Source organism: Rhodococcus aerolatus (genome assembly GCF_054783215.1).
The window spans coordinates 1-113527 of sequence record NZ_BAAGQZ010000029.1 but is presented as its reverse complement, the minus strand read 5'-3'; the positions used below and the strand labels follow the sequence as shown (position 1 = coordinate 113527).

Below are 113527 nucleotides of genomic sequence, written 5' to 3'. Positions count from 1 at the left end.
GGGTGGCCGAGCTCGACGAGTCCGAGCGGGCGGCCGACACCTCCTCGCTGCGGGTCGTGGCCGCCTCCGGCTCCCCCATCCGGCCCGCGCTGGTCGAGCGCATCCTCGACAGCTGGGGCCCCGTGCTCTACAACCTCTACGGCTCGACCGAGGTCAGCTGGGTGTCCATCGCCACCCCCGAGGAGATCCGCGAGCACCCGACCACGGCCGGTCGACCGCCGATGGGCACCGACCTCGCGATCCTCGACGACGACGGCAACCCGACGCCCGACGGCGAGGTCGGCCGCGTGTTCGTCGGCAACGGGATGCTCTTCGAGGGCTACACCCGCGAGGGCGAGGACAAGGAGGTCGTCGACGGGATGATGAGCACCGGCGACCTGGGCAAGATCGACCACGGCGGGCTGCTGTTCCTGTCCGGCCGCAGCGACGACATGATCGTCTCCGGCGGGGAGAACGTGTACCCGAACGAGGTCGAGGACCTGCTCAGCGGCCTCGACGGGGTCCGGGAGGCGGCCGTGGTCGGGGTGGACGACGAGGACTGGGGCACCCGGCTGGCCGCCTACGTGGTGCGCACCGACGACACCGCGGGCCAGGACCTCGACGCCGAGGCGATCAAGAGCCACGTCAAGTCCGAGCTGGCGAAGTTCTCCGTCCCCCGCGACGTGCACTTCCTGCCCGAGCTGCCCCGCAACGCCACCGGCAAGGTCGTGCCCCGCCAGCTGGCCGACGCGGCGGAGGAGGCCGGGGAGGACGACGTCGCCCCGCCCACCGACGCCGACCCGGACGAGGAGTCCGGCAGCGACACCGGCAGCGACGAGACCGCCGACGCCTCGAGCCGCAGCGGGTCCTGACCGTGCCCACCGGCAGCGCCCGAGCGCCCTTCCCCCCGCGCGGCGCACCTGCGAGGCTGGGCGCCCAGCCCGCCCACCCCGCACGCCGCCCCGCACCCGTCCCACCCCACACCCCCGGAGGTCGACGATGACCGTCTACGTCGTGACGGGGGGCACCGGCTTCCTGGGCCGCTACGTGCTCCCGCTGCTGCTCGAGCGCGACGACTGCGAGGCCGTGCACGTGCTGGTCCGCGAGTCCTCGGTGGGCCGGCTGGAGGAGATGTCGGCCCGCTGGCCCGGGCACGCCAAGCTGCACCCGCTCGTCGGCGACCTCACCGAGCCCGGCCTCGGGCTGGGCCGGCGCGGGCCGCGCTCGGCCGACCACCTGCTCCACCTCGGCGCGGTCTACGACATGACCGCCCCCGAGGCCAAGAGCCGCGCCGCGAACGTCGAGGGCACGCGCGCGGTGATCGAGCTCGCGGAGCGCCTCGGCGCCCGGCTGCACCACGTCTCCTCGGTGGCCGTTGCCGGCGACCACCGCGGCACGTTCCGGGAGCAGGACTTCGACCTCGGCCAGCCGCTGCCCTCGCCCTACCACCAGACCAAGTTCGAGGCCGAGAAGCTGGTCCGCGACACCTGCACCACGCCGTGGCGCGTGTACCGCCCCGCGATCGTCGTGGGGCACTCCCGGACCGGGCAGATGGACAAGATCGACGGGCCCTACTACTTCTTCAGCGCGCTCAAGCGGCTCGCGGCGCTGCCCGCGCAGCTGCCGGTGGCGGTGCCCGACCTGGGCGACACCAACATCGTCCCCGTCGACTACGTCGCCGCGGCCATCGACCACCTCATGCACCGGGAGGAGGGCGACGGCGAGGCCTTCCACCTGGTCGAGCGCCGGCCCCAGCCGCTGGCCGACGTCTACGGCGCGCTCGCCGAGGCCGCGGGCGCACCCTGGGCCGCCGCATCGCTGCCCAAGCAGGTGCTCACCCCGCTGGCGCTGCTGCGCCGCCTGCCGGGGGCCGACGTCGCGCTGAACCTGGTCCTCGGCCAGCTCGGCATCCCCCCCGAGGTCATCGACCACACCACCTTCACCGCGGAGTTCGCCAGCCGCCGGACGCGGGAGGCGCTGCGCGGCACCGGGATCACCCCGCCCCCGTTCCGCACCTACGCCAACGCGCTGTGGCGGTACTGGGCCAACAACCTCGACCCCGACCGCGCCCGGTACGACGACCCGGCGGGCCCGCTGGTGGGCCGCGTCGTCGTCATCACCGGCGCCTCCTCGGGCATCGGCAAGGCGCTGGCCCTGCAGCTCGCCCGCGAGGGCGCCGTCTCGCTGCTGCTGGCCCGCCGGGAGGACGAGCTCAACGAGGTCGTCGAGGAGGTCCGCGACGCCGGTGGGCGCTCCTACGGCTACCCGTGCGACATCACCGACCAGGAGTCGGTCTCCGCCGTGGTCAAGACGATCATCGAGGAGCACGACCACGTCGACGTGCTCGTCAACAACGCCGGCCGGTCGATCCGCCGCTCGATCACCCTGTCCACCGACCGGTTCCACGACTTCGAGCGGACCATGGCGGTGAACTACTTCGGCGCCGTGCGGCTCGTCCTCGAGCTGCTGCCGCACATGGAGGCGCGCCGGTTCGGCCACGTCGTCAACGTCAGCTCCATCGGCGTGCAGACCCACCCGCCGCGGTTCTCCGCCTACGTGGCCAGCAAGGCCGCGCTCGACGCGTTCTCCGACGTGGTCGCCAGCGAGACCTGGCACGACGGCATCACCTTCACCTCGGTGCGCATGCCCCTGGTGCGCACCCCGATGATCGCGCCGACCTCGCTCTACGACCGTTTCCCCGCCCACACCCCGGACGAGGCCGCGGCGATGCTGGTGCGGGCGATCAAGGACCGGCCCAAGCGCATCAACACCCCGGTGGGCACCCTGGGCGAGCTGACCGGGGTGTTCACCCCCAAGCTCAAGGACGCCCTGCTCCACCAGGCCTACCGGGTCTTCCCCGACTCGGCCTCCGCCAAGGGCGAGAAGAAGGCCCTCCCCGCCGCGGAGGAGCAGAAGCCGGGCGCCGAGGTGGCCACCCGGTCCTCGACCGCCCCGCCGGGCGTCGGCGCCGCCGGGGTGGCGGGCAAGCAGGCGAGCCGGGCGGCGTTCGCCCTGGTGCGGCTCATGCCCGGCATCCACTGGTGAGCCGCTGAGCCCGGACCCCGGGCCCGGCACCGGCACCGGCACCCAGGTGCTCGTCGACGCCGACAACCTCGACGTGGCGCGGCTGCGCCTCGTCGCCGCCGCCCTGCGCGCGGCGCCCCCGGGGGTCCGCGTCGTGGTGGGCGGCCGTCCCGCGCGGCTCGCCGCCCTCGCCTGGCCCCCGACGGCCCGGCAGCTCGCGGCCACCGGGTGGCAGCGGGCGGACCTGGCGCTCGCCGAGGCCTACGAGCCGGACCGGGCCCCGCTCGTGCTGGTCAGCGGGGACGGCGACTTCGTCCACCTCGCCGCCCGCCACGCCGGGCCCGTCCTGGTGGTCGCTGCCCGTCCCTCCCGCTCCGCGGCCCACCGCGAGGGCACCGTCCACACCGACCCCGCCACGGAGGGGACGGCGGCGCTGGTGCGCTGGCTGCGCGGTGACCTGGGGTGATGGCCCCGGGACCCGGCCAGCGGACGACGACCCCGGGCAGCCCGTCCGGGACGTCCGTACCGTCGGGGGGGTGAGAGGACTGCGCCGCTGGGCGCTGGTGGCGGTGGCCACCGCAGCCCTCGTCGGGGTACCCACCGTCGTGCTGCACCAGCCGGCGGCCGACGACCCCGTGCCCGCCACGGAGCTGCTGGCCCGGGTCACCGGCTCCACCGACGTCGGCTGGTCGGGGTACGCGGAGTCGGTGGGGACGCTGGCGCTGCCCGAGACCGACCGGCTCAGCCAGCTCGCCGACCTGCTGGGCAGCCGCACCCGGGTCCGCGCCTGGTACCTCTCCCCCACCGCCTACCGCGTCGACACCCAGCTCGTCGCCGGCGAGGACGACCTCATCGTGGACGCGGCCGGCTCGTGGCGGTGGAGCTACGAGCAGAACCTCGCCACCCGCACCGCCACCGGGGGCGCCCGGCTGCCGGAGGCCGTCGACCTGACCCCGCCGGAGCTCGGCCGCCGGCTGCTCAGCGAGGCCGACCCGACCGCGGTCAGCCGGCTGCCCCCGCGCACCGTCGCCGGCGTCGACGCCCCCGGGCTGCGGGTGGTGCCGTCGGACCCGCGCAGCACCGTCAGCGCCGTCGACGTGTGGGCCGACCCCACCACCGGGGTGCCGCTGGCCGTGCAGGTGCTCGGGGTGGGCAGCGACCGGCCCGTGGTCGACACCGCGTTCCTCGACGTGGACCTGACCCCGCCGGCCCCCGAGCGCGTCGAGTTCACCCCGCCCCCGAACGCGCGGGTGGAGCTGCAGAACTCGGACGCGCTGGACCAGCTGGCCGCGCAGGTCGGGGGGCGCGGGGCACCGGACACCCTCGTCGGCCTGCCCGTGCGCCGCGACGTCCTCGACGCCACCAGCGTCGGGGTCTACGGCCGCGGCGTGACGGCCGTGGTCGCACTGCCGCTGCCCCGCTCGGCGTTCGGCGCGCTGCGCACCCAGCTGATCGGCGCCCCCGGCGCGGAGACCAGCGGGGAGAGCGTGGCGGTCTCCGTCGGGCCGTTCGGCATCGTGCTCGTCTCCCCCGCCGACCGCAGGCCCGCCTACCTCGTCACCGGCACCCTGACCCTGGACACCCTGCGCCAGGCCGGCGCCGACCTGAGCGCGAGGCGCACGTGAGCGAGGACCGGACGAGCGTGCTCGTCACCCGGGGGCTGACCAAGCGGTACGGCCGGGTCACGGCGGTCTCCGGGGTCGACCTCGACGTCCGCCGCGGGGACGTCTTCGGCTTCCTGGGCGCCAACGGCTCCGGCAAGACGACGACGGTGCGGATGCTGCTGGGCCTCGTGCTGGCCACGTCGGGCTCCATCGAGCTGCTCGGCGAGCCGATGCCGAAGCGGCGGCGCAGCGTGCTGCCGCGGGTGGGGGCGCTCATCGAGGGCCCCGCCCACCAGGACCGGCTCTCGGGCCGGGCGAACCTGCTGGCGCTGGACGCCGCGGGGCCCGGCAGCGGGCGCGGCCGCCGGGCGCGGGTCGACACCGTGCTCGAGCAGGTGGGCCTCGGCGAGGTGGGCCGGCGCCCGGTGGGCAAGTACTCCCTCGGCATGCGCCAGCGGCTCGGCCTGGCCGGCGCCCTGCTGCGCGCCCCGGACCTGCTCGTGCTCGACGAGCCCACCAACGGCCTGGACCCCCAGGGCATCCGGGAGATCCGCGACCTGCTGCTCGAGCTCAACGCAGCGGGGACGACCATCTTCCTCTCGAGCCACCTGCTGGCCGAGGTGGAGCAGCTGTGCACCCGGGTGGCGGTGCTCGACGGAGGGCGGCTCGTGCTGCAGGACGACCTGGAGGCGCTGCGGCGCCCCACCGGACGGGTGCTCGTCGACACCCCGGACCCGGCGCGGGCGGTGGCCGAGCTCGCCGGGTGGGACGGCGTCGACGTCGCCGACCGGGAGGGCTCGCGGCTCGTCGTCACCGGCCGGGCCCCCTCCGAGGTGGCGTCGCGGCTCGTGGGCCGCGGGGTGCGGCTGTCCGGGCTGGCCGAGGAGCGCCGCTCCCTGGAGGAGACGGTGCTGGCCGCGACCGTGCGGGGCAGCGGCGACCGCGCCCGGCCCGTGGGGCGGGGGGCCCGGTGATCCGCACCGAGCTGGCCTCGATGCTGCGGCGGCCGCGTACCTGGCTGATCATCCTGCTGCTCGACGCGCTGCCCACCCTGGTGGCGGTGCTGCTGTCGGTCACGAAGATCGCGCCGCGACCGGGCACCGGGCCCGCGTTCCTCTCCGCGGTGCTCTCCAGCGGGCAGCTGTTCCCGCTGGCGGCGCTGGCCATCGTGCTGCCGCTGTTCCTGCCCATCGCGGTGGCCGTCATGGCCGGGGACGCGGTGGCCGGGGAGGCGCAGCAGGGCACCCTGCGCTACCTGCTCACCCGCCCGGTGGGCCGCACCCGCTTCCTCGTGGCCAAGCTCGTCAGCGTCGTGGTGTTCGTGCTGCTCGCCGTGGTCATCGTCGCGGCGACCGGCTACGTCACCGGGGTGACGCTGCTCGGCGACAACCCCGTGGCCGGGGTCTCGGGGGTCTCGGGCACTCCGCTGACCCAGCAGGAGGTGGTCTACCGGACGCTGCTGGCCATCGGCTACGTGACCATGTGCATGCTCGGGGTGGCGGCCGCGGCGCTGTTCTTCTCCACGTTCACCGACTCCCCGCTGGCCGCGTCGCTGGGGGCCATCGCGTTCCTCATCGCGTCGTCGTCGCTGCTGACCCTGGACGCCGCGCAGGCGCTGCAGCCCTACCTGCCGACGCGGTACTGGCTGGCGTTCGTGGACCTGTTCCGCCAGCCGATCCCCAGCCACGACCTCGTCCGCGGCGTCGGGCTGCAGCTGGCCTACGTCGGGGTGCTGCTCGCGGGCGCGTGGGCCAACTTCTCCACCAAGGACATCACCAGCTAGTCGCCCGCCCACGCGCGCGCCACACTGCGGGCAGTGTGCGGGGGAACCGCCGGGCTCCGGCCACACTGCGGGCAGTGTGCGGGGGACGGACGGGTCAGCCGGCGGTGAGCGTGGCGCAGTCGGCCGGGGTGAACCCGGTGACGTCGGCCGTGCCCAGCTCGCGGCTGACGATCGCGCCGACGAGCGGGTCGCTGGGCAGCCCCGAGTGGTCCACCCGCGAGCTCGCGCACACGTCCTGCAGCGGCTGGTTCACCGCCCCGTCGAGCCGTGCCGAGTCGGGCGGGGTCACCACCTGGTCCACGGTCGTCCACACCGACACGTACTCCGGGCTACCCGGGGTCTCGTCGTCGGCGTTGAGCCGGGTGAGGACGTCGCTGCCCGGGGCCAGCTGCTGGCACGCCTGCCCGCAGATCGACAGGCCCAGCGCCACCCCCAGGCCCGCGATCTGGGTGCCGTGGTGCGGCGAGCCGAGGGTGACCACGCGCCGGGTCACCGCGTCACCGCCCTGCTCGCCCAGCCAGATGCGGGCCACCACCCCGCCCGCGGAGTAGCCGACGAGGTCGACCGACCCCGCCCCGGTGCGCGCCAGCGTGGCCGCGACGACCTCACCGAGGGTGCGGGCCTGGGCCACGAGGTCGCCTGTGCCGCCGTCGGGCAGGTCGACCACGGTGGCGTCCCGGCCCTGGGCGCGGAGCCGCTCGGCGAGCACGGTCAACGACTGGGTGGACCCGCCGTAGCCGGGCACGAGCACCACGGGCCCGGGCCGGTCCGCGGCCACCGCCGGGGTGGCGCCGCTGCCGGAGCCGCGGACGACGACGACCCCCACCGCGACGGCCACGACGAGCACCACCCCGCCCAGCAGCAGGAGCAGGCGGCGGCGGGCCGGGGCGAGGTGGGACAGCACGCCCCCATCGTCCCCGGCGGGGACGGTCGGCGCAGCGACGCAGGTCAGGCGGCCGCAGGGTCCCTCGGTCGAGCCCCCGGCGCAGCCCTCACCGCCGCCGGCGGGTCCCGAACGCCCCGCGGGCGATCTCGCGGCCCGCGGCCGACGCGGCCGAGCGCAGGAAGCTCTTCACCGCCGGGTTGCCCAGCACCCCGGCGAAGAAGCTCTCCCGCTCCGGCTCGGGCGGCGGCGGGGGCAGCTGCTCGGCGGGCGCGCCGTAGGGCTCGGCCGGGCCGGGTGGGGGTGCCTGCTCCGGTGGCGGGGCCAGCCGGGCGGCGAGCTGCTCGTAGGCCGACTCCCGGTCCACGGTGGTGCCGTACTTCCCGGCGAGCTCGCTGCCCGCGGCGGCGGCCCGGATCGCGTCGGGTCCGATCGAGGCCATGAGCGAGCGCGGCGCCCGCAGCCGGGTCCACGCGACGGGGGTCGGGGCACCCCGCTCGGAGAGCACGGTGACCACGGCCTCGCCGGTGCCGAGCGTGGTCAGCGCCTCCTCGAGGTCGTAGTGGGCGGTGCGCGGGTAGGTCCGCACGGTGCGGACCAGCGCCTTCTGGTCGTCCGGGGTGAACGCCCGCAGCGCGTGCTGGATGCGCGCCCCGAGCTGGGAGAGCACCGCGTCGGGCACGTCGGTGGGCTGCTGGGTGCAGAAGAACACCGAGACGCCCTTGGACCGGATCAGCTTGACGGTCTGCTCGACCTGGGCGAGGAACGCCTTGGAGGCGTCGGTGAACAGCAGGTGCGCCTCGTCGAGCACGAACACCAGCTTCGGGGCGGGCAGGTCGCCGGCCTCGGGCAGGTCCTCGAACAGGGTGGCCAGCAGCCACATGAGGAACGTGGAGAACAGCACGGGTCGCGCGGCGTCGGAGCCCAGCTCGAGCAGGCTGACCACCCCGCGGCCGTCGACGGTCCGCATCAGGTCGGCCGGGTCGACCTCCGGCTCGCCGAAGAAGGTGTCCCCGCCCTCGGCCTCGAGGGTCACCAGCGCCCGGAGGATGACCCCGGTGGTCGCCTTGGACACCCCGCCGATGCCCTCGAGCTCGGCCTTCCCCTCGTCGGAGGTCAGGTGGGTGATGACGGCGCGCAGGTCCTTGAGGTCGAGCAGCGGCAGCCCGCGGGTGTCGGCCCAGTGGAAGATCAGCCCCAGGGTGGACTCCTGCGTGGGGTTCAGCGCCAGCACCTTGCTCATCAGCACCGGGCCGAAGCTGCTGATCGTGGCCCGCACGGGCACGCCGAGGCCCTCGGTGCCCAGGGAGAGGAACTGGGTGGGGCACGCCGTCGGCGCCCAGTCGTCCCCGGTGTCCGTGGCCCGGGTGGTGACCCGGTCGGAGGTCTCGCCCGCGGCGCTCAGCCCGGACAGGTCGCCCTTGACGTCGGCGAGCAGCACGGGCACCCCGGCGGCGCTGAGCTGCTCGGCCATGAGCTGCAGCGTCTTCGTCTTGCCCGTGCCGGTGGCCCCGGCGACGAGGCCGTGGCGGTTCAGGGTGGCCAGCGGGATGCGCACCCGGGCGTCGGGGTGGGCGGCACCCCCGGTGACGACGCTGCCGAGCTCGAGCGCGGCGCCCTCGGAGGTGTAGCCGGCGGCGATCTCGGTGGCGGCAGCGGCGGGGTCGGTGTCGGGCACGGTCGCAGGACCTCCGGGACGGGGGGCGGGGCTCGTGGAGGGTAGCCCGGGCCGTGCCTGGCTAGGGTGGCTGACGTGCAGGACAAACTGGTGTGGATCGACTGCGAGATGACCGGGCTCGAGCTGGCCTCGGACAAGCTCATCGAGATCGCCGCCCTCGTGACCGACAGCGACCTCAACGTCCTCGGCGAGGGCGTCGACATCGTCATCCACGCCGACGACGAGGCGCTGGCGAACATGCCCGAGGTGGTCACCCGGATGCACGCGAGCTCGGGGCTCACCGAGGAGGTGCGGGCCTCCGCCGTGTCCCTGGCCGACGCCGAGGCGCAGGTGCTGGCCTACGTCCGCGAGCACGTCCCGGACCGGCACGGCGCCCCGCTGTGCGGCAACTCGATCGGCACCGACCGCGGCTTCCTCGCCCGGGACATGCCGACCCTGGACGACCACCTGCACTACCGGATGGTCGACGTCAGCTCGATCAAGGAGCTGTGCCGGCGCTGGTACCCGCGCATCTACTTCAACCAGCCCGAGAAGGGCCTGGCCCACCGCGCGCTCGCCGACATCCGCGAGTCGATCCGTGAGCTGGCGTACTACCGGCGGACCGCGTTCGTCGCCCAGCCCGGCCCGGCGACCGACGAGGTCACCGCCGTCGCCCAGGAGCTCATGGCCGGCTCCTGACCCGGCCCGCGGGGTGCGGCGCGAGCACCCCGTCCCACCCGGTAGTCTCTGCGACGGCCCGGACGCAGGTCGACCGGGCCGTGGTGGGTGTAGCTCAGGTGGTAGAGCACTGGGTTGTGATCCCAGGTGTCGCGGGTTCAAGTCCCGTCACTCACCCCACGCACGACGAAGGCCCCGCTCCGGTCCGGAGCGGGGCCTTCGTCGTGCGTCGGGGCTAGCGGTTGCCCTGCACCCACTGCGACCACGGGATGTTCCAGTCCCCCAGGCCGTCGTCGCCCGGCAGCGTGTCCCCCGACGTGCCGTTGACGGTGACGATGTCGCCCTTCTTGGTGTTCTCGTAGAACCACACCGCGTTGGCGGGCGAGACGTTGAGGCAGCCGTGGCTGACGTTGCGCACCCCCTGGTCGGAGATCGACCACGGCGCGGAGTGGACGAAGATCCCGCTGTAGCTCATCCGCGTCGCGTACTGCACGTGCGTGCGGTACCCGTCGGCGGAGTCCACGGCCAGGCCGAAGGTCGAGGAGTCCATGACGATGTCGGTGTAGCGCTCGGCGACGATGTAGACGCCGTTGTTGGTGACCTTGCCCGGCACCTCCTCGCCCATCGAGATCGGCATCGTCTTCTCGACGACGCCGCCGCGGGAGATCGTCAGGGTCTTCGTGTCGTTGTCGGCCACCGCGGTCACCGCGTCACCGATGGTGAAGCTGGCGCTCTGGTCGGCCTGGCCGTACGTGCCACCGCCGAGGTCCTGGCCGTAGACCTTCGCCGCCACGGAGACGGTGGTGCCCGGCGCCCAGTAGGTCTCCGGGCGCCAGCGCACCTCGGTGTCGTTCAGCCAGTAGAACGCGCCCGCGACGGGCGGCGTGGTGGTGACGGTGATGGCCTTCTCCGCGGCCGCCTTGTCGGCGATCGACTCGTCGAACTTGACCGCGACGGTCTGCCCGATGCCGACCGTCTCACCGTTGTTCGGGTTCAGGTAGGGCATCGTCAGGAGCTTGGGCGACAGCGTCGTGAAGCGGCTGGTGCGCGTGGTCGGGGTGCCGGTGGGGCTCGTGGCCGCGGCCGTCACCGTGTACGTGGTGCCGTAGCCCAGCGGCTCCGAGGCCGTCCAGGTGGACCCGTCGGGCGCGCTCGTCCCCGCCACGGTCGTGCCGTCGGCCCGGGCCAGCGTCACCGCCCCGAGCGAGCCGCCGGCCGCCGTGACGGTCAGCGGCGCGACGGGCGAGACACCCGTGGCCCCGTCGGCCGCCGACACCGTCAGCGTCGGCGCGACCGGGGCCGGGGTGGTCGTCGTCGGCGCCGCGGCACCGGCGTCCGCCACCGGGGACGACCCCGCCTGGACGCCCGCGGGGGTGCCGATCGTGCAGCCCGTCGTCACGGCGCCCAGCGCGACGACGACGGCCCCCACCGCCCGCACCCGCCACGACCCGCGGCGTCCTGCTCCACCCACCCGCATGCGACACACCTGTTCCCGCTCGACCCAGGCCCCCCGAGGCCCCGTGCGGGACATCATGCCTTACCACGACCGTGATCAGGCCGGGTCACTGGATGTCGGGGGTGTCCGGCTGGATCGATCATGGTCCTGCGCCCGCCGGGGCCCCGGGGTCGATTTCTCCGGGCCCGGACCCGGCTGCTAGCCTTCTGCCGCACCGCTCGCCGGTGCCACGCGCCATTAGCTCAATTGGCAGAGCAGCTGACTCTTAATCAGCGGGTTCGGGGTTCAAGTCCCTGATGGCGCACCCACCCCCTCGGCCCCGTAGGGTCGGACCCGTCGAGGGTCCCCCGCACGCCGGCTGCCACGCCGGCCTCGCCCCCGGTGCTCGGAGACCGGCCGTCCACGGCCCGGACAGGCGTCCCATGACGACCACCACCGCACCAGCCACCCCCAGCTCGGCCCCGGACCCCGGCCGCCCCAGCAGCACCGACCGGCGCGCGCCCGAGCTGGGCCGCGCCGACCCGTCGGGCGGCTACCGCGACGGCACCTGGTCGCCGCGCACCCGCGACCTGGCCGCCGAGGTCGCCGCCCTGGTGACCGAGGTCGAGCGCGGCGGCCCCCGGGTCGACCGGGTGACCCACCACCTCGGGGACTGGGAGCCCGGCGCGGCCGGACGGGTCACCGTGGGCGACCACGTGGTCCACCTCGACGGCTACCGCACCCAGCCCAGCGGCACCGTCACGCTCGTCGGGGTCACCGGCTGGCCTCGGACCTGCCTGGCGGTGGTCCGACCGGGCCCGGACCCGGCGGCGGCACCGCGCCCGGGGACGGTGCCGGCGTGAGCGGGGACGTGCCGGGCGAGGCCTGCGCCGCCTGCCGGCACCCGCTGGCCGAGCACGACGACCTCGGCCGGCGCTTCTGCGCGGCGACCGAGGCCGGTGCGCTGCCCCGCGCCTGCATCTGCCGGACCTGACCGGCCCGACCGCGGTCGCGGGGCGTCCCGCCCACGGGGCACGCTGGCGGGATGCCTGACCCCATCACGCTGCACATCGGCCACGACGAGCTCGTCATCCGCAAGCGCTACGAGACGCTCAGCATCGTCAACGACATCCTCGTCGCGGTCTGGTTCATCGTCGGCAGCATCCTGTTCTTCTCCGAGTCGACGACGACGCTCGGCACGTGGTTGTTCCTCGTCGGCAGCATCGAGCTGCTGGTCCGTCCGCTGATCCGGCTGGCCCGCAACATCCACGTGGGTCGCACCGGCTCCGGCGGCCCCTCGACCACGCAGGACTACTGAGCCGCCCGCACCCGGTCAGTCCCCGGGCACCGCGACGGCGCGGGTCATCCCGGTGAGCACGTCGCGGTGGCGCACCCAGCCCACCAGGCGGTGCTCCGCGTCGACCACGGCCACCGCGTCGACCCCGTCCTCGAGGTGGTCGATGGCCTCGCCGAGCGGCGCCTCGGGCCCGACCGGGTCCGGCCCCGCGGTCAGCGTGCGCACCGGCACCGCCTCCCCCGCCCCCAGCGCGTCGAGCACGGCCCGGGCGCTGAGCACGCCGTGGAAGCGGCCGTCGGCGTCGACCACGGGCAGGTCGTGCTCCCCCTCGGCCAGCAGGGTGGCCGCGGCCGTGACGTCCGCGTCGGCGTCGACGCCCTCGGGGGGTGCCACCATGACCGAGCCGACGGCCGAGCGCCGCAGCGCGGCGTGGGGCGTCTCGTCGATGTCGATGCCGCGGCGCAGCAGCTTGCGGGTGTAGATCGTGTCGTGGGAGACCAGGGCGCTGACCCCCGCGGCCAGGACGATGGCCATCATCAGCGGCAGGATGATCGTGTACTCCCCGGTCAGCTCGAAGAGGATGACCACGGCCGTGATCGGGGCCCGCGCCGACCCGGCGAACACCGCCCCCATGCCGACCACCGCGTAGGCCCCCACCGAGCCGCCCGTGCCGGGCAGCAGCGCGTGCACCCCGTCGCCGAAGGCGGCGCCCAGCATCGCCCCGATGAACAGGCTGGGCGCGAACACCCCGCCCGAGCCGCCGATGCCGATGGTCAGGCTGCACGCGACGACCTTGCCGACGAGCAGGGCGACGAGGAACGCGACGGAGTAGCCGCCCGCCACGGCCGTGCCCAGCACCGGGTAGCCGACGCCGTACATCTCCGGCAGCACCAGCAGCACCACGCCCAGCAGCAGGCCCCCCGCGGCGGGGCGTGCCCACTCCGGACCGCGCCACGCCCAGTCGCAGGCGTCCTCGACCGCGTAGAGCACCCGGGAGAACACCACCCCGCCGAGGCCGGCGACCACCCCGAGCAGGGCGAACAACGGGTACTGCACCAGGTGGTCGACGGCGAACGAGGGGAGCGCCAGGAAGGGGTCGTTGCCCAGCACGGTGCGGCCGATGACGCTGGCGGTCACCGAGGAGAGCACGACGAGGCCGAAGGACTCGGCCGTCCACCGGCGCAGGATCAGCTCCATCGCGAAGAACACCCCGGCCAGCGGGGCGTTGAAGGTGGCCGCGATGCCGCCCGCGGCACCGCAGGCCACGAGCAGGGTGACGCGGCGCTCGTCCAGGCCGACCCGCTGGCCCAGCGTCGAGCCGAGCGCGGAGCCGATCTGGACGATGGGCCCCTCGCGCCCGACGGAGCCGCCGCCACCGATGGTCAGCGCGGAGGCCAGCGCCTTGACCACCGCGACCTGCGGGCGGATGCGACCGCCGTTGCGGGCGACGGCCAGCATCACCTCGGGCACGCCGTGCCCGCGGGCCTCCCGGGCGAAGCGGTACACCAGCGGGCCGTAGAGGATCCCGGCCACCACCGGGGTGAGCAGGACGAAGAAGGGGCCTAGCCACGACAGGTGCGGGTTGGCCACCCGGCCCTGCCCCGCGTAGTCGGTGAACCCCGTGAACACCACCGTGAGGCCCTCGATGAGGTAGCGGAACACCACCGCCCCGAGCCCGGCGCCGATCCCGACGAGCAGGGACAGCGTCACCGCGCCGGTGCGGCCGGACCACCCCGGGGCGCGGTCGAGCACCCGCGCCCCCAGGGAGGGGCGGGCGAGGGGCTGGGATGGGCTCGTCACCGTTCGACAGTGCAACACTTGCACTGTCGAACGCAACGGGGGCACGGTGGGGGCGTGACCGATCCCGCACCCCCCGGTGCTGCCGCCGCCGACCCCGTCGACGCCGTGCTGTCCGCGTCGCGCGCCCTGGTCGCCGTGTCGGCGCGCTCGGTGGCCGCCGCGCCCGACGTGACGCTGCCGCAGTTCCGGATGCTCGTGGTGCTCGAGGCGGGGCCGTCGAACCTCGGGGGGCTGGCGGCCGCGCTGGACGTGGCCGCCTCGACCGCCGTGCGCATGGTCGACCGGCTCGTCGCCGCCGGGCTCGTGGAGCGCGGCGTGGTGCCGACCAACCGGCGCGAGTCCCGCGTGGCGCTCACCGCGGCCGGGCGGCGCACGGTCAGCACGGTCACGGCCCGGCGCCGCCGCGACCTCGCCGCCGTGCTCGGCCGCATCCCGCACCGCCAGCAGACCGAGCTGGCCGCGGCGATGACGTCGTTCGCCGCAGCGGCCGAGAGCCTGTGGCCGGGCATCACCCCGCCGGCCCCCTGAGCCGGGTGCTCAGCTGCCGCAGGGGGTCTCGGTGACCTGCGGGGCCGCCGCCGGGTCCAGGGCCACCAGCTCGCGCAGCGCGGCGCCGAGCCGGTCGACGTCCGCGCTGGAGCTGCCCACCCCGAGGCTCACCCGCACCGCACCCCCGGGCACCCCGAGCCGGGCCAGCAGCGGGTGGGCGCAGAAGCGTCCGTCGCGCACCCCGATGCCGTGCTCGTCGGCGAGGTACGCGGCCACGGCGGCCGGCCGCCACCCGGGGACGGTGAAGGCGACGACCCCGACGACGTCGGCCGGGTCGGCCCAGATCCGCAGCGGGGCCAGGCCGGCCGACGCCAGCTCGTCGAGGACGTGGGCGTGCAGCACGCGCTCGTGCTCGTGCCACGCGGCCTCGTCCCAGGCGGTCAGCTCGCGGCACGCGGCGGCGAGCGCGAGCACCCCGAGCAGGTTGGGCGTGCCGCCCTCGTGCCGGGCCGGGGCGGGCGCCCAGGTGGTGCCGGTGGTGGTGACCTCGGCGACGGCGCCACCCCCGGCCAGGTGCGGCGGGGCGGCGTCGAGCCAGTCCCGGCGCCCGACGAGCACGCCGGCCCCGAACGGTGCGTAGAGCTTGTGCCCGGAGAACGCGAGGTAGTCCAGGCCCAGGGCGGTGAGGTCGATACGGCGGTGCGGCACCAGCTGGGCCCCGTCGACGGCGATGCGCGCGCCGTGGCGGTGGGCCAGCGCGGCGAGCTCGGCCAGCGGCAGCACCTCGCCGGTGACGTTGGAGGCCCCGGTGACGGTGAGCAGCGCGACGGGCTCGCGGCGCAGCGCGGCCTCGACCGCGGCCAGCGTCCCGGCCACGGTCCGGGCCACCGGGACCAGCGTGTCGCCGGACTCCTGCCAGGGCAGGAAGTTCGCGTGGTGCTCCACGTCGAGGTAGACCACCCGCCCGGGCACGGCGGTGGCGAGGAGGTTCAGCGCGTCGGTGGTGTTGCGGGTGAACACGACCACGTCGCGCTCCCCCGCGCCGACGGCCGCGGCCACGTCCCGGCGGGCCTGCTCGTGGGCCCGGGTGCACACCTGGGAGAGGTGCCCCGCCCCGCGGTGGACGCTGGCGTACTGCGGCAGGAACCTGGTGACCTCGTCGGCCACGGCGGCCAGGGCCGGGGTGCTGGCGGCGTTGTCGAGGTTGACGTACGGACGATCGCCGCGACGGGTGGGGGTCGGCAGGCCGGCGCCGACGAGCGCGGCGAACGGGGCCACGGCCGGGCCGGTCGTCGGGTGCGGCCGGGCGGGGGCGAGGCTGGTGGTCACGGCAGGGCTCCTCGGGTCCGGGAGCCCACGGGCGAGCTCCGCGCTTGCCCGCCCCGGGCGGGGCGGGCCGTGTCATCACCCGGGGCACCCCGTCGCGGAGGAGGGTTGCCGGCCAGCGAGCCGGGGCTTCGCGCTGGCACTCGTGACGGCCAGGAAGGTAGCGAGCCCCGGGCCGGGCCCGCAACCCCCCGGCGCGGCGCGCCCCGACCTACAGCGCGGCGCCGGCCCGCACGGCCACGTAGCCGGCGACGACGACGAGCAGGGCGACGAACCCGCGGGTGAGCACCCGGGCGGGCACGTGCTGGGCCACCCGGCCGCCGACCAGCGACGTGAGCACGGCGGCCACCGTGAACGGGACCACCACGTGCCACGGCACGTCGAGGTGGCCCCACCGGGCGAGCAGGCCCGCGGCGCTGTTCAGCGCGATGACCACCAGCGAGGTCGCCGCGGCCACCGGCAGGGGCAGCCCCAGGGCGAGCACGAGGGCGGGCACGATGACGAAACCGCCACCGACGCCGAAGAACCCGGTCAGCAGCCCCACCCCCAGCGCCGCCCCGACCACGACCACCCGTCGGCGCACGGCCGAGCGGATGGTGGTCCGCTCCAGCGTCGTCACCCCACCGGCGTCGGCACGGGCGGCCGGTACCGCCGCGGCCCGGTGCTCCCGGTGCAGCAGTCCCCCGGCGGCCACCAGCATCAGCGCCGCGAACCCGAGCAGCAGCACCTCGGGGGCGACGTGGCGGCCGGCGACGGTGCCCAGCAGCGCGGCGACCGAGCCGAGCAGGCCGAAGGTCAGCCCCGGGCCCCAGCGGACCCGCCCGCACCGGTGGTGCTCGGCCGCCGCGACGACGGACGAGACGCCGACGATGACGAGCGAGGCGGTGGTGGCCGTCGTGGTGCCCTGGCCCAGCCCGTAGACCAGGACCGGCACGGTGAGGATCGACCCGCCGCCGCCCAGCGCGCCGAGCAGCAGGCCGATCACCGCGCCGGCGGCCAGGGCGACCGCGACCACCACGGCTCAGACCACCGTGCCCGGCTGACCGCGGCCGTCGCGGACCTCGAGACCCGCTGCGGCCCAGGCCGTCATGCCGCCGGTGAGGTTGTGCGCCTCGATCCCGCGCTCGGCCAGCGCCTCGACGGCCCGGGCGGAGCGGGCGCCGCTGCGGCACACCGCGACCACGGGGGTGCCGGCGGGCAGGTCGACCGCGGCCAGGGTGCCCAGCGGCACGTGGACCGCCTGCGGGGCGTGGCCCGCCTCCCACTCGCTGTCCTCGCGGACGTCGACGAGCAGGTGGCTGCCGTCCGCGGTGAGCTCGGCGGCACGGGCCGGCGTGAGCTCGCTCGGCTGGTTCTCGGACATCCTGTCTCCCTCCGGTTCTCCGCTGCCGGTCAGGCCGTGGCGTGGACGTCGGTGGTGACCTCGAGCCCGGCGTCGGCGGCGGCGTCGAAGTCGGCGTCGACGTGGACGACGTCGCGGCCGGCGCGGTCGAGCACGCTGGCGGCGACGGCCGCGCGGTAGCCCGAGCCGCAGTGCACCCAGACCTGCCCGGCGGGGACCTCGTCGAGCCGGTCGAGCAGGGTGTGCAGCGGGACGTTGACCGCGTCGACGAGGTGCCCGCCGGCGAACTCGTCGGTGCGGCGGACGTCGAGCAGCGGGCCGGGGTGCTCGGCCGCCACCTCGGCCCAGCCGACCCGGCGGTACGAGCGCACCTCGTGGTCGGCGAGCGCGGTCGCGGGGTCGCCGAGCACCGCGTCCGGGTGGTCCCAGCCGATGCGGGCGAGCTCGCGCACCGCGGTCTCGACGTCGCCCTCCTCGCCCAGCAGCGTCAGCGGCTCGCCCCAGGGCAGGGTCCACCCCAGGTAGGTCAGGAAGCTCGCGCCCGGCTCGAACGAGAGGGTCCCGGCGAGGTGGCCGTCGGCGAACGCCCGCCGGGTGCGCAGGTCGACCACCCAGCCGCCGTCGGCGAGCCGGCGGCGCAGCTCGTCGGCCCCGAGCGGGGCGGGCACGGCCAGGTCCGGGGCGCTCGGACCGTGGGCGTTGGCCGGGCCCATGTGCGCGTAGTAGGTCGGGTACGCCGCGAGCCCGGCGACGAGCTCGGTGACGAACCGGTCCTCGTCCTGCGTCGTCAACGCGTGGTTGCTGCGGCGCTGCTCCCCCACCGTCGAGCTGTCGGCGCCGGTGGCCGGGCCCGAGGAGCAGAAGGACCCGAAGCCGTGCGTCGGGTAGAGCGCGGCCTCGTCGGCCGCGGCGGCGGCCAGCGCCCGCACCGAGTGGAACTGGTCGTGGGTGAGCCCGTCGGTGTCGTCGGGCGAGACGAGGTCGGTGCGGCCCACGGAGCCGAACAGCAGGCTGCCGCCGGAGAACACGGCCTGCTCGCCGTCGTGGCTGACCACGTAGGACAGGTGGGTGTGGGTGTGGCCCGGGGTCGCCACCACCCGGACGGTCAGCCCGCCGAGGGTGAGCTCGTCGCCGTCGGAGACCGCGCGGCGGTCGAAGTCGACCGGGTCGGCGGCGTTGACGAGGTAGTCCACCCCGAGCGACCGGGCCAGGTGGTGCCCCCCGGTGACGTAGTCGTTGTGCAGGTGGGTCTCGGCGACGGCGACGACCCGCACCCCGAGCCGCGCGGCGGCGTCGGTGACCCGGTCGGTGTCGCGCTGGGGGTCGACGACCAGCGCCACCGCGCCGTCGTGCACCAGGTAGGTGCGGTCCCCCAGGGACGGGGTCTCGAGCGTCTCGACGTGCACGGCACTCTCCTCACGCGGTGATTAGTACGTACATTCGGACCGTACGTCACTGCGCGCCGCAGCACCAGGGCCGTCGGGGCCCCGGTGCTCCCGCCGTGGCGCCTAGTGCGCCATCCAGCCGCCGTCGAGGGTGTAGCTGGACCCGTTCGCCATGCCGCCGTGCGGCCCGGCCAGGTAGGCGACGAGCTCGCCGACCTCGGCCGGGGTGACCATCCGCTTGACCGCGGTCTCAGCGAGGAACACCTTGTCGAGCACCTCGTCCTCGGTGATGCCGCGGGTGCGGGCCTGGTCGGCGACCTGCCCGGCGACCAGCGCCGTCTGCACGTAGCCGGGGTTGACGCAGACGCTCGTCACGCCGCGGCCGCCGCCCTCGAGCGCGAGGGTCTTGCTCAGCCCCTCGAGGCCGTGCTTGGCCGCGACGTAGGCCGACTTGTTCGGCGAGGCGACCAGGCCGTGCACCGAGCTGACGTTGACCACGCGGCCGAAGCCCTGGGCGTACATGTGCGGCAGCGCCGCCCGCACCAGCAGGAACGGGACCTCGAGCATCAGCGTGAGGATGCGGTGGAAGGTCTCGGGCGGGAACTCCTCGATCGGCGAGACGTGCTGGATGCCGGCGTTGTTGACCAGCACGTCGCACTCCAGGCTCAGCCCCGCCAGCGCGGCGGTGTCGAGCAGGTCCACCACCCAGGGCGTGCCGCCGACCTCGCCCGCGACGCGCTCGGCGGCGTCGCCGTCCCGGTCGGCCACGGTCACCCGCGCCCCGCCGGCGGCCAGGGCGCGGGCCACGGCCTCACCGATGCCCGCCCCCGCCCCGGTGACGAGGGCGGTGCGGCCCTGGAACGGCGGGGTGGCGGGTGCGGTCATGGTGGGCTCCAGAGCAGAGGGGTCGCGGGCGGGGACGACGGGCTACTCGACGTGGTGGGTGTCCCAGATGCCCTCGAGGTCGGCCTCGGCCACCGGCGACCAGCCGTCCACCCGGGACACCGCGACCGAGAGCACCGCGAGCGTGGTGCCGGCGGTGCGGGCGTTGGCCAGGTGCACGGTGTCGAGCTCGGCCGGCTCGGCGTCGACGAGCGCGAGGTCCTGCTCGTCGGCCAGGGACTCGAAGCGCTCGGCCCCGGACTCCCCGCCGGACTGGTGGCGCGCGGCGAGCCGGGCGGCGGTGGTGGGGTGCACGGCGACCCCGGTCACCAGGGCGCCGCCGACGAGCAGGCTCACCGGTGCGCCCAGCGACGGCGAGGCGGTGCGCTCGAGCAGCCACTCCCGCAGCGCGCGCTGGTGCACCCCGGCGTCGCGGGCGGCGGTCTGGTCGGCCGGGTGGTCCGCCGCGGCGGCCTCGGCGGCGTCGGGGGGCAGGGTCAGTCCGGTGTCGTCGCTCACACCCGGGATCATGCCGGGTCGGGGAGCGCGTGGGGTGGTGGACGCGCCCTCACGCGACGACGGCCGGACCCCGTGCGGGGCCCGGCCGTCGTCGGGGTCGGCGGTGCGGCTCAGCTGCGCACGGCGCGCACCACGAGGACGAGGACGAGAACCCCGGCCCCGGCGAGCGCGGCGCGCACGGCGGGCTCGTCGAGCTTGGCGCGCAGCCCGGTCTTGGCGTCCTCCACCAGCCGCTTGGGGTTGGCGCGGACGGAGAGCTCGTCGAGCGTGCTGGCCAGCTGGTCTCGGGCGCGCTCGATGTCGCGCTCGATGCTGTCGGTGTCCCGGGCCACTGGGCCTCCTTCGGTGCGCGGACGTCGCGCTCACCGTAGAGCAGAGCGGGCCCGGGCCGTGCGCCGGAGCGCTAGCGTGGCCGCGTGAGCACCGCAGCACGCCTGTCGCCCGGCGACCGGGCCCCCGACTTCACCCTCCCCGACGCCGACGGCACAGAGGTCTCGCTGGCCGACTACCGCGGCCGCCGCGTCGTCGTCTACTTCTACCCGGCGGCCGGGACGCCCGGGTGCACCAAGCAGGCGTGCGACTTCACCGAGTCGCTGGGCGACCTGGACGGCGCCGGCCTGGACGTCGTCGGGATCTCCCCCGACCCGCCCGCGACGCTGCGGACGTTCCGCGACGCCGAGGGGCTGGGGTTCCCGCTGCTCTCCGACGCCGATCGCAGCGTGATGACGGCGTGGGGGGCGTTCGGGGAGAAGACGATGTACGGCAAGGTCGTCACCGGGGTCATCCGCTCCACCTTCGTCGTCGAGGCGGACGGGACCATCGGGGTGGCGCAGTACAACGTCCGCGCCACCGGCCACGTGGCCAAGCTGCGCCGTGACCTCGGGGTCTGACCGGTCCGGTCACTCGGGACGCGGTGCCGCCGCGTCCGCCCCGACGGCCCGCTGGATGCTGGCCAGCTGCGCACGCACCGCCGCCAGCTCGCTCGCCAGCTCCCCCACCCGGTCCTGCTGCTCGCGGTCCTGGGTGCTGCGGCCCTGCGCCACGAACCACGCGGCGACGCTGGCGCTGACGATGCCGACCATGGAGATGCCCACCAGCATCAGCGCGGCGGCGACCACCCGGCCCAGCCCGGTCACCGGGTAGAGGTCGCCGTAACCGACGGTGGTGACCGTGGTGATGCCCCACCACAGCGCGTCACCGATCGAGGTGATGCTCGCGTCGGGCGCCCCCCGCTCCGCGTCGAGCATGGCCAGCGCGGCCACGGCGACGAGCAGCACCGCGCCCACCACGATCGCCTGCCCGGAGGCCAGCAGCCCCAGCCGGCGGGTGAAGATCGTCTGGCTTACCGCGAACACGCGCAGCACCCGCAGCGGGCGGAACACGGGCAGCGCGACGGCCAGCACGTCGACCGGGTGGCTGAGCAGGAACTGCACCGGGCTCTCGGCCAGCCGCAGCCGCCAGCCCAGGTCGAGCGCGAAGGCGATCCACACCGCCAGGTCGGCCCAGTCGCACACGGTGCGCAGCCAGCCGTCGACCGCCGGGTCGAGGATCGGGACGGCGTAGGAGGCGAGGAAGACCAGGGCCAGGCCGGTCATCGGCCCCGCGGTGCGGCGCTCGTAGCGCTCGAGTCGGCTCACGGGGCACCACCCTGGCAGACCGTCCGGCGCCGGGGGCCCGGCCGTGCGCGAGGCGGGACTCGAACCCGCACGCCCTCTCGGGCACCAGGACCTAAACCTGGCGCGGCTGCCGGTTACGCCACTCGCGCGCGGCCCCTGCCGGGGCCGCTGCGAGCATAGGTCGTCCCCGCCCGCCGTCCGGTGGCCCGGCCCGCCCGCGCGGGTACCGTCGCGGGCGTGTCCACCCCGTCCGCGCACCGCCGGCCCGCGGTCGTCGCGCTGGTCGTGCTGGCCGCGGCGGCGTGCCTGGCGCTGGGCTGGTGGCAGTGGACGCGCTACGAGTCGGGCTCGGGCTCCTTCCAGAACCTGGGCTACGCGCTGCAGTGGCCGCTGTTCGCCGCGTTCGTGGTCTACGCCTACCGCCGCGTGGTGCGGCTCGAGGCCGGCGAGCCCGAGGACGCCGACGCGGCCACGGACGAGCAGGGTCGCGTCGGCCGCCCCGCCCAGCGCACCCCCGTGGTCACCGAGATCTCCGCCGCGGCGCTGCCCACCCGCGCCGCCCGCCCGGCCCGTGACGACGGGGCGGCCGACGACCCCGGCACCGACGACGACCCGGTGCTCGCCGAGTACAACGCCTACCTCGCCCAGCTCGACCGTGACACCCGGAGGACCACCCCGTGACCGAGCAGACCGGCACCGCGACCCCGGCCGGGGCGCTGCCCCCGAAGATCTCCGGGGCCCTGCTGCGCTACCGCGTGCTCGCCTACGTCACCGGGATCTGGCTGCTGCTGCTCACCGCGGTGGTGGTGGCCAAGTACGGCTTCGGCGCCTCGCCCCCGGGCTTCGTCGCCGTGGTCCACGGCTGGGTCTACGCGGTGTACCTGGTGCTGACCCTGGACCTGGCCGTGAAGGCCCGGTGGCGGCCGCTGCCCGCCGTCGGCGTGCTCGTGGCGGGGACGGTCCCGTTCCTGTCCTTCGTGGTCGAGCGGGCCGTCACCGCCAAGGTGCGCCGCGGCGAGCGGCTCTAGCCCGTCCCGTCGGCCAGCGCCCGCAGCGCGGGCACCAGCTGGGCCAGTGCCCGGCCGCGGTGCGAGGCGGCGTCCTTCTCCGCCGGGCTCAGCTCGGCCGCGGTGCGCGAGGACCCGTGCGGGGCGAAGACCGGGTCGTAGCCGAAGCCGCCGGAGCCCCGCGGCGCGGTGAGCACCGCGCCCGGCCACTCGCCGCGCACCACCGTCTCCCCCGCGGGGGACACCAGCGCGCACGCGGAGACGAAGGCCGCGCCGCGGCGCGCGGCGGGCACGTCGGCGAGCTGGGCGAGCAGCAGCGCGGTGTTGGCGGCGTCGTCGCCGTGGCGGCCCGACCACCGGGCCGAGAGCACGCCCGGCATGCCGCGCAGCGCGTCGACCTCCAGCCCGGAGTCGTCCGCAACGCAGGCCAGCCCGGTCGCCGCGGCACCGTCGCGCGCCTTGGCCAGGGCGTTCTCCTCGAAGCTGGCCCCGGTCTCGGGGGCCTCGGGGTAGGGCGGGACCTCGTCGAGGCCGACGACGTCGACGCCCGCCACGCCCGCCTCGGTGACGATGCGGCGCAGCTCGGCCAGCTTGCCGGCGTTGCGGCTGGCCAGGAGCACCCTCACGCCGCGCTCAGCCCTTCTTCTTGCCCTTGGCGGGCGGCTCGGGCAGCACGCCGGGGTAGGGCTCGGCCAGCACGCGGGCCTGCTCGGCGGCCAGCTGGGCGCAGCCCGCGGTGGCCAGGTCGAGCATCTTGTCCAGGGTGGAGCGGGCGAAGGTGGCGCCCTCCCCGGTGCCCTGCACCTCGACCAGGGTGCCGGCGTCGGTGGCGACCACGTTCATGTCGACCTCGGCGCGGGAGTCCTCCTCGTAGGGCAGGTCGAGGCGCACCCGGCCGTCGACCACGCCCACGCTGACCGCGCTGACGGCGCAGGACAGCGGCTGCGGGTCCTCCAGCGCACCCTTGGCCCGCAGCCAGGTGATGGCGTCGGCCAGGGCGACGTAGGCCCCGGTGATGGCCGCGGTGCGGGTGCCGCCGTCGGCCTGCAGCACGTCGCAGTCCAGCGCGATGGTGTTCTCCCCGATGGCGCCGAGGTCGATGCAGGCCCGCAGCGCGCGCCCCACCAGCCGGGAGATCTCCTGGGTGCGCCCGCCGACCTTGCCCTTGACCGACTCGCGGTCGTTGCGGGTGTGGGTGGCCGCGGGCAGCATCGCGTACTCCGCGGTGACCCAGCCCAGCCCGGAGCCCTTGCGCCAGCGGGGCACGCCCTCGGTGACGCTGGCGGTGCACAGCACCCGGGTGGAGCCGAACTCGACGAGCACGGAGCCCGCCGGGTGGTCGGTGTAGCCGCGGGTCAGCCGGACGGCCCGCATCTCGTCGTCTGCTCTGCCGTCGGCGCGTCGGGACACGCGGCGAGCCTATCGGCCGCGGGTGGGCGCGCTCCCACCCCGGGCGCCGACCCGGTCCCGGCCCCGGTACAGCGCCAGGTGCGCCGCGGCGGCCGCGTCCCAGGTGTACCCCAGCGCCAGGTCGCGGCCGCGGCCCGGTGCGACGCTGGGCGCGGCGAGGGCCGCGGCGAGGGCGGGGACGTCGGCGGCGCGGTCGACGGTGTCGCCGAGCACCTCGCGCAGCACCGGCAGGTCCCGGCACACCACCGGCACCCCCGCGGCCAGGGCCTCCAGCGCGGCCAGTCCGAAGCCCTCCTGCACCGAGGGGAAGGCGAACACCCGCGCCGCGGCCACCAGCGACGGCAGCGCCGCGTGGTCGACGGGGCCCAGCAGCACCAGGTCGACCCCCAGCTCGGCGGCGCGGGCCAGCACGGCGTCGCGGTAGCCGCGGTGGTCGAACACCGTCGACCCGCCGGCCACGACGAGGCGCCGCCCGCCGGGCACCCGGGCCACGGCCTCGACGAGGTCGGCGGTGCCCTTGCGCGGCTCGATGCCACCCACGGCCAGCACGTAGTCCCCCAGCTCGCCGCGCCACCGGTCCCGGGCGGCCGCGGCGGCGGGCTCGTCGGCGGCCGCGGCGACGAAGCGGGCGGCGTCGACCCCGTTGGGGATGACGGTGGCCGTGATGCCCCACCCGGCGTGCAGCTCGGCGGCCACGGCGGCGGAGACGCAGACGTGCCCGGCGGGCTCGACGACGGCGCGCTCGTGGCAGCGGGCCAGCACGGGGGTGGTGAACCGGTCGAGGTGGTGGACGGTGCGCAGCACGTCGTCGTGGCTGCGCGCGGCGGCGGTGAAGCTCAGGCAGTCCTGGGCGTGGACCACCGCGTACCGCTCGGTGCGGGCGGCGAAGGCGGCACCGAGGGCGTCGATGGACCGGACGATGCGGTCGGCGAAGTCCTCGCCGTCGCGGTCCGGCACGCCCACGACGCGCAGGGTGACGCGGGGGTCGACGGGGCGGAAGAAGCCCGCGTCGCCGTCGCGGCCGATGCTCCACACGGTGACGTCCTCGCCGCGGGCGGCCAGGGCCTCGGCCAGGGCGAGGGTGTGCACCACCCCGCCGCGGGGCCGGGTCGAGTACGTCAGCAGCGCGACCGGGCCCGCGAGCGCGGCCACGTCAGGCCGCGCCGAGCCCGGTGACGCCCCCGGGCACGGCCACCGTCGTCGCCCCGTCGGGCCACCGCAGGGCCACCCCGGCGCCGGCGACGAGCCGGCCGCACTCGGCGGTCACGGCCGGGCCGGCGGGCAGGCCCGGCGCCCCGGGGGTCTCGGTGGTGAGCATGCCGAAACCGGGGAAGCACGTCAGCCAGTCCCCGACCCCGGCGCCCGCGGGACGGGGCACGGCGACGACGTCGAGCACCGCCCCGCACCCCGAGGCCTCGGCCAGCATGCCCAGGGTGCCCACCACCCCGGCCATCGAGACGTCCTTGGCCGCGTGGGGCCGGGCCAGGCCGACCCCGGCGTGCATCGCGCGCAGCTCGGCGCCCGAGCGGTGGCTCGAGGAGTCCCACTGCCGCCCCGTCGCCCCCGCTCGCCAGCCGCCGCCGAGGTCGGCGGTGAGGCGCACCGCGTCGCCCACCCGTCCGCCACCCGCGGGCACCGGGTGCGGCGTCCGGCCGAGCGCGGTGACGCTGAGCGCGGCGGGCACCCCGAGCTGGGTGTGCCCGCCGAGCAGCGGCACCCCCCAGGCCTCGCAGCCGCGGCGCAGGCCGGCGACCACGCGGCTGACGAAGGAGGCGTCGCGCCCGGCGACGGCGTCGAGCAGGCCGACCGGGGCGGCGCCCATCGCGGCGAGGTCGTTGAGGTTCACCAGCACCCCGCACCACCCCGCCCACTCCGGGTCGCGCTCGACCATCGAGGGGACGATGGCGTCGTTCGCGGCCACGAGGTCGCTGCCCGGCACCGGGGCGGCGTCGTCACCCACGAAGCCGGGGCCCCCGAGAGCCGCACCACCGGAACCTCCCGCACCGGCGAGCAGCGCCGCCAGCGGGGCCTTGGTCGCGGCGACGAGGGCGGCGACCCGGCCGACGGGCCAGCGCATCCGCACGTGCGGGTGGCCGTGGACCACGCCGGCGCCCACCGCGTCCCAGCCCAGCCGGGTGAACAGCCGGGCGTTGGCGGGCTGCACGTCGGCCTCGAAGCGCAGCGCGCCGTGGGCCTCGGCGCGGGCGCAGGCGGCCCGGACCAGGGCGGGGCCCACCAGCCCGCCGCGGCGGGCGTCGCGCCGGACCACGAGCCGGTCGCCGTGCCACCACCCCAGGTCGGGGCCCGGGCCGGCCGGGTGCAGCCGCACCCCGCCGACCACCTCGCCGCGGGCGTCGCGCGCCACGAGGACGACGGTGCGGGGGTCGCGGTCGAACTCGTCGGTGTCGTCGCGGTCGAAGATCCCCTGCTCGTCGACGAACACCGCCCGGCGCAGCGCGGCGTGGGCGGCGAGGTCGGCCCCGTCGCGCGCCTCGCGGAGGACGGGGCCGGACCCGGACCGCCCCCGCCGCTCCCCGAGCAGCGCGGTCACCTCGACGGGCGGGTCCGGGTCGACCAGTGGGCGCCCCGACAGCATGGGTCCGATCCTTCGCCCGGTGCGTGTCGGTCGCGTTGCCCGGTGGTCACACCCGGATGACCGGCGGGCGGGGCCTAGCTGCCGTCGAGGGCCTTGGTGATGCCCTCCACGGTCTCGTCGCCGAGCTTCTCGAAGGTGTGGCCCATGAACGGGTCGGCCACCTTGGCGACGCCGTGGAACTCGATGTGCGAGGAGTAGGTGATCTGCGAGCCCTCGCCGTCGGGCTCGACGGTGATGTCGTCGTTCGAGGTGGCGGTCTTGTTCTTGCCCACCAGCAGGACGCGGCGGTCCGTCCACTCCTGCAGCTCGTAGGTCAGCTCGGTCTCCTTGCCCAGCACCTTGGACACGTTGTGCCAGGTCGAGCCGACCCGCACGGGCCCCTCGCCCTCGGGGGTGCAGGAGACGGTGCCCGGGTCCCACTCCTCGGCGTGGGCGAAGTCGGCCAGGTAGGCCAGGACCTCCTCGGGCGGGCGGCGGACGGAGAACGTGCGCTGCACGTCGACCACGGGGTACCTCCTGGAGCTGGGGAACACGGTCGCCCCAGGGGAGCACGCGACGCCGCGTCGTGCAGGCTCGAGCGCCGCGGACGCCCGGGTCGGTTAGGCGCGGACGCCGCCGGGCACCCCGGGCAGCGCCCCGCCCGCCACGCCGCCCCCGGTCTCGGCGGGGGTCACCTCGATCTGCTCGCGCGCCCCGACCGCCCGCACGGGACCGTCGAACTCGGCGCGCGCCTCGGCCAGCACGGCCTCCCGGCTCGTCCACGGCGGCACGTGGGTGATGAGCAGCTCGCCCACCTCGGCACGCTGCGCCAGCCGGCCGACCTCGGTGCCCGACATGTGCACGCCGACGGGCCGGTCGTCGGCGTGGGTCCAGGACGCCTCGGCCAGCAGCACCGACGCGCCGCGCGCCAGCTCGACCACGTCGTCGCGCAGCGCGGTGTCCCCGGTGTAGACCAGCGTCGTGCCGGCGCCGTCGGTGATGCGCAGCCCGTAGGCCTCGCACGGGTGCCACACCCGCTGCGAGCGCACGGTCAGCTCGCCCAGCCGGATCACGCCGCCGTCCACCCAGTGGTGGACCTCGACGGCGTCGGAGATGTCGTCGACCTCGCCCGGGACCTCCGACGACGCGGCGCCGAGCCGCAGCGCCGAGCCGGACGGGCCGTGCAGCCGCAGCGTCGAGGTGCACGGCACCGGGTGGTAGCGCAGCCACACCAGCAGCCCGGCGACGTCGAGGCAGTGGTCGGCGTGCAGGTGGCTGAGCAGCACCACGGCCTGCGCGGGGTCGACGTAGCGCTGCAGCTGCCCCAGGGTGCCCCCGCCCATGTCCAGCACGACCGGCGGCGCACCGGCCGCCTGCAGCAGGTAGCCCGAGGCCGGCGAGTCCGGGCCGGACACGCTTCCCGAGCACCCGAGGATCGTGAGCAGCATGGGCTCATGCTGCCACGCCTGCGCGGGGGTGTGCCGTGCGCCACGGCCCCCACCAGCGGGACGTGCAGCCGGTGACCAAGGGGTGACCCGACGTGGTCAGCCGCGGGCCGGGGCGGGTGCGCCGACGAGCTCGGGGCCCAGGAAGCGACGGCCGAGCCGCGCGAAGCTCTCGGGGTCGCCGGTGGCCTCGAAGGTGCGCACCGCCGGGTCGCCGCCGTGCTCGCGCAGCAGGTCCGCCCGGGTCAGGACCTTGACCACGTCCTTGGCCGTCTCCTCCGCGCTGGACACCAGCGTCACCGGGTCGCCCATGGTCAGCTGCAGCACGCCGGAGAGCAGCGGGTAGTGGGTGCAGCCGAGGACGAGGGTGTCGACGTCCGCGCGCTGCAGCGGCTCCAGGTAGGCCTGGGCGAGGCCGAGCACCTGGCGGCCGGTGGTGATCCCGCGCTCGACGAAGTCGACGAAGCGGGGGCAGGCGACGGTGGTCAGCTCGACGTCGCGGGCCGCGGCGAAGGCGTCGTCGTAGGCGCGGCTGCGGACGGTGCCCGCAGTGCCGATCACCCCGATGCGCCCGGAGCGGGTGGTGGCCACGGCGCGGCGGACGGCGGGCAGCACGACCTCGACGACCGGGACGGGGTAGCGCTCCCGGGCATCCCGCAGGCACGCGGCCGAGGCGGTGTTGCAGGCGATGACGAGGGCCTTGACGCCGCGCTCGACGAGGTCGTCGGCGACGGCCAGGGCGTGGCGGCGGACCTCGGCGAGCGGCAGCGGGCCGTAGGGGCCGTTCGCGGTGTCGCCGGTGTAGAGGATGTGCTCGTCGGGCAGCTGGTCGATGATCGCCCGCGCGACGGTGAGCCCGCCGACCCCGGAGTCGAACACCCCGACCGGGGCGTCGCGGTTCACGCCCGGTACGTGGGGACGCCCGAGCGGCGCCGGTCACCGCGGCGGGACAGCCACACGGCCGCGAGCAGGCCGCCGACCGCGCCGAACAGGTGGCCCTGCCAGGAGATGCCCGGCGCCCCGGGCAGCACCCCCCACAGCACGCTGCCGTAGACGAGCAGCAGCACCACGCCGAGGACCACCTGGCCGGGGCTGCGGTTGAGCACGCCGCGGACCAGCAGGTAGGTCAGCCAGCCGAAGACCAGCACCGAGGCCCCGAGGTGGAGGGTCCCGGAGGGCGCGACCAGCCAGGTGCCCAGCCCGCCGACGACCCAGGTGCTGGCCGTGACGAGGAAGAACCGGGCGATGCCGGTGAGCAGCACGAGGAAGCCGAGCACGAGCAGCGGGACCGTGTTGCCCGCGAGGTGCCCGAAGCCCGCGTGCAGCAGCGGCGCGAAGACGACGCCCCACAGCCCGTCGACGGAGCGCGGCTCCACCCCGGCGCCGTCGAGGCGGCCGCCGAGCACGGCGTCGACGACCTCCAGCAGCCACAGCACGGCCACGAAGGCGCCGATGACGATCGCGGCGCGCAGCCACACCGCCCTCGCGCCGGTGGGGACCCGGGGCCCGTGCTGGGTGCTGGTCATGTCCCCGATCCTACCGGCGCAGGCCCCGGGGGCCGGTGCGTCGTCGGGCTCAGGCGCCGCCGCGCAGGCCGTCGCGGACCACCGGCCACCACGGGCTCGACCGGCTCCGCGGCGGCTCCCCGGACTGCGGCCCCGGCGGCCCCAGCCACCCGGCGAACCAGCCGTCCACCACGGCCGCCTGCTGCTCCAGGCCGAGCTGCTCCCACGGGCGCACCTGCGGCCCGTAGGCGTAGGGGTCACCGCCGCCGAGCTGCTCGCGCGCGCCCCGCCACAGGTACGCCACCGCCCCACGGCGCTCGAGCTGCCAGGCGTGCACCAGCGCGTGGACCAGCAGCTGCCCCGGCGCCCGCACCCCGGTCGGCCCCGACCCGAACCCGGTGTACCCGGTGGGGTCGTGGACCCCGCGGCCCAGCGCGAGGACCGCGCCCACCCCCGGCAGCGGCACGGTGAACGCCCGGCCCCCGAGCCCGACGGCACCGCTGAGCCGCGCCCGGTCGAGGTCCACCGTCCCGGCCAGCACCGTCTCCGCCAGCTCCCGCTCGGCCGCCCGCAGCCGCCGCACCGCTCAGCCCCGGGCGGCGGCCAGGGACGGCACCATGTCGCGCCAGGCGGGCACCCCCGCCGTGGTCGTCGCGGCCAGCACCGCGGCCCCGATCGCCCGGGCCACGCACGCGGCACCCGCCTCGGCCACCGCGTCGAGCACCGCGACCGGCACCCCCGCGCCGTCCCCGGTGGCCAGCGCGAACAGGGTGTCCCCGTCGAGCATCGAGTGGGCGGGCCGGACCGCCCGGGCCAGGCCGTCGTGCCCGGTGACGGCGAGGCGGCGGCACTGCGGCTTCGACAGCGCGGCGTCGGTGGCGACGACGCCGATGGTGGTGTTCAGCGCGACCGACGGGTGGGCCAGGGCGGCGAGCGCGGCGAGCTCGGCGTCGGTGGCCCGGGCGTCGCGGTCCTCGTGCTCCCAGGGCAGGCCGGTGCGAGGGTCGACCACGGCGCCGGTGGGGTTGGCCACGACGAGCGCGGCCACGGTGCGCCCCGCCGCGGGCCCGTCGTCGAGCACGGTGCTGGCCGTGCCCACCCCGCCCTTGAGCACCCCTGCCCGCGCCCCGGTGCCGGCGCCGACGCAGCCCTGCGCGACGGGGCCGGTACCCGCGGCGTCGCAGGCGGCCCGGCCGAAGGACGCGTCGGGCCGGTGCGCCCAGTCCCCCACGCCGACGTCGAACACCACCGCACCCGGGACGATGGGCACGACCTGGCCGGGCTGCAGGCCCACCTGCAGGCCGTGGCCGCGCTCGTCGAGCCACCCGACCACCCCGTCCGCCGCGGCCAGGCCGAACGCGCTGCCGCCGGTGAGGACGACGGCGTGCACCTGCGTCACGAGGTGGCTGGGGTCGAGCAGGTCGGTCTCCCGGGTGCCGGGGCCCCCGCCGCGCACGTCGACCCCCGCCGTGGCGCCGCCGGGGCAGAGCACCACCGTGGTGCCGGTCGCCCAGCCGGGCTCGAGGCGCTGGTGGTGGCCGACGGCCAGGCCGGGCACGTCGGTGAGCGCGTCGTGGCGGCCGGCCGGGCTCACGGCAGCAGGGCCTGCACCAGCGAGTCCTGCACCCAGGTCAGCCACTGGTACACCCCGAGGTGCCCGGCGCGGGGGTCGTCCTCGGGCAGCTCGTCGGGGGTGTCGGCGTCGATGTCGAGGACCACCCCGAGGGAGAGCCGGACGTCGTTGATGGCCGCGAGCCAGGCGTCGGCCTCCTCGGGGCTCAGCGAGACCTTGCCGCCCTCGGGCGGGCAGGTGGCGAGCACGACGGCCGCCACCTCGCGCTTGGCGTCGATGAGCTCGGGCTCGTGCAGGCTGCGCAGCGCGGCGGCGGAGTCCGCGCCGGCCCCGTCGACCTCGTCCGGGCCCAGCTCGTCGAGCCGGTGGAAGTCGGGCAGCAGCCGGGCCAGCGTCGCGTCCTCGGGCGGCACGGAGCTGCCGGTGCGCAGGCCCGTCATCGCGGCGAGCTCGTCGGTCGGCGCGTCCGCGGCCCGCTCGGCCAGCATCTCGTCGATCGAGCCGACCATGCCGCGCAGCACCGCGGCCTCGGCCTGGTCCAGGGAGCTGCGCAGCCGGGGTCCCGAGAGGGAGGGACGTCGGGACCAGCGCTGCACCGGGCCCAGCCTACGAGTCGCGCTGCAGGGTGGCCCACAGCCCGGCCTCGTGCAGCCGGCGCACGTCGTTCTCCATCGCGTCCCGGGTGCCCGAGGACACGGTGGCCCGGCCCTCCTGGTGCACCTGCATCATCAGCTCGGTCGCCTTGGGCTTGGAGTAGCCGAACAGCTTCTGGAACACGTAGGTCACGTAGTGCATGAGGTTGACCGGGTCGTCCCACACCACCGTCACCCACGGCCGGTCGGTGGCCGCGACCTCCTCGGTGGTCTGCTCGACCTGCTCGACCTCGAGCGGCGCTGACATGGCCCCGAGGGTATCGACACCCCGGCCGCCACCGGAACCGCTCGCCGGCCGTCGGTGCGCTCGTAGAGTCTGGCCCCGTGTCCCCCGACAGCCGCCCGCCCGGTGCCCGCCCCAGCTCGGCGCTGCTGACCGACCGCTACGAGCTGACCATGGTCTCCGCGGCGCTGGCCGACGGCACGGCCGCGCGCAGCTGCGGCTTCGAGGTGTTCGCGCGCTCGCTGCCCCACGGCCGCCGCTTCGGGGTGGTGGCGGGGACCGGCCGGCTGCTCGAGCTGCTGGCCGACTTCCGGGTCGACGAGGCGACGCTGGACGCGCTCGGGCCCGTGGTCGACGCGACGACGCTGCGGTGGCTGCGCGACTACCGCTTCACCGGTGACGTCGACGGTTACGCCGAGGGCGAGCTCTACTTCCCCGGCTCCCCGGTGCTGCGGGTGACGGGCAGCTTCGCCGACGCGGTGGTGCTGGAGACGCTCGTGCTCTCGGTGCTCAACCACGACAGCGCCGTCGCCTCGGCCGCGGCCCGGATGGTGTGGGCCGCGGCGGGCCGGCCGCTGATCGAGATGGGCTCGCGGCGCACCCACGAGGAGGCGGCCGTGGCCAGCGCCCGCGCCTGCTGGCTGGCCGGCTTCGACGCCACGTCCAACCTCGCCGCCGGCGCGCGGCACGGCGTGCCCACCGCCGGCACGAGCGCCCACGCGTTCACCCTGCTGCACACCACGGGCGACGGGCCCGACGAGGCCGCCGCGTTCCGCGCCCAGGTCGACGCGCTGGGGGTGGGCACCACGCTGCTGGTGGACACCTACGACATCACCCGCGGCATCGAGACCGCCGTGGCCGTGGCGGGCCCCGGGCTGGGCGCGGTGCGGATCGACTCCGGTGACCTCGGGGTGCACGCCCGCGCGGCCCGCGCCCAGCTCGACGCCCTCGGCGCCACGGGGACCCGGGTCGTGGTCTCCGGCGACCTCGACGAGCACGCCATCGCCGCGCTGCGCGCCGACCCGGTGGACAGCTACGGCGTGGGCACCTCCGTCGTGACCGGGTCCGGCGCCCCCACCGCGGGCATGGTCTACAAGCTCGTCGAGGTCGACGGGATCCCGGTGGCCAAGCGCAGCAGCCACAAGGAGACCCGGGGCGGGGTCAAGGCCGCCCTGCGCGCGGCCCGGCCCACGGGAACCGTCGTGGAGGAGCTCGTCCACCCCGCCGGGGAGGCCCCCACGGCCCGGTCCGGGGACCGCGTGCTGACCCGTCCGCTGGTGCGCGGCGGCGAGCCGGTGGCCGACCTGCCCGACCTGGCCGCGGGCCGCGAGCTCGTCGCCGCCGGGCTGCGCAGCCTGCCGTGGGAGGGCGTGGCCCTCTCCCAGGGCGAGCCCGCCGTCCCCACCCGGTACCTCGCGCCCGGGCAGGCCCGCTGATGGCGGCCAGCACCACCGACCTGCTCGCGACCGCGGTCACCGCGCTGGGCGGGTCCGAGCGCACCGGCCAGGTGGCGATGGCCTCCGCGGTCGACCACAGCATCGACACCGGGGAGCACCTGGCCGTGCAGGCGGGCACCGGGACCGGCAAGTCGCTGGCCTACCTGGTGCCGGCCGTGCGCCACGCGGTGCAGACCGGGGGCACGGTCGTGGTCTCCACGGCCACGATCGCGCTGCAGCGCCAGCTCGTCGAGCGCGACCTGCCGCGGCTGGCCGACGCGCTGGCCGGCTCGCTGTCCCGGCGCCCGGAGTTCGCGATCCTCAAGGGCCGGCGCAACTACCTGTGCCTGCACCGGGTGGCCTCGGGCGCCCCCGAGGAGCCCGAGGACCAGCAGCTGTTCGACCCGTTCGCCGTCTCGCGGCTCGGCCGGGAGGTGCAGCGGCTCACCGAGTGGGCGGAGAAGACGACCACCGGCGACCGGGACGACCTCAACCCCGGGGTGAGCGACCAGGCCTGGCGGCAGGTCAGCGTGAGCGCCCGGGAGTGCCTGGGCGCCGCGCGCTGCCCCGTCGGCGACGAGTGCTTCGCCGAGCTGGCCAAGGCCAGGGCGGGCGGGGCGGACGTCGTCGTCACCAACCACGCCCTGCTGGCCATCGACGCGGTCGGTGACGCCGCGGTGCTGCCCGAGCACGACCTGGTCGTCGTCGACGAGGCCCACGAGCTGGTCGACCGGGTGACCGCCGTGGCCACCGCCGAGCTGTACTCCGGGGCCGTCACCGCCGCCGCGCACCGGGCCGCGAAGCTCGCCGACGAGCGCGAGGTCGACCGGCTGGAGGCGGCGGGCGAGGACCTGGCCATGCTGCTGGCCGCGATGCCGCCCGGGCAGTGGACGTCGGTGCCCGACGGCGCCGGGCCGTGCCTGGCCGCGGTGCGCGACGCCGCGTGGGCCGTGCGCAGCGGGATCGGGCCGATGCCGCCGGGGGCCGCTGCGAACGACCCGCAGGCCGCGGCCGCCCGCACCGCCGCCCTGGCCCTGGTCGAGGAGGTCCACGACACGGCGGTGCGGGTGCTCACCGGCTTCGACGAGCCCGACCCGGCCAAGCGGCGCGACGTGGTCTGGCTGGCGCAGGACGAGCGGCGCGGCGCCCTGCTCAAGGTGGCGCCGCTGGCCGTCGGGGGCCTGCTGCGCACCAAGCTGTTCGACGAGACCACGGTGGTGCTCACCTCGGCCACGCTCGCCCTGGGCGGGTCCTTCGACGCCCTGGCCGTGCAGTGGGGCCTGCCCGCGCAGTCGTCGTCCCGGGCGGAGACGGCCGTGGCGACCGGGAAGGAGCCACCGTCGGACACCGGGACGGCCCGGTGGACGTCGCTGGACGTGGGCTCCCCGTTCGACCACCCGCGCGCCGGGATCCTCTACGTGGCGAAGCACCTGCCACCCCCGGGCCGCGACGGGGCGGGCGAGGAGCAGCTCACGGAGATCGCCGAGCTGGTCCGCGCCGCGGGCGGCCGCACGCTGGGGCTGTTCTCCTCGATGCGCGGGGCCAAGGCGGCCGCGGCGGCGATGCGGGAGCGCCTGGACACCCCGGTGCTGTGCCAGGGCGACGACGCGACCGGTCTGCTGGTGGAGAAGTTCGGCCGCGACCACGCCACCTCGTTGTTCGGCACGCTGTCGCTGTGGCAGGGCGTCGACGTGCCCGGCCCGTCGCTGACGCTCGTGCTCGTCGACCGCATCCCGTTCCCCCGGCCCGACGACCCGCTGCTGGTGGCCCGGCAGCGCGCGGTGGAGTCCCGCGGCGGCAACGGCTTCCTCGGTGTGGCCGCCACCCACGCCGCGCTGCTGCTCGCCCAAGGGGTGGGCCGGCTGCTGCGCAGCGTCGACGACCGCGGCGTGGTGGCGGTGCTCGACCCGCGCCTGGCCACGGCGCGCTACGGCGGGTTCCTGCGGGCCTCGCTGCCGCCGTTCTGGGAGACCACCGACCCGGCCGTGGTGCGCGCCGCGCTCACCCGGCTGGCCGCCGCCGACTCGTGAGCGGGCCGGCCACGGTGGGCTCCCCGGTGCTGCTGGCCGAGGCGTCGCGCTGGTCGCCGGCGGCCGCCCGCCCGGTGACCTGGATGTTCCTGGCCATGCTGGTGACGTTCCTGCTCACCCGGCTGGTGACGCGCCGCATCCGGGCGGCGGGCGCCGGCGGGGCGCTGCGCGACCTGTCCCTGGGCGGGGTCCACCTGCACCACCAGGTGTTCGGCGTGCTCATCATGGTCGGCACGGGCCTCGCCCTGATCGAGGGCGAGCTCACCGGCACCGCGCTGCGGCTGGCCGCGGCCGGCTTCGGGGTGGGGGTCTCGCTGACCCTCGACGAGTTCGCGCTGCTGTTCTACCTCGACGACGTCTACTGGACCGCGGAGGGCCGCGCCTCGGTCGACGCGATGTTCTGCGTGCTGGTCCTGACGGGGATGCTCGTCGCCGGCTTCACCTTCGGGGTGCACGCGGACAACCCCCGGCTGCAGCTGCTGACCCTGGGCTACCACGGGGTGGGGCTCGTCGCGGGCCTGGTGTGCGCGCTGCGCGGCAAGCTCGTCACCGCCGTGGTGGGCACGCTGCTGCCCCCCGTCGCCCTCGTCGGGGCCGTGCGGCTGGCCAAGCCCCGCTCGTGGTGGGCGCGGCGGTGGTACCCGCCGGCCCGGGTGGAGCGGGCCCGGCGCCGCTTCGGCCCGGCCTACGACGCGCGCTGGAACCGGGTGCGCGACCTCGTCGCGGGCTCCCCCACCCACCCGTCGTCCTGACCGGCTCCCGGTCCCGTCAGGGCCAGGTGGCGACCACGGTCGTCGAGCCCGCAGGCACCTCGGTGTAGCCGGCGTCGCGCACCGCCACCGCCCGGCCGGCCGCCGCGTCGGCCACCAGCCCGCGCCAGTGCGCCCCGCCCGCGTCGCGGACCGCGCACGGCAGGCCCGCGTCGTGCCAGGCCGCCAGCCGGTCCGGGTCGGTGCGGGCGAGCGCGGCGCCGAGCAGCATGCTCGCGTGCCCCACCTGGGCGGCCAGCTTGCCCACGGTCATCTCCAGCCCGGCGTCGCACCACAGCACGGGGTGCCCCGTCGCGGGGGGTCCGGGCTCGTCGTCGGGCAGCTCGGTGCCGCTGATCTGCAGCCGCCGCACCCGCGGGTCGAGCGCGCCGACCGGACCGGGCACGAGCGCCCGGGCCTGCGCGCCGCCGACGTCCACGGTCACCCCGGCCAGCTCCTCGGCCGCCCGCCAGTGCGCGCCGCGGGCCCGCCGGGTCACCTTGCGGATGCGCGTCGACGTCCACGCCAGCACGGGCTCGTGCCACTCCCCCTCGGGGGCGCAGCGGTCGTCCAGGCACAGCGCCAGCGCCGCGGCCGCCGCTGCGGCGAGCAGGGCCGAGCGGGCCGGCGGCTCGGCGCGCTCCACCCGCAGCACCACGGGCATGGCCAGGACCTGGGCCGGGTCGGGCGGGTCGGGGGTGCCGCGCCCCCGCGGGTCGAGCAGCGGGGCCAGCGTCGTGGTGTCCATCAGCCGGTCACGGGATGGGGACGCGGCGGACGATGCCGTCGGCGGCGTCCGCGGTCTCGACCTCGGCCCGGGTGAAGCCGAGGACGAACAGGACCGCGTCGAGGTAGGGGTGGTTCAGGGCGGTGTCGGCCACCTCGCGCAGCGCGGGCTTGGCGTTGAACGCGATGCCGAGCCCGGCCGCGGCCAGCATGTCGATGTCGTTGGCGCCGTCGCCCACGGCCACGGTCTGCTCGATCGGCACGCCCACCGACGCGGCGAACCGTCGCAGCAGGGTCGCCTTGGCGGCCCGGTCGACCACCTCGCCCACGACCCGGCCGGTGAGCCGGCCGTCGACGACCTCGAGGGTGTTGGCCGCGGCGAAGTCGAGCTCGAGCTCGGCGGCCAGCGGCGCGATGACCTGGGTGAACCCGCCGGAGACCACGCCGCAGCGGTAGCCCAGCCGGCGCAGCGTGCGGATCGTCGTCCGCGCCCCCGGGGTCAGCTCGAGGGACCGTGCGACCTCGGCGAGCACGCTCTCCGGCAGCCCGGCCAGGGCGGCCACGCGGCGGTGCAGGGACTCGGCGAAGTCCAGCTCGCCCCGCATGGCCGCCTCGGTCACGGCCGCCACCTCGGCCTCGCGGCCCGCGCGGGCGGCGAGCATCTCGATGACCTCGCCCTGCACCAGGGTCGAGTCGACGTCGAACACCACGAGCCGCTTGGCCCGCCGCGCCAGGCCGCCGCGCTCGACGGCCACGTCGACCCCCTCGGCGGCGGCGACCTCGGCCAGCGCGGACCGCAGCGCCGCGTCCGCCTGCGCCCCGTCGACCGGGGTGGAGACCTGCAGCTCCAGGCCCGTGACCGGGTAGTCCGCCACGCCCCGGATCGCGTCGATGTTCACCCCGGACCCGGCGAGGACCGCGGCGACGGCGCGGAAGGCGTGCGCGGTGACCGGCCGGCCCAGCACCACGACGACGTGCGTGGAGGCCACCCGCACCGAGGAGCCGGCGCCGAGCTCCACGGCCACGGACACCCCCGCCCGGGCCATGGCCGCCTCGACCCCGTCCCGCAGGGCGTCGCGGTCCCCGGGGCAGTCGACGAGGACGCCCAGGGTGAGGCGGTCGTGGATGACCACCTGCTCCACGTCGAGCACGTCGACCTCGTGCTCGGTCAGCACCCCGAACAGCGCCGAGGTGACGCCCGGCCGGTCCGGTCCGGTGACGGTGACGAGTACCGGACGCGGCGCGTGGTGGGGCTCACCGGCGGGGTCGCTCACGGGCGTGGTCCTCCTCTGCCCGGCTGCGGGCGGCTGGCACGACCGTGCCCCGACCACCGGGGGTGGTCGGGGCACGGTGCGGGGTGCGGTGCTACTTCGACTTCGCGTCGGAGCCGTTCGTCTCGTCGGGCTCGATGACGTTGGAGATCTTCTCCGAGGGTGCCGCCCCCCCCTCGTGACCACGACCGCCGATGTGCGCTTCGAGCCGCACCCGCTCGGTCATGTGCGGGTAGTGCAGCTCGAACGCCGGGCGCTCGGAGCGGATCCGGGGCAGCTCGGTGAAGTTGTGCCGCGGCGGCGGGCAGGACGTGGCCCACTCCAGGGAGTTGCCGTAGCCCCACGGGTCGTCGACCGTGACGACCTCGCCGTAGCGGTAGCTCTTGAACACGTTCCAGATGAACGGCAGCGTCGAGGCGCCGAGGATGAACGCGCCGATCGTGGAGATCGTGTTCAGCGTGGTGAACCCGTCCGAGGGCAGGTAGTCGGCGTAGCGCCGCGGCATGCCCTCGTTGCCCAGCCAGTGCTGCACCAGGAACGTGGTGTGGAAGCCGACGAACGTGGCCCAGAAGTGGAACTTGCCCAGGCGCTCGTCGAGCATCCGGCCCGTCATCTTGGGGAACCAGAAGTAGATGCCGGCGTAGGTGGCGAACACGATCGTGCCGAACAGCACGTAGTGGAAGTGGGCCACCACGAAGTAGGTGTCGGACACGTGGAAGTCGATGGGCGGGCTGGCCAGCAGCACGCCGGACAGGCCACCGAAGAGGAACGTGACCAGGAAGCCGACGGAGAACAGCATGGGCGACTCGAAGGTGAGCTGGCCCTTCCACATGGTGCCGATCCAGTTGAAGAACTTCACCCCGGTGGGGACCGCGATGAGGAACGTCATGAAGGAGAAGAACGGCAGCAGCACCGCGCCGGTGGCGTACATGTGGTGCGCCCACACCGCGATCGACAGGGCGGCGATGGACAGCGTGGCGTAGATGAGGCCCTTGTAGCCGAACAGCGGCTTGCGGCTGAACACCGGGAAGATCTCCGAGACGATGCCGAAGAACGGCAGCGCGACGATGTAGACCTCGGGGTGGCCGAAGAACCAGAACAGGTGCTGCCACAGGATGACGCCGCCGTTGGCGGGGTCGAAGACGTGGGCGCCGAGGTGGCGGTCGGCGGCGAGGCCGAAGAGCGCGGCGGTGAGGATCGGGAACGCCAGCAGGATGAGCACGCTGGTGACCAGGATGTTCCAGGTGAAGATCGGCATCCGGAACATCGTCATGCCGGGGGCGCGCAGGCAGACCACGGTGGTGATCATGTTGACCGCACCGAGGATGGTGCCCAGCCCGGAGACGGCCAGGCCCATGATCCACAGGTCGGCGCCGGCGCCCGGGGAGTGCAGCGCGTCCGACAGCGGGGTGTAGGCGAACCAGCCGAAGTCCGCGGCGCCGCCGGGGGTGATGAAGCCGGAGATGACGATGAGCCCGCCGAACAGGTACAGCCAGTACGAGAAGGCGTTGAGCCGCGGGAACGCGACGTCGGGGGCACCGATCTGCAGCGGCAGGATGTAGTTGGCGAAGCCGAAGACGATCGGCGTCGCGTACAGCAGCAGCATGATCGTGCCGTGCATCGTGAACAGCTGGTTGTACTGCTCGTTCGAGAGGAACTGCAGGCCCGGCCGGGCCAGCTCGGCGCGCATGAGCAGCGCCATGAGGCCACCGGCCAGGAAGAACGCGAACGAGGTGACCAGGTAGAGCAGACCGATCGTCTTGGGGTCGGTCGTGTGGATCATCTTCCGGACGAAGGACCCACGGACCTCCTCCCGGGCGGGGTACGGCCGGGTGGCAACCGGCTGTGGCGCTAGGGCCGTCAAAGCTCCTCCTGACTGCGCGGGATCCCCTGCGGGAACCCGGACCAGCACGTCCACGACCGAGGTCGTCGCGGATGATGGTAGCGCTCGGCGGCCCGGCCCGCCCCGCCACCCGGGGCCGCCCGGCGGTGGCGTCGCGCACCCCCGCCGGGGCCCCCGCCGCGACCTCCGGCGGGCGCCCCCGGGAGGGGCCGGACGCGCACGGACGAGGGCCCCGCACGGTGATCCGTGCGGGGCCCTCGTCGACGTCCGGGGTGGAGCTGAGGGGACTCGAACCCCTGACCCCCACACTGCCAGTGTGGTGCGCTACCAGCTGCGCCACAGCCCCGTGACTGCGGAAGGGAAGTTACACCATCGCGCGGGGGTCCCCGGACCACCCCCGCCGGGCCGGGAGCCGGTGGGCTCAGCCCAGGTTCGCGATCCAGCTCGAGTCGTTGAGGTTGACCTGCTGGCCGTCCGCGATGACCGTCGGCGTCCCGATGCTCTCGGTGCCGAGCTGGGTGGCCAGCTGCTGCTCCCCCGCGACGGCCGCCGCCGCGGCCACGTCGACCTGGGCGCCGTCGGCGACGCACTGCACCGCCGGCTCCGCCGCACCCGCGGCGCGGGCCAGCTCGGCCAGCCGGTCGTTGCCCAGGTCGCTGCTCGCGCCCTCGGCGGGCTGGTTGGCGAACAGCGACGCGTGGTAGGCGGGGTACGCCGAGCCGGTCCCGGTGGGGCCCCCGCCCTGCGCGGCGCAGAGCAGCGCGCCGGCCGCGCGGTCGGAGTACGTGCCGCTGGCCGACTTCGGGTTGAGGAAGTGCAGCATGTGGTAGCGGACGGCGACCTTGCCCTGGTCGACCGCCTGGGCCAGCTCCTGGCCGTACACCCGCTCGAGCTGGGCGCACACCGGGCACTGCATGTCCTCCCACACGTCGATCGTGGTGGCCGCGTCGGGCTGGCCGACGCGCACGACGGCGTCGGCCACCGTGACCGGGGCGGTGGCGGTGCCGTAGCCCTCGTTGCGCGTGGTCGTGCGCTGGCTGTTCCAGAACACCAGCCCGACGACGACCACCACGACGACGGCGACGACACCGATCACCAGGCCCTGTCGGCTCTGGACCGGGCGGGGGGCGGGCTGCCTGGCGCTCACGTCGTTCGGCTCCTCGGGTCGGGCGTCGGGGGTCGGGCAGGGGCGCCCACCACCAGGGTGCCAGGCGCGGGCACTAGAACTGCTCGCGCTGCTTCTCCTGCTCGAGCAGCGGCTCCAGGTCCTTGAGGCGGTTCATCGTCGCCACCGACCGGGCGGTGCGGTTGTTGGCCTTCATCCGCTCCTCGTGGCGGTGCACGAACGCCCAGTACCCGGCGGTGAACGGGCACGCCTTCTCCCCCACCCGCACCTTGGGGTCGAAGGCGCACCCGGAGCAGTGGTCGGTCATCTTGTTCAGGTAGGCCCCGCCGGAGGCGTAGGGCTTGGTCGCGATGAGGCCGCCGTCGGCGTGCTGGCTCATGCCGACGACGTTGACCGGCATCACCCAGTCGTAGCCGTCGACGAAGGCGGTGGCGAACCAGTCGGTCAGGGCGCGCGGGTCGTAGCCGCGCTGCAGGGCGTGGTTGCCCAGCACCATCAGCCGCGGGATGTGGTGCACCCAGCCCCGGTCGCGGACCCCGGCCAGGGCGTCGGACAGGCACTTCGCGGTGACCGCGTCGGCGTCCAGCGAGGTCCACCAGTCCGGCAGCGGGGCGTGCGCGTCGAGGGCGTTGCGGTCGAGGTACTCCTCGCCCAGGTGCCAGTAGAGGTGCCAGACGTACTCCCGCCACCCCAGCACCTGCCGGACGAAGCCCTCCACGCTGGCCAGCGGGGCGTCGCCGTCGCGGTGGGCCTGCTCGGCGGCGTGCACGGCCTCCAGCGGGTGCAGCACACCCATGTTGAACGGCACCGAGAGCAGCGAGTGGCTCATGGTCCAGTCCCCGCCCATCACGGCGTCCTCGTAGGGGCCGAAGTCGGCGAGCCGGTCGCGGACGAACGCCGCGAGCGCCGCCCGTGCCTCGCCCGTGGTCACCGCGAACTTCCGCGGGCCGTCCTCGCCGACGGTGTCGAGGTCCATCGCGTCGAGGTCGGCGCGGACCTGCTCGTCGATGTCGTCCTCGGTCGGCCACCACGGCTCGGGCACGCCGAGGGTGGTCTGCTTCTTCGGCGGCTGCTCCCGGTTGTCCTCGTCGAGGTTCCACCGCCCGCTGACGGGCCGGTCGCCGTCCATGAGCACCTCGAAGCGGCGGCGCTGGTCGCGGTAGAAGGTCTCCATCCGGAACTGCTCGCGGCCGTCGGCCCAGGTGGCGAAGTCCTCGCGGGACAGCGCGAACATCGGGTTGGGCAGCACCTCGGCGACGAGGCCCTCCTCGGCCAGGCGGTGCACGAAGGCCTCCGCCGCCCGCGAGGTCGGCTCGTGGACCACCACGGGCTCGCCGACCTGCGCGAGGGCCTCGCGGTAGGTGCGGGTGCGCAGCAGCGTCGCGCGGTCGCCGAGCCCGTCCGCGGCGTGGCGCAGCCCGGAGAGCACGAGGTGCAGCTTCTGGCGGTGCGAGGGCCGGCGCCGCAGCGAGGTCTCGGCCTCGACCAGGACCACCCGGCGGTGGGCGTGCTCGGGTCCGGAGTGCACGTGCTCGCCGAGCTGGTCGGCGAACAGCCACAGCGGGGCGTCGTCAGCGGGGTCGCTCATGGTGGGAGATGGTCGCAGCGGGCGGGCGCCCGCGCCGGGTGACCACGGCCACGCAGGGCAGCCTCACCACGGGTTGGGCAGCCTCACCTTCGTCCACAGTGGAGACCGGACGCAGGTAGCGTGTCCCCTCGTGACGAGCACGGACCCCACCCGCCAGGCCGACCTCGACCCGGCGGCGCCGCAGACCCCCGACCCGACCGGTGCCGACGAGGTCGGCCACAGCCACGCCGACGTCTCCGGCGGATGGCTGCGCGCCGCCGTCTTCGGGGCCATGGACGGCCTGGTCACCAACGTCTCCCTGGTCGCGGGCATCGGGGCCGCCGGGGCCGCGCCGCGCACGATCGTGCTCACCGGCGTGGCGGGCCTGGTCTCCGGCGCGTTCTCCATGGCGCTGGGCGAGTACGCCTCCGTGCGCACCCAGAACGAGCAGGTGGACGCGGAGGCGATCAAGGAGCGCCGCGAGCTGGCCACCAACCCGGTCGCCGAGGAGGCCGAGCTCGCCGAGATGTTCGGCGCCATGGGCCTGAGCGAGGCGACCGCGACGACCGCGGCCCGCGAGGTGCACGCCGACCCGGAGAAGGCCGTCAAGCTGCACCTCACCCAGGAGCTCGGCGTCGACCCCGACGAGCAGCCCTCCCCCTACGTGGCGGCCGGCTCGTCGTTCGTCATGTTCGCCCTCGGCGCCATCATCCCGATCGTCCCCTACCTGCTCGGCTTCGCCTCGCTGCTGGCCGGCCTGCTCTGCGGCGCCGTGGGGCTGCTGCTCGCCGGCGCCGTGGCCGCCACGTTCACCTCCGCCCCGCGGTGGAAGGGTGCGCTGCGCCAGCTGCTGTTCGGGGTGATCGCCGCGGGTGCGACCTACCTGGTGGGCATGGCGATCGGCGTGTCCCCGGCGGGCTGACCGGCCGTGGTCAGTCGGCGGTGCTGACGCGGGCCGGCAGCGTCTCGGGCACCCGCGACCACAGCAGCACCGGGGCGAGCACCAGCACCCCGGTGAGCGCGAACGCCACCTCGAACGAGAGGTGCTGGGCGACGAAGCCGGCGATGAGCGGGCCCAGGATGCCGCCGAGGTCCTGCGACATCTGGAACCCCGCCAGGGCCGGGCCACCGCGGCGCTCGTTGCCGATGACGTCGGCCACGGTGGCCTGCTGGGGCGCGTTGAGCAGCCCCTCCCCCACCCCGGAGAGCAGGCACAGCAGCAGGAACACCCAGATCGCGCCGGACAGGCCCAGCACCAGGGTCGAGCCGCCGAGCACGAGCAGCCCGGCGATGACGAGCGGGCGGCGGCCGCGGGTGTCGGACAGCCGTCCCGACGCCGCCATGAAGGCGACGTTGCCGACGGCGAACACGGCCAGCGCCCAGCCGCCGACGCTCGACGACGCCCCCAGCACCGTCGTCGCGAACAGCGGGACCAGCGCCACCCGCACGCCGTAGACCGCCCAGCCGTTGGCGAACGACGAGGTCAGCGCGACCCGGAACGCGGGGTGGGCGGCGGCCTCGCGGAACGACAGCTGGGGGCGGACGTCGTCGGTCACGCGCGCGGCCAGCGCGGAGCCGCGCAGCCGCGTCCACACCACCGCCGCCGCGACGAGCAGCGCGCCCGCGTAGAGGAAGAACGGCACCCGCAGGCCGAACCCGACCAGCAGGGCGCCCAGCACGGGGCCGAGGATGCTGCCGAGCAGGAAGCTCGACGCGTACATCCCCGTCACCCGGCCGCGGATGCCGGGCGGGGCGATCCGCACCAGCAGCGCCACCGCGGAGACGGTGAACATCGTCGAGCCGACGCCTCCGAGGCCGCGGAACACCAGCAGCTGCCAGTAGCTCTGCGCGAACCCCGTCGCCCCGGTGGACGCGGCGACGATGAGCAGGCCCGCGAGGTAGACGGGCTGCTCGCCGAGGCGCTGCACCAGCCGGCCCGCCCCGGGGGCGAACAGCAGCCGCATGAGGGCGAACGCGCTGATGACGGCGGACGCCGCGGTGACCCCGACGTCGAAGCTCGCGGCGAAGTTGGGCAGGGCGGGGGCGACGAGGCCGAAGCCGAGCGCGATGACGAAGGCGGCGGAGATCAGCACCCAGATCTCGGCCGGCATGGGCACCTCGGTTCCAGGGCCGCGGCCCCGACCGCCCAGCCGTCCCCCGGACCACCGGCCCAGCACGTCGGTCACGCGCGCCCCCTCCTGCTCGTCCCTGCAGCCAGCGCCGCACCGGCCCGGGGTATTCCGGGACGCGCCCGACGGGACGTGCCCGGCGCCCCTACCACCGCGCGGTGACGTCGCGGAGCTCGGCCAGGACGTCCTCGACGACGTCGACCAGCGGCCGGGCGTCCGCCGCGGCGAGCCACCGCGCGAAGGCGACGCGGAAGACGGTGCCCGCCGTCTCGGCGGCCAGCACGGCCGCCGCGGCGTCGACCCCCCGGGCCGTCATCGCCGCCGCGAGCTGCTCGACGAGCCCGGCCAGCTTGTGCTGCTCCCGCTCGGCGAGCGGCGGGTTCGCGTCGAGCAGCGCCTGCCGGGCCAGGGACCGGTCGCGGCCGCCCGGGGGGAAGAACGCCGCGCCGCCGCGGACCGCGGCCGCGGCCACCGCCATGGGCGACGCACCGGCGGGCGCCCCCCGGACCGCGTCGAGGAAGGCCTCGACGAACCGCTCCTGGCCGTGGAAGACCACCTCGCGCTTGTCGGCGAAGTGCCGGTAGAAGGTCCGCTCGGTCAGCCCGGCCGCAGCCGCGATGTCGCCGGCGGTGACGTCGTCCCAACGGCGTCGCTCGAGCAGCTCCAGCGCGGCGCGCTGCAACCGCTCCCGGGTCCCCGCCTGCCACCTGCCCACCGCACCACCCTAGTGATGACAGCGACTGACATCACGGTCTAGGCTGATGTCAGTGACTGACATCGAGCCGGTCACCCCTCACCGACGGGAGATCCCCATGCACGTCTTCGTCACCGGCGCCTCCGGCTGGATCGGCACCGCCACCGTCGCCGACCTGCTCGACGCGGGCCACACCGTCACCGGGCTGGTGCGCTCGGACGCCTCGGCGCGGGCCCTGGCCGAGCGGGGCGCCACGCCGCTGCGCGGCGACCTCGACGACCTCGGGTCGCTGCGCGCCGGCGCGGAGCGCGCCGACGGCGTGGTGCACCTGGCCAACAAGCACGACTGGGGCGACCGGGTGGCCACCGACGCCGCCGAGCGCGCCGCCGTCCAGACCCTCGGTGAGACCCTCGCGGGCACGGGCAGGCCGTTCGTCGTCGCCTCGGGCCTGGCGATGCTGGCGCAGGGGCGCGCGGCGGTCGAGTCGGACCCGTCGCCGATGCACGGCCCGGAGTCGCCTCGCGGCGGGTCCGAGAACCTCGCGCTGGAGTATGTCGACTCGGGTGTGCGCACCGTCGTCGCCCGGTTCGCGCCGACCGTGCACGGCCACCGGGACCACGGGTTCGTCGCCGTCCTGGCCGACACCGCCCGGCGCACCGGGGTCGCCGCCTACGTCGACGACGGCACCGCCGCGTGGGCCGCGGTGGCGCGCACGGACGCGGCCCGCTGCGTGCGGCTCGGCCTCGAGTCGGCCCCCGCCGGCAGCGTCCTGCACGTGGTCGCCGAGGAGGGGGTCCCGACGGCGGAGATCGCCGCCGCGCTCGGCCGGGTGACCGGTGCCGAGGTGCGGTCCGTGCCGCGGGAGCGGGCGGCGGAGCAGCTCGGGTTCCTGGGCGGCTTCTTCGGGATGGACATGCGGGCCTCGTCCGGCGCGACGCGGGACCTGCTGGGCTGGGAGCCCGTCGGCCCCGGGCTGCTCGAGGACATCGACGCCGGCGCCTACTCCGCGACCGGGTAGGCGCTACTCCTCGCCGAACCCCGCTTCCTCGTCGACGCGACGGGCGTAGGTGGTGACCGGGTAGGCGGTGGTGAAGTCGCACGCCTCCGCCAGGTGCTCCTCCGCGGCGGCCTCGGTGACCTGGGCCGCCAGCAGCGTCGCCCCGGCCGCGAGCAGACGCCCGCCGAGCGCGTCGACCAGCGCGGTCCCGATGCCGCGGCGCTGCCGGGCCGCGCGGACGACGACGTGCTCGAGCAGGCCCACGGCGCCGCCGCCGTGACCGACCGCGACCCCGGCGAGCCGATCGAGGTCGCCGTCGTCGACGAGGAGGACGTGGCTGCGGGGGTCGTCGAGCCGGTGGCCGAGCAGGCGCACCAGCGAGGGCAGCCCGTCCTCGGGCAGGTCCACCGCGTCAGCGAGCAGCTCGGCCACCCCGGGCAGGTCGGCGTCGCGGGCCTCGCGCACGGGCAGCGCCGGCTCCTCGGGGGCGCTGAGCCGGACGACCACGAGGCTCTCCGCCACGGCGAACCAGCCGGCGTCGTCGGCCAGTCCCTGGATCTCGGGCACGGTGGTCGGTGAGGCGTGGACCAGGGCCTCGCTGCGGCCCGCGTCGGCGAAGGTGGTCTCCAGCGCGAGCAGGGTGCGGCCCACCGCGGCGGAGGTGGCGTCGAGGCCGACGGCGAAGCTGCCGGTGGGCAACGGGCTCGACGGGTTGAGCACGACCCGGGCGCAGCCCACCCGGGTGACCCGGCCGTAGCGCACCGCGCCGGCCGCGAGCTGGGCGTCCTCCACCTGCTCGGCCAGCGCCCGCGCGGCCTGCGGGGACAGCACGGTGGGGTCGTCGGGGTCGACGAGCGGGTCGCTCACGGGGTGGTCCGCGGGTCGCTCACGGGGTGGTCCGCGGGTCGCTCACGGGGTGGTCCGCGGGTCGCTCACGAGGCGCCCAGCACCCCGTCGACCAGCTGCTGCGCCTCGGCCTGCACGTCGGCCAGGTGGCCCGCGCCGGAGAAGCTCTCGGCGTAGATCTTGTAGACGTCCTCGGTGCCCGAGGGCCGCGCGGCGAACCAGGCGTTCTCGGTGACCACCTTGAGCCCGCCCAGGGCCGCGCCGTTGCCCGGGGCCTCGGTGAGGACCGCGGTGATGCGCTCGCCCGCCAGGGTGTCGGCGCTGACCTGGTCGGCGGACAGCTGCGCCAGCGTCGCCTTCTGCTCCCGGCTGGCGGGGGCGTCGGTGCGCGCGTAGGCGGGGTTGCCGTGCCGGCCGGTCAGCTCGGCGTAGCGCTGCGACGGGGTCTTCCCCGTCGTCGCGGTGATCTCCGAGGCGAGCAGGTCGAGCAGCAGGCCGTCCTTGTCCGTCGTCCACACCGAGCCGTCGCGGCGCAGGAACGACGCCCCGGCGCTCTCCTCGCCGCCGAAGCCGACGGAGCCGTCGAGCAGGCCGGGCACGAACCACTTGAACCCGACGGGCACCTCGACGAGCTCGCGGCCCAGGTCGGCCACCACCCGGTCGATCATCGAGCTGCTGACCAGGGTCTTGCCCACCGCGGTGCCCGCGGGCCAGCCGTCGCGGTGGGAGAACAGGTAGTCGATGGCCACCGCGAGGTAGTGGTTGGGGTTCATCAGGCCGTGGTCGGGGGTGACGATGCCGTGGCGGTCGGCGTCGGCGTCGTTGCCGGTGGCCAGGTCGTAGGAGCTCCGCGCGCCGATCAGCGAGGCCATGGCGTTGGGCGAGGAGCAGTCCATCCGGATCTTGCCGTCGGTGTCGAGGGTCATGAAGCGCCACGTCGCGTCGACCAGCGGGTTGACCACGGTGAGGTCGAGGCCGTGGCGCTCGGCGATCTCGCCCCAGTAGTGCACGCTCGCCCCGCCGAGGGGGTCGGCGCCGATGCGCAGCCCCGATCTGGCGACCACCTCGAGGTCGACGACGCTGGGCAGGTCGTCGACGTAGGTGCCGAGGAAGTCGTAGCCCTGCGCCTGGGCCCGCGCCCGGGCGAAGGGCACCCGGGCGACGCCGTCGAGCCCGGCGCGCAGCAGGGCGTTGGCCCGGTCCGCGATCCACCCGGTGGCGTCGGAGCCGGCCGGCCCGCCGTTCGGCGGGTTGTACTTGAACCCGCCGTCGCGGGGCGGGTTGTGCGACGGGGTGACGACGATGCCGTCGGCCCGCGGGCCGTCCCCGCGGTTGTGCCGCAGGATCGCGTGGCTCACCGCGGGGGTGGGGGTGAACGCGTCGCGGTCGTCGACGAGCACGGTGACGTCGTTGGCCGCGAGGACCTCGAGCGCGGTCACCCAGGCGGGCTCGGACAGGGCGTGGGTGTCGCGGCCGACGAACAGCGGCCCGGTGGTGCCCTGCTGGGCCCGGTACTCGCAGATCGCCTGGGTCGTGGCCGCGATGTGGGCGTCGTTGAACGCGGCGTCGAGGCTGGAGCCGCGGTGCCCGGAGGTGCCGAACACCACCTGCTGCGCGGGGTCCTCGGGGTCCGGGGTGAGCGTGTAGTAGGCCGTCACCAGGTGGGCGAGGTCGACGAGGTCCTCCGGCCGCGCGACCTGGCCGGCCCGCTCGTGCGCCATGTGCTGCTCCCTCTGCTCGCGGTGGTGGTGCGGGGCCCCATCCTGCCCCGTGCGTGATTCCTGCAGCCACGAGGCGAGGTTGCGTTCACAGCCGGGCCGCAGCCGCCTCGCAGCGACCGCCCGGCAGCCGCCCGCACGCTGGCGTCCGACCCCGAGCCGGAGGACCCACCGTGAGCCTGCTGACCGCCCCCCGCGCCGCCCACCGGCGCGACCCCGATCCCGCCCCGCCCGGCACCATCCCGGCCGCCGGAGAGCCGCGTCCGCGGCGCGGCCGACCCCGTTGGGAGTGGGCCGCGCTCGCGGTGCTGCTCGCCGGCACCGGCGCGCTGTACCTCACCGACCTCGCCGCGAGCGGGTTCGCCAACACCTTCTACGCCGCCGCGGTGCAGGCGGGCACGCAGAGCTGGAAGGCCTGGTTCTTCGGCTCGCTCGACTCGGCGTCGTTCATCACCGTGGACAAGCCGCCCGCGTCGTTGTGGGTGATGGGCCTGAGCGCCCGGATCTTCGGCTTCTCCAGCTGGTCGCTGCTGGTCCCCCAGGCGCTGATGGGCGTGGCGTCGGTCGGCCTCCTGCACGCCGCGGTCCGCCGCACCTCGGGCCCCGCCGCCGGGCTGCTCGCCGGGGCGGTCCTGGCGCTGACCCCGGCGGCGGCGCTGATGTTCCGCTTCGACAACCCCGACGCCCTGCTGGTGCTGCTCATGACCGCGGCCGGGTACGCCGTGGTCCGGGCGCTGCCGCGGGCGAGCGGACGCTGGCTCGCCCTGGCCGGGGTCCTGCTCGGCCTCGCGTTCCTGACCAAGATGCTGCAGGGCCTGCTCGTGCTGCCCGCGTTCGGCCTGACCTACCTCGTCGCGGCCCCCACCTCGCTGCGCCGCCGCCTCGGCCACCTGCTGGGTACGGCTGCGGCCCTGGTGGTCTCGGCCGGCTGGTGGGTGCTCACCGTGCAGCTGTGGCCCGCGGACGCGCGGCCCTACATCGGCGGCTCGACGGACAACACCGTCATGGACCTGGTGCTGGGCTACAACGGCCTGGCCCGGATCCTCGGGGGCGCCGGCAACGGGGGCGGTGGTGGCGGCTCGACCGCCGCGGCCGGGTCGTCGTTCGGTGGCGCGACCGGGCTGGACCGGTTGTTCGGCTCCGAGATGGGCATCGAGATCTCGTGGCTGCTGCCCGCCGCCCTGCTCGCGCTGGTGCTGGGCCTGGTGGTCCGCGGCCGTGCGCCCCGCACCGACCCGGCGCGTGCCGGGCTGCTGCTCTGGGGCGGCTGGCTGCTGGTGACCGGCCTGGTCTTCAGCTACATGTCCGGCACGGTGCACCCGTACTACACGGTGGCGCTGGCCCCGGCGATCGGCGGTGTCCTCGGCGTCGGCGGCGCCGCGCTGTGGGCCCGGCGTGACCGCGTGGCCTCCCGCACAGGCCTGGCCGCCCTGGTCCTGGCCGCGGGCGGGTGGAGCGTCGTCCTGCTGGCGCGCGACGCCTCGTGGCACCCGGAGCTGCGCTGGGTGGTCCTCGTCGGGTCGGTCCTGGGTGCGGTCGGCCTCGTCGCCGGCTCGCTCGCCGGACTGCGACGGCTGACGGTCGCGGCCCTGCTGGTCGGGGTGCTGTCCGGCCTGGCGGGCACCGCGGCCTACGCGGTCGCCACCGCCGCGACCCCGCACGGCGGCTCCATCCCCACCGCGGGGCCGACGGGAGCAGTGGCCGACACGGGTGGCGCGGGCGGCGGGGCGCCCACCGGCGGCGGCGGGACGGCCCCGGGCGGCGGGACGGCCCCGTCCGGGACGGCCCCGTCCGGCGCCGGCGGAAGCGGGACACAGGGTGCACCACCCTCGGGTGGCACCGCACCCACCGGGGCGGGCGCCGGCGGGTCCGGCAACGGCGCCGGCGGGTCCGGCAACGGCTCCGGCGGGTCCGGCAACGGCTCCGGCGGGCAGACCGCCGACACCGAGCTCGCCTCGCTGCTGTCCTCGACGACCACCACCTGGTCCGCGGCCACCGACGGCTCGCAGTCGGCGGCCACGATGGAGCTGGCCAGCGGCACCGCGGTGATCGCCATCGGCGGCTGGAGCTCCGACCCCACCCCGACCCTGGCGCAGTTCCAGGCCCTGGTCGCCGCCCACCAGGTCACCTACTACGTGGCCGGCGGCGGTGCCGGGGGCGGGGGCGGTGGCAGCACCGCGTCGGAGATCAGCCAGTGGGTGAGCTCCACCTTCACCGCCACCACCGTCGGGTCGAGCACCGTCTACGACCTCAGCGGCGCGACCGGGTAGCCGCCCGCCGAGCGCCGGTGTGTCGCGCGGGTCCCGCCCCCTGGGGCCGCGACACACCGGCGCTCGGCCGTGCGGACGGCGTGGAACAAGCCGGGCGCCCGCCCCCGTTGCACCGGGCATGACCTCGACCACCACCGCACCGGACGCCGCCGCCAGCGGCTCCTTCGACATCCCGGGCGTCGGCCCGGTCAACCGCCTGGGCTTCGGCGCCATGCGCATCACCGGTGAGGGCGTCTGGGGTGAGCCCGCCGACCGCGAGACCGCCCGCGCCGTGCTCCGCCGCGCCGTCGAGCTCGGCGTGACGCTCATCGACACCGCCGACTCCTACGGCCCCGACGTCTCCGAGGAGATCATCCGCGAGGCGCTGCACCCCTACGCCGACGACCTCGTCATCGCCACCAAGGCCGGGCTGACCCGCACCGGGCCCGACCAGTGGATCCCGCTGGGCCGCGCGGAGTACCTGCGTCAGCAGGCCGAGAAGAGCCTGCGGCGCCTCGGGGTCGACGCCCTCGACCTGTTCCAGCTGCACCGCATCGACCCCAAGGTCGACCGCGAGGAGCAGTTCTCGACGCTGCGCGACCTGCAGTCCGAGGGCAAGGTCAAGGCGCTGGGCCTCTCCCAGGTCTCGGTCGACGAGATCAAGGCCGCCGGGGAGTTCTTCACCGTGGCCACCGTGCAGAACCGGTACAACCTGACCGACCGCACCGACGCCGAGGTGGCGCGCTACTGCGCGGCCAACGGCATCGGCTTCATCCCGTGGGCCCCGGTCTCCGCCGGCGAGCTGGCGAAGCAGGGCGGGCCGGTCGACGAGATCGCCTCCCGCACCGGCGCCTCGCCGTCGCAGGTCGCCCTGGCCTGGATCCTGCAGTCCTCGCCGGTGAACCTGCCCATCCCGGGCACCGGCTCGGTCGAGCACCTCGAGGACAACCTGGGCGCGGCCGGGCTGACGCTGTCCGACGAGGACCTGGCGACGCTGACCGACGCCGCCTGACCCACCGCGCACGACGGGCCCGGGAGCACGCGCTCCCGGGCCCGTCGGCGCTAGCCTGGGCGTGATGCGGCTCACCGACGAGCCGCCCGCCAGGAGGTGGCCCGTGACGACCGCGACCCGCACCAGCCCGCCCGGACTGCCGGAGCACCTGGAGGTCCCGTCGGTCGACGTGGCCGCCGTCGTCCGCGGCGCCGCCGCGCAGTGGGGGGACCGGGTCGCCTACACCCAGGACGACCGCACGCTCACCTACGCCGAGCTCGGCGCGCAGGCCGCGCAGGTCGCGAACGGGCTGCGGGCCCGCGGCGTCTCCCCCGGTGACGTGGTGGCCGTGCACATGCCGAACTGCCTGGAGTACCCCGGCGTCTACTACGGCGTGCTGCAGGCGGGAGCCGTGTTCAGCCCGACCAACCCGCTGCTGCCCCCGCCCGACCTCGCCGCCCAGCTCGCCGACGCCGGCGCGGTCGCCGTCGTCACCTGGGGTCCGGTCGCCCAGGCGCTGCAGGCGGTGCGCGGCGCCATCCCCGCCCGCCTCGTCGTCACCGTCGACGCCGAGCTGCCCGACTCGGTCACCCTGGCCGAGCTCGTCGCGGGCCAGGACACCACGGCGCCCGACCCCGAGCTGGACCCGGCCGCCACGATCGCGCACGTCGCCTACACCGGCGGCACCACCGGGCGCAGCAAGGGCGTCGAGCTCACCCACACGATGGTGCTGACCAACGTGCTGCAGTCGGCGGCCTGGAACGGCGGGGTGACGGTCACCGTCGAGGACGGCCGGCTCGTCGCCGAGCAGGTCGGCAGCGTCGAGGAGTGGCCCACCCGGATCGGCACCGGGGCCACGGTCAACCTGACGCCGTGGTTCCACGCCATGGGCGTCATCGGCTACCTGTCGGTCCCGGTGCTGACGGGGTTCTCGACGACGATCCAGCAGCGCTTCGAGCCGGGGGCGTTCCTGGCCGGGCTGGAGGCGTGCGGGGCCACGATGATCGGCGGCGCCCCGCCGGTGTTCGTCGCGCTGCTGCGCCACCCCGACATCGCCACCCGGGACCTCTCGGGCGTCCGCGGTCTGAACTCGGGGGCGGCGCCGCTGCCGGTGACCGTGCTCGAGGCGCTGCAGGAGCGCTTCCCCGACGCGGTGGTCTGCGAGGGCTACGGCCTGACCGAGGTGACGATGGCCGCGACGCTGAACCCGGCGTGGCGCTCGGGGGAGCGGCGGGCCGGCACCGTCGGGCTGCCCATCGCGGGGACGGAGATCCGGCTGGTCGACGCGGACTTCGCCGACGTCCCCGCGGGCGAGCGCGGCGAGGTCGCCATCCAGGGCCCGCAGGTGATGCGCGGCTACCGCGGCCGGCCCGACGCCACCGCCGAGGTGCTGCGCGACGGGTGGCTGCGCACCGGCGACATCGGGACGATCGACGACGACGGCTACCTGGCCATCGTCGACCGCGCCAAGGACATGATCCTCTACAAGGGCTACAACGTGTTCCCCCGCGAGCTCGAGGAGCTGCTGTTCACCCACCCCGACGTGGCGAACACCGCGGTGGTCGGCCGGCCCGACGACGAGGCCGGCGAGCTGCCGGTGGCCTTCGTGGCCCTGGCCCCGGGCGCGACGACGACGCCGGAGGACCTCATGGCCTTCGTCAACGCCCAGGTGGTGCCATACAAGAAGCTCCGCGAGGTACGGCTGGTGGACACCATCCCGGTGTCGGCGGCCGGCAAGATCCTGCGCCGCGAGCTGCGCGACGGGCTCAGCTGACCCCGGTCGTGACGCGACGAGGGCCCCACCTCCAGGTGGGGCCCTCGTCGGTCGTGCCTGTGGAGATGCCGGGAATCGAACCCGGGTCCTCCGTCGCGTCACCAGGGCTTCTCCGTGCGCAGTCCGCTACGTCTCTGCTCGGATCTCCTGATCACGCGGACGAGTCAGGATGACGATCCCAGCCACTGTGTGATGTCCCCGGCGGGTCCGTGGCCGATCCGCCGGGTAAGAGCCCTCTAGTCGATGCCAGGGTCCGGGGCGAGGGCACACCCGGTCTGACAGAGTCGCTACTCGCTCAGGCGGCGAGGGCGAACTCGCGCTGACTGGAGTCGGCGCTTATATGTTTGCAACGACGCTCACGGTGGTCGGTTGCCTGCACCGGCACGCTTCCCCTGGATCACCGTACGAAGTCGAAACCGTTCATCCCCGTACGCGCCCGACGACCGTCGCCGGGACTGCCCACTGTAACCCCCGCGCCCGTCAGGATCATCCCTGCGACGCGATCAGCGCGACGGCGGCCGCGGCCAGGCCCATCCCGACCACCTGCACCCGCCCGGTCCGCTCGCCGAGGACCACCGTGGCCAGCAGCACCGTCGCCGCCGGGTACAGCGCCGTCACCACGCTCACCAGCGAGAGGTACCCGGCCTGCAGGGCGTAGAGGAACGCGACGTTGGCGACCACGTCGAGCACCCCCGCCAGCAGGGCCAGCGCCAGCACCCGGCCGCGCACCACCGCCCGGTCCGAGCTGCGCGCCAGCGCGGCCAGCACCACCAGGCTGGCCGTCACCCGCGACACCAGCAGCGGGCCGAGTCCGGTCCCGCTCTCGACCCGGTCGAGCAGCACGAAGTACCCGGCGAAGGCGACCCCGGAGACCACCGTGAGCAGCGCGACGTGCCGGGTGAAGGGCTTCTGCTCGCCGGCGACCGTCCCCGGCTCCCGGCTCACGAGCGCCACGGCCACCACCGCCACCACGGCTCCGACGAGCGCGAGCGCCGAGGGCCGCTCCCCCAGCGCGATGCCCGCCGCCACCGGCAGAGCCACCACCAGCACCGACGTCAGCGGGGAGACCACGCTCATCGGCCCGGCCCCGAGCGCGACGTAGAACGACCACACCGCCACCCCGGCCACGACCCCGGCCAGGCCGCCCCACACCAGGGACCCGACCGTGACGCGGCCGCCGACGAACGGCAGCAGCGCCGCGACGAGGACCACCGAGAACGGGTAGGACACGACCACCACCCGCAGCGCGGCGACCTTGCGCGCGGCGACCCCGCCGACGAAGTCGCTCACCCCGTAGCCCAGGGCGGCGAGCAGCCCCAGCAGTCCCGCGAGCACGGGCTACAGCCCGAGCAGGCGCGCTGGGGTGTCGTGCAGCACCGCGCGCAGGAACGCCTCCCCGAGCCGGTCGTCGGCGGCCGCCCAGCCGGCGATCGCGCGCAGCTGGGTGGCGTAGTCGTAGGGGATGTTGGGGAAGTCGGTACCCAGCGCCACCCGGTCGGGGTGCTCGACGAGCCGCCGCACCCAGCTCTGCGGCAGCGGCATCATGGCCTCGACGAACGGGGTGCCCACCATCGTCGTGTCCAGGTGGACCCGGTCGAACCGCTCGACCAGCCCCCACGCCGCCTCGTAGTCCGGCATGCCGGCGTGGGCGATGACCGCCGTCAGCGCCGGGTGGCGCCCCAGGACCTCGGCGAACACGTCGATCCCGGTGTGCGCGCCCGGGATGGGCCCGTGCCCGCAGTGGATCACCACCGGCGTGCCCCGCTCGGCCAGCACACCCCACGCGGCGTCGAGCACGGGGTCGCGGGGGTCGAACCCGCCCACCTGCACGTGCACCTTGACCACCCGGGCGCCGGCGTCCAGCGCCCGGCCCAGGTACCGGTCGGCGCCGGGCTCGGCGAACAGCGTGGCGGTGGGGACGGCGTCCGGCGTCGCGGCGGAGAACCCCGCCACCCAGTCGTTGAGCCACTCCGCCATGCCCGGCTTGTGCGGGTACACCAGCGGGGCGAACGTCCCCACGCCCCAGCCGCGCAGCAGCGCGAGGCGCTCGGGCACCGGCAGCTTGTACTGCACCGGCCAGGCGGTGCCGTAGTGGGTGTGGGCGTGCTCGAAGTAGTCCCACACCTTCGCCATGACCCGCTCGGGCAGGAAGTGGGTGTGCAGGTCGACCAGACCGGGCAGGCCCAGCGCGTCGACCCAGCCCCGGACGTCCGCGTCGGTGGCCGGGCCCGGTGCGCTCAGGACCGCATGCCCTTCACGCGGCGGCCCAGCTCGCGGGTCACCTCGCGCTCGACGTCGCGGCGGGCGAGGTCGTGGCGCTTGTCGTGGGCCTGCTTGCCCCGGCCGAGCGCCAGCTCCACCTTGACCTTGCCGTCGGAGAAGTACATCGACAGCGGGACGAGGGTGAGGTTGCCCTCGCGGGTCTTGCCGACGAGCCGCTCGATCTCGCTGCGGTGCAGCAGCAGCTTGCGGGTGCGCCGCGGGGTGTGGTTGGTCCACGTGCCCTGCGTGTACTCCGGGATGTGCAAGCCGCGCAGCCACACCTCGCCGCTGTCGACGGTCGCGAACGCGTCCACCAGCGACGCCTTGCCCTCCCGCAGGCTCTTCACCTCGGTGCCGACCAGCACCACCCCGGCCTCGTAGACGTCGAGCACGGTGTAGTTGTGGCGCGCCTTGCGGTTGGACGCGATGACCTTGCGCCCCTTCTCCCTCATGGCTCCATCATCCCACGCACGTCCACCCGGCCGGATCCGCGCAGGCGCTACTGCCGCACGTAGAGGCGCAGGGTGACGTAGGCGGTGATCCCGGAGAGCACCACCGACGCGGCGACCAGCGCCGGGGCGACGAGCACCACGTCCGCCGTGGTGATCTGGCCGATGATGTTCGACGAGTACAGGTCGGAGAGCACGTTGTCGATGAACAGCGACTTCGCCGCGAACAGCCCGCCCACCGCGAGCAGCGAGCCGATCACGCCGGCCACCATGGCCTCGAGCAGGAACGGCAGCTGCGTGTACCACCGGGTCGCCCCGACCAGGCGCATGATCCCCACCTCCGTGCGCCGGGTGTAGGCGGCGATCTGGACCATGTTCGCGATGAGCAGCAGCGCGGCGATGGCCTGCACCACCGCGATGGCGAAGGCGGCGTTGCGCACCCCGCCCAGCACGGAGAACAGCCGCTGCACCAGGTCGGCCTGGTCGACGACGCGGTCGACGCCCGGCTGGGTGGCGAACTGCTCCTGGATGACCGCGAAGCGCTGCGGGTCGGTCAGCCGCACCCGGAAGGACGCGGGCAGCGACTCCGGGCGGGCCAGCTGGACCAGCTCGGGCTGGTTGGCGAACACCTCCTGGAAGCGGGTGTAGGCGTCGGCCCGGCTCTCGTACTGCACCGACTGGACCCCGGGGGTGCCCTCGAGCTGGCTGCGCAGCGCGGCGCAGATCGGGCCGGTGCAGCCCGGGTCGCCGCCGGAGACGTCGTTGGTGAGGAAGACGGCCACCTCGACGCGGTCGAAGTAGATCTTCTCGGTCTTGTTCGTCATCTGGACGACGAGCAGCCCGCCGCCGAGCAGGCCCAGCGAGATCGCGGTGGTGATGATCATCGCCAGGGTCATGGTGATGTTGCGGCGCAGGCCGGTGAGGACCTCGCTGAGCACGAAGGACAGACGCATGGGGTGGGAGCTCCTAGCAGTGGTGTGGGGCCGGGGGCGGGGTCGTCGCGCGGTCTAGCGACCGACGCCGTAGACGCCCCTGGCCTCGTCCCGGGTGACCTTGCCGAGGTCGAGCTCGATGACCCGGCGCCGCATGGAGTCCACGATGTGGTTGTCGTGGGTGGCCATGAGGATGGTCGTGCCGGTGCGGTTGATCCGCTCCAGCAGCAGCATGATGTCCTGGCTCGTGTCCGGGTCCAGGTTCCCGGTGGGCTCGTCGGCCAGCAGCAGCAGGGGCCGGTTGACGAAGGCCCGGGCGATGGCGACGCGCTGCTGCTCGCCGCCGGAGAGCTCGGTGGGCAGCCGGTCGCCCTTGCCGGAGAGCCCGACGAGGTCGAGCACCTCGGGGACGACCTTCTTGATGGTGCCGCGGGGCTTGCCGATGACCTCGAGGGCGAAGGCGACGTTGTCCCCGACGGTCTTCTGCTGCAGCAGCCGGAAGTCCTGGAACACGCAGCCGATGCGCTGGCGCAGCCGGGGCACGCGCCGCGCGGCGAGCCGGTTGACGTGGAAGTCCGCGACGTGGATGTCGCCGGACGAGGGCACGTCCTCGCGCAGCAGCAGCCGCAGGAACGTGGACTTGCCCGAGCCGGACGCGCCGATGAGGAAGACGAACTCGCCCTTCTCGACCTCCATGCTGACGCCGTCGAGGGCGGGGCGGGTGGAGGTCTTGTAGGACTTGGAGACGTTCTCGACGCTGATCACGACCTCGGAGTCTAGCCGGGCCCGCCGACCGCTCCCCCGACCCGCGGCGCCGCGGGCCCGACGCTCAGGCCTGGACCTCGCGCTTGCGCCAGCGCACGGCGGCCTCGAGGAACGCGTCGATCTCGCCGTCGAGCACCGCCGAGGGGTTGTTGACCTCGTGCTCGGTGCGCAGGTCCTTGACCATCTGGTAGGGGTGCAGCACGTAGGAGCGCATCTGGTTGCCCCACGAGCTGCCGCCGTCGCCCTTGAGCGCGTCCATCTCGGCCCGCTCGGCCTTGCGCTGCACCTCGAGCAGCTTGGCCTGCAGCACCTTCATGGCCGCGACCTTGTTCTGCAGCTGGCTCTTCTCGTTCTGGCAGGTGACGACGATGCCGGTGGGCACGTGGGTCAGCCGGACCGCGGAGTCGGTGGTGTTGACGCTCTGCCCGCCGGGGCCCGAGGAGCGGTAGACGTCGACCCGCAGGTCGTTCTCGTCGATCTCGACGTGGTCGGTGGTCTCCACCACCGGCAGCACCTCGACCTCGGCGAAGGACGTCTGGCGGCGGCCCTGGTTGTCGAAGGGGCTGATCCGCACGAGCCGGTGGGTGCCCTGCTCGACCGAGAGCGTGCCGTAGGAGTACGGCGCCTTGACCGCGAACGTGGCGGACTTGATGCCCGCCTCCTCGGCGTAGGAGGTGTCGTAGACCTCGGTGCCGTAGCCGTGCTTCTCCGCCCAGCGCAGGTACATGCGCATGAGCATCTCGGCGAAGTCGGCGGCGTCGACCCCGCCGGCGCCGGAGCGGATGTTGACCAGGGCGTCGCGGGCGTCGTACTCCCCGGAGAGCAGGGTGCGGACCTCGAGGGCCGCGATGTCGGTGCGCAGCGTGGTCCGCTCCGCGTCGGCCTCGGCGGCGGCCTCGGCCCCGGACTCCCCGCCCTCGTCCTCGGCCAGCTCGTAGAGGGTCGGCAGGTCGTCGAGCCGGGTGCGCAGCGCCTCGACCCGGCGCAGCTCGGCCTGGGAGTGCGAGAGCTGGCTGGTCACCTGCTGGGCGTGCTCCTGGTCGTCCCACAGGTCCGGGGAGACGGCCTGCTGCTCGAGCTCGTCGATGCGGCGGCGCAGCTCCTCGACGTCGAGCACGGCCTCCACCGTCTTCAGGGTGGTGTCGAGCTCGGCGAGGTCAGCGATCACGTCCGGGTGCACGTCCCGCAGGCTACCGCCGCGCTCAGAGCTTGCTGACGGTGTCGACCAGCTTGGCCAGGGCCCGGACGTGGGCCAGCGCGAACTCGGCCGCGGCCTTCTGCGCGGGGGTCTCGGCCGCGGGCACGGCCCGGCGCGCGGTGACCACGCGCTCGGCCACCGCGGCGCGGGCGTGCTCGACGAGGTCCGCGCGCTGGGTGGCGGTGAGGTGGTCGGCGTGGACGAGCCGCAGGGCGAGCGGGCTGCGGACCGCGTCGACCTCACCGGCGCCCGACGCCACCCAGGTGCGGAACGCCTTCTTGCCCGCGGCGGTGATGACGTACTGCTGGCTGGCGCGGGCGCCCTGCTTGCCCAGGCGCAGCAGGCCGGCGTCGGCCAGGGCGGGCAGCTCGCGGTAGACCTGGCTGCGGGTGAGGCCGAAGTAGCCGCCGTGGCGGAGGTGCGCGGTGGCGATCAGCTCGCCGCCGGTGGCGGGCCCGTCGTGCAGCAGCCCGAGCAGCGCGGCGGCGGTGGCGTTGACGGGGGCAGCGGGCGTGGCCATGCGACCACGGTGCCACCGCGCGCGACCCCCGTCCACACCAGACCGTCCCCATCGGACGCGGACGATCACCGCCGTGGGTAGCGTCGGACCGCGTGAGCACCCCCGCCCCGGACCTGGCCGCCGACCTCGCGCTCGCCCTGGCGGTGGCGGACGCGGCCGACGCGATCACCACCGACCGGTTCGGGGCGCTGGACCTGCGGGTGGAGTCCAAGCCCGACCTGACGCCCGTCTCCGACGCCGACGTCTCGGTGGAACGCGCGGCGCGGGCGCTGCTGGCCGACGCCCGGCCCGCGGACGCGCTGCTCGGGGAGGAGATGGGTGGGGAGGTGGCGCTCTCGGGGCGGCAGTGGGTGATCGACCCGATCGACGGCACCAAGAACTTCGTCCGCGGCGTGCCGGTGTGGGCGACTCTGGTGGCGCTGCTGGTCGACGGCGTGCCCGTGGTGGGCGTCGTCAGCGCGCCGGCGCTGGGCGGTCGGCGGTGGTGGGCGTCGGAGGGCGCCGGGGCCTTCGCGAGCACGGGGGGTGGGCCGGCCCGCCGGCTCGCCGTGTCCGGGGTCGGCGGGCTCGGCGAGGCCAGCCTCTCGTTCTCCTCGATCTCGGGCTGGGCGGAGCGACGGGGGGCCTTCCTCGACCTGACCGACGCGGTGTGGCGGGTCCGCGGCTACGGCGACTTCTTCTCCTACTGCCTGCTCGCCGAGGGCGCGGTGGACCTGGTGTGCGAGCCCGAGGTGAGCCTGTGGGACCTCGCGCCGCTCGACGTCCTCGTCCGCGAGGCGGGGGGCCGGTTCAGCGACCTCGACGGGCGCGACGGTCCGCACGGCGGCAGCGCGGTGGCCACCAACGGCCGGCTGCACGACGAGGTGCTGGCGCGGCTGGCCCGCTAGGCCGGGCCGGCCGCGTGGCCGGGGTAGGTGCCGACGGACCAGCGGTTGCCCTCGGGGTCGCGGACCGCGGTGTCGTGGCTGCCGTAGTCGGTGTCGAACGGCGCGCGGACGTCCGTCGCCCCGGCCGCGACGGCGCGGGCGTGCAGGGCGTCGACCGCCGCCGCGTCGGGCAGCACGAGGTAGGTGCCCGCCGACCCGGGCTCCAGGGCCCACGGGTCCGCCGACGCCGGGTCGGCCGGGGCGTCGCCGAGCATGAGGCCCCCGCCCGTGGGCCAGGCCAGCTCGGCGTGGGCGACGCGGCCGGAGGGGTCGCGGTGCACGACGGTCTCGGTGAACCCGAGGACGTCGCAGAGCCAGGGGATGAGGGTGCTCGCGTCGCGGGCGCGCAGGGTGGGCCAGGTGCCGGTGGTGCTCGAGGGGTTCGTCATGACGGCCAGGGTGCTCCGCTCAGGGGGTCGTGGTCTTGGACGGATCGGCGGGGTGGCCGTGCTCCTCGGCCAGCCAGCGGCGCGGCGGGAGCCCGGCCAGCGCCGTGAACTCGCGGGTCAGGTGCGCCTGGTCGGCGTAGCCGTGGGTGGCGGCGAGCCCGGCCAGGTCGGTCGGTGCGCCGCGCGCGGCACGGTGAGCCAGGGCGGTGCGGGTGGCGTGGAAGCGGACCAGCCGCAGCGCCGTCTTGGGACCGACGCCGAGCTCGGCGGTGAGCCGCCGGTGCAGCCGCCGCTCCCCCCAGCCGACGTCCGCGGCCACGGCGGAGACGGCGGCGCGGCCCCCGCTGCGCGTGATGAGCGACCAGGCGCGGGCGACCTCCGGGTCCGGTGGGCGGACGGCGCCGGCGATGCGCCGGGTGATCACGTCCTCGACCGCGGCGAAACGGGCGGGCCAGCCGGGGGTGGCGAGCAGCCGGGCGCGCAGCTCGTCGGCGTCGGGGCCCAGGACGTCCTCGGCGCGGACGTCGAGGCCCGCGAGCTCGCCCGCGGGCAGGCCGAGCAGGGCGCGGGCCCCGAGCGGTCGCAGCGCCACCTGCACCCCGGACTGCCGTCCGGGGTGGGCGAGCAGGGCAGGGACGGTGTGCAGCCCGCCGAGCAGGGTGTCGTAGCTGCCGCCGGGCTGGGTGGGGTCCGGGTGGCACAGCACGGTGAGCGGCTCGTCGAGGGTGAGGACCAGGGTCAGCCACGGCGACGGCAGCCCGCGGTGGGTGCCGGGCGCGCCGTCACGCTGCCGGTAGCCGGTGACGGACGCGACGAAGGGCTGCAGGGCGGGCGAGGGTGGTGCCGGGACGAGCTCCACCTCGCCCAGCCTGGCCACCGACGTTCCGCGGCACCAGGGCTCAGCGCGGGGGGACCGTCAGCTCACCGCGGTGCACCACGGCCCACACCTCGGGGCGGCCGCGCAGCACCTGGCGGGGGTCGTCGGTGTCGAGCACGACGGCGGACGCCGGCGCCCCGGGGTGCAGGCCCCAGCCGGCGTGGCCGAGGACGGACGCCGGGGTGGCGGTGAGCGCGGTGAGCACCTGCTGCTGGTCGGGCCACGTGCCGAAGTGCCCGAGCAGCACCGCGAGGCGGCCGATGTCGAGCAGGTCGCCGGTGCCGGTGGGGGTGAACGGGTTCTGCAGGTTGTTCGTCGCGAAGCTGACGGCGACGCCGGCGTCGAGCAGCTCCCGGACGGGGGCGATGCCCCGGGAGGACGGCCGCGCGTCACCCCGGCCGTTGAGGTAGGTGTCGGTCGCGGGCAGCGAGACCAGCCCGGTGCGGGTGCGGGCCAGCCCGTCGGCGCGGCGCGCGGCGTCCGCACGCGGGGCCGCCGAGAGGGCAGTCATGTGCCCGACCGTGACGCGGCCGTGCAGTCCGCGGTCGTCGACCACCCGCAGCAGCTCGTCGACCCAGCCGTCCCCGGCGTCGTCGGAGAAGTCGAGGTGCAGGTCGAGCGGCAGGCCGCGGTCGACGGCCACGTCCGCGGCCCAGGCGATGTGGGCGGCCGGGTCGTCGTCGACGTAGGGGCAGGCGCCGACCACGGTGCAGCCGGCGTCGAGGCCGGCCAGCAGCAGCTCCTTGGCGCCGTCGTCCTCGAGGCCGTTCTGCGGGAACGCGACCAGCTGCAGGTCGACCCGGCCGGCCCACTGCCGGGCGAGCTCGACCTGGGCGGTGACGGGGTCGAGCCCGGTGACGGGGTCGACCTCGGCGTGGGCGCGGGCCGCGACGGTGCCGGCGCGCTGCATGCCCGTCAGGGCGCGCTCGGCCCGGGCGAGCATGCCGTCGACGTCGGCGCCCTTGGCCTCCTTGAACTGCTTGACGGCGTCGATGGCCTCGGTCAGACCGTCGGCCTCGATCCCCATCTCCTCGAGCTCGTCGGCGAGGAAGGCCTTGTCGAGGTGGGTGTGGGCGTCGACCAGTCCGGGCAGCACGACCCGGCCCCCGACGTCGAGCAGCTCGCCGCTCGGGTCACCGTCGGCCCACTCGCCCCGGGTGATGGCCGACGACCAGGGCTCGTCCTGGTCGATCACGCGGGCACCGGTCACACCGTCGAGACGCACCCGCAGGACGGTAGGGCCCGGCACCACCGCGCGCCCGTCGGCGGGCTCCGACCACGTCGGCGTGACCGGCCTCAGGTGTGGGCGAGCAGGATCTCGGCGAGGTGCTGCTCGACCTGGCTGGGTCGGATGATGTCGACGGTGATCGGGCCGGCCGGCGCGGGCTGGTCGGTCTGGGGGTTGCGGGCTGGGGTGGGGGGTGCGGGGGCCCGGGACCGGTAGCGGTGCCCGGTGGGGGTGGTGGTGAGCACGGTGTGCCGGTCGCCGGGGATCGTGCGGGCGGTCCATCCGGGGGTCTGCTTGGTGTGGTTGCACGCCTCGCACAGGCCCTGGGTGTTGGCCGCGGTGGTGGGTCCGCCGCGGGCGGCGTCGTGGACGTGGTCGTCGTGGCGGGCGGGGGCGTCGCAGTAGGGGGTGCGGCACAGGCCCTGGTCGCGGATGCGGAGCAGGGCGGCGAGCCCGGTGGGGGTGAACCGGGACCGCCTGGTCAGGGCCACCAGCTGCCCGGTGGGGTCGGCGTACACCCGCCGCCACCAGGTTGCACCCGAGACAGGGCCGGTGCTGGTGTCGGTGTCGAGGGAGTCGGCGATCATCTCCCGCGCCACCTGGGCGGGTACCGGCCCGTGCCCGGGGACCACTGCCGGGTCGTGCCCGGACCCCAGCAAGGCGGTGTCGGAGATGATGACCTCGACGGTGACCGGGACCTGCGCGGCCTGGGACTGCCCGGTGAGCCGTTCCACGAGCAGGTCGGCCATCACCTGCCCCCGCGACCGGTCCCCTCCACCGGCCACCCCGACGGTGGTGCGGGCGGTGTCGGCGTCCCGGGCCAGCGCCGCGTAGGCGGCGACACCTTGGGCGACGGGGAGCAGGGCGGTCAGGTAGGTCATGGTGTCCGGGGCCGGGCGCAGCGAGACGTGCCGCTCCGAGGCGGCCTTGCGGGCCCGGCGGGTGACCGCCGCCGGGTCGTGCGCGCACACCCGGCGGCGCACCTCGGCCACCAGGCGGGCCGTCCCCACCCCGTCGAGCAGCTCGGGGTCACCGCACACCGCGGCGTCCACCACCGCCCGCCCCGCCCGGTCCAGGCAGCCCGTCTCCCGGGCCACCAGCATCGCCGTGTGCTCGCTGAGCCGGCCCTCCCGCAACGCCCGCCGGGTCGCCGGCAGGTCCGCGTGCAGGTCCCGAGCCAGACCCAGCAGCACCTGGCCGCGGTGCGGGGACTCCCGCCGCGCCAGCCCCACCTGCGACCCCACCCCGCGGCCCCGCCGAGCCGCGGGCACCCCCGCGGTGGCCTCCCGGGACCGGGTCGAGGAGTCCAGGGCCACCGCCAGGTCGGCCTGCGCCGCGCACACCGCCGACTTCACCGCCTCCAGCTCGCCGAGCAGATCCACCCGGGCCGCGTCGTCCACCACGTCCCCACCACCGGGCAGCGCCCCGGCCAGCAGCAGGTCACGCCACCGGCGCACCTCGCCCAGCTCCAGGACCCGACCCACCCCACCAGACTATCGAACACGTGTTCGAACATCAAGGGTGGGTTTCGTGGCAGGCTCCCCGCATGGACATGAACGAGTGGAACCGTCAGGTGGTCGAGGAGTTCCGGACCAACGAGGGGCGGGTGGGTGGCCCGTTCGAGGGCGCGCCGATGATCCTGGTGCACCACACGGGCCGCAAGAGCGGCACGCAGCGGGTCAGCCCGATGGTGTTCCAGGCGGTCGGGGACGGCTTCGCCGTGTTCGCGTCGAAGGCGGGCGCACCTGACAACCCCGACTGGTACCACAACCTCCTCGCACACCCCGACACCACGGCGGAGGTCGGGGCCGAGCACCGCGGTGCCAGCGTCGAGGTCCACGTGCGCGAGCTGACCGGTGACGAGCGCACCGAGGTGTGGGAGGCGCAGAAGAAGGCGTCGCCGGGGTTCGCCGACTACGAGGTCAAGGCCGCGCCCCGGGTGATCCCGGTGCTGCTCCTCGAGCCCCGCTGAGCCGACCCGGTCTCACCGGACGACGGGCCCGTCGCGACGGTCGCGCAGCCGCTCCAGCGTCGACATGCCGTGGTAGACGAGGACCGCGGCGATGGTGCCCAGCGCGATGCCGGTGAGCACGACGTCACCCGCCCCGAGGGTGAGGTCCCCGATGCCGATGACCAGGGCGACCGCCGCGGTCAGCTGGTTGACCGGGCGGGAGAAGTCCACCCCGTTGTCGATCCAGATCTTGATGCCGATGACGCCGATCAGCCCGTAGAGCGCGACGGTGACCCCGCCGAGCACCCCGGCCGGGATGGTGTTGACCAGCGCCCCGACCTTGGGCGACAGGCTGAGCAGGATCGCGACGACCCCGGCGACCCAGTACGCGGCGGTCGAGTAGATGCGGGTCGCGGCCATCACCCCGATGTTCTCGCCGTAGGTCGTGGTCCCCGAACCCCCGCCCGCGCCGGCCAGGGTGGTCGCGAGCCCGTCGGCCAGCAGCGCCCGCCCGGTGCGGGCGTTGACCCCCGGGTCGTCGGTGAGGTGGGCGACCGTGCGCACGTGGCCGACGTTCTCCGCGACCAGCACCAGCACCACGGGCAGGAACGCGGGCAGCACGGACCAGCTCGGCTCCGGGGCGGCGAAGTCCGGCAGCCCCACCCACCCGGCGGCTCGGACCGCGGAGAGGTCCACGGCGCCGGCCAGGGCGGCCACGACGTAGCCGACGACGACGCCGAGCAGGACGGACAGCCGGGCCGCGAACCCCCGCAGCACGACGGCCACGACCAGCACGGTCAGCAGCGTGGCGGCGGCCGTCCACGGCGCCTTCGCCACGTTCGCCGTCGCCGTGCCCGAGAGGTTGAACCCGATCAGCGCCACGATCGCGCCGGTCACCACCGGCGGCATCAGCGCGTCGATCCACCCGGCCCCGGTGACGAGGACGACCACCCCCACGACGGTCAGGGCGAGCCCCGTGACGAGGATGCCGAACAGCGCGTCGCCCATCGTCCCGGACGCCGTCGCCGCCCCGATGGGTGCGATGAACGCGAACGACGAGCCCAGGTAGCTCGGCACCCGGTTGCCCGTCAGCAGCAGGAACCCCAGGGTCCCCACCCCGGAGAAGAACAGCGTCGCGGTCGGCGGGAACCCGGTCAGCACCGGCACCAGGAACGTGGCACCGAACATGGCCACCACGTGCTGCGCCCCGAGCCCGACGGTGCGGGGCCAGGTGAGCCGCTCACCGGGCCGGACCACCTCGCCGTCGGCCACCGAGCGTCCGTCGCCGTGCTGGGTCCAGGTCAGTCGCATGGGGCCATCCAACCCGACCAGCACGACGCGCCGTCCCGGGCGTGACGAAGGCCCCCGGGAGGATCTCCCGGGGGCCTTCGTGGTGGTAGCGGGGGCAGGATTTGAACCTGCGACCTCTGGGTTATGAGCCCAGCGAGCTACCGAGCTGCTCCACCCCGCGCTGCAAGGAGAACGTTACCGGGGTGCGGACCCGGGGAGCAAATCGCCGGGTCCGCACCGCCGGAGACGTGCGTCACCCCGTCGGCTGCGGCGCCGGGGTGGTCGGGGCGGGCGCGGCCGAGGACGGCACCGGCGACGTGGTCGGCGCCGAGGACGCCGGCTGGCCGGACACCTGCTGGTAGGCCTGCACGGCTGCCTGCAGCCGGGCCAGGGCCGAGCCGTAGGCGGAGAAGTCACCGCTGGACTGCGCCTGCTGCAGGGCCGCGATGGCCGAGTTCAGCTCGGTCACCGCCGCGCCGACCGACGCCGCCGGTGCCGGACTGGTCGTCCCCGGGGTGGTCGAGGGCGTCGTGGTGCCCCCCGTGCCGCCCGCGGCCGGCGGGGGCTGCACCGTCGAGGAGCCCGCCCCGGAGCCGAACACCTGGTCCAGCGCCCCGGCCAGCGTCGGCGCGTAACCGACCTGCCCGTTGTAGGACACCAGGACCCGCGCCAGCTGCGGGAAGGACGAGCTCTGACCGGTCCGCTCGATGTAGACCGGCTCCACGTACAGCAGCCCGCCCTCACCGACCGGCAGCGTCAGCAGGTTGCCGTAGAGGATCCGTGTGGACTGCTGCTTGAGCAGGTTGAGGTTCTGCGAGACCTGGGGCGCGGAGATCATCGAGTTCTGCACCTGCTGCGGACCCTGCGACTGGGTGTCCGTCGGCAGCTGGAGCACGGTGATCTTGCCGTAGTCGTCCGGGTTCGAGCTCACGGTCATGTACGCGGACAGGAACTCCCGGTTGAGCCCCACCAGCGCGCTGGTCAGCTGGAAGCTCGTCTGGTTCGTCCGCGGGTCGGCCGCCAGGACGTAGTACGGCGGCTGGCTCAGCCGGCCCGAGTTGTTCTCGATCGTCGGGTCGCTGGGCACGGACCAGAACGCGTTGGTGGTGAAGAACTCCAGGGGGTTCGAGACGTGGTAGCGCGCCAGCAGCTCGCGCTGGACCTTGAACAGGTCCTGCGGGTAGCGGAAATGCGAGCGCAGGTCGGCCGAGATCGCGCTGGACGGCTGCACCACCCCGGGGAAGACGCCCTCCCAGGCCTTGAGCACGGGGTCGTTGTCGTCGACCGAGTAGAGCGAGACGGTGCCGTCGTAGGCGTCGACGGTGGCCTTGACCGAGTTGCGGATGTAGGACACCTCCTTGTTCGGCAGTGCCCGCACCCCGTTGGCGTTGACCACGGTGGAGTCGCTGGTCGCGCTGTCCAGCGACGTCGCCTGCGCGTACGGGAAGTTGTCCAGCGTGGTGTAGCCGTCGACGATCCACTTGAGACGCCCGTCGACCACGGCCGGGTAGGTGTCACCGTCGGTGGTGAGCCACGGCGCCACGGCCTGCACCCGGTCGCGGGGGTCGCGCTTGAAGATGATCTTCGAGTCGTCCGAGACGGCGCTGGAGAACAGGATGTTGCGCTCCGCGTACTGCGAGGCGAAGACCAGCTTGTTGACCAGGTTGCCCACGGGCACGCCGCCGGAGCCGTCGTAGGTGAACGACGAGGTGTCGGTGTCGTACTCGCGCGGGGCCTCGCCCGGCGCACCGCCGACGATGGCGTAGTCCGGGTTGGACTGGCCGATCAGCGGGCCGTAGTAGATCCGCGGCTGGCTCAGCGGGATCGTGCCCTTCGAGGCCAGGTCGCTGACCGTGTAGACCGGGTAGCCGCCGGTGCTGCTGCTCTGGTCCTCGACCGCGGCGTTGACCTGGTTGGCGGGCGCGGCCACGAAGCCGTTGCCGTGGGTGTAGACGGTGAACCGGTTGATCCAGTCGGTCTGGTTGCCCGTCAGCTCGTTCGGGGCCAGCTCGCGCGCGGCGACGACGTAGTCGCGCAGCTGCCCGTCGACCTCGTAGCGGTCGACGTTGAGCGTGTCGGGGAAGCCGTAGAAGTTCTTCAGCTGCTGCTGCTGGGTGAAGGTGCTGGTGAGCACGTTCGGGTCGAGCAGGCGGATGTTGGACACCGTCTCCTGGTCGGTGGCGACGTCCTGCGGGGCGACCGTCGCGTTGCCCGGGTAGCTGACGTAGGTCACCTGCTGGTCGGTGAGCCCGTACGCCTCCCGGGTCGCGGCGATGTTGCGCTGGATGGGGGTCGACTCCTTCGACGCGGCGTTGGGCCGCACCGAGAACTGCTCGACGACCGCGGGCCACGCGGCGCCGACCAGGATCGAGGACAGCACCAGCAGCGCGGTGGCCAGCGCGGGCACCCGCAGGTCGCGCAGCACCACCCCGGCGAAGAACGCCCCGGCGCAGATCACCGCGATGCTCAGCATGATCAGCTTGGCGGGGAGCACCGCGTTGAGGTCGGTGTAGCTGGCGCCGGTGAACGTCGGGGCCTTGCGGTCGCTGGAGAGCAGCGAGTAGCGGTCGAACCAGTACGCCACCGCCTTGGTCAGCACGAACGTCCCGGCGAGGACGGCGAGCTGGACGCGGGCGGCGCGGGTCAGCTGGCCGCCGCGGCCGGCCAGGCGCAGGCCGCCGAAGAGGTAGTGGGTGACCAGGTTGGCCAGGAACGCCAGCAGGACCGCGACGAAGACCCAGTCGAGGATGGACCGGTAGAAGGGCAGGTCGAACGCGTAGAAGCCGACGTCGTAGCCGAACTCGGGGTCGCGGACGTCGAACGTCGTGCCGTGCAGCCACAGCTGCACCGTGGTCCAGCTGCCCTGGGCGACCAGCCCGGCGATGAGGCCGATGACCACCGGGATGCCGATGCCGAACAGCTTGGCGCGGCTCATCACGGTGGTGCGGTAGCGCGCGACCGGGTCGTCCGGGCCGCTGACGGGCACGAACACCGGCCGCGAGCGGTAGGCCAGCAGCAGCGCGCCGGCCACCACCGCGCCGACGAGGACGCCGACGACGAGGAACAGCACCACCCGGGTCAGCAGGACGGTCGTGAACACGCCGCGGTAGCCGACCTCGCCGAACCACAGCCAGTCGACGTAGGTGCTGATGAACCGGGACCCGCCGAAGAGCACGACGAGCAGCGCGACACCGAGGCCGAGCAGGACGCGGCTGCGTCGGGACAGTCCAGAGAATCCGGTGGGGGGCCGCACGGCCACGGGCCACGCTCCAAGCTCGTCGCACGGCGCGGACGCCGCTGGTGGTCTCGTGCCCGCTCACGCTCGCCGCGTGCCGGGTCTGCCCGAGTCTACGGACCGCCGTCGCGGGCGAGACCGAGGTCAGCGGCCCGGGGGCCGCCGGGGGGTGTGCCGCGGGGATACTCGCCCACCATGAGCCAGCTCTCCCCCACCGCCCTCTCGACCGCCGTGCGCGAGGTCGTCACGTTCGTCGACGGTGCGGGCTGGGACCAGCCCCCGCAGCTGTTCGCCCTGGTGCCGACGGCGGAGCTCGCCGCGGCCGAGCCCGGAGTGGCCGACCAGCTCTCGGCGGGCGCGGAGCTGACCCCGGTCGCCCAGGAGGGCCTGCCCGGCGCGGAGGACGGCGGGACCCCGGCGCTCGACGCGGCGCTGGCCCGGCTGAGCTGGCCGCCCGCGGTCGCCGGCTGCGTGCTGGTCCAGGAGATCCTCGTGCTGCCACCGGACGCGGAGGCCGAGCTGGACGACGCGGTCGCGCACGCCGTCGGCGCCCCGGGGGCGGACGAGGCGTCCGCCGAGCAGGCCGCCATCGACCACGCCGCGCGGCACCCGGCCCGCCGCGAGGCGCGCCTGGTGGCCGCCGTGCTGCGCGGCGGGGACGCGCTGTGCCTGCTGCAGCTGCGCCCGGCCGGGGGCGAGGAGCCCACCGCGGTGGCGGGCCAGGACGGCCCCGAGCTGCTGGAGCACCCCGAGCTCGCCCCGAACCTCGTCGCGGCCCTGCGGGCGACCCTGGACTGACGGAGCGGGCCGCCCGGGGTCAGGAGCTCGGCTGGCAGCTGGGCGCGTCGCCGCCCGCGTCGAGGGACTGCAGCGCGGCCACGGCCGAGGTGAGGCTGTCGACCTCGACCAGCCGCAGGCCCGCGGGGGCGCGGCTGAGCGCCTCCGCGCAGTTGTCCGCGGGCACCAGGAACGTGGTGGCGCCGGCCTCGCGGGCGGCCGCGAGCTTGAACGGGATTCCCCCGATGGGGCCGACGGCGCCGCTGTCGTCGATGGTGCCGGTGCCGGCGACGAACGCGCCGCCGTTGAGCTCGCCGGGGGTGAGCTCGTCGACCACGGCCAGGGAGAACATGAGCCCCGCCGACGGCCCCCCCACGTCCTGCAGGCTGATGTCGACGGTGAACGGCACGTCCGGGGTGTCCGTGGTGCCGATCCCGAGCAGGCCGCGCGACGGGTCGTCGGGCCGCGCGGCGAGGGTGATCGGGGCGCTGGCCTCGACACCGTCGCGGCGGTAGGTGACGGTCACGGTGGTGCCCGGGGCGGCCGAGGAGATCGTCCCCGCCACGTCCGCGGCCACCGGGACGGGCGTGCCGTCGACCGCGAGCAGCGTGTCGCCCGGCTTCAGCACCCCGTCCGACGGCGACCCGTTGGTCACCGAGGCCACCGTCACCGCCGTGGGGTACTTGAGGTAGCGCAGCGCGGCGACCTCGGCGCTGGACTCCGACTGCTGGAAGGCCTGGGTGTTCTCCTGGCTGACCTGGTCCTCGGTCTTGGCGGGCGGGAACACCTCCTCGCGCGGCACGACGGCGTAGCGCCCGCTGGCCCACAGCCCGACGGCGCCGAAAAGGCTCAGCCCGCTGTTGACGCTGACGGTCGTCATGTTGAGGTTGCCCGCCGTCGGGTAGGTCTGCGTGCCGTTGACCGCGACCACCGGGGTGCCGTCGACCTCGCCCAGGGTGTTGTAGGTGGGTCCCGGGCCGAGCGCCACGAACGGCACCGGCACCAGCCCGCCCAGCAGTCCGGTCACCAGCACGACCAGCACGCCCACGAGCAGGGTCACCGTCCGACGCGTCACGCCGACCACCCTAGAGACGCCCCCGCCCGGCGCCCGCCGGGGCGAGGTGCGCCACCCGCGGCCGTGTTCGCCGCGGGCGCAGCGCGGACCGTCGCGCGCAGGGCGTGCGGGCGGGGCCCCCCGCGTACCGTTGGGGCATGAGTGACCAGCCCTTCGGCTTCTCGTCCGGCGACGACCCCGACCGCGGTCGGGGTGGCGGTGGCCAGGGCGGTGGTGGCGGCTTCGGCGGTGGGTTCGGCTTCGGGCCCGGCGGCGCCGGCGGCTTCGACCCCTCCCAGCTGGGCCAGATGTTCACCCAGCTCGGCCAGATGCTGTCCTCGGCGGGCACGTCCTCGGGACCGGTCAACTACGACCTGGCCAAGCAGCTGGCCACCCAGCAGCTCGGCACGGTGACCCCGGTCCGCGACGCCCAGCGCGGCGCGGTGGCCGACGCGGTGCGCCTGGCCGAGCTGTGGCTCGACGACGTGACCACGCTGCCCGCCGGGGCGACCACCACCGCGGCGTGGACGCCGGCCGACTGGCTCGAGCACTCCATGCCCACCTGGAAGCGGCTGTGCGACCCCGTCGCGACGAAGGTCGCCGGGGCCTGGGTCGACGGCCTGCCCGAGGAGGCCCGCCAGCTCGCGGGCCCCATGATCGGGATGATGGGTCAGATGGGCGGGCTCGCCTTCGGCTCCCAGCTGGGCCAGGCGCTGGGCCAGCTCGCCGGCGAGGTGCTCAGCTCGACCGACGTCGGCCTCCCGCTCGGGCCCGCCGGCACCGCCGCCCTGCTGCCCGCCGCGGTGGAGGCGCTGGCCACCGGCCTCGACCGCCCGCAGCAGGAGGTCGTCGTCTACGTCGCCGCGCGCGAGGCCGCCTACCAGCGGCTCTTCGCCCACGTCCCGTGGCTGCGCCAGCGGCTGCTGGCCACGGTGGAGGAGTACGCCTCCGGCATCACCGTGGACTTCTCCGCGATCGAGGAGCTGGCCAAGGGCCTCGACCCGGCCATGCTGCAGGACCCGTCGGCGCTGGAGGGGATCCTGTCCCGGGGCACCTTCGAGCCGACGACCACCCCGGCGCAGAAGGTCGCCCTGGAGCGGCTGGAGACCCTGCTGGCCCTGGTCGAGGGCTGGGTCGACGCCGTGGTCACCGACGCCGTCGGCTCCCGGCTGCCGGGTGCGGAGGGGCTGCGGGAGACGCTGCGCCGCCGCCGCGCCAGCGGGGGCCCGGCCGAGCAGACCTTCGCCACCCTCGTCGGCCTCGAGCTGCGACCCCGCCGGCTGCGCGAGGCGGCCGAGCTGTGGCGGCTGCTGGCCGCGCGCGGCGACGCCGACGCCCGCGACGCGGTGTGGTCGCACCCGGACCTGCTGCCCGTCGCGGCCGACCTGGACGACCCGGCCGCCTTCGTCGAGCGCTACCTGGTGGAGCGCAGCGGCGTCGCGGGGGACGACCCCATCGCCGAGCTCGAGCGCCAGATGGCCGCGGAGCGCGACGAGGACGCCTCGCCGGGGACGAGCGACGGCCCTGCTGCTCCCGACACCGACGACGAGGGTCCCGACGACGGGCCCGCCCCCACCCGCTGACCCGGGCTCAGGGTCCCGCGGGTCCCTCGTCCTCGGGGGCGGGGGTCTGCACGCCCCACGACGCGGCGGCGCTGAGGCCCTCGAGGTAGCCCACCGCCCGCTCGGTGCGCGGGTAGTGCGAGACCAGGGCCCAGAACCGGTCGGTGTGGCCGGGCTCGACGAGGTGCGCCAGCTCGTGGACCAGGACGTAGTCCAGCACCCACCCCGGCGCGGTCCGCAGCGTCTCCGACACCCGGATGCTGGCGTCGGCGGGGGTGCACGACGCCCAGCGGCTGCGCATCGGGGCCACCCACCGCACGGACGCCGGCCGCACCGCCCGCCCGGCCGGGGCGTCGAGGTGGCGGCGGGCCAGCGCGGTCGCCCGGGAGACGAGCTCGTCGTCGGAGCGCGCGGCGGCCGAGCGGCGGCGCTGCTCGGAGCGGTGCAGCCGCGCCAGCATGGTGTCGACCCAGTGCGCCTCGTCCGCCCGCGACGTGCGCGCGGGGACGAGCACCACCACCCGGTCGCCCTCCCGGCGGGCCGTCACGGTGCGGGTCCGGCGGGCGCTGCGGCGCACCTCGACGAGCTCCCCGCTGGGGTGGGTGGTCGTCCCGGGCACGGCGCAGACGCTAGCGCCGGGGCCCGACGGAGCGTCGACCGCACGACCGACGCCGACCCCCCGGCGCGGCGACCTGGGCCTATGCACGGGCCTGCGTGGGCTACGGTCGGGTCTTTCCCAGCTCTCCAGGAGGACAGAACCATGGCCGACACCTACAACGGCTACTGCGTGAAGTGCCGCGAGAAGCGGGACTTCGACGGCGAGGTCAGCGAGACCAACGGCCGCCGGATGGCCAAGGGCACCTGCCCGGTGTGCGGCACCAAGATGAACCGGATCCTCGGCAAGGCCTGACCCCGAGCGGCCCGGCGGGCCTGTGGACAACCCCGTCGGACCGGCTCGTCGGGCGGGAGCGGTGTGCGAGGGTCCCCGGCCATGACGACCTCGACGTCCGCACCCCCCGCCCCGGCCCCTACGCCGCTGGACCCGGCCCCCGTGCTGCGCGCCGGGGTGCCCGTGGTGGCGCGGGGTGCGGGCGCGGTGCAGGTCGGCTGGGACCCCGAGCGGGCGCTGCTCCTCGAGCTCGGTCCCGGCGGGGACGGCCCGGGGCTGCGTGACCTGCTCCGCTCGCTCGACGGCTCGCGCTCCGCGCCCGAGTGCCGGCTCGCAGCGGCCCGGCTCGGGCTGCCCGCGCCGGAGTGGACGGCGCTGCTGACGAGCCTGCGCGACGCCGACCTCGTCCAGCGCACCACCGCGGCGCCGCCGTCGACCGTCCTGCTGCACGGCGAGGGCCCGCTCACCGCCCTGCTCACCCGCTGGCTGCCGGGGCCCACCACCGTCGTGCGGCGCAGCCGCCACCGGCTGCCCGACCAGCTCGACGAGAGCACCCCGCCCGCGCTGGTGGTGCTGGCCGACGCCCTCGTGACCGAGCCCCGGGTGTGCGCGGAGCTGGTGGCCGCGCGGGTGCCGCACCTGCCGGTGCTGCTGCGGGACGGCACGGGGCTCGTCGGCCCGCTCGTGCTGCCCGGGCGCAGCGCGTGCCTGCGCTGCACCGACCTGCACCGCCGCGACCTCGACCCGGCCTGGCCGCTGGTGGCCGCCCAGCTGCTGGGCCGCACCGGAGCGGCCGGGCCCGGCACGCTGCGCGCCACGGCCGCGCTGGCCTGCGCGCAGGTCGAGGCCGTGCTCGCCGGCCCGGCCGGGCCCGCCCCGGCGAGCCTCGGGGCGACGCTGACGGCCGACCTGGGCGGCGGCGGGGTGCCGCGCCGGCCGTGGCGGCCGCACCCCGACTGCGGGTGCGGGGCGTGGGCCTGAGCTGGCGGCCCGGGCCGGGCGGGGCACGCTGCGCCCGCGCGGCCGGACGGGGATGATGGGGGGCGTGTCCGACATACCCCGCAACTCCACCGCGCGCACCGCGAAGCTGGCGAGCCTCCCGCTCGGCTACGCGGGCCGCACCGCGGCGGGGTGGGGCAAGCGGCTCGCCGGGCGCAGCAGCGAGCAGGTCAGCGCGGAGATGAGCCGGCGCACCGCCGAGCAGCTGTTCGAGGTGCTCGGCGAGCTCAAGGGCGGGGCCATGAAGTTCGGCCAGGCGCTCAGCGTCTTCGAGGCCGCGGTGCCCGACGAGATGGCCGAGCCCTACCGGGCGGCGCTGACCAAGCTGCAGTCGGCGGCCCCGCCGATGCCCGCGGCCACGGTGCACCGCGTGCTGGCCGAGCAGCTCGGCTCCGGCTGGCGCGACCGCTTCGCCTCGTTCGACGACTCCCCGGCGGCGTCGGCCAGCATCGGCCAGGTGCACCGGGCGGTGTGGGCCGACGGCCGGGAGGTCGCCGTCAAGGTGCAGTACCCGGGGGCCGACGAGGCGCTGCGCTCGGACCTGCGCCAGCTGCAGCGCTTCTCCCGCCTCATCTCCGCGGTGATGAACGGCCTCGACGCCAAGGCCCTGGTCCAGGAGCTCCGCGACCGCATGGTCGAGGAGCTCGACTACCGCAGCGAGGCCGACAACCAGCGCGCCTTCGCCGCCGAGTTCGCCGGCGACCCCGACTTCCTCGTGCCCGCCGTGGTGGCCAGCGCCCCGAAGGTCGTCGTCAGCGAGTGGGTCACCGGCACCCCGCTGGCGACGGTCATCGCCGAGGGCACCCAGGAGGAGCGCGACCACGCCGGCATGGCCCTGGCCCTGTTCCACTACTCCTCGCCGGCCCGCATCGGCCTGCTGCACTCCGACCCGCACCCGGGCAACTTCATGGTCGCGCCCGACGGCCGGCTCATCATCATCGACTTCGGCGCCGTCGCGCACCTGCCCGACGGCCTGCCCTACACCCTCGGTCTGATGACGCGGCTGGCGATGGAGCAGCGCCCGGACGAGCTGATGGAGCTGCTGCGCTCGGAAGGCTTCCTGCGCCCGGGTTTCGAGGTCGAGCCACAGGCCATCATGGACTTCCTCGGGCCCTTCGTGGAGCCCATGCGCAGCGAGGTCTTCCACTTCACCCGTGCCTGGATGCAGCACGAGGCCGCCCGGGTCGGGGACGTGCGCAGCGAGGAGTTCCAGCTGGGCATGGCCCTGAACCTGCCCCCGCAGTACCTGCTCATCCACCGGGTGACGCTGGGCTCGGTCGGCATCCTGTGCCAGCTCGGGGCCGAGGGCCCGTTCCGCGAGATCATGACGACGTGGGCGCCGGGCGTCGTCGCCGACTGAGCGCGGTCGCACCCGCCCCCGGTGCCGGGGGCGGGTGCGACCTGCGGCGTGCTACCCGAGCGAGCTGACGGCCCGGCGGCGGGCGTAGTCGGCCACCCGGTGCCAGCGCTGCGACGTGCGGGCACGGCGCACCTCGGCGACGCGCCGCTGCTGGGCGGCGCGGGCGTGCGCGGTGGCCACCCGCTCCCGGGCCAGCTGCTCGGCCAGTGCGTGGGTCATGACGGTCTCCTCATCGTTCTGCGGTGCTCGGTGGTGGCGCGGCCCGGGCTCAGGCCGCGTCCTTGCGTGGCCTGCCCCGGGGCCGCTTGCGGGCGACGACGACGCCGCGGTCGAGGATCTCCCCGCCCCACACGCCCCACGGCTCGGCGCGGTCCAGCGCCAGCTCGAGGCAGCGGCTGCGCACCGGGCAGTCGGTGCACAGCGCCTTGGCCTGCTCCAGCTCGGCCGGGGACTCGGCGAACCAGAGGTCGGCGTCCTCGGCCACCCGGCAGGGCAGCCGTCGGGCCGTCGGCCCCTCCGGGGGCGTGGTCCCGGAGGTGGTGGTCGTCGCGGTGGTCACGTTCTCTCCCTGTGGATCTCGCGTGCGGTGGTGCGGTCGGGTGGCGGTGCCGACGGCCTGCTCGCTGCACGAGAGAGGCCACGGATCCGCGTCGTCAGCGGGTCCGTGGCCTGAGGTGACCAGGGTGGAGCGGACCCGCTAGGGGCCGGCTCCGCGCACGGACGCGCGAGCTGCGTACGCCGTCTCGGCGCCGGGGAGGGCCCCCGGCACCCGGCGGACGGCGCGGGCGGACTGCGGTGCTGCGGCGCGCAGACGCGCGGCGGCAGCGGTGGTCATCGCCGGATCGACGACGGCGGCGGTGCAGATGATGTTCTCCATGACTGGACCTGCCTCTCGTCGTGCCGGGCGGGCCTGGTGCCCGCGTGCTGGGGTCGAGGGTAGGACGGGGACCACGGGGGCCACAACCCATTTACGACCTGCGGTGATGCCCCGTGCGGGGCCTGCTGCATGCAGCCGGCTACCTGCGCGCCGGCACGCGGACCGGGCGGTCAGTCGGCGGCGGGGGTGGGGGTCTCGCCGCGGACCAGGGCGAGGACGTCGGCCCCGAAGCGCTCCAGCTTGGCCGCACCGATGCCGGGGATCGCGACCAGTCCCGCGTCGTCCGCGGGCTTCTGCTCCGCGATCGCGGTCAGGGTCGCGTCGGTGAACACCACGTACGCGGGCACCTTGAGCTCACCGGACCGGCCACGCCGCCACTCCCGCAACGACTCCAGCAGCTCGTCGTCCACGTCGGACTCGCACGTGACGCAGCGGCCCAGCTTGGTGGCCATGGCCCCGACCAGCGGGGAGCCGCACACCCGGCACCGGCCCCGCTTGGTCGAGCGGCCGGCGGACGCGGGCTGGGCGAGGCGGGAGGCGGGGTGGTCGTCGGGCACCAGGCCGTGCAGGAAGCGCGAGCGCCGCCGGGACCTGCGCCCCCCGGGGTTGCGGGCGAGCGCCCAGGACAGCACCAGGTGCACCCGCGCCCGGGTGACGCCGACGTAGAGCAGGCGCCGCTCCTCCTCCACCGCGGCCTCCTCGGCCGCGCCGCCCTCGCCGAGGGCGTGCTGGACGGGCAGGGTGCCCTCGACCAGCCCGACGAGGAACACCGCGTCCCACTCCAGGCCCTTCGCGGCGTGCAGGGACGCCAGCGTCACCCCCGCCACCGTCGGGGGGTGGCGGGCCTCGGCGCGGGCGCCCAGCTCACGGACCAGGGCGGTGAGGTCGGCGGCCGGGTCGGCGGCACGCAGCTCGTCGACCACCTCGACGAGGGCGCGCAGCGACTCCCAGCGGTCCCGCGCCGCACCGCCGGCGGGGGCCTGCGCCGCGAGACCCAGCGGCTCGAGCAGCGCCCGGACGGTCTCGGCGAGGTCGGCCGGGGCGCCGTCCTCCCCCGCCGCGCCGACCCCCTGCTGCTCGGCCTGGCGCAGCGCGCCCACGGCCTGGCGCACCTCGGGCCGGGTGAAGAACTGGTCCCCGCCGCGCACCTGGTACGGGATGCCCGCCTCGGTCAGCGCCTGCTCGTGGACCTCGGACTGGGCGTTGATCCGGTAGAGCACCGCGATCTCCGACGCCGGCGTGCCCGCGGCGATGAGCTCGCCGATGCGCCGGGCGGTGTCGGCGGCCTCGGCGGCCTCGTCGTCGTGCTCGGCGTAGTCGGGCACCGGGCCCGGGGGGCGCTGCCCGACGAGCTGCAGCCGGCTGCCGGCGATGCGGCCGCGGGCGGCGCCGATGACCCGGTTGGCCAGCGACACCACCTGCGGGGTGGAGCGGTAGTCGCGCTCGAGGCGGACGACGGCCGCCTCGGGGAAGCGGCGGGAGAAGTCGAGCAGGTAGCGCGGGGTGGCCCCGGTGAACGAGTAGATCGTCTGGTTGGCGTCGCCCACCACCGTCAGGTCGTCCCGCTCGCCGACCCACGCGTCGAGCACCCGCTGCTGCAGCGGGGTGACGTCCTGGTACTCGTCGACGACGAAGCAGCGGTAGCGGTCCCGGAACTCCGAGGCCACCCGCTCGTCGTTCTCCAGGGCGGCCGCGGTGTGCAGCAGCAGGTCGTCGAAGTCGAGCATGGCGGTGCCGGTGCGCTCGGCGCTCTTGAGCTCCTCGTACCCCGCGTAGACGGCGGCGACCTGCTCGGCCGAGCCGGGCGGGTCCCGGTGCGCGCGGGCGGCGGCGGCCGGGTAGTCCTCCGCCGCGACGAGCGAGGCCTTGGCCCACTCGATCTCCCCGGCGAGGTCGCGGACCGACTCCGTCGTGGTGGGGGCGCCGGCCCGGTTGGCGGCCTGGGCGACGGCGGTGAACTTGCGGTCCATCAGCTGCCAGGGGGTGTCCCCCACCACCTGCGGCCAGAAGTAGCGGAGCTGGCGCATCGCGGCCGCGTGGAAGGTCCGCGCCTGCACCTGCCCGCCCCCGGCCCGCTCGACGCCCAGGGCCCGCAGCCGGGTGCGCATTTCGCCGGCCGCCCGGGAGGTGAACGTGACGGCGAGGACCTGCCCCGGGGCGACGTGGCCGTGCTCGACGAGGTGGGCGATGCGGCGGGTGATGGTGCGCGTCTTGCCGGTGCCCGCGCCGGCCAGGACGCAGACCGGCCCGCGCGGGGCCAGGACGGCCTCGGACTGCTGCGGGTCCATCCCGTCGACCGGCTGCGTGCTCACCGGACCATCCTCCCAGCCGGGCCCGACAGCCCGGTGCGGCGGGGAGCGGTGCCGGTAGCGTCGGCGGGCGTGACCTGGGTGACCCTCGCGGCCGTCGTCGCGCTGTTCGTGGCGCTGCCGTTCGTGCTGCTGCGGGCGCCGTGGATGCAGGACCGGCCCGGGAAGGGTGCGCCGCCCCGCGGTGTTGAGCCGGGCATGGCTGACTTCACGATCTACTCGACCACCTGGTGCGGCTTCTGCCGCCGCCTCAAGACCCAGCTCGACGCGGCGGGCATCGCCTACGACGAGGTCGACATCGAGCGCGACCCGGAGGCGGCGTCCTTCGTCGAGGGCGTGAACCGGGGCAACCAGGTCGTGCCCACGCTCAAGTTCGCCGACGGCACCACCGCGACCAACCCGACCTTCGACGAGGTCAAGGCCAAGATCGCGGCCTGACCGGCGTCAGCCGGCGTCGGCCCAGGCCTCGAGCATCTTGCGGGCGATCGAGATCGAGCCCGGCAGCAGGAGCGCGGGACGCTCGCCCGGGTCGACGTCGTCGAGGGACACCCACTCGCCCAGCGCCAGCGCCTCGCGCACCTGCTCGCGGGTGAACCAGTGGGCCTCGGCGATCTCCGCCTCCTCGGGGACGACCTGCTGCGACGGGTCCGCGGTGGCGTGGAACCCCAGCATGATCGAGCGCGGGAACGGCCAGGGCTGGCTGCCGAGGTAGCGCAGGTGCTGGATCGTCACCCCGACCTCCTCCTCGATCTCCCGGTGCACGCACGCCTCGAGGGACTCCCCGGCCTCGACGAAGCCCGCGAGCACCGAGAACCGGCCCTGCGGCCACACGTTCTGCCTTCCCAGCAGCACCTGGTCGGCGCCGTCGTGGACCAGGCAGATGATGGCCGGGTCGGTCCGCGGGTACTCGTCGCGGCCGCACACCGTGCACTGCCGGGTCCACCCGGCGTGCTGCGGGACCGTGCTGCCGCCGCACACCGCGCAGAAGCCGGCCATGGCGTGCCAGGTCAGCGCGGCCACCGCCGTCGTCAGCAGGCCGGCCTGGGTGTCGTCGAGCAGCGCGCCCACCGCCCGCAGCTCGCTGCGCTCCTGGCCCTCGGACAGCTCGAGCTCGCGCACCGGCACCGCCCACACCGCCCGGCCGCCGCCCACGCCCTCCTCGCCGAGCACGACCGCCTCGGCGGGCGGGCGCACGTCGTGGTCGATCGCGTCGGTGAGCACCAGCGACCCCCCGGCCGTGGCCACGCCCATCCGCCGGTCCACCTTGAGCAGCGACGCCTCGCGCCAGCTCCGGGAGGTGGCCTCGGCGTCGTGGCGCACCGCGTCGCCCCGCGTGGTCGTCGACCGCGACAGCAGCGGCGTCTCGTCGAGGGTGAAGTCCCCCGGGGTGGTTCCCTGCACGGCGGTCACGCGGTCGTCTCCTGCTCGGTCGTCTGCTCGGTCGTCGGGTCGGTCTGTGCCACGGGTCCCAGCGCGGCGAGCGGGCCGGCGAGCTCCGCCGCGTCGCCCTGCACCACGGTGACGAAGCGCGACGGGGCGAACAGCCGCGCCGCGGCAGCGCGCACGTCGTCGGCGGTCGTGGCGGCCAGCCGGGCGGGGTGCGTGCGCACCCAGTCCACGTCCAGGCCCAGCGGGACCAGCCGGGACAGGTTGCTCGCCATGCCCGCCTGGGTGGCCAGGCCCATCGTCAGCGACCCCACGGCGTAGCGGCGGGCGGCGTCGACCTCGTCGTCGGTGGGCGGCGCGGTGAGCATGCGGCCCAGCTCGTAGCGGGTCTCCCACAGCGCCGCCGCCGTGGTCTCCCGCGCCGTGTCGAGCTCGACGGTGAGCAGCGTGCCCGCCGTGGTCGCGTCGAAGCCGGAGTGCGCGCCGTAGGTGAGGCCCTTGTCCTCCCGGACGTTCTCGACCAGGCGTGAGGAGAAGTACCCGCCCAGCACCAGGTTGGCCAGCTGCGCGGCCGGGTAGGTCGGGTCGTGCCGGGACACCCCGTCGGCGACGAGGCGCACCTGGGACTGCACCGCACCGGGCCGGTCCAGCAGCTCCAGCGGCCCGGGCGGCGGGGTCCGCCACGGGGGCAGCGTGGTCGCGGTGCCGGTGGCGGTCCACCCGGCCAGCGCCTGCGCCACCCGCTCCAGCGTGCGGGCCGGGCGCAGGTCACCCACCAGGACCAGCAGCGAGCCCGCGGGCAGCACCGAGCGGCGGTGCATCGTGCGCACCGCGGCGGCGGACACCGCGGCCACGTCGGCCGAGGCGGGCATCTCGTGCACCGACGGGTGCTCGCCGAGGGCGCGGCGCAGCAGGGCCTCGCGCACCGCGACCCCGGGGCGGGACCGGGCCACGTCGAGGCGCTCCACCAGCCGGTCGCGCTCGCCCTCGACCTGCCGGCCGGGGAAGGTCGCGGCGGTGAGGACGTCGGCGAGGACCTCCAGCGCCCGGGGCAGGCCCTCGGCGAGGACGGCGGCGCCGAGGCTGAGCCGCTCCGGGTCCACCGCCACCGCCAGCTCGCCGCCGACGGCCGCGAGCTCGGTGTCGACGTCCCACCGGCTGCGGGTGGCGGTGCCCGCGGTCAGGGTGGCGGCCAGCAGCTCGGCCCGGGCGGCGTGGGTGCGGTGGGTGCCGGCCAGCGGCACGACCAGGCGCAGCTCGACCATGGGCACGCCGGCGCGGCGCACGGCCACCACCCGCAGCCCCGAGTCCAGCGTGGCCTCGGCCAGGGACGGCTTGCGGGCGACGCGCTGGCGGTCCAGCGGCGGCAGCGGGCGCGGGCCGGTGGCCGTGGTGGCGATCTCCTCGGGCGTGCGCGTCACGGCTGCGCCCCCGGGCGGACCTCGAGCACGGCGCGCGCGTCGGGGGACAGGGCCGCGGCCGCGGCGGCGACCTGCTCGGGGGTGACGGCGGCCAGCAGCCCGGGCAGCTCGGCGCCCAGCGTGGGCCTGCCGTGCAGCAGCTCGGCCGAGCCCAGGTCCAGCGCCCGGCTCACCACCCGGTCGTCCTGGCGGTAGGTGCCCGCCCGCCACCGGGCCACCACCCCGGCCAGCTCCTCGGGCGAGGGGCCGTCGGCGGCGAGGACGGCCAGCTCGGCGTCGACGGCGTCGAGCACCTGCGCGGCGGTGGTCGTGGCCGGGTGGACCGCGGTGAGCACGAACGGGTCCGGGTCGCGGGCGTCGAGCGGCTCGCCGAACAGCCCGCACCCGGCGCTGACGTCGCTGACGAGGCCGTCGCGCTGCACGAGGCTGCGCTGCAGCCGGCTCGCGTCCCCCGCGGTGAGGACCTCGCCCAGCACGACCGCGGCCAGGTAGCCGGGCAGGTCGGTGGCCGGGTCGGGCAGCCGGTACCCGGCGGCGAGCGCGGGCAGCGGGGCCGCCGCGTCGTGCTGCACGCCCCAGCGCGGCGCGGTCAGCGGCGGCTCGGCGAAGGACGGCCGCACCGGGGCCGGGCGGGCGGGGACGTCGCCGAAGTGGGTCTGCACCAGCTCGCGGGTGCGGCCGGGGTCGAGGTCGCCCACCACGGTGAGCACCGCGTTGGCCGGGCAGTAGTACCGGTCGAAGAAGTCGGCGCAGTCGGCGGTGGTCGCCTGCTCGAGGTGGGAGAAGTCGCCGTAGCCGTCGTGGGCGTTGGGGAAGGTGTCGAACAGCACGGGCGGCAGCCAGATCCACGGCAGCCCGCCGTAGGGCCTGCCCAGCACGTTGAGCCGGATCTCCTCCTCGACCACCCCGACCTGGTTGGCCAGGTTCTCCGCGGTGATCCGCGGGGCGCGCATGCGGTCGGCCTCGAGGAACAGCGCCCGCTCCAGCGCCGCGGAGGGGAGCACCTCGAAGTAGTCGGTGTAGTCGGGGTGGGTGGAGCCGTTGAACACCCCGCCGGAGCCCTGCACCACCCGGAAGTGCTCCAGCTTGGGCAGGCTCTCGCTGCCCTGGAACATCAGGTGCTCGAGAGGTGCGCGAACCCGGTGCGGCCCTCGGGCTCCGAGCGGAAGCCGACGTCGTAGTGGACGGCGACCGCCACGACCGGGGCCGTGGTGTCGGCGGAGAGGACGACCCGCAGCCCGTTGTCGAGGACGAACCGGTCGAGGACGGGACGGTCGACCGGGGGTGCTGCCACCGGGCCGACCCTAGACCCGGTCGGGCGGGTCAGCCCGCGTTGCGGATGTAGAGCAGCCGGTCGCCGTTCTCCAGGGAGTCGACCTCCTCGGCGTCCACCCGGTGCAGCACGCCCTCGCGGACCACGCCGAGCACGATGTCGGGCAGGTGGCGCGGCGAGCCGCCGACCTCCGTGCGCTCCACCTCGCGCTCGGCCACGGCGAAGCCGGCGTCCGGGGTGAGCAGGTCCTCCATCATCTCCACCACCGACGGGGTGGTCGTGGCGATGCCCAGCAGCCGGCCGGCGGTCTCCGAGGAGACGACGACCCGGTCGGCGCCGGACTGCCGCAGCAGGTGCACGTTCTCGGCCTCGCGGACCGAGGCGATGATGACCGCGTCCGGGGCCAGCTCGCGGGCGGTGAGCGTGACGAGCACCGCGGTGTCGTCCCGGTTCGTCGCGATGATCACCGACTTGGCCCGGGGCACCCCGGCGATGCGCAGCACGTCCGCCTTGGTCGCCCCGCCGTGCACGGTCACCAGCCCCAGCGAGGCGGCCGAGTCCAGCACGGACGCGTCGGTGTCGACGACCACGATGCCGCCCGGGTCGATGTCGTCGCCCAGCATGGCCGCGACCGCCGAGCGGCCCTTGGTGCCGTAGCCGACGACGACCGTGTGTGCGTGCACCTTCTGCCTCCAGCGCTGGATCTTCAGGGCCTGCCGCGACCGCTCCGTCAGGACCTCGAGGGTGGTGCCGATCAGCACGATGAGGAACAGCACCCGCAGCGGGGTGATCACGATGATGTTGACCAGCCGGGCCGACTGCGTCACCGGGGCGATGTCACCGTAGCCCGTGGTCGACAGCGAGACGGTGGCGTAGTAGACGGCGTCGATGAAGGAGATGCCGTCACCGTTGGTGTCCTTGTAGCCGTTGCGGCCGAGGTAGACGGTGAGCACCGCGACCGCGAGCGCGGCCGTGGCCCCCACCACGCGCTTGAGGATCGCGCGCACCGGGCTGTCGTGGCGCTCCGGGATGCGGATGGTGCCGACGAGGTCGTGCCCGGGCCGGTCGGTGAGGCGGTCGGTCACGGTGGTGCGACCGTGCCGCAGCCGTGACGGCCTGCGGCCGGGCCCCTGGGCCACCGGGTCAGCCCGCGGCCGCGGCGGAGGTGGTCACGGGGCGCCACCCTAACGGTCCCCCGGCCCCGGGGTGGGCGACGATGGGCCGGTGACCGCCGCCCCCGCCGTCCCCGCCCGCCTCCGACCCACCCCGGCCCGCCGCGCGCAGGGGCTGGCGCTGCTGCTGCTCGGTGCCGGTGCCGCCCACCTCGCGGTGCCCGCGCCGTTCGACGCCATGGTGCCGCGGTCGCTGCCCGGCCCAGCACGGCGCTGGACGCAGGCCTCGGGGGTGGCGGAGCTCGTGGTGGGGGCCGGGGTGGCGGCGCCCCGGACCCGGCCCGCGGCGGCGCTGGCCGCGGCCGGGCTGTTCGTGGCAGTGTTCCCCGCCAACGTCGCGATGGCGCGGTCGTGGCAGCGCAGCCCGCGGGTGGGTGGGCTGGCCACCGCGGGGGCGTGGGCCCGGCTGCCGCTGCAGGTGCCGCTGGTGGCGTGGGCGCTGCGGGTGTCCCGGGAGCCCCGCTAGCCGGTGGTGCTCGTGCCGCGGCGCAGGACCTCGCGCAGCCCGTCGAGGTCGAGCAGGTCCGCCGGGGCGAGCGTCACCCCCGCCCGGACGTGGTGGAAGGCCGCCCGCACCCGGTCGAGCCCGACCCCGGCGAGCTCGGCCCAGGCCAGCCGGTAGGCGGCCAGCTGGACCGCGGCCGAGGCCTGCCGGGCCCGCGGCGGGACCGGGCCGGTCTTCCAGTCGACGACGGTGTACCCGCCGTCGGGGTCGGTGAACACCGCGTCCATCCGGCCGCGCAGCAGCACCCCGGAGACGACCATCTCGAACGGCACCTCCACCTCGGTCGGGGTGCGGTCGGCCCACGACGAGGCCAGGAACGCGGCCTGCAGGTCGGCCAGCTCGGAGTCCGGGGCGGCCCCGGTGTCCGCCGCACCCGGCAGGTCCTCGAAGTCGAGCAGCCGGGTCGAGCCGCTGCGCCGCTCCACCCAGGCGTGGAACGCGGTGCCGCGCCGGGCCAGCGGGTTCGGCGCGAAGGGCAGCGGGCGCCGCACCCGGGCGGCCAGCGCGTCGGGGTCCTCGGCCAGCGCCACGAGGGTGCTGACCGAGAGCTGGCCGGGCAGGGTGACCACGCCGCGGCGGGCCCGGCGCTCCGCGCGCTCGGCCAGCAGGGCGTCGACCTCCGCGGCCCAGCCCTCCGCGTCGTCGCCGTCCGCACCGGTCGGGGCCGCGGCCAGGGCGGCGGCCACGGCGACGAGGTCGGCCGTCACCGGGTCGCGGCGGGCCCCGAGCGGCTCGGCCGGCCACGCCGCGGTGTGCTCCCGGGTCAGCACCGGGTTGGCCTCCCCGTCGGCGGGTGCCGCGGCCCACTCCTCGACGTCGCCCCCGGCGCCCTCGACGAGGTCGCGCAGCTCGTCGAGGAACACCGAGGGCCCCTTCGGGGTCGAGCCCGTGGCGCCCCAGTGGTGCCCGGAGAGCAGCAGGGTGTGCTCGGTGCGGGTGACCGCGACGTAGAGCAGCCGGCGCTCCTCCTGCAGCCGACGCTCCTCGACCGCGGCCTCGTGGTCGACGAACGCGGCCTCGAGCTGCTTGCGGTCGGTGCAGCCGGAGACGTCGAGGACGGGGACGCCGACGTCGGAGCCGTCCGCGGCGGGCCCGCCGGGCACCGGGCGCGCCGCGTCCCCGCGCAGGTCCGAGGGGAGCTCGACGGGGTTGCGCAGCCAGCTCGAGGAGCGCTTGGTCGGCGGGAAGACGCCGGTGACCAGGTGCGGGACGGCGACGAGCTGCCACTCCAGGCCCTTGGCGGCGTGCACGGTGAGCACCTGCACCCGGTCGGGCGACACCTCGACCTCGGCGGGGCTCAGGCCGTCCTCCGCGGCCTCGGCGGCCCGCAGGTGGTCGAGCAGGCCCGTCAGGGTGGCGGCCGGGGTGGCCGCCACGTAGCCCGAGACGTGGTCGGCGAACGCGTCGAGCTGGGCGCGGCCCGCGCGGGGCGGCAGGCCCCGCTCGGCGGCCCGGACCATCACCTCGACGTCGACCCCGAGGGTGCGCTCGACGTCGGCGACGAGGTCGGGCAGCGGCTGGGCGGAGCGCTCGCGCAGCTCGGCCACGTCCCGGCCCAGCCGGACCAGGGCCCGGTGGCCGCGGGCGGAGTACCGCTCCGGGCGGCCCGGGTCGGCCAGCGCGTCGGCCAGGCCGGCCAGCTCGGCGTGCTCCCCGGGCAGCGCGGAGTCCACGGCCGCCTGCAGGTCACCGGGCGTGGCGTCGGTGCCGGTGTGCCCGGCGAGCTCCCGGGCGCGCCGCCACAGCGCGACCAGGTCGGCCGCGCCGAGCTGGGCCCGCGCCCCGGTGAGCAGCCGGACCGCGGCGGACCCGGCGAGCGGGTCCGCCACCAGCGCCAGCATGCTGACCACGTCGCGCACCTCGGGGGTGTCGAGCAGCCCGCCGAGGCCGACGACCTCCACCGGCAGCCCCCGGGCCCGCAGCGCCTCGGCCACGCCGCGGGTGTCGGCGCGGCGGCGCACCAGCACGGCCGAGGTGGGCGGCGGCTGCCCCAGGTCGGCCGCGGCGGACCAGCGGGCGGCGACGTGCCCGGCGAGCCAGCCCAGCTCGCCCTCGACGTCGGTGTGCAGGCTGGTGCGGACGTCCCCCGTCGGGGCGCCCGGCCGGGGCCCGAGCTCGGCCACCGGCACCCCGGCCGCCCGCAGGTCCGCCGAGACGCCGTTGGCCACCACCAGCGCCCGGGCGGGGTTGCGCCAGCTGGTCAGCAGCTCGAGGCGGGGTGCGGGGGTGCCGCGGTCGTCGCGGGGGAAGTCGGTGGCGAAGCGGGGCAGGTTGGCCGCCGACGCCCCGCGCCAGCCGTAGATGGACTGGATGGGGTCCCCCACGGCCGTCAGCGCCAGGCCGCGGTCCACCCGACCCCCAGGGCCGGCCCCGAACAGCGCGCGCAGCAGCACCCGCTGGGCGTGCCCGGTGTCCTGGTACTCGTCGAGGAGCACGGCCCGGAACCGGCTGCGCTCCACCTCCCCGACCTCGGGGTGCTCGGCGGCGACCCGGGCGGCGTAGGACATCTGGGTGCCGTGGTCCAGCACGCCCTCCTGGCGCATCGTCGCCCGGAGCTGCTCGAGCAGGGGCAGCAGGGCCAGGCGCTGCTGCTGGGCGGCGAGCACGTCGCGCAGCGCCTTCGTCGGGCCGCCGCGCTGCCGCTCCCCCGCGGGCAGCGTCGCCACCAGCCGCTCGAGCTCGGCGGCAAGGGCCGTCAGCGCGTCCGGGTCGACGAGGTGCTCGGCGAGCTGGCCGGCCAGGCCGAGCAGGCGCTCGGTGACGGTCTCGGGGACCACGTCGAGGTCGAGCGGGGTGTCCCACGTGCTCACGACGCGGTGCGCCAGCTGCCACACCCCGGTCTGGCCGAGGAGCCGGGCCGACGGCTCCACCGGCAGCCGCAGCCCGTGCTCGGCGACCAGGCGCCCGGCGTAGGAGTGGTAGGTGCTCACCGTGGGCTCGTCGGCCAGCACCCGGGCCCGGAGCTCCCCGCTGGGGTCCACCTCGAGCAGGGCCCGGGACCCGGCGAGCATCCGCAGCCGGGTGCGGATGCGGGTGGTGAGCTGCTGCGCGGCCTTGCGGGTGAAGGTCAGCCCCAGCACCTGGTCAGGGGTGACGACGCGGTTCGCGACCAGCCACACCACCCGGTTGGCCATGGTCTCGGTCTTGCCCGCGCCCGCCCCCGCCACGACCAGGGCGGGCCCCACCGGGGCGGCGATGACCGCGGCCTGCTGGGCCGTCGGCGCGGGCAGCCCCAGGGCCGCCGCGATGGCGGCCGGGCTGAGCCCGCGGCGGGCATCGAGGTCCACGACGTCGGCGCTCACCCGCTCACCTGGCGTCCCTCGTCGTGGGCGGGGCAGCTGCTGCGCACGGGGCAGCGCTCGCACCCCGGGTTGACCACGGCCAGGTAGCGCGGGCCCACCGTGGCCGCGGCCGCGCCGGCCACCTGGGCGCGCCAGCGCTGCAGCGCCTCGGCGTCGGGCGCCGGCTGGGTCCGCTCCGTCGCCGACCCGTGCTTGTCCGGCCTGGCCACGTAGAGCAGACGGGCGCCCCCCGTGTCACCGGGGGCGGCGACGGGGACGACCGGGGCGTCGGGGTCGTCGCGGGTCGGGCCGCCGGTGACGGCGCCGCCGAGCCGCAGCGCGAGCTGGTAGGCCGCGAGCTGGGCGTGCTCGGCGGCGTCGTCGTGCGAGACGGCGGTCTTGCCGGTCTTGACGTCGACCACCACGGCGCGGCCCTGCGCGTCCCGCTCCAACCGGTCGATGCGCCCGACGAGCCGCGCGTCGGGCACGGCCGGGGCCGCCTCCCCGGAGTCGTCCGCGTCCTCGGGCACGGGCTGCGTGGGCACCACCACGTCGACGGCCACCTCGAGGCCGACCTCGGTCAGGTCGGCCCGGGTGCTGCGCAGCCAGGTGCGGAAGGTGTCGAGCATGGCGCGGTAGCGCTCCAGCTCGCGCTCGGCGAACCACGGGGCGCCGACGTCGACCGCGCCCCAGCTCTGCCGCAGCACCCGCTCCACCTCGACCGGGTCGGTGCCGGCGGCGAGCGCCTCGACCAGGGAGTGCACCAGGGTCCCCGCCACCGCGGCCACGGCGGAGCCGTCCTCCCCGCCGTGGCGCGAGAGCACCCATCGCAACGGGCAGGTGGCGAGGGTGTCGACGACCGACGGCGAGAGCCGGACCGGGCCGTCCCCCGGCGACCACAGGGGTGCGTCGTCCCCCGTGGTGGCCAGGCCGTACCACCCGGCGGGGTCGGCCCCCGGCACGCCGGCCTCGGCCAGCCGGGCGAGCTGCCGGGCGGCCCGGGCTCGGCGGCCGTCGTCGGGGCCCGCCGGGGAGGCGGCGGAGCCGGCGGGACCGGCGCCCGGGCCGGTGCCGACGACGGCCCGCAGCTCGGCCACGAGCTCGGCGAGGACCAGGCCGCGCGGCGGGGGCGGGTCGGGCACCGCGTCCCCGGCCCCGTCGACCTCGGTGGGGGCGAGGTCGTCGAGGAACCGCGACGGCACGAGGTCGGTGTCCCCGCCCGTGCTGCCGACCGCGGTGACGACGAGCGCGTCGGCGGCGCGGCTGCAGGCGAGCAGGAACAGCCGGCGCTCCTCGGCCAGCACGGGCGCGGTGCGGGAGAGCACCGGCGCGGGCTCGGCGCCGCGGCCCGGTCGCGCGTCGAGCCGGCCGGAGCGGACCAGCTCGACGAGGTCCTCGACGCCGAGCAGGGTGCCGCGGACGCGCAGGTCCGGCCAGAGCCCCTCCTGCACCCCGGCCACGGCCACCACGCGCCACTGCCTGCCCGCGGCGGAGTGCGCGGTGAGCACCGACACCGCCTCCCCCACCCGTCCGGGGGCGCCGGCGTCGGTGGGCAGCTCCTGCTCGCGCAGGTAGTCGACGAAGCCCGCCGGGCTGGCCGCGGGCAGCCGGTCGACGTAGCGGGCGGCGGCGTCGAACAGGGCCACGACCGCGTCGAGGTCCCGGTCGGCCTGCGCCCCCAGCGGCCCGCCCCGCTCCGCGGCCGCGACCCAGCGCTCCTGCGCCTCGGCGGCCCGCCACGCCGCCCACAGCACGTGCTCGACGCCCTGGCCCAGCGCCGCGGTGGCGGCCACGAGGACGCGCTGCACCCGGCGCAGCGGCTCGGCCTCCCGGTCGGCCAGCCCCACCAGCGGGTCCACCACGGCGCCCGGGGCCGCGGCCTCCACCAGCGCGTCGCGCAGCAGCTGCGCGGACTCCCGCGTCCCGTCCGCGGCGAGCTCGAGGCGCCGCACCCCGCGCCGCAGCCGGCGCAGCGCGACGGGGTCGGCGCGGCCCACCGGGGAGGCGAGCAGGCCGAGCGCGTCCTCCGCGGTGACGGAGGCGGGGTCGGTGACCACCCGCAGCACCAGCAGCAGCGCCGCGGCCGCGGGCTGGCGGGCCAGCGGCAGGTCGGTGGCGGGGACCTGGACGGGCACCCCGGCCGCGACCATGGCCCGGCGCAGCACGGGCAGGGAGCGGGCCGTGGACCGGACCAGCACCGCCATCTCCGACCACGGGACGTCGTCGAGCAGGTGGGCTCGGCGCAACGCGTCCGCCACGACCGCGGCCTCCTCGGCCTCGCTGCGCAGCCGGTGCACCACGACCCGGCCGGGCAGCCCGTCGGACCGCACCGTCGCCGGACCGCGGGACGGTGCGGCACCGGGCAGCCGGGCCGAGACCGACGCCACCGCGGCGGCCACGGCGGGGGTGGCGCGGTGGCCGTCGCGCAGCAGCACCCGCGGCCGGTCGGAGCCCAGCAGCGCCTCCGGGTCCGCGCCGCGGAAGCCGAGCACGGCCTGGTCGGGGTCGCCCGCCACCAGCACCTCGTCCGCGCCGTGGCCCAGGACCTCGACGAGCTCGGCCTGCAGCGGGTCGAGCAGCTGGGCGTCGTCGACGAGGAGGTGCCGCACCCGGGCGCGCTCCCCGGCCAGCAGCGCCGGGTCGGTCGCGAACGCGGTCAGGGCCGTGACGACCAGCTCGGCCGCGTCGAGGGCGGGGGCCACCGCCTGGGGCGCGGCCGCCCCGACCGCGCCGCGCAGCAGCATCGACTGCTCGTAACCCGCCCAGAAGCGGCCCGCCGCCACCCACTCCGGGCGGCGGTGCACCCGGCCGGCGCGCAGCAGGTCCTCCGGGCCGAGGCCGCGCTCGGCGGCGCGCAGCAGCAGGTCCCGCAGCTCGCCCGCGAACCCGACCAGGCCCAGCGCCGGGCGCAGCGAGGCGGGCCAGCGACCCGGGTGGTCCGCGGCGTCGAGCACCTCCCCGCGCAGCAGCTCCCGGATGACCGCGTCCTGCTCAGCGGCGGTGATCAGCCGCGGCGGGGGCGCGTCGTGCGCCGCGGCGTGCAGCCGCAGCACCGCGAAGGCGTAGGAGTGCACGGTGCGCACCAGCGGCTCCCGCACCACCCCGCCGTGCCCGGCCGTGGCCCGGGTGAGCTGGGCCCGCACGTCGGCCGCCGCCCGGCGCGACGCGGTGAGCACCAGCACCGAGCCCGGGTCCACCCCCGCCGCGATCCGCGCGGCGGCGACGTCGACCAGCAGGGCCGTCTTGCCCGTCCCGGGACCGCCCTGCACCGTCACCTCGCGGTGCTCCTCGGGCGGGGCGAGCAGCGCGGCGGCCTCGGCGGACCAGGTGTGCACGGGCGACGGCACGGGCGCGGCGGGCACGAAGGCCGCGCGGCGCCGACCCGCGCGCTGTGCCGTGCCCCCCTGGTTGCTCACCCCGGCATGAGACCACGGGGCACCGACAGGACCGGGCGGCGGCGCTGGCAGGCTCGGGGCCGTGGACGCAGCGCTGCACGTGGAGACCTGGGGCCCGGCACCCGACGGGCGGGCGGTGCTCGCCGTGCACGGGGTGACCGGGCACGGCGCCCGGTGGCGCAGCCTCGCCACCGACCACCTCGCCGACCTGCCGGTGCTGGCCCCGGACCTGCGCGGGCACGGCCACTCGCCCGCGCTGCCCCCGTGGACCCTCGAGCAGCACGTCGCCGACCTGCTGGGGGTGCTCGACGCCCACGGTGTGGCCCGCGCCGTCGTGGTGGGCCACTCCTTCGGCGGCGCGATCGCCCTGCGCCTGGCCGCCCGGCACCCCGACCGGGTGGAGTCCCTGGTGCTGCTGGACCCGGCGGCGGCGCTGCGCCCCGAGTGGGCCCTGCACGCGGCCGGGGACTGGGAGCAGCCCCCGCGGTTCGCCGACCCGGCCGCGGCCCGGGCCGAGCGGACGCAGGCCTGGGAGCGGGTGGCCGCGGCGGAGGTCGACGCCGAGGTGGCCGCGCACCTGCAGCAGCGGTCGGACGGCTCGTGGGGCTGGCGGGTGTGCGTGCCCGCGGTCATGGCGGCGTGGTCGGAGATGGCCCGGCCCCTGCCCCGGCCGAGCGGAGTGCCGACCGAGGTGGTCGTGGCGGAGCGGATGGACCCCGAGATCGTCGCCCCGGAGCTCGCCGGGTGGCCGGGGGTGCGGGTGGCGCGCTGGGACTGCGGGCACAACGTGGCCCTGGAGCTGCCCGACCGGACCGCGGCGCTGGTGCGCGAGGTGTGGGACCGGCAGCCGGGACGGCCGTGACCGAGGACGACGTGGAGCGGGTCCGGGACCTGCTCGCGACCGTGCCCCCGGGCCGCGTCGTCACCTACGGCGACCTCGCCGCGGCGGCCGGGCTGCGCTCACCCCGGGTGGTGGGCACGATCCTGCGGCAGGACTCGGCCGACCTGCCGTGGCACCGGGTGGTGCGCGCCGACGGCAGCTCCGCCCCGCAGGTGGCCGAGGAGCAGCACGCCCGGCTGCGCGCCGAGGGGGTGCTCGCGGTGGACGGCCGCGTCGACCTCGCGACGCTGCGGCAGGCGCTGGGCTGAGCCCGGCTCAGCCCAGCGCGGAGCGGTAGCGGGCGACGACGAGGTCGACGACCCGCGCGTCGAGGCCCAGCGGCTCGGCCACGACGTCGGCCCCCACCGAGGCGAGCTTGTCGTGGAACAGCCCGGGCGCCAGCAGGTACGGGGCCAGGGCGACCCGGTCGTGGCCGCGCTCGCGCAGCCGGCCCACCACCTCGTCCACCTTGGGCACCGCGGTCGCGACGTAGCCGACCTCGACCGGGGCGGACAGCGCGTCGCCCAGCGCGGCGGCGAGCAGCTCCGCCGCGGTGGCCACGTCGGCGAGCGCGAGGGGGTCCGACGAGCCGGCCGCGACGAGCACGACGGCGTCCCCGGGGCGGTGCCCGGCGGCCGCGAGCCGGGAGACGAGCACCTGGGCCAGCACCGGGTCCGGGCCCAGTGCCGCGGTCACGGCGACGTCGGTGTGGCCGCTCTCGGCGATGCCGGCGGGCACGTCGGTGCGCACGTGGTAGCCGGAGGCGAGGAACGCGGGGACGAGCACCGCGGGGCCGGGGACCTCGCGCAGCACCTCGGCGGGCGTCGGGCCCAGCACGTCGACGAAGGCGACGCGTGCGTCGATGCCGCGGTCGCGGACCTGCTCGGCCAGCGCGTGGACCAGCGCGACGCCGCGCGGGTTGCGGGTGCCGTGCGCGGTGAGCACCAGCGGGACGCTCACCGCCCCACCGCGATCCCGACGGGGGCCTCGGCGGGGAACCGGTAGCCCCGCTTCACCACGGTCTGCACCACGCCGGGGGCGCCCAGCGCGGCGCGCAGCCGGGCGACGGCGGTCTCCACGGCGTGGGTGTCACCGCCACCGCCGGGCAGCGCCGCGAGCAGCTGCTCGCGGGGGACGACCTGGCCCGGCCGGCGGACGAGCTCGCGCAGCAGCGCCATGCCCGCCGGCGCGACCCGCCGCAGCTCCCCGTCGACGACGACCCCCTGGCCGCGCAGCACCACGGTGTGCCCGGCGGCGCACCAGGTGTCGGCACGGGCGGGCAGCTCGTCGGTCACCGTGCGGGCCAGCGCGCCCAGCCGTGCCCGGGCGGGCTGCACCGACCCGACCCCCAGCGCGTCGAGCGGGCCGGCGGTGACGGGTCCGACGCAGGCCACGAGCACGCGGTCGCGCAGCGCGTCGAGCAGCAGCTCGAGCATCCCGGTGGTGGCGGCGCGGTCGAGCAGGCTGGCCACGGCCGGCGCGCTGGTGAAGGTGAGGCAGTCGACCCCGCCGCCGACGACGGCCTCGACCAGCCGGTCCAGCGGCCCGGTGTCCTCGGGCGGGGTCCAGCGGTAGACCGGGACGGGGAGCACGTCCGCCCCGGCGTCGCGCAGCGCCTGCCCGAAGTCGGGCAACGGCTCCCACCGCGTGGTGGCCCCGTGCAGCTGCACCGCGACGCGCACCCCCGCCACCCCCTCCGCGAGCAGGTGGTCGCGCACCTCGGCGGAGCTCTCCGAGCTCGGGGACCACTCCTCCCGCAGCCCGGCCGCGCGGATCGCGCCCTTCGCCTTGGGGCCGCGCGCCAGGATCCGCACGGAGCCGAGCACGGCCAGCAGCTCGTCGGCCAGGCCCCACCCCTCGGCGGCCTCGACCCAGCCGCGGAAGCCGATCCCGGTGGTGGCCACGGCGATCTCGGGGGGCTCGGCGATGACCCGCCGGGTCGCGAGCTCGAGCTCGGAGTCGTCCGCGAGCGGGATGATGCGGATGGCGGGCGCGCCGACGACGGTGGCGCCGCGCCGCTCCAGCAGCGCCCCGAGCTCGTCGGCGCGGCGCGCGGCCGTGAGCCCCACGGTGAACCCGGCCAGCGGGTCGAGCGGGGGTGCGGTCGCCACGGGATCCGTCATCGTGGTGATCGTCCCACGCTCAGCCGCCCGCGCGCCCGGACGTGGTCGGCGCCACGTCCCCGGGCGGGCCGACGACGACGACCCCGGCGCGGACCGCCACGGCGTGCACCGGCACGGCGACGTCGGGGTCGTCCAGGCAGCGCCCGGTGTCGAGCGAGAACACCTGCTTGAGCAGGGGCGAGGCCACGGTCGGCTCACCCGCCCTGTCCCCCACGATGCCGCGGCTGAGCACGGCTGCCCGGGCGAACGGGTCGACGTTGCCGACGGCGCGCAGCGTGCCGTCGGCGAGCAGGAACACCGCGGCCTGCACCCCGCCGGGCAGCAGCACCGCCACCCCCCGGCCGGGCAGCAGCCGCTCCAGCGGGCAGGCGTCGGTCCAGGTGGTGGTGCCGGGGCGGTCGTCGAGCGCGGTCATCGGGCCATCTCCGGGGTGGTCGTGGGGCCGGGTGCGGTGGGCAGGCCGAGCAGCACGGGCACCTTGCGGGGCCCGGACTCGTCGAAGGCGACCGTCGGGTCGGGCTCGTCGGGGGCGTTGACGAAGGACACGAAGCGCGAGAGCTTCTCCGGGTCGGCCAGCACGCCCGCCCACTCGTCCGCGTAGCCCTCGACGTGACGGGCCATGGCCGCCTCGAGCTCGTCGGCGATGCCGAGGGAGTCCTCGCACACCACGGCGCGCAGGTGCTCCAGCCCGCCCTCGAGCGCCTCGATCCAGGGCGCGGTGCGCTGCAGCCGGTCCGCGGTGCGCACGTAGAACATCAGGTACCGGTCGATGTAGCGGACCAGCGTCGCGTCGTCGAGGTCCTGCGCGAGCAGCTGGGCGTGCCGGGGGGTGAAGCCGCCGTTGCCGCCGACGTAGAGGTTCCAGCCGTTCTCGGTGGCGATGACCCCGACGTCCTTGCCCCTGGCCTCGGCGCACTCCCGCGCGCAGCCGGAGACGCCGAACTTGATCTTGTGCGGCGAGCGCAGCCCGCGGTAGCGGTTCTCCAGGTCGACGGCCATGGCCACCGAGTCCTGCACGCCGTAGCGGCACCAGCTCGACCCGACGCAGGACTTCACGGTCCGCAGCGACTTGCCGTAGGCCTGCCCGGACTCCATGCCCGCGTCGACGAGCCGGCGCCAGATCTCCGGCAGCTGCTCGACCCGCGCCCCGAACATGTCGATCCGCTGCCCACCGGTGATCTTGGTGTAGAGCCCGAAGTCCTTGGCCACCTGCCCGATCACGATGAGGTGGTCCGCGCTGATCTCCCCGCCCGGCACCCGGGGCACCACCGAGTAGGTGCCGTTGCGCTGGATGTTGGCCAGGAAGTGGTCGTTGGTGTCCTGCAGCGAGGCCTGCTCGCCGTCGAGCACGTGGTCCGAGCTCGTCGAGGCCAGGATCGAGGCGACCACCGGCTTGCAGACGTCGCACCCCGTCCCGGTGCCGAAGCGGGCGACGAGGCCGGAGAACGTCCGCACGCCGGTGGCCGCGACGATCTCGTACAGCTCGGCCCGGGACTGGGAGAAGTGCTCGCACAACGCCGTCGAGAGCTCCACCCCGGACTGCGCCAGCAGGGTCCTGAGCATCGGCACGCACGACCCGCAGGTGGTGCCCGCCGCGGTGCAGGCCTTGAGGGCGGGCACGTCGGACGCGCCGTCGGTGATGGCCGAGCAGACCGCGCCCTTGGTGACGGCGTTGCAGGAGCAGACCTGGGCCGCGTCGGGCATGGCGTCCAGGCCGATCTCGGCCCCGGCCCGGCCGATGAGCGCCCCGGGCTCGGCGGGCAGCGGGTGGCCGACCAGCGGCCGCAGCGTGCCGTAGGCCTCGGTGTCGCCGACGAGCACCCCGCCCAGCAGGGTCCTCGCGTCGTCGGAGACGACGAGCTTGGCGTAGGTGCGGGCCACGGCGTCGTTGACGACGACCTCGAGCGCGCCCGGGGTGGTGCCCTGCGCGTCGCCGAAGCTGGCCACGTCGACGCCGAGGAGCTTGAGCTTGGTCGACAGGTCGGCGCCGGGGAACTCCGCGACCCCCTCGAGCAGCCGGTCGGCGGCGACCTCCGCGCTCGCGTAGCCCGGGCCCACCAGGCCGTAGCAGCGGCCCTCGATGGCGGCCACCTCACCGACGGCGAGCACCGCGGGGTCCGACGTGCGCGCCCCGAGGTCGGTGACGACCCCGCCGCGCTCCCCGATCTCGAGCCCGGCGTCGCGGGCCAGCTCGTCGCGGGGGCGCACCCCGGCGGAGAACACCAGCAGGGTCGCCCCGACGACGGAGCCGTCGGACAGCTCCACCTCCAGCCCGTCCGGCGCCGGGCGCACGGCCTGGGTGGACACTCCCGTGTGGATGGTCAGGCCCAGCTCGGTGACGAGCCGCTCCAGCAGCGCCCCGCCCCCGGTGTCGACCTGCAGCGGCATCAGCCGCGGGGCGAGCTCGACGACGTGGGGCGTCATCCCCAGGCTCCGCAGCGCGTTGGCCGCCTCCAGCCCGAGCAGCCCGCCGCCCACGACGACGCCGACGGACCCGGGCGGGGCGGCCTCGGCGGCGGTGCGGATCTCGTCGAGGTCGGCCAGGGTGCGGTAGACGAAGCAGCCCGGGGTGTCGTGGCCCGGCACCGGGGGGACGAACGGGTACGAGCCGGTGGCGAGCACGAGCGCGTCGTAGGCGAGGTCCTCCCCCGTCGAGGTGCGCACCACCTTGGCGTCCCGGTCGACGTGCGTGGCCCGCACCCCGACCTGCAGGTCCACCAGGTCGTCCCCCGCGTAGTCGTTGCCCGCGAGGAACAGCGCCGCGGGGTCCCAGGCGCCGACGTAGGACGACAGCGCCACCCGGTCGTAGGCGGCGTGGACCTCCTCGCCCAGCACCACCACCCGCCAGGCGCCGCCGGTGTCGCGCTGGCGCAACGCCTCCACGAACCGGTGCCCCACCATCCCGTGGCCCACGACCACGACCGTCCTGCTCATGCCGCTCCCTCCTGTGCCCCGGCGACCGCCTCGACCGGGGGTCCGTCCAGCTCGGCCGGCTCGGCGTCGCCCAGCCAGGCGCACAACCCGTCCACGAGGCCGGCGCAGCTGCCGCAGCCTGTGCTCGCCCGCGTGGCGGTGGCCACGGCCGACGGGCTCCGGGCCCCGGCGCGCCACGCGGTGACGACCTGGTTCTTGGTCACGCTGTTGCAGCGGCACACCACCGCGCGCCCGGGCATCCGGGCGGGGCTGGCCACCTCCTGCCCGCCGTCGGCGGGTCGGCCCAGCAGCAGGCCCACGCGGTCGGTCGGGGCGGGGGCCTGCCGGTCGTAGAGCTGGGTGACCGCGGCGGCGGCCTCGGGGCTGCCCAGCAGCACCGCGCCCACCACGCGGTCGTCGCGCAGCACGAGCTTGGCGTAGCGACCGCGGGTGGGGTCGGCGAGGCTGAGCACCTCGAGGCCGTCGGTCCCGGAGTCGGCGGGCTCGGCGCTGGTGTCCCCCATCGCGGCGAGGTCGACGTCGTGGGCCTTGAGCCGGGTGACCAGCCGCGAGCCGGTGTAGCGCGCCTCCGGGTCGGACCCGGTGAGCAGGTCCGCGACCACCCCCGCCTGCTCCCACGCGGGCGCCACCAGGCCGTGGACCTCGCCGCGGTGCTGGCTGCACTCCCCGATGGCCCGGACGCGGCGGTCGCTGGTGCGCAGCACGTCGTCGACGAGCACGGCCCGGTCGACGGCGAGCCCTGCGGACCGGGCCAGGTCGACCCGGGGGCGCACCCCGGTGGCGACGACGAGCAGGTCCGCGGCGAGGAACGAGCCGTCGTCGAGCACGAGGCCCCGGCCCCGCGGGAAGCCCGGCCGGTAGTCGACGGCGGACGCCGAGAGGCGCAGGTTCACCCCGAGCCGGCGCAGCGTGGTGGTCAGCACCGCCCCGGCGCCGGGGTCGAGCTGGCGCTCCATCGGGTGGCGCCGGTGGTGCACCACGGTGACCTCCGCGCCGCGGCCGAGCAGGCCGCGCGCGGCCTCGAGCCCGAGCAGGCCACCGCCGAGGACGGCCACCCGCACCCCCGGCCCCGCTGCGGCGACCGCGTCGAGGATGGCGTGACAGTCGTCGACCGTGCGGAAGACGACGACCCCGGCCGCAGGGGCGCCCGCGGCGTCGACCAGGCCCGGGACGTCGGGCAGCACCGGGGTGCTGCCGGTGGCGAGCACGAGCACGTCGTAGGCCTCGGTGCCGCCGTCGTCGGTGGTGACCGTGCGGTGCTCGCGGTCGATGCCGGTGACCCGCACCCCGGTGCGCACCTCGACCCCGTGGCGGGTGTGCCAGTCGCGCGGGGCGAGCCGCACCGCGTCGACGTCGAGGCCGCCGGCGATGACGGTGGAGAGCAGCACCCGGTTGTAGGCGGGGTGGGGCTCCTCGCCGAGCACCAGCGGGGCGACCTGGGCGCCGTCGGGGTCGCGGCGGCGCAGCTCGTCGACCAGCCGGGCGGCGGCCATGCCGTTGCCGACGACGACGACCCGGCGGGTCACGCCGCACGCTCCAGGCGCACCGCGGCCAGCTTGAACTCCGGCATGCGCGACGTCGGGTCCAGCGCGGGGTTGGTCAGCAGGTTGGCCCGGCCGGTGCCCGGGAAGTGGAAGGGGAGGAACACCGTGTCCGGGCGCAGCGTCGGGTCGCAGCGCACGGGGGCCAGCACCGCACCGCGGCGGCTGACCACGCGGGCCTGCTCGCCGTCGGCCAGCCCGGCGCGCGCGGCGGTGTCGGGGTGGCACTGCACGAACACCCCGCCCGCGGCGGCACTGAGCTCGGCCACCCGGCGGGTCTGGGTGCCGGACTGGTAGTGCGCCAGCACGCGCCCGGTGGTGGCGAACAACGGGTACTCCGCGTCCGGGGTCTCGGCGTGGGCGCGGTCGCGCACGGGGTGGAAGCGGGCGCGGCCGTCGGGGGTCGCGAAGCGCTGCAGGAACATCCGCGGCGTCCCGGGGTGCGCCGGGCCGTCGCCGGTGCCGGGGCAGGGCCAGTGCAGGGCCTCGCCGGCGTCGAGGCGGGCGTAGGTGACACCGGAGTAGTCGGCCGGGCCGCCGGCGGACGCGGCGCGCAGCTCGGTGAACACCGCCTCGGCGTCGTCGGGGAAGCGGCCCTCGGGCTGGCCGAGGCGGCGGGCGAGCTCGGCCAGCACCCACAGCTCGCCGCGGGCGCCCTCGGGCGGGGCGGTGGCACGGCGGCGGCGCAGCACGCGCCCCTCGAGGTTGGTCATGGTGCCCTCCTCCTCGGCCCACTGCAGGACCGGCAGGACGACGTCGGCCGCGGCCGCGGTCTCGGAGAGCAGGAAGTCGCACACCACGAGCAGGTCGAGGGCGCCGAGCCGCTCGACGACGTGCCCGGCGCGCGGTGCGGACACGGCCAGGTTGGCCCCGTGCACCAGCAGCGCCCGGGGCCCGCCCGGCTGCCCCAGGGCGTCGAGCAGCTCGTAGGCGCTGCGGCCGGGCCCGGGCAGGTCGGCGGGGTCGACGCCCCAGACCCCGGCGACGTGGGCGCGGGCCGCGGGGTCGTCGATGCGGCGGTACCCGGGCAGCTGGTCGGCCTTCTGGCCGTGCTCGCGGCCGCCCTGGCCGTTGCCCTGCCCGGTGATCGGGGCGTAGCCGGAGCCGGCGCGACCCGGCAGGCCCAGGGCCAGGGCGAGACCGATGACGGCGGAGACGGTGTCGGTGCCGGTGGCGTGCTGCTCGGCGCCGCGGGCGGTGAGGACGTACGCCCCGCGGTCTTCCCGACGGGCCCGCGCGAGCAGCGCGACGGTGCGGCGCAGCTGGGTCACCGGCACCCCGGTCACGCGCTCGGTGCGCTCGGGCCACCACTGCGCGGCCTCCACCCACGCGTCGTCGAACCCGGTCGTGCGGGCCTCGACGTAGTCGCGGTCGAGCCAGCCGTCGGCGACGGCCACGTGCAGCAGGCCCAGCGCGAGCGGCAGGTCGGTGCCCGGGGTCAGCTGCAGGTGGACCCCGCCGCCGGCCAGCGCCCGCTCCGCGGTGGGGGTGCGCCGCGGGTCGGCCACCACGAGCCCACCGGCCTCCGCCGCCCGGGCGAGGTGGACCATGAAGGGCGGCATGGTCTCCGCGACGTTGCCGCCCAGGACGAGGACCGCCTCGGCGCGGCCGAGGTCGTCGAGCGGGAACCCCATGCCGCGGTCGACCCCGAAGGCCCGGGTACCTGCCGCCGCGGCGGAGGACATGCAGAACCGGCCGTTGTAGTCGATGTTCGACGTGCCCAGCGCGACCCGGGCGAACTTGCCCAGGGCGTAGGCCTTCTCGTTGGTCAGCCCCCCGCCGCCGAAGACCCCGACGGCGTCGGGCCCGTGCTCGGCGCGCAGGGCCGCCAGCCGCGACGCGACGTGGTCCAGCGCCTCCTCCCAGCCGACCTCGGTGAGCTCGCCGCCCCGCTCGCGGCGCAGCAGCGGGCTGGTCAGCCGGTCGGGGTGGCGCAGCAGGGAGGCTGCGGTCCAGCCCTTCTGGCACAGGCCGCCCCGGTTGGTGGGGAAGTCGCGCGGGCTGACCGCGGGCCCGCCGGGGCCACCGGTGGTCACGGTCATGGCGCACTGCAGGCCGCAGTAGGGGCAGTGGGTGTCGGCCGCGGTGGGCCGCACGCGCTCCCCGGCGGGCACCGGGGCGGACACCGTGGCGGTCATGCTCATGAGGGTCGGGGTCTCCCGTGTCGTCGCGTGGTGCGGGGCGTTGCCGTGGCGTTTCGGTGTCGTCACCCCGGCCCGCGGCGCCCCGTGAGGGGCGCCGCGGGCGCGGGCGGGCTCAGACCCCGACGGCGACCCGGCGGCCCCGGCCCGCGGCGGCGGCGCTGGGGCGGCGGAGGTAGACGACCCAGGTGACGACCGCGCAGAGCACGTAGAAGGCGAGCACGACCCAGAAGGCGTTGGTGGCCGACCTCGTCGAGGCGTAGGAGCCGCGCAGGACCACGTTGATGGCCACCCCGCCCAGCGCCCCGATCGCGCCGGCGAACCCGATGAGCGCGCCGGACATGGCGCGCGACCACGCGCCGGCCTCGGCCTCGGTGCCGCCCGCGTCGAGCAGGGCGCGCGACCGGGCGGCGTAGATGCCGGGGATCATCTTGTAGACCGACCCGTTGCCGATGCCGGTGATGAGGAACAGGGCGATGAACCCGACGAGGAAGAGCGCCAGGGTGCCGCCCCGGGCGACCCCGCCGGCACCGTCGGCCGAGGTGCTGGCCGCGACGACCACGCCGATGGCGACGACCATGGCCACGAAGGACCACAGCGTGACCCGGGCCCCGCCGAGCCGGTCGGCCAGCTTGCCGCCGAGCGGGCGGGCCAGCGAGCCGAGCAGGGGCCCGAGGAAGGCGATCTGCGCCGCGTGCAGGGAGGCCTTGCCGGCGTTGGCGACCCGTGCCGGGTCGGCCGCGTCGAGGCCGGTGTTCAGGTCGGCCAGGAACCCGATCTGCAGGATCTGGGCGAAGGCGAAGCTGAACCCGATGAACGACCCGAAGGTGCCGATGTAGAGCAGCGCGATGACCCACGCGTCCGAGGTGCGCAGCACCCGGCCCATCGAGCGCAGGTCCGAGCGCTGGTCGTCGAGGTTGTCCATGTGCAGCGCGGCGCCCAGCGCGGCCAGCGCGATCACGACGAGGTAGACCGCGCACAGGATCGTCGGGTTCGCCGGGGTGGTCAGGGCGATGATGAGCAGGGCCACCAGCTGCACCGCGGGCACCCCGATGTTGCCGCCGCCGGCGTTGAGGCCCAGGGCCCACCCCTTGAGGCGCTGCGGGTAGAACGCGTTGATGTTCGTCATGGACGAGGCGAAGTTGCCGCCGCCGACCCCGGCCACGGCCGCGATGACGAGCAGGGTGGTGTAGCTGGGGTGGTCGTCCTTCGTCGCTCCCGCGGTGAACCACAGCGCGAGGGCGGTGGGCACCAGCAGCACAAGGGCGCTGAAGACCGTCCAGTTGCGACCGCCGAAGCGGGCGGTGGCCACCGAGTAGGGCACCCGCAGCAGCGCCCCGACCAGGGTGGGCAGCGCGACGAGGTAGAACTTGCCGGGCGCGTCGAGGCCGTAGACGGCGTTGGGCATGAACAGCACCAGCACCGACCAGATGGACCAGATCGAGAAGCCGACGTGCTCGGTGACGACGGACCACAGCAGGTTGCGGCGGGCGACGTCCTTGCCGCCGGCCTCCCACGCGGCCGTGTCCTCCGCGTCCCACCCGAAGATGTGGTGCGGCCGTGGCCGGGTGTAGCCGGTCGGCCTGCTGTCGACGGCGGTCATCTGGTCCTCCTGTGCGGGGCACCCGAGCTGGTGCGGACCGAAAGGTAGGGACCGGGTGTTGCGGTCACGCGTCACGCGGTGACGCTGTCGTCAACGTCGTCTCACCCGCGGCGCGGGCCGGCGGTGAGGACGCGGCGGGGTCAGAGCAGGAAGCGGAACAGCGGGTCGTCGGGCGGGATGGGCCGCACGTCGGGCGGGGCCAGCTCCATGCGCGCCAGCAGCGCACCCAGGTCGTCGGGGTGGCCGAGCTCGATGCCGACCAGGGCCGGCCCGAACTCGCGGTTGTTGCGCTTGGTGTACTCGAACAGGGTGATGTCGTCGTCGGGGCCGAGGACGTCGTCGAGGAAGCCGCGCAGCGCCCCGGGCTCCTGCGGGAAGTCGACCAGGAAGTAGTGCTTGCGGCCCTCGTGGACCAGGGCGCGCTCGATGATCTCGCCGTAGCGGGAGACGTCGTTGTTGCCGCCGGAGACGATGCTCAGCACCGTCTGCCCGGGGTCGAGGCGCACCGGGTCGCCCAGCGCGGCGGCGGCGAGCGCGCCGGCGGGCTCGGCGATGATGCCGTCGGTCTGGTACATCGCCAGCATCTCCACGCACACCTGGCCCTCGGGCACGGAGACGACCTCCGCCCCCGCGTCGCGGACGAGCGGGAAGGTGCTCGCCCCCACGGTGCGTACCGCGGCACCGTCGACGAAGGAGTCGAGCTCGGCCAGCGCCACGGGTCGGCCCGCCTGCAGCGCGGCCCCCATGCTCGCCGCCCCCGCGGGCTCGACGCCGACCACCCGCACCTGCGGGTGGTGCCCGGCGAGCCACGCGCAGGCGCCGGAGACGAGCCCGCCGCCGCCGACGGGCAGCACCACCACGTCGGGCACCCGGCCGAGCTGGGCGACCGCCTCGGCGACGACGGTGCCCTGCCCGGCGATGGTCCAGGGGTGGTCGAAGGCGGGCACCAGCACCGCGCCGGAGGACGCGACGTCGGCGCGCGCGGCCTCGGCGGCCTCGTCGTAGGTGTTGCCGCCGACCACCACGTCGACGCCGTCCCCCCCGAGCGCGGCGATGCGGTCGCGCTTCTGCCGGGGGGTGGTGCGCGGCAGGTAGATGCGCCCCCGCACGCCGAGCGCGCTGCAGGCCGACGCCAGGCCCTGGGCGTGGTTGCCCGCGCTGGCGGTGACGACCCCGCCGGCGCGCTGCGCCGCGTCGAGCTGGACGACGAAGTTGTACGCGCCGCGGACCTTGTAGGACCGGACGGCCTGCAGGTCCTCCCGCTTGAGGAAGACCTCGGCCCCGGTGCGCGCGGAGAGCCGCTCGCTGCGGTGCAGCGGGGTCTGCGGGATGACCCCGGCCAGGCGCTGGGCGGCCGCCGCCACGTCGGCGGCGTCGACGGCATGGGCGAACGCGGGGGCGGCGGGCACGACCGCGAGGTTAGCGCGCGGCCACCCGGGGCCGGACCAGCGCCGCCACGTGCTCCAGGCCGGGGAAGGCGTCGAGGGTGGAACGCGGGTGCAGCGCGTGCACGGCCAGCCGGAACAGCAGCGCGCGCAGCAGCTGCTGCGACCACTCCGGCAGGTGCTCCCAGCGGTCGATGAGCCCGGTGTCCGCCCCGCCCCAGGCCACCGCGTCGACCACCGCGACGCCGGCCGCCCAGGCCGCGGGCCGCCAGTACGGGGTGAGGTCGGTGATGCCCGGCGGGGCCGCCCCGGCGAAGAGCACGGTGCCGAACAGGTCGCCGTGCACCAGCTGCGCGGGCGAGGTGACGGGCTCGCGCAGGCCCTCCAGCGCGGCGTAGAGCTCGGCGCTCGACGCCCGCGCCGCCTCGGCCTCGGCCGGGTCGGGCGTCTCGTCGTCGGGGTCGTCCGGCAGGCCGGCGTCGAGGGTGGACCCGGCGTCCGGGCCGGGCCCCGACGGTCCGCCGCGGGCGGCCCGCAGCGTCGCGCCGAGCCGGGTGAGGTCCTCGCCCCAGCTGGCGCGGTCGGCGGCGGTGAACACGTCGAGCGGGGCGCCCGGCCCGGGGGCGAGGAAGCGGGGCCGCGCGACGGCGGCGGTGGCGGCGTGCAGCCGGCCCGCGACGGCGACGACCTCGTCGTGGCGCGGCTCGGGCTCGCCGGCCAGGAACGTGTCGGCCGACCAGCCGGAGACGACCCAGCGGCCGTCGGTGGAGCGGACCGGCCGGGCCATGCGCACGCCCTCGACCTGCAGGGTCTCCCGCACCCCGGCCGACCAGGCCGCGCGGGCGTGGTCGACGACCGGGGAGAGGACGACGTCGCCGTAGCGCCACCCGCGGTCCCAGCCGGGCCCGACCTCCTCGGGGTCGGACTCGCGCAGCCCGAACGTGGCGAGCACGTGCTCGGGCGGTACCGGGGGCGTCACGGGCCGCACGCTACCGCCGGGACCGGGGTCGGCCCGGGGCCCCGGGGGTGCGTGTCTCGCCCGGGCGCCGCGGGTCAGTACGTCGGCAGCGACGGGTCGACGTCGGACACCCAGGCCAGCACCCCGCCGGCGAGGTGGGTGGCGTCGGTGAACCCGGCGCGGTGCAGCGCGCCCAGCGCCTCGGCGGAGCGGGCGCCGGACTTGCAGTGCAGCACGATCGGCCGGTCCCGCGGCAGCTCGGCCAGCGCCTCGCCGGACAGGATGCGGTCCTTCGGCACCAGCACCGCCCCGGGGATGGCGACGATGTCGTGCTCGACGGGCTCGCGGACGTCGACGACGGCGACGTCGCGGCCGGCGTCGAGCATCGCCTTGAGCTCGCGCGCGGTGACGGTGCCGCCCGCACCGTCCTGACCGTCACCGCCGTCCCCGTCCCCGTCCCCGGACCCCGTCCCCGGCAGCCCGCAGAACGCCGCGTAGTCGACGAGCTCGGTGACGGCGGCGGCGTCGGGGTCGCGGCGCAGCCGGATCGTCCGGTAGCTCATCTCCAGCGCGTCGTAGATCATCAGCCGGCCCAGCAGGGGCTCGCCGATGCCCATGATCAGCTTGACGGCCTCGGTGCCCATCACCGCGCCGATCGAGGCGCACAGCACGCCGAGCACGCCGCCCTCCGCGCAGGACGGCACCGACCCGGGTGGTGGCGCCTCCGGGTACAGGTCGCGGTAGCTCAGGCCGCGGCCGTCGGGGGCGGCGTCCCAGAACACCGCCGCCTGCCCCTCGAACCGGTAGATCGAGCCCCACACGTAGGGCTTGCCCAACAGTGCGGCGGCGTCGTTGACCAGGTAGCGGGTGGCGAAGTTGTCGGTGCCGTCGAGCACGAGGTCGTAGTCGGCGAACACCTCCAGCGCGTTCTCCGACGTCAGCAGCACCTCGTGGCGGCGGACCTCGACGAACGGGTTGAGCTCGCGGATGGAGGCCTCGGCGCTGACGGCCTTGGGGGTGCCGACGTCGGAGCGGCCGTGGATGACCTGGCGCTGCAGGTTGGACTCCTCGACGACGTCGGGGTCGACGATCCCCAGCGTGCCCACCCCGGCCGCGGCCAGGTAGAGCAGGGCGGGCGAGCCGAGGCCGCCCGCGCCGACGACGAGGACCTTGGCGTTCTTGAGCCGGCGCTGACCGACCATCCCGACGTCGGGGATGATCACGTGGCGGCTGTAGCGCTCGACCTCGTCGCGGCTCAGCTCGGCGGCCGGCTCGACCAGCGGGGGCAGTGGTGCCATGTCCCCATCATCCTCGCGGCCGGGCTCGCGTCAGCCGCGGGGGAACGGCCACGGGTTGAAGCGGCAGACGAACCCGTTGGCCGGGACGACGCCCTGCGGGTCGAGCGCGGAGATGTCGTCGTTGGCGACGCCGTAGGTCTGCTGCATCATCACCGGCGCGAGCCCGCCGTCGGACTCGCAGGGCTGGTGGTCGAAGCCGATGGCGTGGCCGACCTCGTGGTTGACCATGTACTGCCGGTAGGAGCCGATGTCGCCCTGGTAGCTGATGGCGCCGCGGACCCAGCGGGCCTCGTTGAGCACCACCCGCCCGAGGCCGCTGTTGTAGCAGGACCCCTCCAGCTCGATGGTGTAGCCGCAGTCCTGCCGCACGGTCATCTGCGAGGTGAGCGAGACGCGGAACGTCGGGTTGCCGGAGTCGACGCGGCGGAACGCGAAGCGGGGGTCGCCCGCCCAGCTCTTGGGGTTGGCGAGGGTGGAGTCGACGAGCCGGGCGAACGCGTCGTCACCGCCGAACGCGGTCGTGTCGACACCGCCCTCGACCTCCACGGTGTAGGTGGCCACCTGGCCCTGGCCGACCTGCGCGGTCGTGCCGGGCACCACGCGGTAGGTCCCGTCCCCGGTCGCGGTGAAGGCGCCCCCGTCGGGCAGGGCCCCGGAGGCGATGGCGGCGTCGAAGCGGCCGTCCCCCGAGGGCGCGCCGCCGACGATGGTGGGGCCGACCCCGGCGGGCTTCTGCGGTCCCAGCGCCGGGTTCGCGTCGGAGGAGGCCAGGGTCGGCGTGGGGCTCGGCGCCTCGCCGCCGCGGCTGATGTCGACCAGGGCGAGGACCGTGGCGGCCACCAGCACCGGCACCGCGTAGGCGCGCCAGCCGTAGGCGGCGACGAACCGGCCGAGGCGGGACTGCTTGCGGACCGCGGCGCGCGGCGGGCGCGGGGCCCGGGTGCGGGTCGTGCCCGGGGCCAGCGGGTCGCGGGAGGCGCGCAGCGGCCCGGCGGACGGGTCGGAGCGGCGCTCGCGGCGGTCCCCGACGCGCTGGGGCTCGCGCATCCAGCGCTCGCGGCGCTCCCGGTCGACGCGGTCGAGGTCGGACTGCAGCCAGCGGGCGGACCCGTCGGGGCCGTCGTCACCCCCGGCGCGCACGCTGCCGGCCCGGCGCGGGGTCCCCCGCAGGTTGGTGCCGGCACCGCCCCACGCCCCGTCCGGGGCGCCGGGGCGGGAACCACCCGGACCGGTCACGGGGCCAGGGTGCCACAGGCGCGCCAACCACCGGCCCGACACTCCGGGGCGTGGCCGGGGCCCTGCGCTGCGTGGTGGGGCGGGCGGCGGGCCGGGGTCACCACTCCCCCGCGGCCACGGCGTGGTGCATCGCGCGCACCTGGCGGGCCACCGCGATCGGGCGTTCCATCTGCGCCACGTGGCCGGCCCCGCTGAGCACAAGCAGCCGGGAGCGCGGCACGGCGGCGGCCACCCGGGCCGCCTTGTCCACCGCGACCAGCTTGTCCTCGGTGCCCCAGACGACCGTGGTCGGGGCCGTGACCGAGCGCGCCAGCGTCCAGATCGACGTGCGTCCGGGCAGCACGAGCCAGCTCTGCACCAGGGCGGCGAAGCTGCGCCCGAGCGCCGTGGTGCCCCACACCATCCCGGCCCGCTCCTGGTACTCCTCCGCGGCCTGGTCCAGCCGGTGCTGCGGCACGCCGTCGGGGTCGCCATAGCAGAGCCGGATCATCTGCTCGGCCCGGTCCCGCGGGGTCATCGACCGCAGCGAGGCGCGCACCCGGCGGCCCACCACGGGCAGGAACGCCAGCAGCAGCCGGGCGTCGGAGAGCCGGCGGGGGTCCGGGCGCAGGTCCGGCACCGCGGGCGAGACGAGGGTGAGGGTGCGGACCAGCTCGGGGTGGCGCGCCGCGACGAGGATCGAGATGGCCCCGCCCATGGAGTTGCCGACGAGGTGCGCCGGGCCCGTCGCGCGGAGGTAGTCGGTGACCACCCGGGCGGCGGCGGGCAGCGAGTAGTCGCCGTCGGCGGGCGGCGCGGAGCGCCCGAAGCCCGGCAGGTCGATCGCGTGGCCCGGCCCTACGGGGCTCAGCAGGGCCGCGAGGTCGGTCCAGTTGGTCGCGGACCCGCCGAGGCCGTGGACGTAGACGACCGGGTCGGCCCCGGCGGGCCCGGGGGTGGTGCGCACGTGCACCGGGCGCCCGCCCACGTCGACGACGGTGCCCGGCCACAGCGGGCGGGAGGTGTCCAGCGCGGCGAGGCCGTCGCGGTCGCCCTCGACGGCGGGCAGCGGCTCCCCCACCGGGAGCGCCGGGGCGGGCCCGGTGGGGTCCGCCGTGCCCGGGGCGTCGGTGCGGTCGTGCGTGGTGGGTGCTGCGGTCATCGGACCAGGATGCCCGCGGCGCGGCACCGCCCGCCAACGCTGCCGCGGTGGCCGTGACCCACGACGCACCACGGGTAGGGTCCGGGGTCGCGTCGGGGTGACCCGGCCGTGGCGGTCGAGACGCGGCGCCAGGGGTGAACAGGAGTGTCCGACGATGACCCACGCGGTCCAGCACGACGGCGACGGGGCCCGGCGGGAGCCGCGGATGCCGCGCGCCGGGATCCCGGTGCCGGTCCCCAAGCGCAACGCCCGCCTGCCGCGCACGGCCCGCCGGGCCCAGCTCATGGCCGCGGCGCGCGACGTCTTCGTCACCCGGGGCTTCCACGCCGCGGGCATGGACGAGATCGCCGAGCGGGCCGGCGTCAGCAAGCCGGTGCTCTACCAGCACTTCCCCGGCAAGCTCGACCTGTACCTGGACCTGCTGCACTCCTACGTCGACGACCTGGTGACCGGGGTCCGCGCCGCGCTGGCCTCGACGTCGGACAACAAGCAGCGGGTGCGGGCCGTGGTGGGGGCGTACTTCGACTTCATCGACGACGACGGGCAGGGCTACCGGCTGGTGTTCGAGTCCGACCTGCTGGGCGAGCCGTCGGTGCAGCAGCGGGTGGACCGGGCCTCGCAGGCGTGCGTGGACGCCGTCGCCGAGGCGGTCGTCACCGACGCCGGCCTCGACCCGTACCGCGGCCGGATGATCGCCGTCGGCATGGTGGGTGCGATGCAGGTCAGCGCGCGCTGGTGGCTCGACAACGACCGGCCCATCCCCAAGGACGACGCCGTCGCGGTGACCAGCTCGCTGGCGTGGCGGGGCATCGCGCACCTGCCCCTGCAGCACGAGAGGGCCGGCGGGACCGGGGCCTGAGGGCCCGGGTCCCGCCGGCCCGTCCGTGCTCGGGTCGTGCAGGGGTGGTGCGGGGTGCTGCCGCCTAGCTGGTGCTGAAGCCGACCCGGCGCGGGTCGGCGGGGCCGATCTCCACGTAGGACACGCGCGACGCGGGCAGCAGGTAGCGCCGGCCCTTGTCGTCGGTCAGGGCGAGCACGCCCGTCCGCTCACCCTCCAGCGCGGCGTTGACCAGGGACTCGACCTCGTCCGGGGCCTGGCCGCTGTTGACCACCAGCTCGCGCGGGCTCTCCGCGACACCGATCTTGACCTCCACTGACGACCTCCAAGCTCAGGGTGTGTTGCCTGAGCCCACGCTAGTGCCTCGCCGGGGCCCCCACCCCGCGCCGGGCTGCGCCCTGGGCGAACCCCCGCGGGGGCTCGACAGGCGGGCCGCTCAGCCCAGGCCGAGGGTCTTCATCCGCCGGGTGTGCTGGTTCTGCAGCCGGCGGAACAGCGCGGCGAGCCCGGCGAGGTCCATCGGGCCGTTGACCACGAGCAGCGCGAGCTCGTCGCGCTGGGCCAGCACGTGCTGGGCCTGGATGACGGCCTCGCCCAGCAGCCGGCGCGCCCACAGGGTGAGCCGGCCCCGCAGCCGGGGGTCCGACTCCAGCGCGGCACCCACCTCGTGCTCGACGAAAGCGGAGTGCCCGGTCTCGGCCATCACCGCCCGCACCGTGTCGGCCACGTCCGCGTCGAGCAGGCCGGCGATCTCGCGGTAGAAGTCCGAGGCCAGGCCGTCCCCGACGTAGGCCTTGACCAGCGACTCCAGCCACGACGACGGCGCCGTCGAGGCGTGGTAGGTGTCCAGCGGGGCGGTGAACGGGGCCATCGCGTCGAGCACCGGGACGCCGTGACCCTCGAGGTAGTCCTCGATGAGCTCGAAGTGGGCCATCTCCGCGGCCGCCATCGAGGCCAGCTGGGCCCGGCCGCGCAGCGTCGGGGCCGTGCGCGCGTCCTCCGCGAGCCGCTCGAAGGCGGAGAGCTCCCCGTAGGCGAGCACGCCCATCAGGTCGACCGCCCCGGGGGGCGCGGGCGAGGTGGCGGTCGCGCTGCCCGCGTCGCTGCTGGGGTCCATGGCGCCGACCTTAGTGGGCGCGCCGCACCCCCGGGGCGAGGCCGCCGAGGGGTGTCCACTGTGGTCCGCAGGGGTGCCGCGGCACCTGCTCGGCGCGCGCGGCGGGGTCCGGGTCGGTGCGCCGTCTACCATGGGACGCGGAACGCGGCACCTGCCGCGACCACGACTGCGCGCGCACCTGTCTCCCGACCGCCTCGCGCCCCGCCCGGACGACCCGCCCCCCGTGGCGCGGGGACCGTCCCCGGCGCGGGGACGCCGCACCGGTGGGCCGGGCCTCGAGAAGAGGTCCGCCAGGGCGTGCTGGAACCGAGAGAGGCCCGAGCCCCTGAGCACCGACAGCACCACCACCGACCCGTCCACCGACCCCACCCCCGACCCCGTCGAGCTCGAGCACAGCCCGACCGGCCTGCCCGACGGCGACGACGTCTCCCACCCGCTGACCGGGGACGCCCCCGTGGCCCCGGAGTCGCCCACCTTCGCCGAGCTCGGCGTCCGCCAGGAGATCGTGGACGCGCTGGCCGAGGCCGGCATCGTGCGCACCTTCGCGATCCAGGAGCTGACGCTGCCGCTGGCCCTGGCCGGCGACGACCTCATCGGCCAGGCCCGCACCGGCATGGGCAAGACCCTCGGCTTCGGCGTCCCGCTGCTGCACCGCATCACCACCGACGGCTCCGGCACCACCGCGCTCGACGGCACCCCGCGCGCCCTGGTCGTCGTGCCCACCCGCGAGCTGTGCCTGCAGGTGACCAAGGACCTCACCGACGCCAGCGCCAAGCTCGGCATCAGCGTCTTCTCCATCTACGGCGGGCGCCCCTACGAGCCGCAGATCGCCGCGCTGCAGAAGGGCGTCGACGTCGTCGTCGGCACCCCGGGCCGGCTGCTCGACCTCGCCCAGCAGGGCCACCTGGTGCTCGGCAAGACCGGGGTGCTCGTGCTCGACGAGGCCGACGAGATGCTCGACCTGGGCTTCCTGCCCGACATCGAGCGCATCCTGCGCATGGTCCCCGACGCGCGGCAGACGATGCTGTTCTCGGCCACCATGCCCGGCCCGATCATCACCCTGGCGCGCACGTTCCTCACGCAGCCGACGCACATCCGCGCCGAGGAGACCGATGCTGGCGCCACCCACGAGAACACCCGCCAGGTCGTCTACCGCGCCCACGCGATGGACAAGGTGGAGATGGTCGCGCGCGTGCTGCAGGCCCGCGACCGCGGCCTGACGATGATCTTCACCCGCACGAAGCGCACCGCGCAGAAGGTCTCCGACGAGCTCGAGGACCGCGGCTTCGCCGTCGGCGCCGTGCACGGCGACCTCGGCCAGGGTGCCCGCGAGCAGGCGCTGCGGGCGTTCCGCACCGGCAAGATCGACGTCCTCGTGGCCACCGACGTCGCCGCCCGCGGCATCGACGTCACCGACGTCACCCACGTCATCAACTACCAGTGCCCGGACGACGAGAAGACCTACGTCCACCGCATCGGCCGGACCGGTCGCGCGGGCAAGACCGGGGTCGCGGTGACCCTGGTCGACTGGGACGACATCCCCAAGTGGCAGCTCATCGACAAGGCGCTCGGCCTGGACCTGCCCGACCCGCCGGAGACCTACTCCTCCTCGGAGAACCTCTACACCGACCTCGACATCCCCGAGGGCACCAAGGGCCGGCTGCCCCGCGGCGAGCGGACCCGCGCCGGCCTGGACGCCGAGGAGGTCGAGGACCTGCCCGGCAGCCGCTCCGGCGGGAGCCGCGACCGCGCCCGCCGCGGGGGCTCGCGCGACGGGGGCCCGCGGGACGGGGGCCGGCGCGAGCGCGCCGGGG

106 protein-coding genes, 5 tRNA genes, 1 other RNA gene, 1 pseudogene and 1 riboswitch (1 of these 114 cut by a window edge) are annotated in these 113527 nt (G+C 75.9%); of the genes and pseudogenes, 37 read left to right on the top strand and 76 right to left on the bottom strand.

The genetic code is table 11. The annotated features are described in order from the left end of the window. The 6 genes from ACYVOF_RS11695 to ACYVOF_RS11670 form a co-directional block, all read left to right on the top strand. Positions 1 to 851, top strand: partial view of an AMP-binding protein gene (locus tag ACYVOF_RS11695; protein WP_460866640.1) — the 3' portion only. It extends 949 nt beyond the left edge of the window; the window shows 851 of its 1800 coding nt (coding positions 950-1800); its start codon lies off the left edge, out of view; its stop codon occupies positions 849 to 851. Positions 852 to 978: 127 nt separating this feature from the next. Beyond that, positions 979 to 3024 carry an SDR family oxidoreductase gene (locus tag ACYVOF_RS11690; RefSeq protein ID WP_460866638.1) on the top strand — a complete coding sequence of 682 codons (2046 nt, stop codon included), beginning with the start codon at positions 979 to 981 and terminating at the stop codon, positions 3022 to 3024. Positions 3025 to 3070: 46 nt separating this feature from the next. Next, entirely contained in the window at positions 3071 to 3469 is a 399-nt protein-coding gene (locus ACYVOF_RS11685; protein ID WP_460866637.1) for a hypothetical protein, read from the top strand. Between the two features lie 70 nt (positions 3470 to 3539). Continuing rightward, positions 3540 to 4628, top strand: coding sequence for a hypothetical protein (locus ACYVOF_RS11680; protein ID WP_460866635.1), 1089 nt, complete (start codon positions 3540 to 3542; stop codon positions 4626 to 4628). Further along, a complete protein-coding gene (locus ACYVOF_RS11675; protein ID WP_460866633.1) occupies positions 4625 to 5581 on the top strand; it encodes an ABC transporter ATP-binding protein in 957 nt (318 codons plus the stop codon). The genes ACYVOF_RS11680 and ACYVOF_RS11675 overlap by 4 nt, the downstream gene beginning before the upstream one ends. Beyond that, positions 5578 to 6390, top strand: coding sequence for an ABC transporter permease (locus ACYVOF_RS11670; RefSeq protein WP_460866631.1), 813 nt, complete (start codon positions 5578 to 5580; stop codon positions 6388 to 6390). The genes ACYVOF_RS11675 and ACYVOF_RS11670 overlap by 4 nt, the downstream gene beginning before the upstream one ends. A gap of 94 nt (positions 6391 to 6484) precedes the next feature. On the opposite strand, the gene ACYVOF_RS11665 is transcribed toward ACYVOF_RS11670, so the two are convergent. Both ACYVOF_RS11665 and ACYVOF_RS11660 read right to left on the bottom strand, forming a co-directional pair. Beyond that, positions 6485 to 7294, bottom strand: coding sequence for an esterase/lipase family protein (locus ACYVOF_RS11665; RefSeq protein WP_460866630.1), 810 nt, complete (start codon positions 7292 to 7294; stop codon positions 6485 to 6487). Between the two features lie 88 nt (positions 7295 to 7382). After that, positions 7383 to 8951, bottom strand: a complete 1569-nt coding sequence (locus ACYVOF_RS11660) for a helicase HerA-like domain-containing protein (protein ID WP_460866628.1) — start codon at positions 8949 to 8951, stop codon at positions 7383 to 7385. 75 nt (positions 8952 to 9026) lie between these two features. Between ACYVOF_RS11660 and orn the strand changes: the two genes are divergently transcribed. Together orn and ACYVOF_RS11650 are read left to right on the top strand one after the other, a co-directional pair. Next, positions 9027 to 9629 (top strand): oligoribonuclease, encoded by a 603-nt coding sequence (gene orn / locus ACYVOF_RS11655; RefSeq protein ID WP_460866626.1) that lies wholly within the window; start codon positions 9027 to 9029, stop codon positions 9627 to 9629. 83 nt (positions 9630 to 9712) lie between these two features. Further along, a tRNA-His gene (locus ACYVOF_RS11650) sits at positions 9713 to 9788 on the top strand. Positions 9789 to 9843: 55 nt separating this feature from the next. On the opposite strand, the gene ACYVOF_RS11645 is transcribed toward ACYVOF_RS11650, so the two are convergent. Continuing rightward, positions 9844 to 11085 (bottom strand): L,D-transpeptidase, encoded by a 1242-nt coding sequence (locus tag ACYVOF_RS11645; protein ID WP_460866625.1) that lies wholly within the window; start codon positions 11083 to 11085, stop codon positions 9844 to 9846. Between the two features lie 210 nt (positions 11086 to 11295). Here ACYVOF_RS11645 and ACYVOF_RS11640 point away from each other — a divergent pair. The 4 genes from ACYVOF_RS11640 to ACYVOF_RS11625 all read left to right on the top strand — a co-directional run bounded on the left by ACYVOF_RS11640 (position 11296) and on the right by ACYVOF_RS11625 (position 12361). Continuing rightward, positions 11296 to 11368, top strand: a tRNA-Lys gene (locus tag ACYVOF_RS11640). Positions 11369 to 11486: 118 nt separating this feature from the next. Further along, positions 11487 to 11906: a DUF5994 family protein gene (locus ACYVOF_RS11635; RefSeq protein WP_460866624.1), complete on the top strand. Its 420-nt coding sequence runs from the start codon at positions 11487 to 11489 to the stop codon at positions 11904 to 11906. Continuing rightward, the gene (locus ACYVOF_RS11630) at positions 11903 to 12037 is read left to right on the top strand and encodes an RGCVC family protein (RefSeq protein WP_460866622.1); all 135 of its coding nucleotides are present in this window, start codon (positions 11903 to 11905) and stop codon (positions 12035 to 12037) included. The genes ACYVOF_RS11635 and ACYVOF_RS11630 overlap by 4 nt, the downstream gene beginning before the upstream one ends. A 51-nt stretch (positions 12038 to 12088) precedes the next feature. Continuing rightward, entirely contained in the window at positions 12089 to 12361 is a 273-nt protein-coding gene (locus tag ACYVOF_RS11625) for a YrhK family protein (protein WP_460866620.1), read from the top strand. A gap of 15 nt (positions 12362 to 12376) precedes the next feature. Here ACYVOF_RS11625 and ACYVOF_RS11620 read toward each other — a convergent pair whose 3' ends face one another. Continuing rightward, positions 12377 to 14140, bottom strand: coding sequence for a chloride channel protein (locus ACYVOF_RS11620; RefSeq protein WP_460866618.1), 1764 nt, complete (start codon positions 14138 to 14140; stop codon positions 12377 to 12379). A gap of 54 nt (positions 14141 to 14194) precedes the next feature. Here ACYVOF_RS11620 and ACYVOF_RS11615 point away from each other — a divergent pair, with 54 nt between their 5' ends. Then, positions 14195 to 14668 (top strand): MarR family winged helix-turn-helix transcriptional regulator, encoded by a 474-nt coding sequence (locus tag ACYVOF_RS11615; RefSeq protein WP_460866616.1) that lies wholly within the window; start codon positions 14195 to 14197, stop codon positions 14666 to 14668. A 9-nt stretch (positions 14669 to 14677) separates the two neighbouring features. Here the strand turns inward: ACYVOF_RS11615 and ACYVOF_RS11610 are convergent, their stop codons facing one another. The 7 genes from ACYVOF_RS11610 to ACYVOF_RS11580 all read right to left on the bottom strand — a co-directional run bounded on the left by ACYVOF_RS11610 (position 14678) and on the right by ACYVOF_RS11580 (position 20415). After that, the gene (locus ACYVOF_RS11610) at positions 14678 to 15958 is read right to left on the bottom strand and encodes an aminotransferase class V-fold PLP-dependent enzyme (RefSeq protein WP_460866614.1); all 1281 of its coding nucleotides are present in this window, start codon (positions 15956 to 15958) and stop codon (positions 14678 to 14680) included. A gap of 35 nt (positions 15959 to 15993) precedes the next feature. After that, positions 15994 to 16106, bottom strand: a riboswitch (SAM riboswitch). 60 nt (positions 16107 to 16166) lie between these two features. After that, positions 16167 to 16973, bottom strand: a complete 807-nt coding sequence (locus ACYVOF_RS11605) for a sulfite exporter TauE/SafE family protein (protein WP_460866613.1) — start codon at positions 16971 to 16973, stop codon at positions 16167 to 16169. Positions 16974 to 16976: 3 nt separating this feature from the next. Beyond that, entirely contained in the window at positions 16977 to 17318 is a 342-nt protein-coding gene (locus tag ACYVOF_RS11600) for a rhodanese-like domain-containing protein (protein WP_460866611.1), read from the bottom strand. 29 nt (positions 17319 to 17347) lie between these two features. Further along, positions 17348 to 18703 (bottom strand): MBL fold metallo-hydrolase, encoded by a 1356-nt coding sequence (locus tag ACYVOF_RS11595; protein ID WP_460866609.1) that lies wholly within the window; start codon positions 18701 to 18703, stop codon positions 17348 to 17350. Between the two features lie 102 nt (positions 18704 to 18805). Then, positions 18806 to 19567 (bottom strand): SDR family NAD(P)-dependent oxidoreductase, encoded by a 762-nt coding sequence (locus ACYVOF_RS11590; RefSeq protein ID WP_460866607.1) that lies wholly within the window; start codon positions 19565 to 19567, stop codon positions 18806 to 18808. A gap of 42 nt (positions 19568 to 19609) precedes the next feature. Continuing rightward, a complete protein-coding gene (locus tag ACYVOF_RS11585) occupies positions 19610 to 20083 on the bottom strand; it encodes a hypothetical protein (RefSeq protein ID WP_460866606.1) in 474 nt (157 codons plus the stop codon). A gap of 110 nt (positions 20084 to 20193) precedes the next feature. Then, positions 20194 to 20415, bottom strand: a complete 222-nt coding sequence (locus ACYVOF_RS11580; RefSeq protein ID WP_460866604.1) for a DUF3618 domain-containing protein — start codon at positions 20413 to 20415, stop codon at positions 20194 to 20196. A gap of 84 nt (positions 20416 to 20499) precedes the next feature. Between ACYVOF_RS11580 and bcp the strand changes: the two genes are divergently transcribed. Beyond that, positions 20500 to 20973: a thioredoxin-dependent thiol peroxidase gene (gene bcp, locus ACYVOF_RS11575; RefSeq protein WP_460866603.1), complete on the top strand. Its 474-nt coding sequence runs from the start codon at positions 20500 to 20502 to the stop codon at positions 20971 to 20973. A gap of 9 nt (positions 20974 to 20982) precedes the next feature. On the opposite strand, the gene ACYVOF_RS11570 is transcribed toward bcp, so the two are convergent. Together ACYVOF_RS11570 and ACYVOF_RS11565 are read right to left on the bottom strand one after the other, a co-directional pair. Next, positions 20983 to 21720: a potassium channel family protein gene (locus ACYVOF_RS11570; RefSeq protein ID WP_460866600.1), complete on the bottom strand. Its 738-nt coding sequence runs from the start codon at positions 21718 to 21720 to the stop codon at positions 20983 to 20985. Positions 21721 to 21764: 44 nt separating this feature from the next. Next, a tRNA-Leu gene (locus ACYVOF_RS11565) sits at positions 21765 to 21848 on the bottom strand. A gap of 88 nt (positions 21849 to 21936) precedes the next feature. On the opposite strand from ACYVOF_RS11565, the gene ACYVOF_RS11560 reads away from it, so the two are divergent. Then, positions 21937 to 22380 (top strand): hypothetical protein, encoded by a 444-nt coding sequence (locus ACYVOF_RS11560; protein WP_460866599.1) that lies wholly within the window; start codon positions 21937 to 21939, stop codon positions 22378 to 22380. Next, a complete protein-coding gene (locus ACYVOF_RS11555) occupies positions 22377 to 22727 on the top strand; it encodes a DUF3817 domain-containing protein (RefSeq protein WP_460866597.1) in 351 nt (116 codons plus the stop codon). Before ACYVOF_RS11560 ends, ACYVOF_RS11555 begins: the two co-directional genes overlap by 4 nt. On the opposite strand, the gene ACYVOF_RS11550 is transcribed toward ACYVOF_RS11555, so the two are convergent. The 12 genes and pseudogenes from ACYVOF_RS11550 to clpS all read right to left on the bottom strand — a co-directional run bounded on the left by ACYVOF_RS11550 (position 22724) and on the right by clpS (position 32114). Continuing rightward, positions 22724 to 23332, bottom strand: a complete 609-nt coding sequence (locus ACYVOF_RS11550; protein ID WP_460866595.1) for a non-canonical purine NTP pyrophosphatase — start codon at positions 23330 to 23332, stop codon at positions 22724 to 22726. The two genes, ACYVOF_RS11555 and ACYVOF_RS11550, sit on opposite strands and share 4 nt — an antisense overlap. A 7-nt stretch (positions 23333 to 23339) precedes the next feature. Next, positions 23340 to 24116 carry a ribonuclease PH gene (rph, locus tag ACYVOF_RS11545; protein ID WP_460866593.1) on the bottom strand — a complete coding sequence of 259 codons (777 nt, stop codon included), beginning with the start codon at positions 24114 to 24116 and terminating at the stop codon, positions 23340 to 23342. 9 nt (positions 24117 to 24125) lie between these two features. After that, positions 24126 to 25268, bottom strand: coding sequence for an MSMEG_0565 family glycosyltransferase (locus ACYVOF_RS11540; RefSeq protein ID WP_460866591.1), 1143 nt, complete (start codon positions 25266 to 25268; stop codon positions 24126 to 24128). Position 25269: 1 nt separating this feature from the next. Continuing rightward, on the bottom strand, positions 25270 to 26712 hold the full coding sequence (locus ACYVOF_RS11535) for an MSMEG_0567/sll0787 family protein (protein WP_460866589.1): 1443 nt from the start codon (positions 26710 to 26712) through the stop codon (positions 25270 to 25272). Between the two features lie 74 nt (positions 26713 to 26786). Further along, a complete protein-coding gene (locus ACYVOF_RS11530; protein WP_460866587.1) occupies positions 26787 to 27218 on the bottom strand; it encodes an SRPBCC family protein in 432 nt (143 codons plus the stop codon). Positions 27219 to 27311: 93 nt separating this feature from the next. Then, positions 27312 to 28139 (bottom strand): MBL fold metallo-hydrolase, encoded by an 828-nt coding sequence (locus tag ACYVOF_RS11525; protein WP_460866585.1) that lies wholly within the window; start codon positions 28137 to 28139, stop codon positions 27312 to 27314. A gap of 92 nt (positions 28140 to 28231) precedes the next feature. Then, positions 28232 to 29039 (bottom strand): annotated as a pseudogene (murI, locus tag ACYVOF_RS11520) (glutamate racemase); the annotation flags it as partial. Next, on the bottom strand, positions 29036 to 29662 hold the full coding sequence (locus ACYVOF_RS11515; protein ID WP_460866584.1) for a rhomboid family intramembrane serine protease: 627 nt from the start codon (positions 29660 to 29662) through the stop codon (positions 29036 to 29038). The gene ACYVOF_RS11515 and the pseudogene murI, both read right to left, overlap by 4 nt. Before the next feature lie 49 nt (positions 29663 to 29711). After that, positions 29712 to 30224, bottom strand: coding sequence for a hypothetical protein (locus tag ACYVOF_RS11510; RefSeq protein WP_460866582.1), 513 nt, complete (start codon positions 30222 to 30224; stop codon positions 29712 to 29714). A 3-nt stretch (positions 30225 to 30227) separates the two neighbouring features. Continuing rightward, complete coding sequence (locus tag ACYVOF_RS11505; protein WP_460866580.1) at positions 30228 to 31235, bottom strand: P1 family peptidase; 1008 nt, start codon at positions 31233 to 31235, stop codon at positions 30228 to 30230. Next, the gene (aosR, locus tag ACYVOF_RS11500) at positions 31232 to 31810 is read right to left on the bottom strand and encodes an oxidative stress transcriptional regulator AosR (RefSeq protein ID WP_460866578.1); all 579 of its coding nucleotides are present in this window, start codon (positions 31808 to 31810) and stop codon (positions 31232 to 31234) included. Before aosR ends, ACYVOF_RS11505 begins: the two co-directional genes overlap by 4 nt. A 10-nt stretch (positions 31811 to 31820) precedes the next feature. Continuing rightward, a complete protein-coding gene (gene clpS, locus ACYVOF_RS11495) occupies positions 31821 to 32114 on the bottom strand; it encodes an ATP-dependent Clp protease adapter ClpS (protein ID WP_460866577.1) in 294 nt (97 codons plus the stop codon). Positions 32115 to 32263: 149 nt separating this feature from the next. Here clpS and ACYVOF_RS11490 point away from each other — a divergent pair, with 149 nt between their 5' ends. Genes ACYVOF_RS11490 through ACYVOF_RS11480 form a run of 3 tightly spaced genes read left to right on the top strand, consistent with a single transcriptional unit; the run spans position 32264 to position 36308 of the window. Continuing rightward, entirely contained in the window at positions 32264 to 33526 is a 1263-nt protein-coding gene (locus ACYVOF_RS11490; protein WP_460866864.1) for a nicotinate phosphoribosyltransferase, read from the top strand. After that, entirely contained in the window at positions 33526 to 35556 is a 2031-nt protein-coding gene (locus tag ACYVOF_RS11485; RefSeq protein ID WP_460866575.1) for an ATP-dependent DNA helicase, read from the top strand. The genes ACYVOF_RS11490 and ACYVOF_RS11485 overlap by 1 nt, the downstream gene beginning before the upstream one ends. Continuing rightward, positions 35553 to 36308 (top strand): hypothetical protein, encoded by a 756-nt coding sequence (locus tag ACYVOF_RS11480; RefSeq protein ID WP_460866574.1) that lies wholly within the window; start codon positions 35553 to 35555, stop codon positions 36306 to 36308. The genes ACYVOF_RS11485 and ACYVOF_RS11480 overlap by 4 nt, the downstream gene beginning before the upstream one ends. 16 nt (positions 36309 to 36324) lie before the next feature. On the opposite strand, the gene ACYVOF_RS11475 is transcribed toward ACYVOF_RS11480, so the two are convergent. The 6 genes from ACYVOF_RS11475 to ACYVOF_RS11450 all read right to left on the bottom strand — a co-directional run bounded on the left by ACYVOF_RS11475 (position 36325) and on the right by ACYVOF_RS11450 (position 42859). Further along, positions 36325 to 37053, bottom strand: a complete 729-nt coding sequence (locus tag ACYVOF_RS11475) for a peptidyl-tRNA hydrolase (protein WP_460866572.1) — start codon at positions 37051 to 37053, stop codon at positions 36325 to 36327. A 7-nt stretch (positions 37054 to 37060) separates the two neighbouring features. Continuing rightward, a complete protein-coding gene (gene serB / locus ACYVOF_RS11470) occupies positions 37061 to 38305 on the bottom strand; it encodes a phosphoserine phosphatase SerB (protein WP_460866570.1) in 1245 nt (414 codons plus the stop codon). A gap of 91 nt (positions 38306 to 38396) precedes the next feature. Continuing rightward, positions 38397 to 40166 (bottom strand): aa3-type cytochrome oxidase subunit I, encoded by a 1770-nt coding sequence (gene ctaD / locus ACYVOF_RS11465; protein ID WP_460866569.1) that lies wholly within the window; start codon positions 40164 to 40166, stop codon positions 38397 to 38399. Positions 40167 to 40418: 252 nt separating this feature from the next. Then, positions 40419 to 40491 (bottom strand) — tRNA-Ala (locus ACYVOF_RS11460). A 75-nt stretch (positions 40492 to 40566) separates the two neighbouring features. Beyond that, positions 40567 to 41292 (bottom strand): DsbA family protein, encoded by a 726-nt coding sequence (locus ACYVOF_RS11455; RefSeq protein ID WP_460866567.1) that lies wholly within the window; start codon positions 41290 to 41292, stop codon positions 40567 to 40569. Positions 41293 to 41365: 73 nt separating this feature from the next. After that, positions 41366 to 42859, bottom strand: a complete 1494-nt coding sequence (locus ACYVOF_RS11450; RefSeq protein WP_460866566.1) for a cryptochrome/photolyase family protein — start codon at positions 42857 to 42859, stop codon at positions 41366 to 41368. Positions 42860 to 43106: 247 nt separating this feature from the next. Between ACYVOF_RS11450 and ACYVOF_RS11445 the strand changes: the two genes are divergently transcribed. Further along, the gene (locus ACYVOF_RS11445) at positions 43107 to 43760 is read left to right on the top strand and encodes a VIT1/CCC1 transporter family protein (RefSeq protein ID WP_460866863.1); all 654 of its coding nucleotides are present in this window, start codon (positions 43107 to 43109) and stop codon (positions 43758 to 43760) included. Positions 43761 to 43770: 10 nt separating this feature from the next. On the opposite strand, the gene ACYVOF_RS11440 is transcribed toward ACYVOF_RS11445, so the two are convergent. Both ACYVOF_RS11440 and ACYVOF_RS11435 read right to left on the bottom strand, forming a co-directional pair. After that, positions 43771 to 44949, bottom strand: a complete 1179-nt coding sequence (locus ACYVOF_RS11440; protein WP_460866862.1) for an MFS transporter — start codon at positions 44947 to 44949, stop codon at positions 43771 to 43773. 163 nt (positions 44950 to 45112) lie between these two features. Continuing rightward, positions 45113 to 45682 (bottom strand): TetR/AcrR family transcriptional regulator, encoded by a 570-nt coding sequence (locus ACYVOF_RS11435; protein ID WP_460866564.1) that lies wholly within the window; start codon positions 45680 to 45682, stop codon positions 45113 to 45115. Positions 45683 to 45779: 97 nt separating this feature from the next. On the opposite strand from ACYVOF_RS11435, the gene ACYVOF_RS11430 reads away from it, so the two are divergent. Then, entirely contained in the window at positions 45780 to 46679 is a 900-nt protein-coding gene (locus ACYVOF_RS11430) for an SDR family oxidoreductase (RefSeq protein ID WP_460866860.1), read from the top strand. A 3-nt stretch (positions 46680 to 46682) separates the two neighbouring features. Here the strand turns inward: ACYVOF_RS11430 and ACYVOF_RS11425 are convergent, their stop codons facing one another. Together ACYVOF_RS11425 and pgm are read right to left on the bottom strand one after the other, a co-directional pair. Continuing rightward, the gene (locus ACYVOF_RS11425; RefSeq protein ID WP_460866563.1) at positions 46683 to 47525 is read right to left on the bottom strand and encodes a GNAT family N-acetyltransferase; all 843 of its coding nucleotides are present in this window, start codon (positions 47523 to 47525) and stop codon (positions 46683 to 46685) included. A 65-nt stretch (positions 47526 to 47590) separates the two neighbouring features. Next, a complete protein-coding gene (gene pgm, locus ACYVOF_RS11420; protein WP_460866561.1) occupies positions 47591 to 49225 on the bottom strand; it encodes a phosphoglucomutase (alpha-D-glucose-1,6-bisphosphate-dependent) in 1635 nt (544 codons plus the stop codon). 170 nt (positions 49226 to 49395) lie between these two features. Here pgm and ACYVOF_RS11415 point away from each other — a divergent pair, with 170 nt between their 5' ends. The 3 genes from ACYVOF_RS11415 (at position 49396) to ACYVOF_RS11405 (ending at position 54236) form a co-directional block, all read left to right on the top strand. Further along, positions 49396 to 51492 carry an ArnT family glycosyltransferase gene (locus ACYVOF_RS11415; RefSeq protein WP_460866560.1) on the top strand — a complete coding sequence of 699 codons (2097 nt, stop codon included), beginning with the start codon at positions 49396 to 49398 and terminating at the stop codon, positions 51490 to 51492. A 118-nt stretch (positions 51493 to 51610) separates the two neighbouring features. Continuing rightward, positions 51611 to 52483 (top strand): aldo/keto reductase, encoded by an 873-nt coding sequence (locus tag ACYVOF_RS11410; RefSeq protein ID WP_460866558.1) that lies wholly within the window; start codon positions 51611 to 51613, stop codon positions 52481 to 52483. 103 nt (positions 52484 to 52586) lie between these two features. Then, entirely contained in the window at positions 52587 to 54236 is a 1650-nt protein-coding gene (locus ACYVOF_RS11405; RefSeq protein WP_460866557.1) for a class I adenylate-forming enzyme family protein, read from the top strand. Between the two features lie 57 nt (positions 54237 to 54293). Here the strand turns inward: ACYVOF_RS11405 and ssrA are convergent. The 8 genes from ssrA to ACYVOF_RS11365 form a co-directional block, all read right to left on the bottom strand. Then, positions 54294 to 54664: a transfer-messenger RNA gene (ssrA, locus tag ACYVOF_RS11400) on the bottom strand. Positions 54665 to 54722: 58 nt separating this feature from the next. Beyond that, the gene (locus ACYVOF_RS11395; protein WP_460866555.1) at positions 54723 to 55571 is read right to left on the bottom strand and encodes an EamA family transporter; all 849 of its coding nucleotides are present in this window, start codon (positions 55569 to 55571) and stop codon (positions 54723 to 54725) included. Positions 55572 to 55574: 3 nt separating this feature from the next. Next, entirely contained in the window at positions 55575 to 56399 is an 825-nt protein-coding gene (locus tag ACYVOF_RS11390) for an amidohydrolase family protein (RefSeq protein WP_460866859.1), read from the bottom strand. A 74-nt stretch (positions 56400 to 56473) separates the two neighbouring features. After that, positions 56474 to 56950 (bottom strand): SsrA-binding protein SmpB, encoded by a 477-nt coding sequence (gene smpB, locus ACYVOF_RS11385; protein WP_460866553.1) that lies wholly within the window; start codon positions 56948 to 56950, stop codon positions 56474 to 56476. Between the two features lie 47 nt (positions 56951 to 56997). Continuing rightward, positions 56998 to 57900, bottom strand: coding sequence for a permease-like cell division protein FtsX (gene ftsX / locus ACYVOF_RS11380; protein WP_460866551.1), 903 nt, complete (start codon positions 57898 to 57900; stop codon positions 56998 to 57000). A 54-nt stretch (positions 57901 to 57954) separates the two neighbouring features. Next, positions 57955 to 58644 carry a cell division ATP-binding protein FtsE gene (ftsE, locus tag ACYVOF_RS11375; RefSeq protein ID WP_460866549.1) on the bottom strand — a complete coding sequence of 230 codons (690 nt, stop codon included), beginning with the start codon at positions 58642 to 58644 and terminating at the stop codon, positions 57955 to 57957. A 64-nt stretch (positions 58645 to 58708) separates the two neighbouring features. Then, entirely contained in the window at positions 58709 to 59824 is a 1116-nt protein-coding gene (gene prfB / locus ACYVOF_RS11370; RefSeq protein ID WP_460866548.1) for a peptide chain release factor 2, read from the bottom strand. 22 nt (positions 59825 to 59846) lie between these two features. Next, entirely contained in the window at positions 59847 to 60362 is a 516-nt protein-coding gene (locus tag ACYVOF_RS11365; RefSeq protein ID WP_460866546.1) for a PadR family transcriptional regulator, read from the bottom strand. A 92-nt stretch (positions 60363 to 60454) separates the two neighbouring features. Here ACYVOF_RS11365 and ACYVOF_RS11360 point away from each other — a divergent pair, with 92 nt between their 5' ends. Further along, positions 60455 to 61249, top strand: coding sequence for an inositol monophosphatase family protein (locus tag ACYVOF_RS11360; protein WP_460866544.1), 795 nt, complete (start codon positions 60455 to 60457; stop codon positions 61247 to 61249). Here ACYVOF_RS11360 and ACYVOF_RS11355 read toward each other — a convergent pair. The 4 genes from ACYVOF_RS11355 to ACYVOF_RS11340 all read right to left on the bottom strand — a co-directional run bounded on the left by ACYVOF_RS11355 (position 61246) and on the right by ACYVOF_RS11340 (position 65203). Beyond that, complete coding sequence (locus tag ACYVOF_RS11355; protein ID WP_460866542.1) at positions 61246 to 61677, bottom strand: VOC family protein; 432 nt, start codon at positions 61675 to 61677, stop codon at positions 61246 to 61248. The genes ACYVOF_RS11360 and ACYVOF_RS11355 overlap by 4 nt on opposite strands. A 19-nt stretch (positions 61678 to 61696) precedes the next feature. Beyond that, complete coding sequence (locus ACYVOF_RS11350; RefSeq protein WP_460866540.1) at positions 61697 to 62536, bottom strand: helix-turn-helix domain-containing protein; 840 nt, start codon at positions 62534 to 62536, stop codon at positions 61697 to 61699. A gap of 40 nt (positions 62537 to 62576) precedes the next feature. Next, positions 62577 to 63779 (bottom strand): amidohydrolase family protein, encoded by a 1203-nt coding sequence (locus tag ACYVOF_RS11345; RefSeq protein ID WP_460866538.1) that lies wholly within the window; start codon positions 63777 to 63779, stop codon positions 62577 to 62579. A gap of 71 nt (positions 63780 to 63850) precedes the next feature. Beyond that, entirely contained in the window at positions 63851 to 65203 is a 1353-nt protein-coding gene (locus ACYVOF_RS11340; protein WP_460866857.1) for an HNH endonuclease, read from the bottom strand. Positions 65204 to 65334: 131 nt separating this feature from the next. Between ACYVOF_RS11340 and ACYVOF_RS11335 the strand changes: the two genes are divergently transcribed. After that, entirely contained in the window at positions 65335 to 65754 is a 420-nt protein-coding gene (locus ACYVOF_RS11335; protein WP_460866856.1) for a nitroreductase/quinone reductase family protein, read from the top strand. Between the two features lie 12 nt (positions 65755 to 65766). On the opposite strand, the gene ACYVOF_RS11330 is transcribed toward ACYVOF_RS11335, so the two are convergent. From ACYVOF_RS11330 to ACYVOF_RS11320, 3 genes are all read right to left on the bottom strand, one after another. Further along, a complete protein-coding gene (locus ACYVOF_RS11330) occupies positions 65767 to 67044 on the bottom strand; it encodes a uracil-xanthine permease family protein (protein ID WP_460866536.1) in 1278 nt (425 codons plus the stop codon). A gap of 83 nt (positions 67045 to 67127) precedes the next feature. Continuing rightward, positions 67128 to 67204, bottom strand: a tRNA-Met gene (locus tag ACYVOF_RS11325). A gap of 72 nt (positions 67205 to 67276) precedes the next feature. Further along, the gene (locus tag ACYVOF_RS11320) at positions 67277 to 70282 is read right to left on the bottom strand and encodes a UPF0182 family protein (RefSeq protein WP_460866534.1); all 3006 of its coding nucleotides are present in this window, start codon (positions 70280 to 70282) and stop codon (positions 67277 to 67279) included. A 171-nt stretch (positions 70283 to 70453) separates the two neighbouring features. On the opposite strand from ACYVOF_RS11320, the gene ACYVOF_RS11315 reads away from it, so the two are divergent. Next, complete coding sequence (locus ACYVOF_RS11315) at positions 70454 to 71056, top strand: PPA1309 family protein (protein WP_460866532.1); 603 nt, start codon at positions 70454 to 70456, stop codon at positions 71054 to 71056. A 19-nt stretch (positions 71057 to 71075) separates the two neighbouring features. On the opposite strand, the gene ACYVOF_RS11310 is transcribed toward ACYVOF_RS11315, so the two are convergent. Next, on the bottom strand, positions 71076 to 72110 hold the full coding sequence (locus ACYVOF_RS11310) for a YlbL family protein (RefSeq protein ID WP_460866530.1): 1035 nt from the start codon (positions 72108 to 72110) through the stop codon (positions 71076 to 71078). 137 nt (positions 72111 to 72247) lie between these two features. On the opposite strand from ACYVOF_RS11310, the gene ACYVOF_RS11305 reads away from it, so the two are divergent. Then, positions 72248 to 73672, top strand: coding sequence for a zinc-dependent metalloprotease (locus ACYVOF_RS11305; RefSeq protein ID WP_460866527.1), 1425 nt, complete (start codon positions 72248 to 72250; stop codon positions 73670 to 73672). Between the two features lie 7 nt (positions 73673 to 73679). Here ACYVOF_RS11305 and ACYVOF_RS11300 read toward each other — a convergent pair whose 3' ends face one another. Further along, on the bottom strand, positions 73680 to 74270 hold the full coding sequence (locus ACYVOF_RS11300; RefSeq protein ID WP_460866525.1) for a M48 metallopeptidase family protein: 591 nt from the start codon (positions 74268 to 74270) through the stop codon (positions 73680 to 73682). Between the two features lie 141 nt (positions 74271 to 74411). On the opposite strand from ACYVOF_RS11300, the gene ACYVOF_RS11295 reads away from it, so the two are divergent. The 3 genes from ACYVOF_RS11295 to ACYVOF_RS11285 all read left to right on the top strand — a co-directional run bounded on the left by ACYVOF_RS11295 (position 74412) and on the right by ACYVOF_RS11285 (position 76899). Further along, complete coding sequence (locus tag ACYVOF_RS11295; RefSeq protein WP_460866523.1) at positions 74412 to 74561, top strand: DUF5679 domain-containing protein; 150 nt, start codon at positions 74412 to 74414, stop codon at positions 74559 to 74561. 81 nt (positions 74562 to 74642) lie between these two features. Then, the gene (locus tag ACYVOF_RS11290) at positions 74643 to 75521 is read left to right on the top strand and encodes a hypothetical protein (protein WP_460866521.1); all 879 of its coding nucleotides are present in this window, start codon (positions 74643 to 74645) and stop codon (positions 75519 to 75521) included. Between the two features lie 55 nt (positions 75522 to 75576). After that, positions 75577 to 76899, top strand: coding sequence for an ABC1 kinase family protein (locus tag ACYVOF_RS11285; RefSeq protein ID WP_460866854.1), 1323 nt, complete (start codon positions 75577 to 75579; stop codon positions 76897 to 76899). A 51-nt stretch (positions 76900 to 76950) separates the two neighbouring features. On the opposite strand, the gene ACYVOF_RS11280 is transcribed toward ACYVOF_RS11285, so the two are convergent. From ACYVOF_RS11280 to ACYVOF_RS11270, 3 genes are all read right to left on the bottom strand, one after another. Then, a complete protein-coding gene (locus ACYVOF_RS11280; RefSeq protein WP_460866519.1) occupies positions 76951 to 77118 on the bottom strand; it encodes a hypothetical protein in 168 nt (55 codons plus the stop codon). A gap of 49 nt (positions 77119 to 77167) precedes the next feature. After that, the gene (locus ACYVOF_RS11275) at positions 77168 to 77458 is read right to left on the bottom strand and encodes a WhiB family transcriptional regulator (protein ID WP_460866517.1); all 291 of its coding nucleotides are present in this window, start codon (positions 77456 to 77458) and stop codon (positions 77168 to 77170) included. A 488-nt stretch (positions 77459 to 77946) separates the two neighbouring features. Next, positions 77947 to 80064 (bottom strand): ATP-dependent DNA helicase UvrD2, encoded by a 2118-nt coding sequence (locus ACYVOF_RS11270; RefSeq protein WP_460866853.1) that lies wholly within the window; start codon positions 80062 to 80064, stop codon positions 77947 to 77949. A 219-nt stretch (positions 80065 to 80283) separates the two neighbouring features. On the opposite strand from ACYVOF_RS11270, the gene ACYVOF_RS11265 reads away from it, so the two are divergent. Further along, positions 80284 to 80523, top strand: coding sequence for a mycoredoxin (locus ACYVOF_RS11265; RefSeq protein ID WP_460866851.1), 240 nt, complete (start codon positions 80284 to 80286; stop codon positions 80521 to 80523). Positions 80524 to 80529: 6 nt separating this feature from the next. Here ACYVOF_RS11265 and nudC read toward each other — a convergent pair whose 3' ends face one another. From nudC to ACYVOF_RS11240, 5 genes are read right to left on the bottom strand one after another with little or no spacing between them, the layout of a single operon-like run. Then, positions 80530 to 81495, bottom strand: coding sequence for an NAD(+) diphosphatase (gene nudC, locus ACYVOF_RS11260; protein ID WP_460866515.1), 966 nt, complete (start codon positions 81493 to 81495; stop codon positions 80530 to 80532). Continuing rightward, positions 81492 to 82892, bottom strand: a complete 1401-nt coding sequence (locus ACYVOF_RS11255; protein ID WP_460866513.1) for a M16 family metallopeptidase — start codon at positions 82890 to 82892, stop codon at positions 81492 to 81494. Before ACYVOF_RS11255 ends, nudC begins: the two co-directional genes overlap by 4 nt. Beyond that, a complete protein-coding gene (locus ACYVOF_RS11250) occupies positions 82889 to 84007 on the bottom strand; it encodes a M16 family metallopeptidase (RefSeq protein ID WP_460866512.1) in 1119 nt (372 codons plus the stop codon). The genes ACYVOF_RS11255 and ACYVOF_RS11250 overlap by 4 nt, the downstream gene beginning before the upstream one ends. After that, positions 84007 to 84186, bottom strand: coding sequence for a hypothetical protein (locus ACYVOF_RS11245; protein ID WP_460866510.1), 180 nt, complete (start codon positions 84184 to 84186; stop codon positions 84007 to 84009). The genes ACYVOF_RS11250 and ACYVOF_RS11245 overlap by 1 nt, the downstream gene beginning before the upstream one ends. A 29-nt stretch (positions 84187 to 84215) precedes the next feature. Next, on the bottom strand, positions 84216 to 85250 hold the full coding sequence (locus ACYVOF_RS11240) for a potassium channel family protein (protein ID WP_460866508.1): 1035 nt from the start codon (positions 85248 to 85250) through the stop codon (positions 84216 to 84218). A 139-nt stretch (positions 85251 to 85389) separates the two neighbouring features. Here ACYVOF_RS11240 and ACYVOF_RS11235 point away from each other — a divergent pair, with 139 nt between their 5' ends. Continuing rightward, a complete protein-coding gene (locus tag ACYVOF_RS11235) occupies positions 85390 to 85803 on the top strand; it encodes a DoxX family protein (RefSeq protein ID WP_460866507.1) in 414 nt (137 codons plus the stop codon). Here the strand turns inward: ACYVOF_RS11235 and ACYVOF_RS11230 are convergent. Both ACYVOF_RS11230 and ACYVOF_RS11225 read right to left on the bottom strand, forming a co-directional pair. After that, entirely contained in the window at positions 85800 to 89144 is a 3345-nt protein-coding gene (locus ACYVOF_RS11230) for an ATP-dependent helicase (protein WP_460866505.1), read from the bottom strand. The genes ACYVOF_RS11235 and ACYVOF_RS11230 overlap by 4 nt on opposite strands. Further along, positions 89141 to 92539 (bottom strand): ATP-dependent helicase, encoded by a 3399-nt coding sequence (locus tag ACYVOF_RS11225; protein ID WP_460866502.1) that lies wholly within the window; start codon positions 92537 to 92539, stop codon positions 89141 to 89143. Before ACYVOF_RS11225 ends, ACYVOF_RS11230 begins: the two co-directional genes overlap by 4 nt. A gap of 61 nt (positions 92540 to 92600) precedes the next feature. On the opposite strand from ACYVOF_RS11225, the gene ACYVOF_RS11220 reads away from it, so the two are divergent. Continuing rightward, positions 92601 to 93380 (top strand): alpha/beta fold hydrolase, encoded by a 780-nt coding sequence (locus tag ACYVOF_RS11220; RefSeq protein WP_460866500.1) that lies wholly within the window; start codon positions 92601 to 92603, stop codon positions 93378 to 93380. Continuing rightward, positions 93377 to 93667, top strand: coding sequence for an MGMT family protein (locus ACYVOF_RS11215; protein ID WP_460866498.1), 291 nt, complete (start codon positions 93377 to 93379; stop codon positions 93665 to 93667). Before ACYVOF_RS11220 ends, ACYVOF_RS11215 begins: the two co-directional genes overlap by 4 nt. 7 nt (positions 93668 to 93674) lie before the next feature. Here ACYVOF_RS11215 and ACYVOF_RS11210 read toward each other — a convergent pair whose 3' ends face one another. From ACYVOF_RS11210 to ACYVOF_RS11155, 12 genes are all read right to left on the bottom strand, one after another. After that, positions 93675 to 94358: a sirohydrochlorin chelatase gene (locus ACYVOF_RS11210; protein WP_460866496.1), complete on the bottom strand. Its 684-nt coding sequence runs from the start codon at positions 94356 to 94358 to the stop codon at positions 93675 to 93677. Next, positions 94355 to 95521: a uroporphyrinogen-III synthase gene (locus ACYVOF_RS11205; protein WP_460866494.1), complete on the bottom strand. Its 1167-nt coding sequence runs from the start codon at positions 95519 to 95521 to the stop codon at positions 94355 to 94357. The genes ACYVOF_RS11210 and ACYVOF_RS11205 overlap by 4 nt, the downstream gene beginning before the upstream one ends. A gap of 19 nt (positions 95522 to 95540) precedes the next feature. Then, positions 95541 to 95936 (bottom strand): nitrite reductase small subunit NirD, encoded by a 396-nt coding sequence (gene nirD / locus ACYVOF_RS11200; RefSeq protein ID WP_460866492.1) that lies wholly within the window; start codon positions 95934 to 95936, stop codon positions 95541 to 95543. Continuing rightward, the gene (gene nirB / locus ACYVOF_RS11195) at positions 95933 to 98455 is read right to left on the bottom strand and encodes a nitrite reductase large subunit NirB (protein WP_460866490.1); all 2523 of its coding nucleotides are present in this window, start codon (positions 98453 to 98455) and stop codon (positions 95933 to 95935) included. Before nirB ends, nirD begins: the two co-directional genes overlap by 4 nt. Further along, a complete protein-coding gene (locus ACYVOF_RS11190; protein WP_460866488.1) occupies positions 98452 to 99981 on the bottom strand; it encodes an FAD-dependent oxidoreductase in 1530 nt (509 codons plus the stop codon). The genes nirB and ACYVOF_RS11190 overlap by 4 nt, the downstream gene beginning before the upstream one ends. Then, positions 99978 to 102134, bottom strand: coding sequence for a molybdopterin oxidoreductase family protein (locus ACYVOF_RS11185; RefSeq protein WP_460866487.1), 2157 nt, complete (start codon positions 102132 to 102134; stop codon positions 99978 to 99980). The genes ACYVOF_RS11190 and ACYVOF_RS11185 overlap by 4 nt, the downstream gene beginning before the upstream one ends. Positions 102135 to 102252: 118 nt before the next feature. Then, entirely contained in the window at positions 102253 to 103740 is a 1488-nt protein-coding gene (locus ACYVOF_RS11180) for a nitrate/nitrite transporter (protein WP_460866484.1), read from the bottom strand. 140 nt (positions 103741 to 103880) lie between these two features. Further along, positions 103881 to 105149, bottom strand: a complete 1269-nt coding sequence (ilvA, locus tag ACYVOF_RS11175; protein ID WP_460866482.1) for a threonine ammonia-lyase IlvA — start codon at positions 105147 to 105149, stop codon at positions 103881 to 103883. A gap of 10 nt (positions 105150 to 105159) precedes the next feature. After that, positions 105160 to 106104, bottom strand: coding sequence for a TIGR02569 family protein (locus ACYVOF_RS11170; protein ID WP_460866480.1), 945 nt, complete (start codon positions 106102 to 106104; stop codon positions 105160 to 105162). Between the two features lie 74 nt (positions 106105 to 106178). Next, complete coding sequence (gene moeZ, locus ACYVOF_RS11165; RefSeq protein WP_460866478.1) at positions 106179 to 107381, bottom strand: adenylyltransferase/sulfurtransferase MoeZ; 1203 nt, start codon at positions 107379 to 107381, stop codon at positions 106179 to 106181. A 30-nt stretch (positions 107382 to 107411) separates the two neighbouring features. Continuing rightward, positions 107412 to 108617, bottom strand: coding sequence for a DUF3152 domain-containing protein (locus ACYVOF_RS11160; RefSeq protein WP_460866476.1), 1206 nt, complete (start codon positions 108615 to 108617; stop codon positions 107412 to 107414). Positions 108618 to 108714: 97 nt separating this feature from the next. Continuing rightward, a complete protein-coding gene (locus tag ACYVOF_RS11155; RefSeq protein ID WP_460866474.1) occupies positions 108715 to 109758 on the bottom strand; it encodes an alpha/beta fold hydrolase in 1044 nt (347 codons plus the stop codon). 205 nt (positions 109759 to 109963) lie between these two features. On the opposite strand from ACYVOF_RS11155, the gene ACYVOF_RS11150 reads away from it, so the two are divergent. Then, complete coding sequence (locus tag ACYVOF_RS11150) at positions 109964 to 110617, top strand: TetR/AcrR family transcriptional regulator (protein ID WP_460866849.1); 654 nt, start codon at positions 109964 to 109966, stop codon at positions 110615 to 110617. Positions 110618 to 110681: 64 nt separating this feature from the next. Here ACYVOF_RS11150 and ACYVOF_RS11145 read toward each other — a convergent pair whose 3' ends face one another. Both ACYVOF_RS11145 and ACYVOF_RS11140 read right to left on the bottom strand, forming a co-directional pair. Then, a complete protein-coding gene (locus ACYVOF_RS11145) occupies positions 110682 to 110912 on the bottom strand; it encodes a DUF3107 domain-containing protein (RefSeq protein WP_460866472.1) in 231 nt (76 codons plus the stop codon). A gap of 120 nt (positions 110913 to 111032) precedes the next feature. Beyond that, entirely contained in the window at positions 111033 to 111713 is a 681-nt protein-coding gene (locus ACYVOF_RS11140) for a ferritin-like fold-containing protein (RefSeq protein ID WP_460866470.1), read from the bottom strand. Between the two features lie 436 nt (positions 111714 to 112149). Between ACYVOF_RS11140 and ACYVOF_RS11135 the strand changes: the two genes are divergently transcribed. Further along, positions 112150 to 113527, top strand: a 1378-nt coding sequence (locus tag ACYVOF_RS11135) for a DEAD/DEAH box helicase (protein ID WP_460866848.1), incomplete at its 3' end; no start/stop codon positions are given.

Coding starts and splice junctions, on each gene's coding strand:
- ACYVOF_RS11690 (WP_460866638.1), top strand. CDS start 979: ATGACCGTCTACGTCGTGACGGGGGGCACCGGCTTCCTGGGCCGCTAC.
- ACYVOF_RS11645 (WP_460866625.1), bottom strand. CDS start 11,085: ATGCGGGTGGGTGGAGCAGGACGCCGCGGGTCGTGGCGGGTGCGGGCG.
- ACYVOF_RS11635 (WP_460866624.1), top strand. CDS start 11,487: ATGACGACCACCACCGCACCAGCCACCCCCAGCTCGGCCCCGGACCCC.
- ACYVOF_RS11625 (WP_460866620.1), top strand. CDS start 12,089: ATGCCTGACCCCATCACGCTGCACATCGGCCACGACGAGCTCGTCATC.
- ACYVOF_RS11600 (WP_460866611.1), bottom strand. CDS start 17,318: ATGTCCGAGAACCAGCCGAGCGAGCTCACGCCGGCCCGTGCCGCCGAG.
- ACYVOF_RS11590 (WP_460866607.1), bottom strand. CDS start 19,567: ATGACCGCACCCGCCACCCCGCCGTTCCAGGGCCGCACCGCCCTCGTC.
- ACYVOF_RS11535 (WP_460866589.1), bottom strand. CDS start 26,712: ATGCTGTCGGGGCGCCCACTGGTCGACCCGGACCCGCCCGTCGAGGTG.
- ACYVOF_RS11525 (WP_460866585.1), bottom strand. CDS start 28,139: ATGCTGCTCACGATCCTCGGGTGCTCGGGAAGCGTGTCCGGCCCGGAC.
- ACYVOF_RS11515 (WP_460866584.1), bottom strand. CDS start 29,662: ATGACCAGCACCCAGCACGGGCCCCGGGTCCCCACCGGCGCGAGGGCG.
- clpS (WP_460866577.1), bottom strand. CDS start 32,114: ATGTCAGCGCCGCTCGAGGTCGAGCAGGTCGAGCAGACCACCGAGGAG.
- ACYVOF_RS11490 (WP_460866864.1), top strand. CDS start 32,264: ATGGTCTCCGCGGCGCTGGCCGACGGCACGGCCGCGCGCAGCTGCGGC.
- ACYVOF_RS11485 (WP_460866575.1), top strand. CDS start 33,526: ATGGCGGCCAGCACCACCGACCTGCTCGCGACCGCGGTCACCGCGCTG.
- ACYVOF_RS11475 (WP_460866572.1), bottom strand. CDS start 37,053: ATGGACACCACGACGCTGGCCCCGCTGCTCGACCCGCGGGGGCGCGGC.
- ACYVOF_RS11450 (WP_460866566.1), bottom strand. CDS start 42,859: ATGAGCGACCCCGCTGACGACGCCCCGCTGTGGCTGTTCGCCGACCAG.
- ACYVOF_RS11440 (WP_460866862.1), bottom strand. CDS start 44,949: ATGCCGGCCGAGATCTGGGTGCTGATCTCCGCCGCCTTCGTCATCGCG.
- ACYVOF_RS11430 (WP_460866860.1), top strand. CDS start 45,780: ATGCACGTCTTCGTCACCGGCGCCTCCGGCTGGATCGGCACCGCCACC.
- pgm (WP_460866561.1), bottom strand. CDS start 49,225: ATGGCGCACGAGCGGGCCGGCCAGGTCGCGCGGCCGGAGGACCTCGTC.
- ACYVOF_RS11410 (WP_460866558.1), top strand. CDS start 51,611: ATGACCTCGACCACCACCGCACCGGACGCCGCCGCCAGCGGCTCCTTC.
- smpB (WP_460866553.1), bottom strand. CDS start 56,950: ATGAGGGAGAAGGGGCGCAAGGTCATCGCGTCCAACCGCAAGGCGCGC.
- ftsX (WP_460866551.1), bottom strand. CDS start 57,900: ATGCGTCTGTCCTTCGTGCTCAGCGAGGTCCTCACCGGCCTGCGCCGC.
- ACYVOF_RS11365 (WP_460866546.1), bottom strand. CDS start 60,362: ATGGCCACGCCCGCTGCCCCCGTCAACGCCACCGCCGCCGCGCTGCTC.
- ACYVOF_RS11355 (WP_460866542.1), bottom strand. CDS start 61,677: ATGACGAACCCCTCGAGCACCACCGGCACCTGGCCCACCCTGCGCGCC.
- ACYVOF_RS11335 (WP_460866856.1), top strand. CDS start 65,335: ATGAACGAGTGGAACCGTCAGGTGGTCGAGGAGTTCCGGACCAACGAG.
- ACYVOF_RS11330 (WP_460866536.1), bottom strand. CDS start 67,044: ATGCGACTGACCTGGACCCAGCACGGCGACGGACGCTCGGTGGCCGAC.
- ACYVOF_RS11315 (WP_460866532.1), top strand. CDS start 70,454: ATGAGCCAGCTCTCCCCCACCGCCCTCTCGACCGCCGTGCGCGAGGTC.
- ACYVOF_RS11305 (WP_460866527.1), top strand. CDS start 72,248: ATGAGTGACCAGCCCTTCGGCTTCTCGTCCGGCGACGACCCCGACCGC.
- ACYVOF_RS11295 (WP_460866523.1), top strand. CDS start 74,412: ATGGCCGACACCTACAACGGCTACTGCGTGAAGTGCCGCGAGAAGCGG.
- ACYVOF_RS11290 (WP_460866521.1), top strand. CDS start 74,643: ATGACGACCTCGACGTCCGCACCCCCCGCCCCGGCCCCTACGCCGCTG.
- ACYVOF_RS11285 (WP_460866854.1), top strand. CDS start 75,577: ATGGGGGGCGTGTCCGACATACCCCGCAACTCCACCGCGCGCACCGCG.
- ACYVOF_RS11280 (WP_460866519.1), bottom strand. CDS start 77,118: ATGACCCACGCACTGGCCGAGCAGCTGGCCCGGGAGCGGGTGGCCACC.
- ACYVOF_RS11270 (WP_460866853.1), bottom strand. CDS start 80,064: ATGGACCCGCAGCAGTCCGAGGCCGTCCTGGCCCCGCGCGGGCCGGTC.
- ACYVOF_RS11265 (WP_460866851.1), top strand. CDS start 80,284: ATGGCTGACTTCACGATCTACTCGACCACCTGGTGCGGCTTCTGCCGC.
- ACYVOF_RS11250 (WP_460866512.1), bottom strand. CDS start 84,007: ATGTTCCAGGGCAGCGAGAGCCTGCCCAAGCTGGAGCACTTCCGGGTG.
- ACYVOF_RS11205 (WP_460866494.1), bottom strand. CDS start 95,521: ATGACGGATCCCGTGGCGACCGCACCCCCGCTCGACCCGCTGGCCGGG.
- nirD (WP_460866492.1), bottom strand. CDS start 95,936: ATGACCGCGCTCGACGACCGCCCCGGCACCACCACCTGGACCGACGCC.
- nirB (WP_460866490.1), bottom strand. CDS start 98,455: ATGAGCAGGACGGTCGTGGTCGTGGGCCACGGGATGGTGGGGCACCGG.
- ACYVOF_RS11185 (WP_460866487.1), bottom strand. CDS start 102,134: ATGACCGCCACGGTGTCCGCCCCGGTGCCCGCCGGGGAGCGCGTGCGG.
- ACYVOF_RS11180 (WP_460866484.1), bottom strand. CDS start 103,740: ATGACCGCCGTCGACAGCAGGCCGACCGGCTACACCCGGCCACGGCCG.
- moeZ (WP_460866478.1), bottom strand. CDS start 107,381: ATGGCACCACTGCCCCCGCTGGTCGAGCCGGCCGCCGAGCTGAGCCGC.
- ACYVOF_RS11155 (WP_460866474.1), bottom strand. CDS start 109,758: ATGACCGCAGCACCCACCACGCACGACCGCACCGACGCCCCGGGCACG.
- ACYVOF_RS11150 (WP_460866849.1), top strand. CDS start 109,964: ATGCCGCGCGCCGGGATCCCGGTGCCGGTCCCCAAGCGCAACGCCCGC.
- ACYVOF_RS11140 (WP_460866470.1), bottom strand. CDS start 111,713: ATGGACCCCAGCAGCGACGCGGGCAGCGCGACCGCCACCTCGCCCGCG.